This window comes from Methylophaga marina (assembly GCF_030296755.1).
Lineage (GTDB): Bacteria > Pseudomonadota > Gammaproteobacteria > Nitrosococcales > Methylophagaceae > Methylophaga > Methylophaga marina.
Genome location: NZ_AP027741.1, coordinates 634,385 through 749,727 on the forward strand (window position 1 = coordinate 634,385; position 115,343 = coordinate 749,727).

Below are 115,343 nucleotides of genomic sequence, written 5' to 3' on the forward strand. Positions count from 1 at the left end.
AAACTGTGCGGCCTTGCTTCTCAACCTGATAGCCCATACCTTGCAACATTCTTTCTGTATGGTCACGTGTTGGTGCAGGTTCTGTTACTGAAGTTTTACCTTCAGCATACAAGCCAGCGAGAAGTAAACACGATTTCACCTGCGCACTGGCCATGGGTAAATCATAGTCGATGCCTTTCAAATGACTGGTCTTATGCAAAGTCAAAGGCGGCTTACCTTCAGTGGTATCGATATTGGCTCCCATTAGAGCAAGCGGATCCGTCACACGCTTCATCGGTCTCGATGACAATGATTTATCTCCCGTCATCGTGACATCAAAGCCTTGACCAGCCAATAGACCTGAGAGCAAACGCATGGATGTGCCACTGTTGCCGAGGTTTAATGCTGTTTCTGGTACTTTGAGGCCGTGCATGCCCACACCATGAATAGTCACATTACCCTTCTCTGGACCGATAATATCGACGCCCATACCACGGAAAGCGGCCAGTGTTGCCAGTGCATCTTCACCTTCTAAAAAACCAGTTACTTCCGTGGTGCCCTCAGCGATGGAACCAAGCATAATCGAGCGATGAGAAATCGACTTATCACCAGGTACTCTTACCTGACCTGTGATTTTACCGCCAGGGTGCACAATATATCGTTTATTAGTTTCACTAGACACGTCAGTTGGTTCCACGTTTATACTTCACTATTATCGATCAAATCAGGATCGGCAAAACGGCTATCTCGCGCTTTCTTTGCCCGTTCGAATACCTCAACCAGATACTCGCCGTCATCCTCTTTAATCGCTTGTTCGATTTTATTGATCCCTTGATGAAACTCATCAAGTAAATCCAGAATAGCTTGTTTGTTAGCTAAACAAATATCTCGCCACATCACTGCATCGCTTGATGCAATTCGGGAAAAATCACGAAAGCCACCGGCGGCATAACGCAAGACTTCATCACAATCATCACGTTGTGCAAGCATCCCCACCAAATTGAAGGCAAGCACATGAGGTAGATGACTGGTAGCGGCTAACACGGTGTCATGATGCTCAACATCCATTTCAAAGACTTCTGCCCCTGTTAGTTGCCACATCATTTTAATTTTTGCTGTTGCTGCTGAGTCTGTTTCACTGACAGGTGTCAGGACAATACGGTGATTTTCATACAAAGTAGCAAATGCAGCCGCTGGTCCGCTTTTTTCTGTACCAGCAATCGGGTGACCGGGAACGAATTGTTTGAATTTATCGCCCAAAGCCTCTCGCGCTGATGAGACGACTTGTGCTTTGGCACTACCACCATCAGTAATGATGGCTTCAGGTCTGATGTGCTCACTCATCTCTGCAAAGACAGATGCCATAGCGCCCATAGGCACGGCAACAAAGACCACATCGGCATCAACAACAGCCTCAGCAATCGAGTCTGCAGCCTTATCTATAATACCTAGAGAGAGCGCCTCTTGTCGGGCTTCATCACTACGTGAATAACCGACAACTTCATTAACGGCCTCTTTTGATTTCAAGGATAAAGCGAGTGAACCACCGATCAGCCCAACGCCTATGACAGCAAGTCGATTAATCATTAACCACGCCCCAGAATAGTGGATAACGCATCAAGAAAACGTTGATTTTCTTCGGCTAAGCCAATGCTCACACGCAGGTGCTGTGGTAAGCCATAGTTAGCCACAGGCCGAACGATGACACCTTCGTATAACAACTCATCGTAAACTTCAAACGCATTGGTATGTACATTGACTGTAATGAAATTGGCTCGGGAAGGAATGTATTGCAGACCCATTTTTTCAAAGCCAGCAATAAGCTGTTTCATACCCGCTTCATTCACATCACGACTTTGTTGAAGATACGCTTCATCACCTAAAGCTGCCACTGCTGCTGCTTGAGCTAAATGGCTGACATTAAAAGGCTGTCTGACACGATTGATAAGATCAGCGACTTCAGGGTGAGATAAGGAATACCCCACACGTAAACCTGCTAGTCCATATGCTTTAGAAAATGTTCGAGTAATGATTAGGTTATGAAAATCCTGAAGCCAAGGCACTGAATTTTCTTCCATATTCAGATACTCGACATAAGCTTCGTCCAGCACAACCAGCACTTTTTCCGGCACTTTCTCTAGAAATAATTTAATTTTTTCAGGCTCTAACCACGTGCCCGTAGGATTGTTAGGGTTGGCGATAAAAATAATTTTGGTACGCGGACTAATGGCTTTATGAATGGCGTCCAGATCATAACCATAATCTTTCGCTGGCGTTACCACAGCAGTCGCACCAATAACCTGAGTAACAATAGCGTAGACAGCAAAGGCATGCTCTGAAAATATGATTTCATCACCGGCACCGGCAAAAGCACGCGCAATCAACTCTAAAACATCATTAGAACCATTCCCTAAGGTGATTTGCTCAGGTGCCACTTGATGTTTTTCAGCTAATGCCAGCTTTAATCCGTAACCATTACCATCTGGGTAGCGGGCCATATCTTTCGCAGCCATCGCTACCGCTGCAGCAGCCGCTTTAGGAGGGCCGAGCGGGTTTTCATTTGAGGCTAATTTAACGACATTACGGACACCATATTGACGCTGTAACTCTTCAATCGGTTTGCCCGGAATATAGGGTTGCAGATGCGCTACCCCACTTACTGCAAGATCACAAAAACTCATTTCTGCTCCGTTTTATTTCTGAAGCTATCGAGAATTAACAAAATAGCGCCTACACAAATCGCCGAATCAGCCAAATTGAATGCAGGCCAGTGATATGTGCCATAGTAGACATCAAGAAAATCAATAACATAACCATGAATAACACGATCAATCACATTACCTAAAGCCCCACCCAGGATTAAAGCAAGAGAGATAGCTTCCAGTTTTGCATCTGTTTTCAGACGTTTCAGCCAAAACAACAAAACAATACTAACGACGACAGCTAAACCAGTGAAAAACCATCGCTGCCAACCGCTCTCGCTGGCTAAAAAGCTGAATGCAGCGCCGTGGTTATAAGCCAATGTGATATTGAAGAAGGGCAAAACAGCAATAGACTGATAAAGCTCCAATGCGCTGTTTGCCCACCACTTGCTGAGTTGATCGAACACAATCACCAAAGCAGAAAGATTCAACCATTTCAGCATAATTTCTAGGCGAACTGTCTTTGTTCACCGTCTCCTTCGATATTATCAATACAACGACTACATAGTTCAGGATGGTCACCATTTTCCCCAACAGAATCCACCTGATGCCAGCAACGTTCACAACGTTTGTGTTCAGACGCTTTAATAGCCACCAAAATCCCAGGCATACTCGTCGAGACTGCTTGCTCGGCTGCTTTATCATCTAAACGGTGAAAACTGACTTTGGATGTAATCAATACAAACTTTAATTCATCCTCTAGCTTGCTCAATAACGCCATAAGACTGTCATCAACGAACAAACTAATTTCAGCCGTTAGACCACCTTTGATGTTACCGGCGTTACGCTGGTTCTCAAGCTCTTTGGCGACGACTTCTCTGACATTGAATACTTGATTCCAAAATGGCAGATCAAACGCTGTTTCCTTATCTAATGGTGCTAATGCATCACTCCAAAGATTAAGTAATACAGACTCATTATGCTCGCCAGGCAGATATCCCCATAATTCATCAGATGTAAAACTTAAAATCGGGGCGATCCAGCGAACCATCGCTTCCAGGATAAGATACATAGCCGTTTGAGATGAGCGTCGACCTAAGCTATCTGTCTGCATGGTGTACTGGCGATCTTTAGTAATATCCAGATACAAACTACCCATCTCATTCGCACAGAAATTATGAAGCTTTTGATAAATCACATGGAACTGATAGCTCTCATAAGCAGCAAGAATGTCTTGTTGTAAATGATATGCACGATCTAATGCCCATCTATCTAATGGTAGTAAATCATTCACGGCCACCATATTTGTTGCGGGGTCAAAATCATCAAGGTTCGATAATAAGTAGCGAGCGGTGTTACGAATACGTCGATATGAGTCAGCTGTGCGTTTCAGTATTTCATCTGATACGGTCATTTCACCACTGTAATCAGCTGAAGCGACCCACAGACGAATAATATCCGCACCGAGATTGTTCATCACTTTCTGCGGAGAAACCGTATTCCCCAATGATTTAGACATTTTTTTACCATTAGCATCGACAGTGAAGCCATGGGTCAATGCCGCTTTATAAGGCGCTGCACCGGTTGTTGCCACAGAGGTCAACAATGAAGATTGGAACCAACCACGATGTTGATCGCTGCCTTCCAGGTATAAATCAGCAGGACGGTTTAGGTAATCACGGCGAGCTAAAACACACGCATGAGACACACCGGAATCAAACCAGACATCCAAGGTATCACTGACCTTTTCGTAGTCAGCAGCCTCTGCTCCCAGTAAGGTTTCTGGCTCCAAATCAAACCAGGCATCAATACCTTCTTGCTCTACTTTTTGAGCCACCGTTTCCATCAACTGTTCAGTATCAGGGTGTAATTCCCCTGTTTGCTGATGCACAAATAATGGAATAGGCACACCCCAAGTGCGCTGACGAGAAATACACCAATCTGGGCGACCTTCCACCATATTTTCAATGCGTTTTTGTCCCCAGGCTGGCATCCAATCGGTATCAGCAATCGCTTTCATGGCGGCTTGTCGTAAACCATTCTGGTCCATACTGACAAACCACTGTGGCGTGGCACGGAAAATAATCGGTGTTTTATGACGCCAGCAATGCGGATAGCTATGCTGAATGTCAATATGTGCCAACAAAGCGCCTTTCTCTTTTAAAAGGGCAATAACTTCTGGATTCGCTTTAAATACAGATTGGCCTGCAAAAATTGGCGTATCAGGTAAAAACACACCATTGCCGCCAACAGGGTTATCAACTTTTAAGTTGTATTTCTGACCAACAACAAAGTCATCCTGACCATGGCCTGGCGCAGTATGCACAGCACCTGTACCTGCATCCGCTGTCACATGATCACCCAGAATAACCGGCACTTGGCGATCATAAAATGGGTGCTGTAATTGCAGACCTTCCAGTTGTTCACCTTTAAAACGTGTAACAACTTCAGCTTCAATTCCATAGCGCTGAAGCGCCGCTTCGTACAAAGACTCAGCCAGTACTAATTGCTCACCTTCGGCTTGCAAAAGTACGTAAGTAAATTCAGGGTTAACAGACACGGCTTGGTTCGCAGGCAGCGTCCAAGGTGTTGTCGTCCAGATAGGTAAGCTGACCCTACCCTGCCCTGACTCCCCGACGGCTTGCTCAAAAGCAGCCTGGTCAATGACCTGAAAGCGTACATCAATTGCTGGCGATGTTTTATCTTCATACTCGACTTCTGCTTCAGCTAACGCCGAACCACAATCCACACACCAGTGAACAGGTTTCACCCCTTTATGCAGGTGACCTTGTTTGATGATTTCACCCAGAGTACGAATAATGTCAGCTTCAAAGCTGTAATCCATAGTGAGATATGGGTTATCCCATTCTCCCAAGACGCCTAAACGTTTAAAGTCTTCACGCTGACCATCAACCTGTTTCGCCGCGTAGTCACGGCATGCTTGACGGAATTCTTTTGCGGTGACTTTGACACCGGGTTTACCCACTTTCTTCTCGACATTCAGCTCGATAGGTAAGCCATGACAATCCCAGCCTGGAACATAAGGCGCGTCAAAACCACTCAGCGTTTTCGACTTGATAATAATATCTTTCAGAATCTTGTTTACCGCATGCCCGATATGAATATCACCGTTTGCGTAAGGAGGACCATCATGCAATATGAACTGTGGTCTACCTTTAGCTTGCTCACGAATTTTTTCGTAAAGGTTCATTGTTTGCCAATGTTCCAGCATTTGTGGTTCACGATTAGGCAAACCAGCTTTCATTGGAAATTTGGTCGCAGGTAAATTTAGCGTTTGTTTGTAGTCAGCCACAAGATTCTCGTAGAGTAGGAAAACTAAAAGCGGAGATTATACGGATTTTTATTGCCGACCTAAATCATTGAAAGCACTTTTATTTACACTCAGTGCTTATGCAAACAAGATTATTTGCAGTAGAATGCCGCTTTTAACCCATCACAATTGAGCTGACGCTTTATGTCCATATCAGAAAAGGTGATCATCCGCGGGATTACTCTGGACGGAGGAAAGTTTCGTCCAAGTGATTGGGCCGAACGCTTATGCGGAGCAGTTGCCTCGTATGGTCCTGGGCGTCGCATCATCTTTCACCCTAATGTCAGGCTAGCGACACTTGATGGAATCAAATGTGTGGTTGTAGATGCCTCATTGGAAAGTACAGATGAAATGCTGTTCGAGTTTTTGATGGATTTTGCTAAAGACAATAAGCTGCAGATTGATCGCACAACCAATTTTCCACCTGAGCCAAATTAGATTTCCTGTTCGGCATCCGGCCAGTTCTGGATATAATTTTTTAAAAGCTTATTCTCGAACTTCGCTTTTTTCAGCAACTCTTCCACAATATCAGTGATAGATAACATCCCTTCCAGTTTGCCTTTGTATACCACTGGCAAGTGACGAATATTATGCTCCACCATTTTATTCATGACTTCTTCAAGCGTATTATCCGGCTCGCAGGTATAGGGATTTGGGGTCATGGCATCACTCACCACCATCTGACTCCATTGTTCTGGATGAGTGTCCAGTATTTTAAGAATGTCCCGCTCAGATAAAATGCCCACCATCGCACCTGTTGGCTCAGTGATGATTAATGAACCGATTCGGTGCTCCATTAACATCGCCACCGCTTTATTCAAGCTATCTGTTGGCGATAAGCCAATGACAGGTTTACCTTTATTTTTGGTAATCGATCTGACTTTCATGGTCCTGCCCCTCTTCTCTGAAGTGCTCAGGACTATTCTGCTTGAGTCAGTAAGTGTTTGGCAACAAATAAGAAAAAAGGGTGGCACGATAAGTCATGCCACCCGTTGAAAACTACCAGTTGTAGGTCGCTGAAGCTATTACGCGACGGCCATCACCAAAGTAGCAGACTAAGTCGGTACAGGTTGTTGTGTATTCACGATCAAATAAATTACTGACATTCAGCGCCAGTCTGACATCATCGAAGTCATAGCGGATACTGGCATCCGTTAATGTGTAACCACCAGTTTCAATATCGACGCTTTGATTACCGCTGAGTGGGCTCAAATTATCTCTACCAATATAAGTGCTTTCTCCGATATATCGTAAGCCGGCACCCATTCCCAAGCCTTTTAACACACCACTTGTTTTTGTGTAATCCAGCCATAAACTCGCAGTCTGACGCGGTTGGTTTGGAATCAAACTATCTTTTTCCCAGCTATTAGGACTTTTAGTGATACGTGCGTCCACGTAGCTGTAAGCTGCTGAGAGCTTAAGCTGTTGTGTTAACTCTAAACCAGCTTCTATCTCTATACCGGTAGAGTTCACTTCCCCGACCTGTCGAGAAATATTATTGGTTCCAGAAAGATCATATTCAGTTATCACATAATCATCTTTGGTTAAGTCAAAAGCCGCTAGACTAATAAAACCATCCATATTTCGAGGTTCATACTTCACACCCAGTTCATATTGCTTGGCTTTTTCTGGGTCAAATAAATTACCTTCCGCATCAGTGCTGGCTACTAAGTTAAATGATTCGCTATAACTGACATAAGGTGAAAGACCATTATCAAATTTATATACTAGACCAACCCGCCCCGAAAAATCTTCCGCAGACTTATCTGCATCATTTGCATTGTTTGGGAAATTTACATCAACATCATTCTTGACCCAGTCATATCGTCCACCGATCAGTAAACGCCAATTTTTATAAGCGAGTTGATCTTGAATATATAGCCCGGTTTGACGTGAATAGATATCCTTATCGCTACTAAGAGACAAATTACCAACAGTTGAGCCATACTCTGGATTTAGATAATTAATGGCTGTGGCTGTTCCAGTGAAGTTCTTTTCTGCTTTATCGGAATAACGCCAATCAAGACCAATGAGTAAGTCGTGAGACACCTTTCCAGTGTCGAAATGAGCTAATAACTGATTATCAATGGCAAAAGCATTTAACTCTTCCTTCTTACGGGATGCCTCTCTTCCCTGTATTCCTCTTGTTAAGTCGGTTGCAAATACATTTTGACTGATACCAAGCGCTTTGAAATCCAAATCGACTTCGTCATAACGTGTGTTTTGTCTGAATGACCAAGTGTCATTAAATGCATGCGAAAACTCATACCCGACCGATCGATAATCGCGATCAAAATTATTAAAATCTTCCTCGCCATCGAAAAAACCAAATTCACGGTCGTACACCTTCGCCCCACCATTAAAATCACTAAATGTTTTCAATAATGCTGGTGAGAAATGGCTATTAAAGCTATAAGTTTGTTCATCGTGCTGCTCAACAGCCAATACGGTTAGTTGTGTGTCATCACTGATATTCCAGGTTAATGAAGGTGCCACCATCTTGCGTTTGGCATCGTTATAATCGACTTCAGAATTAGCATCATTTCCGACAAAGGCCAGTCGATAAAGAAGCTTACCTTCATCATCAACCTTGCCACTAAAATCCCCCGCTAACTCAAAAAAGTCATCGCTGCCGGCTGATAGACGTAACTCTCGTAAGGTGTCTTCTGTAGGCCGCTTGCTAACTAAGTTAACCAAACCACCCGGTTGCGCTTGCCCATAAGTGACAGAACTCGGGCCACGAATGACTTCAACCCGCTCCAGTGCGTAGCTATCTGCTCTCGGCAAGCCATAGGTACTCGTTGGTATTAAAAGACCATCACGATATACCTGCGATTTAGCATCAAACCCACGCAAGCTAAACCAGTCGTAACGCGTGTCATAACCAAATGGCACACTCAAGCTTGGCGTATATTGCAAGGCTTGTGCCACGGTTTTCACACCGCGATTAACTAACTGCTTCTGTGTGACCACCGAGATGGACTGTGGGATATCAATAATGGATGCATTCGTTTTTGTCGCACTAGCGCTCCTCTCCGCATTGTAACTTTCTATCGGGTCATACGCTGAAAATGAAGTTTGCTGTCCAGTGACAGTCACGACGGGTAAATCGGCTGATTTATCATTGCTTTTAGTCAGCCGATAACTGGTTTCTGATTGTTGAACGACGGACAGAGGCGTACCTCGCAATAAGGTTTGCAGTCCTTCATTAATCGGATAGTTACCTTTCAGTCCTGAGGTTTTATAAGCTGCCGTGAGCTCAGGTGAAAAGCTGAGTAATATGCCAGCTTGTCGTCCAAACTGATTCAGAGCCGTGGCCAAATCACCTGCCGAAACATTAAAGCTTATTTTTTATCACTCTGCGCCGAAGCCTGCTCCGCAGCCAGCACAGGTGCCGTAGATAACAGGGTCACGCCAGCTGTAGCGAGCAAAGCAGTGGTTAGCGTCATTGCGCTTAATAAAGCGGGTTTATTGAACATGAGAGTCCTCACTTTCCATTAACAAATAGGTGTCTATTTGTTGTGTCACGTGAGAATGAAAAACAGACCAAAAAATTTAAATTTTCTGCTGTGGTTTGAGTGTAATCCAATAGCGTGTTCTATACACTAACTCAAGCTGAAGTGTTGCCGCTAAAGCCTTTAGAACTTGCTCTATATTATTTAGAGGGTAAGTACCAGACACCCGACGCTCCGCTATTGAAGGGTCACAGCGTAACCAGCCATGATGATAATTTTGTAACTCAGCCACTACCTCAGTTAGAGGCATGTTATCAGCCACTAACATATATTGTTGCCAAGCCAGCATGCTTTCCTGTGCGGACATAACGCTTCCCAGCTCAGTGGCATTGAAACTAAGCTGCTGCCCGGCCTTTACTCTTAACAGTGGCAGATGGTTTCCCCGGATAAAATCGACAGCACCTTCATAAACAGCCAACAATGCCGTGTTGTCTCGCTGCCTGACATAAAAACGCGTGCCTACTGGCTTGAGATCAGCCCAGTCCGTTTTCAATAAAAAAGGTCTGGTATCTTTCGCGGTAGTGATCATAATGTCACCGCTGATTAAGGTCAGGTGTCGTTGGTTTTCTGAATACGCAATAGAAAAGGCACTATTGGCATTCATGTCCACTTGGGTGCCATCAGAGAGTGTCACCGAACGGGTTTCACCAATGCCAGTCCGGTAATCAGCCAGTAATGGGAGCAAGAGAGTCTCATTCTTAAAATAAACCCAGCTGCCACCACTCATAACCGCTATACCAGCCAAAGAACGTAAGACATGTCGCCGACTTTTATCTGTTTTGAACAGCGTTTTTTCCGCAATAGCGCGTGATAATGGCGTAGGTAAGGTATTGAGTTCATTATTGACTTGTTCAATTCTTGACCAAGCTAATTGATGCTGAGGATCGGCCGCCAACCACGCCTGCCATTGCTGATACAAGAGCTTGTCGTCCGTTTGTTCGGATAACGCCAGATACCACTCAATAGCCTCTAATGCGATTTTTTGTTCAAGCTGTATTGCGTCTGACATGGATTATTTGACGGTGATTGCAAAATAACATTGCGCTGCTGCCCGAGTTAAGTATCGCTTAACAGTGGACACCGACACCGCTAATTTTTCAGCTATTTCCTGTTGCTTCATGCCATCCAATTGCGCATAGAGGAAAGCGCGCTTTACATCCAACGGTAAGCCCTGCAAACGCCGGTTTATATCCACTATGGTTTCGACAATGATGGCGCGTTCTTCTTCTGATGGTTGGAGACTTTCAGGCATATCGGTAATGGCTTCCAAATACGCTTTTTCTACTTGTTGACGTCGCCAGTGATTAGCCACACTTCGCTTTGCCAATGTTGTCAAAAAGGCGCGTGGTTCTGTGAGTAAGAGTTGCTCTTCGCGCGCCAGTAATGTGACAAAAATATCATGGGAAATGTCCGCCGCAGACTCGGTAGATTCCACTTTGCCGCGTAACCACCGAAACAGCCAAGTATGATGTTGACGATAGAGATTAGATATCGTTTGTTGCTCTGACTCCTGAAAAACGGACATAGCTTGCCTGACGGGTTAAATAAATGAGAATCATTATCATATAATATCCAACCTCAATCAGGCAATAGCTATTCAGCCATCAGAGATGTTCGCGTGTGGAACGGAAATCGATATCTGGCCAGCGTTCCATCGTCAGGTCAAGATTCACCCGCGTTGGTGCAATATAAGTCAGGTTTCCGGCACCATCCAATGCCAGGTTTTGCGACGCTTTCTTTTTAAACTCTTCCAGTTTACGGACATCATCACAATAGACCCAGCGGGCGGTGTATACCTGAACCGCTTCATAAGCACATTCCACGTTATATTCACCTTTCAAACGATGAACCACCACGTCAAACTGAAGCACACCCACCGCACCCAGAATGAGATCATTATTATCAAGTGGGCGGAATAACTGTGTTGCCCCTTCCTCACTCAATTGCTGCAAGCCTTTCAATAAGGCTTTATTTTTAAGCGGATCTTTCAATCTGACACGACGAAATAACTCTGGTGCGAAATAAGGAATGCCGGTGAACTGAAGATCTTCACCCTGAGTAAATGTATCGCCAATCTGAATCGTGCCATGATTGTGCATACCCAAAATATCACCAGGATAAGCTTCCTCGGCTTGTTCGCGTTCCGCCGCCATAAATGTCACGGCGTTCGCGATAGTCACATCTTTACCAATACGAGTCTGATGCAACTTCATACCTTTTGTGTATTTACCTGAACACACGCGTAAAAAAGCAATTCGGTCACGATGCTTTGGATCCATATTCGCCTGAATCTTAAATACAAAGCCACTAAAGTTCTCTTCACCAGACTCAACAACGCGTGTTTTTGTCTCACGAGATTGTGGCGGTGGCGCATATTTCACAAAGGAATCCAATAACTCTGTAATACCAAAGTTATTCATCGCTGAGCCAAAAAACACAGGTGACAACTCGCCAGCTAAAAACAGCTCCAAGTCAAATTCATTACTAGCACCACGCACCAGCTCAATCTCCATGCGTAAGTCTTCCGCCAGCCCACCGAATAGCTCATCTAAGCGAGGGTTATCAAGCCCTTCTATGACTTCACCCGCTTCTTTGGCATGCGCTTCGAACAAATGAACATTATCATCTAATAAGTGATAAATCCCCTTGAAGCCTTTACCCATGCCAATAGGCCATGTGATCGGCGCACAGCCTATATTTAGAATCGTTTCGATTTCATCCAACAATTCAACAGGCTCACGACCTTCCCTATCTAATTTGTTAATAAAGGTCAGAATCGGCGTATCACGCAGACGACAGACTTCCATCAACTTAATAGTCCGTTCTTCAACACCTTTGGCACTATCAATTACCATTAAGGCTGAATCCACAGCGGTCAATGTGCGATAAGTATCTTCCGAGAAATCAGCATGGCCCGGTGTATCAAGCAGATTCACAATCTCATCACGCCATGGAAACTGCATCACTGATGAGGTGACAGAAATGCCCCGCTCCTTCTCCATTTCCATCCAGTCAGATGTGGCATGTTTATCAGTCTTGCGAGATTTAACACTGCCCGCGGATTGGATCATGCCACTGAAATAGAGGAGTTTTTCAGTGATGGTCGTTTTACCGGCATCAGGATGCGAAATAATCGCAAAAGTGCGGCGCTTTGAAGCCGCTTTTTGGACTGGGCTAGACATAATTTAATCACTTTCAAGAGTTTCAGTATCGTCATCGACGACAAACGATCCATTTTCTCGCATCAATGCCTGTTTCTCAAATATAAATTCTTCCACTTTACAGTTGCGCATCAACAAATGATAATAAGAAAGATTATCATTAGCATCCATAAGATATCTCTTGAATGAAACATACTAGTTCGCAACAACACGCTTCTAAGCAGATTGAAATGTTGTATATCCATAATCAACAGTGGCTGCGAAGTTGGCTGTATAAACAATTGGGTTGCAACCACCTGGCTGCTGACTTACTACACGATACCTTTGAGCGCTTGTTAAAACGGGTAAAAAACGATGTTATTGAAGATAGTGATGCTTATTTAAAAACGGTTGCTCGCCACCTATTGACCGATCATTGGCGTAAAAAGAACATTGAAACGGCTTATCAGCAATGCGTTAGCGAACTTGAGCCAGATTTAGCGCCATCAGCTGAAGAGCAAGTGGAGCATTTAGAGTTATTAATTCAGGTGGATAACCGACTAAGACAACTGAAAACAGATGTTCGTCAAACATTTATCGCCGTTCAGCTGGAAGGCTTAAATTATGCCGACACAGCCAATAGACTCGCTATATCGATCAGCACCGTGAAGCGGCATTTGAAGCAAGCCATGTTGTGTTGTTGTTTTAATTTGTCAGTATAACGATGCGATCACTCCACGAAAGTACAATCCCACTCACCATTGCAGAAGAAGCGGCCGATTGGTGGTTGGAGCTACAAAATTCTGATAATCAGACTTTAACTCAACAACGCATTAGTTCATGGCGACAGCAATCATCGGTTCATGATGAAGCCTGGCAGAAGATTGCTGCTTTTGACATGATGCTTAATGATATTAACGCGCCACAGCGTCGTCCAATCAGCCAACACGTTCTCAGTCAGCCATCTCCCGGACCTCGCCGACAGTTGCTTAAATCTCTATTTGGTCTTGCGGTGATTGGCTCAACCCCATGGTTTATCGGTTCACCTGTCACCCATCAACAATATAAGACACTCGCCACCAAAGTAGGTGAGCACCGTAGCTGGACATTGGCAAATGGTGTTGAAGTCCACCTCAATACTGACACTATCGTTGAGATAGACGAAACGGATACATTGATGACTCTCCTACTCAAACAAGGGGAAATAGCGATCATCACCCATGCCGAACAGCACCCTCAACAACTGCTGAAAGTGACAACAGCTATTGGAGATATCACACCGATAGGCACCCACTTTGTCGTCAGACAACACCCTGAACAGATTCAAGTCACACTATTTGAAGGCCAAGTAAACGTTTCCGATAAGCACTCTCTGAGATCATGGACACTTCAGGAAAACCAGGCAATGACATTGACTGCGTCAGGAGAAGTGTCGATGTTCAAGGCCAATACACAAACGCTTGCCTGGCAAACAGGCATGTTAATCGTGTCTGATATGCCTTTGAACAGCTTTGTCTCTGAACTCAGCCGATACCACCATGCCTTTATCCGCTATGAACCACAGATTGCTAATTTGAGAGTCTCAGGCTCATACCCAACCGACGATTTAGCAGCGGTTATGAATGCTGTTAGTAGAGCACTCAACCTAGAGTACACAAAACGTTTTGGCGTCTGGTTTCATTTATCTGAAAAAAAATGAGCTGATTTTTTTCCTGGTTCGTCCTGAGTAATAACAACAGAACAAACCACGGAATCCATTATGAATCGAACTTATTTATCTTCAGCAATACTCAATATTCTCCTGCTATCCAGCACAAGTATTGTCTTTCCCTCCGTCAGCTTTGCAGACGATACATCATCAAAGCGCACTAGCGTGACCGAATCACAGCAAATTTCCATACCTGCTGGGTCTTTGGAGACGGCCCTTAACCAACTCGGTCAACAAACAGGGTTACTGATTAGTTTTTCAGCAGATTTAGTCAGGGACCAATCAAGCCCTGGTGCTAAGCAGGCTCGCAGCATTTATCAGGCTTTAGACCAAATACTGGCACACAGTGGGCTTAGATACGTCCAAAATGGTGAGTTAAGTTACACCATCCTTCCTATTCAGAGTGCGGATCAATCAGGCGTAGATTTACCACAACTGAATATTGAAGCATTACCTCATAACCCAGAAATAAAAACTCTCACCTCTATCGAAATGCGCCAATCACTTAGGTCAGATCTGGCAGAAGCACTGAGCCTTATCCCTTCAGTACGTGTCGATGACACGGCCAGCTCAAGCCTGCAACAAGGTGATATCAAACCAGCAGAGTTTTCCATTCGTGGCGCAGCTCCATATCAAAATAAACTAATGCTTGATGGGGCGAGCATTGACAGTCGGCTAGATCCTGCTCTTGAAGAAAGTGCTTCGAACTACACACGGGTTGCCGGACACTCTCAAGGTTTATTTGTTGACCCCACTTTTCTGGATAATTTAACCGTCATTGATGTGAATGCTTCAGCCAGTGAAGGAGGATTTGTTGGTGGTGTCGTCAAAGCAGAAACCAAAGCCTATTCAGGACGAGACGAATTTCAAATCAAACACCGTAAAACCCAAGACAGCTGGACGGAATTTCATGTTGATGAGTCTCAAGAAGGTGAGTTTTTTGAAGATGGGGCAAGACAATTACCAACTGGCTTGCCCGGAGATTATCATCCTAAGTTCCGTAAATCAGAGACAGCTCTGCAAGGCGCGACACGAATAGGTGATATAGGTGTTTTTGCAGGTTATAGTGAAAAAGAATCACACATTTCCCAAAAGCAACTGGTGCAATTAGATTTTGATTACTTTGCTGACACAGGGCGTATATTTAAACCTTCCGATGAAAAAACCCTAGATAAAGAATCACGTTACGGCGTGGTTAGATTTGACCTGCTCGAACGTGATTATGATCTCAATGCCTCAGTCGCCTACAGCGATTATTACGAAGACAGTTTCCTGATTAACTACATTGGTTCAGACTTTGAAGGACAACATCAAGGTCTGAATGCGAGTGTTAATTTTGGGAAACAATTCGCTGACACTCGTATGGCTCTTAATCTCAATGCAGGTACCAATGCCGATCAACGTGAGTTTGAAAGCAACACCATTGATCAATATAAATACACCAGTATCTATGAAGCGGGGATTTTTGGTGGTTATGGTGATTTAGCCAACCGTCAATATACGATTGGTTCAACACTTAACTTTACCACCTCACTGAATGAGTCCCATGTATGGCGCTATGGTACCGAGCTGAAATGGGCTCGTTACATGCAAGATCGCGGAAATGACTTTACCTTCAATGAATACACCTTAGACTTCACTCAGCCACTCCCTCCTCAAACCTCACCGGGCTCATGGGCGCCTAGCGATCAGTTTCATAGCCGGGAAGTAATTTACCAGGCGGGGAAAATTGCCTTTGATAATATGGATATTTCTGCATTTACTGAATTAAACGGTGACTACCAGCATGTCTTTTGGCGTGCTGGTGTGCGAGTGGAACATGATGATTGGTTAGACAATGTCAATTTAGCACCAAGAATTCAAGCAGGTGTCTATTTAAACAACACGCAAACAGCACGTATTACCGTTGGTGCAAACCGTTACTACGGTAAGTCCTTTTTATCTTATCGCTTACGAGAAGAAGAACGTAGTCGCATGAGCATTCGTGAACGCGATAGTGCAAGTGACAATTGGACCACTATTGATCCAACACAAGAGTGGGAGTTTCGCGACCTCGATACACCTTATGATGATGAATACAGCGTAGGACTCTATGCTGAAGTATTAAGTGGGCAAGCAGGCCTCCAATACGTAGAGCGCCAGGGACGTAAACAAATTCGAACCCATTATGATTCTACTTCCGAAGTCAGTTGGTTTGAAAACTCAGGCAGCAGTAATACACAACAAGTCGATCTGTTCTGGCGTTCTTCACCTTTCCGATTTGCTGGTATGAAATGGTTAGTTAATTCAACCGTGAGTTGGATGGATAAAGACACTGATGCTCGCTATGGTGATAGTGGCGGTTATCTATCTAGTGTCGATGCGAATGAACAGGTCATATTTGAAGGTAATCAAGTCGCTCGCCGAGCATTACCCGCCGGTGACTTCGCCACACCAGTGACAGCTAATCTGGACATTATCATGCAGGCATTTGATGATCGTTTACTGGTAAAAAATAGCTGGGCCTTTACCAACGGTTATAAATATTTAAAAAGTTTAGGTAAAGATGATGATACCGGTCTGGATAGTTATGAAACAGAAAATCAAGGACGAACTACTCGCTGGGATATCAGTGTTGAATACGCGCTACTTTCACGCCCCTCCTCACCTTATATTCGAGCCGATATCATTAACGTCTCAGATAAGCGAAATGTGGTGACGACGGAATCAGGCATCCAATTATTTGGTTTAGGCCGTCAGTTCTGGTTCGAAATTGGGTATCGCTACTGATGTCGACCATGAACTATATAAACAGCCAGCTGCTGGTATTAGTCCTGATGATAATGATGCCAACAACGGCGTTTGCAGAAAATGAAACAATGACGCTGATCGAGCAATACAGGCAAGGTGTCACACACTGGCCCGAAGCCAAACTTGATGCTGGGGTTGAGGTGCAACCACTCATGCCTTTACCCCAGCAGATTGAGTTTCCACTCGACAATCCTTTTTCTGAGGAAAAGCAACAGCTCGGTAAACATCTTTTTTCGACAGACGTTTATCACAATCACAGCAGATTGCTTGCGCCTCTTGTCATGATCCAGATTTAGCCTGGGCTGATGGCAGAAGAAAAGCGATTGGACATAATCGTATTCAAGGTGACATCAACTCACCCTCTATCGTTGATACTGGCTTGCTGAAGCAATTGTTTTGGGATGGCAGAGTCAACAGTCTGGAAGAACAAACACTGGCAAGTTGGACCAACCCGATTGAGATGGCAGCGAATCCTGAAAATGCAGCAAAACGACTGGCGAAGACCGCATCTTATCCTGCTCTTTTCAAAACCGCTTTTGGTGACGAAAACATCACGCCTGAACGTATCGTTCAGGCTATTGCCACTTTTGTGCGAACAGTTCGCTCATCGCCATCAGACTTTGATCGCTTTATGGAAGGTAAGCAAACGGCACTGACCGACCAGCAAATTAGAGGCCTACACTTATTCCGCACAAAAGCGCGTTGTATCCATTGCCACAATGGCCCCTTACTCAGTGATAATCAATTCCATCACTTGGGTACATCATTTGACCAAGTCGGTAATTTCCAGGGCCGCTATAAAATGACGGGAAAGGCAGAAGATGTCGGTGCATTTAGAACACCTGCATTACGAACAGGCATCGCTTCGCCACCCTATATGCACAATGGCCTCGTTACGGATTTGGATATGCTGCTAGCTATGTACAATATGGGGTGGTGGCAAAATGCGAAACTCGATAATAAAACCGATGATATTCCCACCGCTCAATTATCGCCACTAATAAAACCCTTGGATCTGTCAAAACAAGAACTGGCCGATCTGAAAGCCTTTTTACTCGGCTTATCCAGTCATCTACCACAGCCACTTCTTCCAGAAGAATTACCCTAGAAAGGCCATTCCATTCACTCACTCGATAAAAAACCTTATAACAGAGATGTTGGCCATCAGTAATTTTATGATAACTTCTAGGTTCTTCATAAGGCTGTAACCATGTCACGGAAAAAAATCGCAAGACACAAGGCAATCATTGACGAGCTCACCATCAATCCTTCTATGCGGGTGAGTGAATTAGCAAAAACCCTGAAAGTCACGACAGAAACGATTCGTCGTGATTTAGAAGAGTTAGCCGAACAAAACCTGATTAGTCGTACTTATGGTGGCGCCTTACTGAGACAGGCAGCAGAACCTGTATTAAATGAGCGACATAAAGCGAATCTGGCCGAGCGTACCGCCATTGCAAAAAAGCCGCTCCGACATTGAAAGGAGCTAAAGTACTGATGATAGGTTCGGGGGTCACTACGGTTGAAGTCGCGAAACGTATCGCCTATGAAATGAATAATATTACCGTCATCACGCATGCTTTTGGTGTGGCCACTGTTCTATCATTCAATCCGACCATTAAGGTCATCATGGCGCCTGGTATTTATCATGGTGAAGAAGGCGCAACACATGGCTCTCAGACCTGTCAGTTTTTATCAGATTACACAGCTGACTGGGCTATTCTCGGCGCCAGTAGTCTGGCACCTACAGGACCAGCAGATGCACTCACCGATGCCGCAGATGTGTATAAACAAATGATTCGCCAAAGTGCCAACAATATGGTGGTGGCTGATCACAGTAAATTCGATCGCATGGCCACGGCGCGTTATGCCAGATGGAATGAGATCGATCATTTAGTCACTGACCGCCAACCCAGTGGCCCCTTAAAGAAAGCCTTAATGGCTGATAAGGTAAACATCATTGAGGCGGCAGTCTGAACCCCACCTCAATGATGAATATGGCTTACACGTGCTTAGATAAAGCATCTAAAAAGAAATCAGCCTCATATCGCGATAAGGTTAGCAAAGGACGTAACTTCAAGGTAGCGCCGTACTTGCCTGCTGCACCAATCAACACCCCTGCTTGTTTTAAACCGTTAATAATATGTCGTGTCTTGGTGGGATTAGGGTTATGTTTATTATCCTTTTCACCAATATCAATACCCAAAAATAAGCCTTGCCCACGAACATCAGCAATATAAGACGATTGTTGCGCCATAAACTGGAGTTGTTGCTTGAGGTAGTCCCCCATCTTACGTGCATTTTCCTGCAGATTTTCCTGTTGAATGGTATTGAGTACTGCTTGACCGGCAGCCGCCGCAACCGGATTACCTCCAAAGGTATTAAAGTAACCAACATCAGCACAGAAGGACTGTAAATAATCAGGTCGCGTCGCCACCGCGGCCATGGGGAAACCATTTCCCATCGGTTTTCCCATTGTCACAATATCAGGCGTCAGTCCATGGAAGTCAAAACCCCAGAAAGTATCGCCCATGCGGGCAAACCCAGGTTGAACTTCATCAGCGATAAAAACGCCGCCAGCGTTGCGGACAACCTCAACAGCTTGTTTCAAAAAGCCACGAGGTTCGAAAAAAATACCATCTGAAGAAAAAATGGTATCTACCAACAGTGCCGCCACTCTGATACCACGCTGTTGTAAGGTTTCAATTGCCTCCGCGACTTTTGCAGCAAAACCGGCAGCTATGTCTCCTTCGTACACAGACGATGATGGTGCCGGAATAGCTACCACATTATCGGGCAAACTCCCTTGCTTAATAATGGAGGGTGAGACGGTTGTCACCAGACTGGTATTACCATGGTAGGCATCTTCCGTCACAATAAAGCCTGTTCCGCCTGAAGCCTGCTCAGCCAAACGCATCGCTAAATCATTGGCTTCACTACCCGAGCAGGTCATCACGACATTAGATACTGACTCTGGTAGCGTCGCTTTCAGTGACTCCAGATAGTCATCCACCACACTGACCAAATAGCGTGTATGTACATTCAATGTCGCAATTTGTTTTGACACCGCAGCAACGACACTTGGGTGACAATGACCAAGGCAAGGCACATTATTATAAAAATCCAGATAACGTTTACCATCAGCGGCTTGCATCCAGGCACCTTGTGCAGACACCATTTCAATAGGCTCTTGGTAAAACAAAACCGAAGCAGCACCAAGATTATCAAGACGCCGTGTGACGTTCTCCTTGTGCTGACCCGATTTAGCCTCAAAAGCGTTCATATCGAGAATACGTTTTTCACTTAGCGGTGATGTGTCTTGCTGTTCATTTTCGGCAAGATATCGCTTTGCTAACTCAATAGTGCCTTGCGTGTACTGATCAAACCCGGCTTCTGCTGCTGTTTCTGTTTCAGGGTGACTTGCCACCCAGGCAGTGAGTAATAGTCGACGGAACATCACAAATGTGGATATCATCGCTTCATCTTCTGCTGATAGCAGTGAGATGGATTTATAGCCTCGAACCCAGGCTCGTTCTAATTCCGGCAACAATGGCGACAACTCAAGAAACGAGACGGCTGAAGCAAAGTCATACATAAACCAGCTAAAACCACAATCATCAAAATCGATCACACCAAGATCATGGCCGTCTGCTAATAAATTCGCTAAACGCAGATCTGCATGAACTAAGCCGAAGCGGTCTGCTCCCTCACCATAGGCCTCTAACTGTGACTCGAGTAGCTGACATAATTGCTCAAGTACCACTTTCCCCTGTTCATCCAAGCCAAGCGCTTCTCGCCAATCCCCCCATAAAGGCTCAGGTCCAAAGGCACTCTCAAAATTCCATTTTTTACGTTCAAAGCCATCCGGCAGTGTCCAGTTTTTCGCATGTTGATGAAGTTTTGCTGAGGTGGCACCGAGTAATTCAAAGCCTGCGACTAAAGATTCATCCTCATTTGGTTGATCCCCAGGAAGAAACTCAAAGGCCACCACGTACCGCGCTGTCCCCTCATCATCAAATTCTGCTACTAAACTGCCATCTGTCATTGTTAATGGCTCGGGTGTATTCAAGACTTGCTGTTGACGTAGTGATTGAATCCACATCAGTTCAGACAGGATCTCTTTTTTAGAATGATAATTTGGTCTGTGAACGCGAATAATGAAACGCTGATTTCGTGCCTCATCTTGAATCAGAAATGTGGCGTTTTCAGACACAGTCAGTAAGGAAATGTTGGCCTTTTCTGAGACATCCCACATTGGAAGCAAGCCTTTCACACCGCGTGTTAGGCGTTGAACAAACTGGGAATTATATAAACCCGCCATAAAGATAACCTCTGTAACTGTGTAAATTAGCCACATTTATAACTTCATTTTTACTGACTTGCAATATTTTTGTTGCAAAGTAACAGATTTATGTTAAAAATACAGTCACACCATTATTCACTAACTCTCGGGAGAATCGTGCATGCTCACTTCTATTAAAAATAAATCTGTCATCGTTACAGGTGGCTCAAAAGGCATTGGCAAAGGCATTGCCAGTGTATTTGCGAAACAAGGGGCCAAAGTGATGATTGCCGCTCGTGGAGAAGAAGCGGCTAAGCAGACTGTTGATGAAATCAATACCCTCGGTGGTACTGCAGATTACTACTTATGCGACGTATCCAGTTGGGAACAAGTTCAAGCTTTAGTGAAATACACTGAAGACACGTTTGGTAGCGTCGATATTCTCTGTGCTAATGCCGGTACGTTCCCACAGAAAAAAATCATCGACTTAACACCTGAAGACTGGGATGACATTATGTCAGCCAATCTTAAGAGTACTTTTCTCTGTGTCAAAGCGTGTATCCCTCAATTTGAGAAACAAGGCAAAGGTCGCGTTGTGGTGACCTCTTCTATCACTGGCCCAATCACAGGCTATCCTGGCTGGTCGCACTACGGAGCAACTAAGGCTGGTCAGTTAGGTTTTATGAAAACAGCCGCGATGGAACTGGCTCGTTATAACACCACCATTAATGCCGTAATGCCCGGTAATATTTACACTGAGGGCTTAGCTGATTTAGGTGAAGAATATCTCAATAGTATGGCGGCTGCGATACCGTTAAAACGATTGGGTGCCGTCGAAGATATTGCCAATGCGGCTTTATTCTTTGCTGCTGATGAAGCGGCTTATATCACTGGACAGCAGATCGTGGTTGATGGTGGTCAGACATTACCTGAGTGTATGGAAGCCGTCGATGAGATCTAGTCAGCCATAACACTCCCCGTTCACATACAAAAAAGGCACTGTATTAACAGTGCCTTTTTTTATTATCGAAGTTTTGTTTAAGCCACCGAGGAGCGGACAACGTCACCCGCTTCATTTGCACTCGCTATCATTTTAATCGCAATGAATTTCGAGGTCGGTGTAAAGGTTTTATCGCCATAACTTTCCAGTGGGACTAATGGGTTAGTTTCTGGATAGTATGCAGCAGCCTGCCCTTGAGGGATGTCATAACTTAACAAGGTGAAGTTGGATACTTTTCGTTCTTTACCATCTTCCCACACGGTAATCATATCTACTTTCTGCCCGTGTTCCAGCCCAAGGCGTTTGATATCAGCTTCGTTAGCAAAAACGACATCACGCATGCCATACACACCTCGATAACGATCGTTCATGCTGTAAACCGTCGTGTTGTATTGATCATGAGAACGCATGGTTTGCAAAATCAGATCGGGAGACTGCCCGTTCTTGGTAACCTGATCCTGAAGCAAGGTCTTAGGTAAAGGATTCGCAATAAAGTTAGCTTTACCTGTATTGGTGTTCCATTGATACTCTGCTGCTGGGTTACCCAAATAAAAGCCACCAGGATTCTGTATTTTCTTACTGAAATTATCAAAGCCTGGAATAACATCTGCAATCAGATCACGAATGCGGTCATAGTCTTCTACCAACCATTCCCAATCCACCGGTTTATTACCTAAGGTCGCTTTAGCAATGCCAGCAATAATCGAAGCTTCAGAGCGTAATAAAGGTGAAAAAGGTTTTAGCTGACCGTAAGAGATGTGCACCATGCTAAAGGTATCTTCAACGGTTACACCTTGTAATCCAGATTTTTGGAAATCTTTTTCAGTGCGACCCAGACACGGTAAAATCAGTGCCTCTTTACCTGTAACAAGATGACTACGGTTCAGTTTTGTTGAAATCTGCACAGTCAAATCACAGTTACGCATGGCTTTATGTGAACGCTCGGTATCCGGTGTGGCCTGAACAAAGTTACCACCTAGCCCAAAGAAGACTTTCGCTTGACCTTTTTCCATCGCATCAATGGCTTGAACCGTGGTATGACCATGTTCACGAGGCACTTTAAAATCAAAGCGCTGTTCAATGGCATCCAGTAACCATTCTGGTGGCTGCTCATCAATACCCATGGTGCGGTCACCCTGCACATTACTGTGACCACGCACAGGTGATAAACCTGCGCCAGGACGGCCAATATTGCCACGCAATAATTGCAGGTTCACAATTTCCTGAACAGTCGGCACAGAATGAAGATGCTGGGTTACACCCATCGCCCAGCACATAATGACACGGTCAGCTTTACAATAAATCTTAGCCGCCATTTCGATTTCAGCCAGACTCAGGCCTGATTGTGATTCAATCAAATCCCAAGGCGTATTATCGATTTCGGCGAAGTAGTCATCCATACCATGCGTCTGTTGCTGAATAAATGCATGGTCTAATACCGCCGGTTTACCTTTTTCTTGTGCTTCGCGATCCCATTGCAATAAGAACTTCGCCATACCGCGAATAGCGGCCATATCACCACCTAAAGCAGGTCTGAAATAAGCACTATTAGTTGGCTCAGACTCATTAGTGAGCATTTCCATCGGGCTTTGTGGATGCTGAAAACGTTCCAAACCACGTTCTTTAAGTGGATTAAAACACACGACATGTGCACCACGTTTCACTGCTTCACTCAGCGGTTCCAACATACGTGGGTGATTGGTACCAGGATTCTGACCAATGACAAAAATCGCATCCGCTTCAGCAAAGTCTTCAAAGGTAACAGTGCCTTTGCCCACACCCAGTGTTTCAGACATACCAATACCACTGGCTTCGTGGCACATATTGGAACAGTCTGGGAAATTATTGGTACCGAAGGCACGGACAAAAAGCTGGTATAGAAAAGCGGCTTCGTTACTGGCTCGACCAGAGGTATAAAATTCTGCTTGATCGGGTGAGTCAAGCTGGTTTAAGTGTTTGGCAACCGTATCAAAGGCTTCTTGCCATGTGACGGTTTCGTAATGATCAGTGTCGGCGTTATAACGCATCGGATGAGTGATACGCCCCTGTGACTCTAGCCAAAAATCACTTTCTTTTAATAACTCAGCGTTACTGTGCTTCGCAAAAAATGCCGGGGTGACTTTACGGCCTGTCGCTTCCCAGTTAACCGCTTTGGCACCATTTTCACAAAATTTAATCATGCCCTTTTCAGGCGTTTCTCCCCAGGCACACCCTGGACAATCAAGACCATGATCCTGATTCGTTTTCAGCATCGCACGGATATTGGAAATAGCATTTCTGCTACCCAGCCAGTTACGAGTAACACTGACAAGTGCACCCCAACCAGCAGCTGGACCATTGTAGGGCTTGTAATGACTCACTAGGACATCTCTCCGGACAAGATAATAAAAACAGCTAATAACCAAGCTCTAACACAAGCAAATGCTCGTATGCTAAGTTGCTTGTTGTCATAGCCGAATACGGTAAGTGAGATCAGAACGGCATGTTCTGCGTGATGAAACACGATTGTAATTTAATCCTGTCATCCTTCTGATCATTGCGATCAACATTATTATAGTTGGCTTGGATACCTTGCATCAATACAGACGCCAATTTCAGGAAAAAATTCCCAGCACAACCACTGAGATTCTTCTTTAAAAACAGTGAAATAAATTACCTTAACATTAATTATCTTTATGTTAAGATAAAATTACATTCTGAATCGGATACCCCCATGTCGGGAAAAAATTTGATGAAGTCGACCTCATCATGGCTCAGTGGCAGCAGTTAGGTCTTCATACTGACCTGGATGCCATTAAAATTATCGGTCGTGTTTTACGTCTGGCGAAAACAATCGAACAGCAAGTCGGCGAACTTCACCGCGAATTTGCGCTCAAACCTGGCGAGTTTGATGTTCTTGCCACCTTGAAACGCGAAAATAAACGCTACCTGACACCTTCAGAGCTCTACCAAAGTATGTTGCTCACCTCAGGTGCGATGACAAGTCGTCTTGATAAGCTGGAAGAAAAAGCCCTTATACAGCGCCAACACTGTCAGCAGGACCGAAGAAAAGTACTGGTGAGCCTAACCCCTCATGGCAAGAAACTCATTAATAAAGTGTATCCGGCACACTTTTCATTGCTGGAAACATTATTAGCCTCCGTTTCAGGCAAAGATAAAACCTTATTGGCGAACTTACTTAAAACAACGCTTGCCTCTGTAGACTCACCAACAACTGAACAATCATGAACCAAACAGTATCACCAACAAAGGCACTGATTTTATTATTGGCAGCACTAACGGCGCTAACGCCTCTTGCTATCGATGCCTATTTGCCTGCCATCCCGCAAATGGCTTCAGATTTAGCCACCAGCATTCATGATACTGAAATATCATTGAGCCTCTATTTGGCAGGTTTTGCCATCGGCCAAATTTTTGGTGGACCGTTTTCTGATCATTTTGGACGCCGAGCAGCGACAGGGAGTGGTTTAAGCATTTTTTGTGTCGGCACACTTGGCATTATTTTCAGTCAGGATATTCACAGCGTTTGGCTGTTTCGGGTTATCCAGGCTATCGGCGGTGGTGTGGCTGTGGTGAATGCTGCCGCTGTTATTCGTGATTTAAGTCATGGCAAAGACAGTGCCCGACACTTGTCTAATATGGCGGTGATCATGATGCTCGCACCGTTATTGGCCCCGCTTATTGGCATGATCATTCTGCATCTCAGTGGTTGGCGGCTTATTTTTGTCTTTTTACTGGTCTATGGCTTGAGCATTGGTACAGCCTTGTTCTTGCGACTTCCTGAAACACGGAAAAAAGCCACCGAACGAACCAGTATGTTCAAACGCTACGCTATGGTACTTAGTCATCGATGTGCACTGGGATTTATCTTTTCTCAGTGTTTTGCCTTAGCGGGTATGTTTGCATTTATCACCGGCTCACCATCAGTTTACATGGGCTACTTTGATATCAGCGAGACCGTTTATCCATTTCTGTTTGGTTTGAATGTGATTGGCATGATGCTGGCGAACCGTCTCAATATTCGTTTATTACACTATTACAGACCACAATTTTTATTAAGTATAGGACAAGCGGCACAAGTTCTGACCAGTCTGATTTTATTATTCTATGTCAGCCTGGCAACAGAACCTAACCTTGTGATTATGGTGATTTTATTAATTTTATTTATCGCTTCAATGGGCTTAATTGTCTCCAATGCAACTTCAAGCACGGTAGAGTTTTTCCCACAAAACAGCGCCACCGCGACAGCTTTACTGGGTTCCATTGGTTTTGCAGCCGGTGCATTAAGTGGCTCATTAGTGGGTTTACTCGGTGATGGTACACCATGGCCTATGGTGGTCATTATGTTTGCCTGTGCGCTCATAGGTCCTCTCGTCAGAACCATGCTGCAATACGGTCAGCCATCACCAACACATAACCATTCTTAACCCAGCGTTAACTGACAGCCGTTTATGCTTTTGCTAACGCTAGCTTAGTTATGCAGTAAATTAATCATCTCCGAGGTATACGTGAAGTCAGTTCGTAACAGACAATGCATGCTAATGACACTCTTGAATGCAGTATTGCTGCTGTCAGGCTGTGCATCTATGTCTGCCAGCCCTGATTACCAAACAAAGATACAACAAGAGCAAACTCTGCCCGCCTGGTCACAATCTGATGAGGCTGAGTCCGTTATATCATTGAACAGCCTGATTGCTTCAGCGCAACTTAATCAGTTGGTAGAAACAGCTATCCAACATAACCCCACCCTGCAACAAACCTGGTTAACACTGCGAATTCGTCAGACGCAATTGCAGCAAACCGATGCAGCTCGTCAACCACAAATCAGTGCTGCAGCAGGCGCAACTCGCAGCGAGAACGCTGATGATAATTTTACCAGTCGTATCGATATCAGCTGGCAAGCTGATTTATGGGGTAAGTTAAAAGCCAATAGCCAGGCAGCCACTCAGGACGTGAACGAGCAAGCCCTGCTCTATCAAGCAGCTCGTGATAGTTTAAGTGCGGAGGTCATGAAAGCCTGGCTAAACCTCACCGCAACCTCACACGCCATCACCATAGAAAAGCAGCGTTTGAAAACCCTGGAACAGAATGAACGCTACATCGTGCAACGTTACAGAAACGGTATTGGCACATTGGAAGATTTAGATAATGCCCGTAGCTCCAGTGCCCAATCAAGAGCCAGCCTTGCTGCCTTTCAGGAAGATTATCGTCAGCAACAACGAGACTTAAAGACATTATTAGGACAGACCAACACTGCGGATATTGAGGCGCCAGCCAGCTATCCAGAAGTCAAACTGGCCTGGGCTGATGTACCCGAACAGACTTTGGCACGTCGCCCCGACTTACAAGCGGCCTACATCGCTATTGAAGCAGACCAGCTACGCACTGAAGTGGCCTATAAAGAACTTTTACCAAGCCTGGACATTGGTGCCGCTCTTGAAGATGCGGCCTCATCACCTCATCAGGCATTAATGGGGTCACCACTCTGGTCATTACTCGCTCAGCTGACAGCGCCTATTTACCAAGGTGGGCAATTACGTGCAGCAGCTAAGGAAGCCGAATTAAATGAGGCCTATAGCTATCAGCGTTATCGTGAAACCTTATTAACAGCCGTTAATGAAGTCGAGCAATATCTTAGTCTGGAGCAAAATCTGTTAACCCGCCAGCAGCACATTGCGGATGCATTAAAAAGTGCACAAAACAGCTTAGAGCAGTATCAGACAAGTTATCGAACGGGGTTGGTCGATATTCTGGATTTACTGACTGTACAGCAACAAACTTACAATCTGGAAGCCACTCTGGATAACCTTATTTATCAACGCCTGATTAACCGGATTAATCTTGGCTTAGCACTCGGCCTGAGAACCACACCATGAAGCGTCATTTCCCCAAAATCATTCTGTTCATCCTGGCTTGTGGCATTCTGTTTGTCACTGTTTTAGTGGTCAAACATCTGTCAGCAGCACAGGCCAATAGGCCAATGCCTGTGCAAAAAGAACCACTGCCCAGCCCCGATGTATCCGTGATGATGGCGACACCAGGCAGTTATGCATCAGCAGTGCGTGCTTTTGGTGCGGCCAGTCCGCACTTCAATATCACGCTTACAGCCCAGGTAAGCGGTCAGATTGATGATATATCCCAACAATTTGAAAGTGGTCGACGTTTAAAAAAGGGACCTTGCTGGCCCAGCTTGAAAATAGTGATTATCAGGCCGCTGTGGAGAGTGCGCGGCAAGCCTTAAGCTCTGCCCAAGTCAGTTTATTAGAAGAACAACGCCAAGGTCTGCAAGCCTTGAGTGAGTGGCAATCTTCAGGACTTGAAGGAGAACCAGACTCAGACTTGGTGCTGCGTAAGCCACAACTGGCTGCCGCCAAAGCGGCGGTGAAAGAAGCCGAGGCCAATCTCAAGGCGGCTGAAAAGGATCTGGCTCAAACAACCATTAAAGCGCCCTTTGACGCACTTATTATTGAACGTTTAGTGTCCCCTGGCAGTTATGTTCAGAGCGGCACTGAAGTCGCGACCTTATACAGTACCGATCACGTAGAAATCTCTGTGGCTTTATCTGCTCAAGAATGGAGCAATCTCCCCAGTTTGTCTGTGCTGAATAGTGGTAAATGGCCGGTCACGGTGACGAGTGTTGAGAATTCGCATTCCTGGCAAGGTTATGTACTTAGAACGGAACAAAGTCTTAATCAGGAAACTCGTCAACGCAGTTTGATCATTGCCGTCGATAAACCTTTAGATATTGAACCAGCCTTGTTTCCCGGCACGTTTGTAGAGGCCCACATTGAAGGTCGTGATATTGCAGGCGTGTGGAAACTGCCAACCAGCGCCTTAAGTCAACGCGGTGAAGTCTGGTATGTATCAGCTGATAACACCCTGAAAAAATTCAGTACCAGCCCGCTCTTTTCAAGCCGCGGTTCTATCTATATCGCGCCTCCTGAGTCACTAGCAAATGCCACGGTTCCTGTACTTGTCAGCCCTTTAAATAGTTATCTTGAAGGCATGGCTGTGACAGCTGTTGAGGTGTCACAGTCATGATAAAGAAATCCTATTCAAGCAGCATCATCGCTTGGTTTACGGCCAATCCTGTGGCCGCGAATTTATTAATGATTCTGGTCATTATGTTGGGTGTGCTTGAATCTGGTCAGTTGCGAAAAGAAGCCTTTCCAAGCATGGATCCCCGCTCACTGACCATTTCAGTCTCCTACGACAGTGGTTCAGCCAAACAGTCTGAAGAAGGTTTGGCCATCAAAATAGAGGAGCAACTGGAAGATGTTATTGGTATTAAACGGATTACCAGTACATCAACGGGCACCGGCGTAACAGTCACCGTTGAAAAGCAGAGTGAGTATGATTTAGACACACTTCTTCGTGATGTCAAAACGAAAGTGGATGCCATATCGACTTTCCCCGCCGATGCCAAAAACCCGGTTATTGAGAAAGCCCAACGGGAAGAGCATTCACTGTGGCTGCAACTCTACGGTGATACCGACAGGCATAGCCTGCAACAACTTGCCTATAACTTAAAAACGGATCTGATAGCTAACCCTAATATCAATTCTGTCAACATTTCCGGTTGGCTGGATCCGATGATGGCCATCGAAGTAGATGATGGCAAACTACAATCCTATGGGCTGACTCTATCGGATGTTGAACAAGCGATAAATGCAGGTTCTTCCAATACGATGACCGCTGTTCTGCGTAATAAAGCGGTTTATCTACAGCTAAAAGCATCTGAACAGGCTTATTTGAAAGAAGATTTTGCCGATATCCCTCTATTAACACTCGCCAATGGTAATCAGTTGCTGCTGGGTGAAGTCGCCAAAATTAATGACACCTATGATGACACCACATCCGTCTTAGCTCGCTTTCAGGGTCGAGACAGCATTGCTTTACAGGTCATAACCACCGGCCTGGATGACATCACTAACACGGTAGAGGCGGCTGAAAAAGTCGCTAAATCATGGCAGGAAGATGGCAAGCTACCCGATAACGTGAAGCTTGAAGCTTGGTATGACCGGAGCGAATCCATACAACAGCGCTTGGAATTATTAGTTAAAAATGCGTTTACCGGCATCGTGATGGTGTTTATCTTGCTGGCATTATTCCTGAATTTGACCGTTGCTTTCTGGGTGGCCATGGGCTTGCCATTTATTTTCTTTGGCACCCTTTACTTTATGGGGGATGCGTTTATGGGACTGTCCCTCAACGAGTTCACCACGTTTGGCTTTCTATTAGCCTTAGGCATCGTGGTCGATGATGCGGTTGTAGTGGGTGAATCCGTTTACGATGTCAGGTCCAAGGAAGGCGACACCATAGAAAATACGATAAAAGGCACGATGATTGTTGCTGTCCCCACTTTATTTGGTGTTTTCACTACAGTTGCTGCATTTTACGCCCTCTCACAATTAGAAGGCGGTTTAGGCAGACTCTACGCTCAGTTTGCAGCCGTAGTGACTATCTGCCTGATTTTATCCATTATCGAATCCAAATTAATTTTGCCTGCTCATCTGGCTCATCTGAACACACGCCGACAAGTAAGCAAACATGGCTTACTCAAAATCTGGCATAAGATTCAACATACCATGGACAGTGGTTTGCAGTGGTTTAATCAGACCTGCTATCGCCCCACCATCAATTATGCACTTGAACAACGCTATGCGGTGGCAGTGTTATTTATCGCCTTGTTTATCTTTGTTATGTCGATGCCCATGACAGGCATGGTGAGAATGAGCTTTTTTCCATCCATCCCAGGCGATACTGTTCGTGCTCAGCTGACCATGCAGAATGATGCGAGCTATGGTCTGACGCATAACGATCTGGCCTTGATGGAACAACTCGCCTACCAGGCCGACAAAGAACTTGGCGGGAATGGTGATATCGCCAATCTGCAGATTTTGTCTTCCAGCGACCAGGCCGGCACTGTCACTGTTGAACTCAAACCCCGTGCGCCTTATGACATTACGACGTTCAGCCGTCATTGGCAGCAACTCGTTGGGACACCTGAAGGCGCCAAAACAGTCAGTGTAAGAACCCGACATGGTCCTGTTGATGATCTGAGAATTGAGTTACGGGCGAATGATGATCAGATTCTGGAAATGGCCGGGAACGAGATTAAACGTACGATGGAAAGCATTCCTGCGATCAGTGGTATAGATGATAATCTCGAACCAGGCCAACCACAGCTACATTTGTCGTTAAATCAACAAGGGCGTGCATTAGGCATGACGACAAACGATCTGGCGATTCAAATTTTACAAGGCTTCAGTGGGCAAGTGGTACAGCGCTATCAGCGTAATAGCGACGAGATAGAAGTCAAAGTGCGCTATCCCGAAGATGAGCGTCAGAATGCCGCCGATGTATTAAACTCGCGTGTTAGAACGCCCAATGGTGATGTGGTGCCTTTATCCAGTGTCGCTAATGTCAGCTATGGCTTTACACGGGATTCCATCACTCGTATTGATAAAAAACGAGCCGTTTATATTTCGGCAGATGTGAATAAAGACAGCTTATCCACCACTGAACTCGTCGCTCAACTACAAAGTAATATGGTGCCTGATCTGGTCAGAAAATATCCTGGATTAGATATCCATTTTGCCGGAGAGGCTGAAGAGCAGGCTGAGACAGAATCATCGATGGTCCATGTATCATTGATTGCCTTATTAGTTATTTATATGTTGCTGGCAATTCCGCTTCGCTCTTATCTCCAGCCTATGTTGATTATGACCGCGATCCCTTTTGGTATTGTCGGTGCCATTCTAGGACACTGGATGAACGATCTGACCTTGGGCATTTTATCGCTCAACGGCATCATTGCCTTAAGTGGCGTAGTGGTGAATGATAGTTTGTTATTGGTCTCCCGCTTTAACGATATTCGCCACGATTATGATGATATTAAACAAGCCATCAGTATTGCTTGTAGGAGTCGCTTGCGAGCCGTGTTATTAACCTCGGTCACGACTTTTGCCGGATTAATGCCCTTGCTCAGTGAAACATCTCGCCAGGCACAATTTTTAATTCCTGCAGCCGTTTCTTTAGGCTACGGCATTATGTTTGCCACCGTCATCACATTGATTTTGATACCCAGTTTATTACTGATTCAACATGACGTTATACACGTATTTAAGCGAAAATCTGTCACAAAAGCGGCCGGAGTAAACTAGCCATGTTGCACGTGTTATTAGTCGAAGATGATCTGGATCTGGCAGAAACAGTGATTGATTATCTCAGCCTTGAAAATATTGAATGTGATCATGCCAGCAATGGCCTTGCCGGCTTAGAATTTAGTCAACAACATCAATACGATGTGCTGTTACTGGATTTAAACCTACCCAGAATGGATGGATTGACGGTCTGTGAAAAGTTACGTGAACAAGGCTATGACGTGCCGATTCTGATGCTAACCGCCCGTGATCAGCTCAGTGACAAAATCACAGGGTTTAATGCCGGTACTGACGATTATCTGGTCAAACCATTTGAACTGGATGAACTGATTGTGCGCATTCAAGCCTTATCACGACGTCGTAGTGGCCAAGTACAACGCTTACAGTGTGATGATCTCATCATGGACCTTCAGACAAAAACGGTGACACGTAGTGGACAGAGTTTAAAACTGTCGCCCACTAGCTGGCAGTTATTGGAAGCATTGATGCGCGCTTATCCCGATGTAGTGGCTAAACAAAAGTTGGAAGCGGCTGTCTGGGGCGATACACCACCAGATAGTGATAGCCTGAAAGTGCATATGTTTCACTTAAGAAAAGCTGTTGACGCACCGTTTGAAAAAATTTAATTCACACCATCCCCGGTCACGGATTTGCCTTAAGAAATGAAACTTAAACTGAGTCTTAAATTTTACATTGCATTAGCCTTCCTCGTTCTGGGGATAACGATAGTGGCAGGATATTCTATGCTCAGTATCCAGTTCTTTTTCAGAGGCATGGATAATATTATTTCAGCCAATATGGAAAATGCTGCAGAAGAGTATGTACGTGCTCAACAGAATAGTCACCAGGCGCCTTATGCTGATGGTTATACCATTACTCGCAGTTGGGAGGCGCAATCTCCTACGATCAAGCAATATTTCAATAAGCCAAAGCGTTATGCAGCTTTGCAGAAACATTACCAACGTGGCGAGACAGGGCGCGGTTCTGGCGTGATGTACTTTCTTATTAAGTTAAAAATTCAGAACCAAGACTATTTTATCAGCCGCCCCTTTACCAAAGCGGATGCTTCTCCTTTGGTTGGAAAAAATGCCAGACAAAACCGCCAGTTTATTATTACCTTGAGTATCGGGATCACCCTACTTCTGGCCTTATTGACCTGGTTGTTGATGAAGCGTTTATCACAGCCTGTATCCCGACTGACCACATGGACACATGAACTGACCCCAGAGACATTAAAACGCCCGCCTCCTGACTTTGCTTATCCCGAACTCAACGAGATGGCCGCCTTAATTCAAGGGTCATTATCATCCGTTAATGAGGCTATGGAGCGAGAACAAAACTTCTTGCGTTATACCAGTCATGAATTACGCACCCCCATCAGTGTTATTCGTAACAATATTGAATTAATACATAAACTGCAGCAGAAACAGCCCGCTGACCTCAACGAAAAACAACAAGACATTATTGAACGCATCGATCGTGCTAGCCTCACTATGCAACATCTATGTGAAACCCTGTTATGGCTGAACCGAGAAGAAACAGAGTCTCTGGCAAAACAAGATTTCCGTCTCGATGAGCTGATTCATAGTCTTGTTGATGAAATGCGTTATTTGCTGAAGAACAAACCCGTTGATGTCAAAGTTGAAACGACTGAATCGACGCTATATGCATCATCCGCGGCAGCCAGAATCATTATCGGTAACTTAATAAGAAATGCGTTCCAGCATACCTGGGATGGTCATGTGGTGATTCATCAACACAAACATACAGTCACTATCCGTAACCAAAGCTCGCCATCTGACAAGGAGAGTGTTGAAAATGATCAAGGGTTTGGTCTAGGCCTGCAGCTAACGCAGCAACTGTGTAAAAAATTGGACTGGCCATATCAAAACCAAGTGAATCCTGACGGACACTATGTGACCCTTACGATTGTGACGATGAATCCACATCAACAAGAAGTAACACAATAAACGTCGTACCCTGACCAGGTTCAGAACTCACGCTAATCGATCCCTTTAACACCTGGGTCACCCACTGATGGCAGAGATGTAACCCTAATCCTGTATGACCGGCTCCCCTCGCCCCTGTCACAAAGGGATCAAAAATCGTTGTCAGCTGCTCGACATCAATCCCATGACCATCATCAGACACACTGACAGATATATCATTCATAGACGTCTGTATGACTTCAATGTGGATATGTCCATTATTACGTCCAGCAAACCCATGTGAAATGGCATTGCTAATAAGGTTTTCGAATAACTGCGAAACAATACCAGCGTAACTCTGTATCACTAACTGTTTCGGTCCCACGATATCCAGATGGATGTGCTGCTGTTTCAATCTATGCTTAGACGTGGTGGCGACATCATTTATCACGGTCATCAAATCAAATTCCGTTGGTTCATCCGTGTGTCTATCAACGGCTAAACGTTTAAAGCTCTTCACAAGTTCCGCCGCTTTAGCGATGTTTTTCCTGGCCAAGGCAGTGGTCTCAGCTGAATGGGTCAGATAATCTTCTAATTCGCTCTTTCTCAAGCCATCGCTCATGGCCTGTTGTAATTGCTCACGTGCAGAGTCAAGGCTGGATAATGTCAGGGCAGCACCACCAAGCGGGGTATTAAGCTCATGTGCTAAACCGGCCACCATCATCCCCATTGACGATAGTTTACGTAGCTCAACCAGGGTATCCTGCATTTGCTGTTGTTGCTCATATGCCAGTTGCAGTTGCTGATTAGACTTGGCTAATGCTTCTTTCTCGACAGCCAGCTGTCTGAATAAATCATATTGCTTACGACCATCGTAAAGAAATCGCCCAATCAGAAATAACAGAACAACGAGCACTAAAACGGTCGGAATAAATACAATCAGGGCAACCCTGTATTTTAGGGAACCTAATAAATCAGGTGCAGAGCTATCAATAAAAAATAGACGATGCCGGTTATCTGGGCCATTTTCACCGATATCTATCACGCTATAGCTTATTAATCTTGAGCCGTGAATGAAGTTATGTAATTGCCGTTGATCAAGTATGCCCTTAATCACTGCCTGGCTTAATAGTCGTTCTGTTCTGACAAGATAGTCAGTATAGGACCGAAATGCCATCGAAGGGTTGGGGTGCATCACCCAATAACCTTCATTATCGATAATACGCAGTTTATTATCTTGCTTTTGATTCAATGACTCAAACATGTCATTCAACAGAAAATTAATGACAAGCACGCCATCATGTAGGCCATCCTGCTTACCTGTTCGCATGACGGCTCGGATTGTTTTTTCGAGAGGTAATACGATTTGTCCATTTTCAATATTTGGATTAATGGCAGAGATATAAACTTCATCCGGTTCCAATCTCATACCTGCCTTCACATATTGCCGTTTCGATTTATTTTGTAATGCTTCAGGAGCAACCTTAATCACCCCCTTATCAGATATGTTCATTCTCAGCTTTTCAACGCCCTTTTCATCGAGCCATCTCAATTGACTAATATGAGAAGAAGCGTTGGAAAAATCAGTAAACACATTTTCCAATGACTGATAATCAATCGACATACCAGCTTGCAATGCTTTTTCAAACTGTTGGTTGTAACGAAGTAAGCGAATCAGCTGATGGATATGGCCCAGCTCTCGCGAGAAAGTATTCACAGCATTGTCCAATCTGCTTTGCTGTGATTCAAAATAAGGCTGGTAGTTGGACTCAAAAATATGCCAATAAATGTGATAACTGAAAAAACCAGCAAGCCCCAAAATAGGAATATAAATAAGGATTAAGCTGCGCCATACATATCTGAAAACATATGGCACACGAAAAGAGGCCGATTCAGTCGTGGCTAAGAATTCGCCATTGCCCATTTAACTGCCTCATCAATGGGCATAGGACGAGCATAGAAATAGCCTTGTCCAATGGTGCAGCCTAACTCAATAAGCTTATCTCTTTGTAATGCTGTTTCCACCCCTTCAGCAATGACTTTCATACCAAAGCGTGTAGCTACCCGAATGATCATATCCACGATATGTTCAGAAGAAGATTTTTCACCGAGATACTGCACAAAAGATTTATCAATCTTGAGTGTGGTGGCTGCTAATTCTGTGACATGTGACAGGGATGAAAACCCAGTACCGAAATCGTCAATACTGACATCCATGCCCAGCTGGATCAGCTTGCGTAATGTGGCGGAAACCTCTTCGTAATTTATCATTGCCAAGGTTTCTGTAATCTCCATATCTACTTGCTGTGGAGCCACATTTTCGGCGGCTAAAACCTCGAGGATGGAACTGGAAAAATCACTTAATAATAGTTCATGACATGAGACATTAAAGGAGATGGGTACCTGAATTCCGGCAGCTTCTAACTGTTTTATGGCTGAACAGGATTTTAATAAGATAACTCTATCGAGTTGCTCAACCAATCCTGAAGCCTCTGCGATAGGAATAAAAACACCAGGTGGCACCATCTCACCATTCGGTTTAAACCATCGTGCCAAGGCTTCAAAGCCAACCAGTTTTCCTGTGTTCATATTGACTTTAGGCTGTAGATAAGCCTGTACTTCATCTCTGGTGAGACCAAGATTAAACTCATTTAACAAACGGATATGCTTTGAAAATATGGCCTCATTATCGAGAGAGACATGGTGGAAATGGCTACTACTTGTGGTGCGTAAACGTAATAAATGACTCTCCAACTGACCTAATAAACGCTCAGGACTGTGATTTAATGAGGGCGTGAGCTGCGCGGATACCGCCTGAGCAATCACTTTATGCTCAAGGTGTTGGATATGATTTTTTTTGCCTAAAATTTGTTCGAATTTTTCTGCCGTCAATAGCTGTGATTTTTCCAATAAAATGGCAAAAGCATCCCGACTGATGATGGATATGGCTTGTATGCCAGTTATGTCTGACAATTCAGCATAGACAGTCTCAAGTAACTGAATGACAAACTTTTCTCCGAATGTCACCGTGATATCACTCAACCTATCGATCGAGATCAACACGATTTGAGCGTTATTATTCCAATAGGCTTCATTCTCAAGCTGTTTGCAGAACCAATTACGGTTATAGATACCTGTCTGCCAATGTTTGAATGCTAACTCATTGAGATAATCAGTGAGTGCAATATTTGAAAAGCCATTCGCAATGTTTTCAGCAAACACTTTCAGAAGATGGATATTAGACTCAGTCAACACATCTGTTGATTTCACAACAATAACGTAATAGACAGGGTTGGGCTCTTGGAAAGAAAAATACAATAAAGAAGAATGGCCATCAAATATATGCTGCTTTTGCTCTAACAGTTGTTGTATTCGTTTTAATAACAAATCATTTTCAATAGAAATGACGGGCTGGCCAATGTAAGGTTGATATTGGCCGGTAGCCGCTAAAACAGCAGAATCGTTGTTAAGGTCAAGTGGATCAGACATCTTTAGACTCATAATGCCACCATCACTAATACCAATAATTTGATCAATCTGCTCCAGTACGGTTTGAGAGAAAGGTGATAAATCATGTTGACATGAAATCTTTTGTGACGCAGTCACAACTCTCTCCAGGCCCTGATGTGCATTTTTTAGCTCACTCATACGTTGCCAGGTCTTGAGGTTGCCATTCATAACATTAAATAAATGCTCTTCTCCCAGCTCAGTTTTACACCAGTAGTCATCAATATCATATTGCTCCATCACTGAGCGGTTGGGCGCCATACCAGGCTGCCCTGTTAATAAAATAATACGAGTGATGGGGTTCTGTAAGGTAAACCGAATATGATCAATCAGGCGTAAACCGGCATCGTCAGTTTCCATGACAACATCAAGTAGGACAAGGTTAATATCGGGACGTTGTTCAAGCACGACTTTAGCTTGTTTCGCAGAGGAAGCGGTGAGGATTTCCAGTGTTTTGCCTTGAATAATCATTCTCGACAAAGCACTCACCAGAGACTGCTGAAAAATATCATTATCTTCAACCGTCAGAATTAACCAGCGTGACTTGGGTGATGTCGAGAAGTAATCAGTCTCTGTATCAAACTCGAAAAAGAATTGTCTCGACTCATTTCGGATCATCCTTTGTGCAATTCAAGCCACGCTGTTTTTTTAGGATTGTATTAATTCACTATTATTCTTATCGTCACAGTTTGTTACGTTCGTTATTTATCATTTCTACTGTAGAGCTTAGTTAGCCAAAATTGCATACAACAATCAACCAAGCATTTATGTGGTTTTGTTAAAACTGAGCACGATAGTACTGATAAAACTGCTTAGCCGTTCTGCCACTATGACTTCCTCGCCCCATGGCATATAGGCGTGCCGCTTCGTGTAACTGGCTCTTATCAGTATTGATATCGGCAAATAGAGTTTCAACTATAGCGAAATAATTTTCCCAGTTAGCAGGATAAAAAGATAAGGTGAGTCCGAAGCGGTCCGATAAAGCGAGTTTATCCTCTAAACTATCGGCATAATGCACTTCACCATCCACTACCCCGCTCAGCTGATTTTCAGACTGTTTCTCTGGCAATAAATGACGGCGGTTTGAAGTCGCATACAGACGCACATGCTCTGGGGGTAACTCAAGGCCACCTTCCAATAATGTTTTGAGTGGCTTATAACTGGATTCGCCGGCTTCGAAAGATAAATCATCACAGAAAATGATAAAGCGAAATTGCTCACTTTCTTGTTCTAGATCATCCAGAATTTCAGGTAAGAAGCCCAGATCATCTTTATCAATTTGTATAATTCGTAGGCCCTTTGGAGCCATTTCGTTCAGTAAGGCTTTAATGACAGAGGACTTGCCCGTGCCTCTGGCTCCCCACAACAATGCGTGATTACTGGTTTTGCCTTCAAGAAAATGTTGCGTGTTATCGATAATCGCTTGCTTTTGTCTGTCTATGCCTTGAAGCTCATCCAGACGAACAGGATCGAGGCGAACAACAGGTTTTAGTTTTTGACTTTTACTTCGCCAGATGGCGGCGTAAACCTGATGCCAATCAATGCGCATAAGCTATCCTTCATTTATTCAAATAAAGCTAGCATAGCATCATCTATGCTAGCGAAGAGAAGAAGACATATTCAATGCTTGATTGGTTCTCGTTGATACTCTGGCTCGACGTTTTTTGGCCCAGATAATGATGCCTGTGACACTAAAAATAGCTATCATCAATCCCATAATTGAGACCATAATTCGACCAGGCAAACCCAAAATACGACCAGAATGTAGAGGGAACTGGGCTTGAATGAAAATATCACCTGCCGTGCCTTGCCCAGGTATCTTACCGCCAAGGTAGTCACCACTTTTACCATCGAAATAAAGCCACGGATTGCCTAAACCACCATCGCCATGATCATTCTCCGGCTTATAAAATCCCACGCCATAAACATCGTAATGAGACGCATAAAAAATCCCGCCTGCAGGATCTGAAATGCCTAACTTGTCGGCTTGTTGACGTGCAATCGGCAGAATCTGTTCACGACTCAACTCGGCATTGATGGGTTCATCTAATGGTGTCGGTGTACGCTCATCAAACGGGGTAGGCGTCAACTCAGAGAAAACAGATAACACTGGGCGCATCACCTCATTATTTAGATTCATCGAGATAGATGTCACCGCTAAAATCAGCACAAAGCCCCATAACCAGACGCCGCCAGAGCGATGAAGATCAAAGTTTAATTTGTAGCCGCCTTGTTTCCAACGGAACCGTAATGACTTCTTCCAGCTTTTTGCTTTTGGAAAACTTATCCATAAGGCAATGAAACTATCTATTGTCCAGACAATAGCAATAATGCCCATAAACAGAATACCGAGCTCCAAACCAAAACCATCCGGTATATGCATGCTGTAGTGAAGCTTATAGAGAAAAGGTAGGATGTTCTCGCGCGTTAGCGAAATCTCCCCCACATTCTATTTGCCTGCACCTCAGAGGTCGCAGGATCGATGGCTACCTGATTAAAATCCACGGCAGCCGCTTTGCCAGTCTCAGGAACAGGTCTGGGCATGACTGTCATCATTAAACTATGCTCAGCCTCAATATTGAGCGGCATAAAGCTGACCATTAACTGTGGATTGTCAGCTTCAAACTTGTTAGCAAGAGATAAAGCATCAATTGCAGCAAAGTCCACATCTTGTGTTTTGGCTTTATATAGCTGTGGATTGAGCCATTCGTCCAGCTCATGGTCCCAGGAGATAATCGCGCCGGTGAGACCGGCTATGAATAAAAACACAGCACTGGCCAGTCCAAACCAGCGGTGAATAAGTACTCCGATTGATCGCATATTAACCACCGTGAAACATATTAAAGCTGAACTTATGTATTAAGCTGGAAAGCAATCGGCACATTCACCTCAAGCTGAGACTGCAACATGTCATCCGGAAACGAAGGTAACGGTTGGGCTTTTTTAACATGCTTATAACCGCTTCATCTAAACGTTTTGACCCCGAACTTTGTGTAATACGAAAATCCAACACCTTGCCATCACGATCAACCACAAAAAACAGTTTGACGATCCCTTCTTCACCACGACGTCTTGAAGCCATGGGATAACGTTTATGCTTGGCCAGTGTTGCAGCCAGCTCACTGTAGTAAGATTTTTGCGCTGCTATCTGACCACCACTCAGCTGTGCACTTGCTTGCCCGGTTGTTTTCTTCTGGGCAGTCTGTTTATTCACGTTTGTACTGGTCGTTGTTGTCGCGACTGTTTGTTTTTTCACCGGCTTTTCTGCTGTGACTTCTTTTTCGATAAGCTCTTCAACCACTTTTTTTGGTTCTGGTTTAGGCTTGGTTTGTGCTTTTACCTTTGTTTCTGTTTTTTGTTTTGCCTCAACTTTTTTTGGCTCAGGCTCTACAACAGGTTCGGGTTCAACCACAGGTTCAGGTTCAACGACAGGTTTTGGCTCGACAACAGGTTCAGGTTCCGGCTCGTTTTCTGGTTCAGGTTCGGGCTCTGACTCCGTCGCTTTTTCTTGCGTTTTTTCTACGTCACCAAGGTCACCAAGCATACCCAGATCAATTTCTACACCTTGTAAGCCAGTTAGCTCAGCACCATCTTCTTCTTCAGGCTGATAGGTAAAAAAGACGAAGCCAGCGGCATGAATAGCAACGGCCACCAAAAGCGCAAAGATCCAATAACGATTTTTTGTCATGTTAGTTCAGCTTGTTTTTGTGTCGCCAATGAGACACGCTTGATGCCAGATTGCTTGATTATGGTCAGCACATCTTGAAGCCTTTCCACCGGCAGATTGCCATCCACTTTAACTAAGATATGAAACGTATCTTTATCTTCTGTCGCTTCAAAACGTTTGTTGATGGTGGGTAATAGCGCCTCATCATCTGTAATTGCCTGATCAATCGCTACTTGCCCATCTTCAGATACGATAATAACTAAGGGTTCTTCGACTTGCTTTGTTTCACTCGCAGATAAAGGCGGCTGTACTTTAATAGGGTCAGACTGACTAATGTGTCCCGCGACCATAAAAAATATGAGCATCAGAAACACAATGTTAATTAACGGCACCAAGCTATCATCTTGATCAGGCTTTTTATGTTGAATCGACTGTCCGACTTTCATCAATTTATCCCTGCCAGGCTGACAGATTTAGCGCCTGCCTGTTTAAAGGCATCAAGCAGATCAATCATACTTTGTGTTTGAATACCTGATTTAACCTCAATGACATAGACAGCATCAGGATCTTGATTAACCACCGTAACCACAGAGTTTGCATCTTTTAAAGACAAGGTCATATTACCAATTTTGTATGTACCGTCATTTGACACCAGAGTGACAACACGTTGCTCACGAGATTCTGCCTGAGATTCACTTGGTGCCGACACATCAATTTGCCGCCACTGGATAAAGGTCGAAGACAACATAAAGAACAGCAACAGAATAAACACCACATCAATAAGCGGTGTCAGACTAATGGCTCTTTTATGTCTTGGCGGTTCTGTATTAAGCAGCATGGCGCATGGTATTGTTTTCAGCAGACACTGGCTTAGCAGGCGCTGTTGTGAAAATTTGGGTGACAGTGTCATTCATCAGCGATGCAACACGCTCAACTTTACGCTCCATCCAGTTATGTACTGTCACAACCGGTATGGCCACAGCCAGACCAACTGCTGTTGTTAATAATGCTTGCCAGATACCACCGGATAAAACAGACGGATCCACCTGATTCCCTGCAGCTTCCATTTGTTGGAAGGCGATAATCATCCCCAACACGGTACCTAACAGACCTAATAAAGGACTTAATGTAGCGATAACCTCCATTGGGCGAAGGTAGGCACGTAATTGATTGAGGCGCAGCGTAGCAACACGATCAAGCTCTTCTTTTAAGGTCGCAAGATCCATTTTATGTTGAGTTAGACCTCTAATCGACATCAGCACCAGCTCATCCACTGGTCGTTTTGGATTCAACATCATCATGGCTTCGGTAGCATCGCCTTTTTGCCAATGTTGAATAACAGACTTAAGGTGTTTGGAGGATTCTGGTCGCGTTGACATGAACTGCCAGAGTTTAATGAGTGTAATCGCTAATGCGATTACCGAAAAACCTGTCAGAATCCATACAACAGGTCCACCTACCTGCATGAACTCCACAAACTGTGTCATCGCATCTGCTTGCGGAGCCAACGTTGTTGGATCTGTACTAGTTAAAGCATCGGTCATTGCTGGCGAGACTGTACTTGGATCGGTATTTACGTCTGTCACTGCAGCGCCGTTATTACTGATATTCTCAGTTGTACCTAATGCGTCGTTTTCTTGAGCCATAAAATTCCCCTTTTCGAGCCAGCAATGATAATCGTTATCATTTACCTTATCAAGAGAGTTATGCCATATTTACAGCCGTGATTGTGTGAATTGACCTATATCTCATCCGTTAGAAGAAATTTTTTACTCATGCATAAAAAAAGCCCCGCAGTGCGGGGCTTTTTTGCGAAGTAGCGCAGAAGATTTACTCTTCTTCTTTCACCTCTTCGTTAACCGCTTTCATACTAAGACGGATACGGCCTTGACGATCAACTTCCAAGACTTTGACTTGGATTAAATCACCTTCAGATAATTTATCTGACACATTCTCAACACGTTCTTCTGAAATTTGAGAAATATGTACCAGACCGTCTTTACCAGGCAGAATGGTCACAAACGCACCAAAGTCCATTAGTTTAGCCACACGACCTTCGTAGATCTTACCGACTTCAACTTCAGCAGTAATATCTTCAACTCGACGCAATGCTTGTTGTCCAGCATTGTAGTCAGAAGAGAAAATCATCACGGTACCATCGTCCTGAATATCGATAGTAGCACCTGTTTCTTCAGTGATGGCACGGATAGTGGCACCACCTTTACCAATCACGTCACGAATTTTATCTGCGTGGATTTTGATAGTAATAATGCGTGGCGCAAATTCAGACATTTCCTGACGGTGCGTGTTAATAACTGCATTCATCTTTTCAAGGATATGCATACGACCATCACGCGCTTGAGCTAACGCAGTACGCATGATTTCTTCGTTGATACCTTCGATTTTGATGTCCATCTGCAATGCAGTGACACCTTTATCAGTACCAGCTACTTTAAAGTCCATATCACCTAAATGATCTTCATCACCCAAGATATCCGTCAATACAGCGTAACCATTTTCTTCTTTGATTAAGCCCATCGCGATACCGGCAACAGGTGCTTTAATCGGCACACCCGCATCCATTAACGCCAAGCTGGTACCACAGACTGAAGCCATTGAACTTGAACCGTTTGATTCGGTGATTTCAGAGACAACACGCACTACATACGGAAATTCTTCCGCTGAAGGCATAACAGCCTGAATACCACGTTTGGCTAATTTACCGTGACCGATTTCACGACGTTTTGGTGAACCAACAAAACCTGTTTCACCAACACAGAATGGAGGGAAATTATAGTGAAGCATAAAGCGGTCACGATATTCACCTTCCACAGCATCAATCATTTGCGCATCACGCTCGGCGCCCAATGTGGCCACAACGATAGCTTGAGTTTCACCGCGAGTGAATAATGCTGAGCCATGGACACGTGGTAAGACACCTGTTTCAACGAAGATTGGGCGAACACTTGATGTGTCACGGCCATCGATACGTGGATCACCAGCAATGATCTTACCGCGCACTAATTCTTTTTCTAACTTGGCAAAAACGCCTTTCACATCATCTTCAGAATATTCTGAATCTTCTGTAGCAATAGCTTCGACGGCTGCTGAACGAACATTACCTAACTGTTCTAAACGCGCTAGCTTGTCGCTGATAGCATAAGATTCTTGAATACCAGCATAGGCAGTGTCTTTCACTTGATTATATAAAGTGACGTCTTTTTCAGGTGCAGTCCAATCCCAGGCAGGTTTGCCGACTTCAGCTTGTAACTCTTTGACCAAGTTAATAGCTGTCTGCATTTGCTGGTGACCGAACATGACCGAACCCAGCATCACTTCTTCAGGTAACTCAGAGGCTTCAGACTCGACCATTAAAACAGCGCTTTCAGTACCTGCAACGACCAGGTCTAATGCGCTTTTATCCAGAAGAGCTTTACCTGGGTTTAATACATAGCTGCCATCAACATAACCAACACGTGCAGCACCCAGTGGGCCATTAAATGGCATACCTGAAATAGCCAGTGCTGCTGAAGCACCTATCATTGAAGGAATATCCGGATCAATTTCTGGATCCAGTGCAACAACCGTTGCAATCACTTGCACTTCGTTGACAAAGCCTTTTGGAAACAAAGGACGTAGTGGGCGATCGATTAAGCGAGACGTTAATGTTTCTTTTTCACTTGGGCGGCCTTCACGTTTGAAGAAACCACCAGGGATTTTACCGGCTGCGTAGGTACGCTCCTGGTAATTAACAGTTAAAGGAAAAAAGTCTTGGCCTGGGTTGACATCTTTTTTACCAACAACGGTTACTAACACTGACGTTTCGCCAAGACTGGCAATAACGGCACCACCGGCTTGACGTGCGATTTTTCCGGTTTCAAGACTTAATAAATGGTCACCGTACTGAACTGTCTTTTTTACTGAGTTCACTCTTTTCTTCCTTCTCTTCTCTGTTGTCAGTTATGAACCCGTTTCACAACTGATATAAAAATCATAAATCTAAAAACGAATATGCCCCTGAAACTGTTATAGCTTCAGGGGCATATTTTATATATCCTGCCTTGAGGTCGCCGATTTAGCCGGCCACATTGGCTGCATATAATGAGTCACCAAAATCAACTTAGCGACGTAAACCTAATTCAGCAATCAATGCACGGTAACGTTCGATATCTGTCTTTTTCAGATAGTCCAACATTTTACGACGGCTGCTAACCATTTTTAACAGACCTTGACGTGAATGGTGATCGTGAATGTTTGTTTTGAAATGCTCTGACAAGTTTGTGATACGCGCTGTTAACAAAGCAACTTGTACTTCAGCAGAACCAGTATCACCTTCTGAACGTGCAAATTTAGTGATCAGTTCTTTCTTTTGTTGTGCAGAAATAGACATTAAATACTCCAACTTTTTGTAGCTTTTGCTACTAGTTAAATTCTGAACTGCCCCAGCAGATACATACCAGAACAGCCAACCTTTTTGAAGGTAAGGATTCTACCGACTTTCTTATTATGAAACAAGGCGTAGTTTAAGCCACCGCATTTGCAAATAAACGCTTCGGTGATACCACACCTTCTGCTGACATTTCGCCTAAACCAATAAACTCATTATTCACATTAAATAATCTGACATTTGCGCTTATAAAAGGCTCATGTACCGAGATAGAGCGTCCAAAACTAATATTTTTTGTCCCCTCTTCATCAAGCTGAATGCTTGGCCAGTCGGGTAATGCATCTTCTGCTTGTTGCAATAGTTCATCAAGTGCTTTGATGCCCTGCTTATCCGATTTTTCCTGAAGAGACGTTAGTGTAATGGCGTCTGATAAATCATAACCAGCGACTGCCGTTCTTCTGAGCATTGTAACATGGCCACCAGTGCCTAAGGCATGGCTAATATCTTCTACCAAGGTACGAATATAGGTACCTTTGCTACACCTTACTGATAAAGTAAAACTCTGTTTTTGGTAATCGAGCAATTGAATCTCATAGATCGTAATTCGACGCGCTTTTCTTTCTACATCGATACCTTGTCTTGCAAGTTTATATAACGGTTGTCCCTGATGTTTTAATGCGGAGAACATAGGTGGAACTTGATCAATCTCACCGATAAATTGCTGGATGACTTGATTAAGCGTAGATTCAGTAAATTCGGGAATGGGCAGTTCTTCAAGTACATTACCGTCAGCATCACCACTGTCGGTGATAATACCCAGCTGACAGGTAACGTGATATTGCTTATCTGCGTCTAATAAATAACTGGATAATTTTGTCGCATCACCCAAGCAAACAGGAAGCACGCCTGTAGCAAGAGGATCGAGACTGCCTGTATGTCCAGCCTTTTTAGCATCGAACAGGCGTTTGACTCGTTGAAGAATGTGGTTTGAACTTTGCCCGGTAGGCTTATCAATAATGACAATGCCGGTAACATCCCGACCTTTTTTATTTCGTCTTGCCATCAGCGTGATAAATTAGTCTTCGTCTTCCCGACGAATATCTGCATTCGCTTTGGCAATCAATTCATCCATGTGGAACCCGTGTTCCAGGCTTTTATCATAAAAGAATTGCAATTCAGGCATGTTTCTTAGCTTGACCCGTCCAGCCAGACCTCTTCTCAGATAACCAGCAGCACTATTCAGACCTGCTAAACATTCTTTCATGTCCTGCTCATCTTCAAAGCCATTAAAACGGGTGACATAGACTTTGGCATACTTAAGATCCGACGTCACATCCACGTGTGAGACAGTAACCATTCCCACCCGTGGATCAGAAATCTCGCGTTGAAGCATCAACGCGAGTTCTCTCATTATGACTTCGCTAAAGCGATTTGTACGACTAAATTCTCTTGCCATTACAGGGTCGGCTTCATTAATACACGTTCATACACTTCGATTTGGTCGCCTGGTTTGACATCTTTGTAGTTCTTCACACCGATACCACACTCAGTACCCGCATTGACTTCATTAACATCATCTTTAAAGCGACGTAATGATTCGAGCTCACCTTCGTATACCACTACGTTATCACGTAGTACACGAATTGGGTTGTTGCGTTTAACCGTACCTTCTACTACCAAACAACCTGCTATGTCACCAAACTTAGGCGATCTAAATACATCGTCAACTCTAGCCAGACCGATGATTTCATCTCTGTATACAGGTTCAAGCATACCTGTCATGGCTTTAGTAACAACGTCTAATAGGTCATAAATGATGCTGAAGTACTGAACATCCAGACCTTTTTCACTGATCACTTTACGTGCTGCATTATCAGCACGAACATTAAAGCCAATCAGAATCGCATCGGAAGCGGCAGCAAGTTGAGCATCGGTTTCATTAATACCACCAACACCTGAACCGACAACACGGACTTTTACTAAATCTGTAGACAGTTTCTGCAACCCTTGACTCACTGCTTCAACAGAACCGTGAACGTCACCCTTAATAACAACATTAAGCGTTTTAACGTCACCTTCTTCCATCTTGTTGAACATTTCGTCCAATTTAGCCGCTTGTTGTTGAGCCATTTTTTGCTCACGGGCTTTTGTTTGACGGAAGTTGGCAATTTCACGTGCAGTGCGGTCATCAGGCGCTGCCTGAAGTTCATCACCGGCAGCGGGTGTACCAGATAAGCCAAGTAACTCTACCGGTGTTGAAGGGCCAGCATGTTTAAGTTGTTCGCCTGTCTCGTTAAACATAGCACGAACGCGGCCATACTCTTGACCAACAACGACGATATCGCCCTTGTTTAAAGTCCCTTGTTGAACCAGTACCGTTACCACCGTACCACGACCTTTATCCAGTCGCGCTTCAATGACAGTACCGTGAGCAGGTCCTTGTTCAGGTGCTTTCAGCTCCATAACCTCTGCCTGAAGCGAAATAGCTTCCAGCAGATCTTCAATACCTTGCCCCGTTAATGCTGATACAGGAATAAACTGAACATCACCACCCCAGTCTTCTGGAATGACTTCGTGATTAGCTAATTCTTGCTTCACACGATCAGGGTTAGCATCCTGTTTATCTATTTTGTTAACAGCAACAATGATGACTGAATCAGCGGCTTTAGCATGCTGAATTGCTTCAATTGTTTGCGGCATAACACCGTCATCTGCTGCGACCACCAGAATCACGATATCAGTCACTTTTGCACCGCGTGAACGCATTTCAGTAAATGCAGCATGGCCCGGTGTATCAAGGAATGCGATTTCACCACGACTGGTTTCGACTTTGTATGCACCAATATGCTGAGTGATACCACCTGCCTCACCAGAAGTCACTTTGGTACGACGGATGTAGTCCAATAACGATGTTTTACCATGGTCAACATGGCCCATGACAGTAACAACTGGTGCTCGACCAATCGCTTCGCCCTGATGCTCATCAGACACTTGAAGTGCTTGTTCAACTTCATTCTCGATGATAGGTTTTGCGATATGCCCCATTTCTTCAACCACAATAACTGCGGTATCTTGATCAAGAACCTGGTTGATGGTGGCCATGGTGCCAAGTCCCATCAGAGCCTTGATAACTTCACCAGCTTTAACTGACATACGCTGAGCTAGATCAGAAACACTGATGGTTTCCGGTACGTTTACTTCATGTACGACGGGTGCAGTAGGTTTTGAAAAGCCGTGTTCTTGATCTTTATTAACAGCGACTTTCGCTGCCGATCCTTTTTCTTCTTACGGCGCCCACCTTTGCCTTCGGTCACGTGAAGTTCTTTACGCTCAAACTCATCATCGTTACGACCGCCTTTGCGGCTAGATTTTTCACGATTATGTTTCGCTTCGGCATCTTTCGTCTTACGCACACCTGCTTTTTGTTCTTTTGCTTGCGCTTCTGCAGCAGCAGCACGTGCTTTTTCCCTTTCTTTCTCAAGAGCCTCTTCTTCTTCACGTGCTTTTTTCTTGGCTTCGAGTGCTTTTTCCGCTTCAATTCTAGCCAGGTTTGCAGCACGTCTCTTTGCATCAGCTTCTTCAAGCTTTTTATGTGCAAGTTGAGAGGCCGTTAAGGATGATGTTTCTGTTTTCTGCTTTGGTTTAGGTTTCACTGTTTCTTCAATCGCTTTTTCAGCTTTCTTAGATTTAGCTTCTTCTTCCAGGGCTTTTTTCTCTTCTTCTGCTGCTAACTTGGCTTCTTCTGCCGCTCTATTCTCTGCTTCGATTGCCGCCGCTACAGCCGCTGCTTCTTCTTCAGATTCTTTAAGACGACGAGCTTCATCATCCTGTTGACGGCGCTTGGCTTCTTCTAATCGAAGCGCTTCAAGTCTCGCCACCTCAGCAGCTTGTTGTTCAGCCACACTCATCTGAGCGGTTTGCTCTGTATTGGTAGTGCTGTCTTCAGTTTCGTTACGTTTTACGTATGTACGTTTTTTCCGTACTTCAACACTAACACTTTTACCACCACGTGCTGTACCACCTAATTTAATTTCACTAACTGATTTACGCTTTAGTGTAATTTTTTTAGGCACTGCGGTTTCACCACCACCAGACTTACCATGACGCTGTTGCAAGAATTGTAATAACGTCTGTTTTTGATCTTCAGTAATGAAGTCATCAGGCTTTGAGACGTTAATCCCTGCTTCGTTCAGCTGTTCGACCAAGCGTTCAGCTGTAATTCCGACTGTGCCAGCTAGGTCCTTAACCCTCATGTCACTCATTGGTTACTCCCCTGCATCTGTTTGTTCATTAGCAAACCACGATTCTCTGGCTTTCATGATAAGTGCAGCAGCTTGCTGTTCTTCCATACCACCTATTTCAACTAACTCATCGACGGCGAGTTCAGCTAAATCATCAAGATCAGTGATACCTTTACTTCCCAAAGTTAACGCGAGATCACGCGTCATCCCTTCCATATTTATCAGCTCTTGAGTTGGCTCTGCTGACTCCAGCTGTTCTTCACTTGCAATCGCGCGAGTTAAAAGTACATCTCTTGCTCTCGAACGAAGTTCAGCAACGATATCGGCATCAAACTCTTCAATGTCGAGCATTTCATGCTCTGGGACATAAGCCACTTCTTCAAGTGATGAGAAGCCTTCTTGGGCCAGAATTAATGCAACATCTTCATCGACATCAAGATCCGCCATGAAGGTTTTGATTAATTCGCCAATTTCAGACTCTGCTTTTTTGTCAGCATCAGAAGCTGACATCACATTGAGTTCCCACCCCGTTAATTGGCTGGCTAAGCGCACATTTTGTCCACCGCGACCAATCGCTTGAGATAACTGAGCATCTTCAACAGCAATGTCCATGCTATGCGCGTCTTCATCAACAACGATAGATAAAACTTCAGCTGGCGCCATGGCATTAATAGCAAATCGAGCAACATCTTCATCCCAAAGGATAATATCAACACGCTCTCCAGCTAGCTCATTAGTGACTGCTTGAACACGTGATCCACGCATACCGACACAGGCACCAACAGGATCTATACGTGACTCTTTGGCCAGTACAGCAATCTTAGCTCGCAAACCAGCATCACGCGCCGCCCCTTTTACTTCGATCATGCCATCACTGATTTCAGGCACTTCTAAGCGGAAGAGTTCGATTAATAACTCAGGAGCAACACGGCTGACGATGAGTTGTGGACCACGACCTTCTGGTCTAATTTCTTTTAAGTAACCACGAATACGGTCACCCGTTCTGAAACTCTCACGCGGGATCATTTCTTCACGTGGTAAAAATGCTTCTGCATTACCACCAAGATCCAAAGTCACATTGCCACGCTCAACACGTTTCACTGTACCGTGAATCATTTGACCGACCTTCTCACGATATTGGTCGACTACCTGTGCGCGTTCTGCTTCACGTACTTTCTGGACAATCACCTGTTTAGCAGTCTGTGCCGCAATACGACCAAACTCAACAGACTCCATAGGTTCGCGAACATACTCACCCACTACAGCATCAGGATTGCTTTCTTGAGCATCGTCTATTGTAATTTCTGTCTCTGGTGACTGATAGTCTTCATCTTCGACGATCAACCATTGACGAAACGTTTCGTAATTACCTGTGACACGATCGATCTGTACATGTGCATCCAATGCCATGTCGTAGCGTTTACGTGTAGCCATCGCTAACGCCGCTTCAATTGCCTGAAAAATCACTTCCTTGCCCACGCCTTTTTCATTAGACATGGCATCGACAACCAATAAAATTTCTTTGTTATTCATCACGCCCCCAGTGGATTACGTAGCAGACCAAATCCAGCTCAGTATTCAATATATTAACCGCTAATAATACGCTTGTTTTAGGCAACAAGTCTTGCTTTTGCTAACTTTGCCAAAGGCAAGGCATATACCTCACCATCCACTTCTATTAAGATCTCACCATCACTAAAGCCCTCTAATACGCCCTTGAAATTACGTCGGCCAGCGACAGGTAATTTCATTGTTATTTTGGCTTCAGCACCTTTAAATCTTTCAAAGTCCCGAGCCTTAAATAAAGGTCGATCAAATCCTGGGGATGATACTTCCAGCACGTAAGCACTTCGAATTGGCTCTTCTACATCAAGAATACCGCTCACTTGATGACTAACCCTTTCACAGTCTTCTATACCAATGCCTTGCTCAGCATCAATGTAGATTCGTAAGATAGGATCGGGGCCGCCCTGGATATATTCAATGCCTACCAATTCATATCCAAGAGTCTCAATGGAAGACTCAACAAGTTGTTCAATCTGATCAGTAATGGCCATAAGTATGTATTAAGCCTTGCGGCTTAAATCAATTCTCCAGAAAAACAAAAACCCCATACAGGGGCCCGGAATTCAAAATATTGTCATGCGGCTAATCTACACCGCTCTGCCATAAGCATCTGTGCTGGAATAAGCTTGCTTCCAGTACTGATTGCTCTCCAGAAAGCACAGAATATTAACAGAAACCTACCCGTCACAGCAACTTAAACTATTTATAGCCACAAACTCAGTTTTACTTGCTTCAACCACACAATCATGAATCAACTGACATTCATGCTATGAAAATTACCTTTATATCTTTCTTGGGAAAACTTTCATTCCTGCAGTCAGGTCAGTTTGTTTTCTGTAAGCACAGGAAAAGTAACTCATGAAAATATCACTATCTCGTTTTATTCTTTATTTTTTATGTTCTATAAGTGTCAGCCATCCTCTCTCTGCTGACAGTGAACATGCTTCAGATTACATAGTGTTTAAAACAATAGAAGATGAAGATACTAGTAGTGACTGTACACAACGAGGCGGATTACGTATCTATGTTGAGAATATTCATCCAAAAAAAGTAATCGATATCAGTTTAGATCGTTATTTTTCCGATGTAAGGCAGGCTGGTCGCTCCATGTTTGCTCTGCAAAGCGGTCACATGCAAGCACTAGGCTGTAACGTTGTTATGGAGAGTCAGCAGCATTGGGAATTAGTTAATGCCACATTTATAGAAAAAGAAGATGCGATCAAGAGATACGGTGAGGTGTATTAACGCCCAATAAAAAAGCTCAAAACAACAAGTTGTTTTGAGCTTTTTATATTCTATTGGTAGCGGGGGCTGGATTTGAACCAACGACCTTCGGGTTATGAGCCCGACGAGCTACCAGGCTGCTCCACCCCGCACCTGATTAAGCAATGCATTATACATACCAGTTCATGGTGACGCAAGCCTTATTCTAATTTTCTTTTAGTTTACGCGTCAGCGTGTTTCTACCCCACCCTAATAATTTAGCTGCTTCCTGACGTTTACCTGCTGTTTTCTCGAGAGCAACTTCCATCAGTAAATGCTCGATAAGTGGAACAACATCTGCCAGTGCACCTTCCTGTCCAGTCAAAGCCTTGTTTGCTGCCCATTGTCTGAACAACTGTTGCCAGTCACCGCCTTGTCTACCGTTATTGGCATCTATTGTTTCTGTAGAGAGCTCGACAGGCAAATCATCCATCTGAACGACTTGCCCAGGTGACATGACTGTCAGCCAACGACACGTGTTCTCTAATTGTCGAACATTTCCTGGCCAAGGTAATTGGGATAAATACATCTCCACATCAGTTGCAACTGATTTCGTTGACATATTTAATTCTTTAGCAGCCTTATTCAGAAAATAAGCGACCAAAGCTGGAATATCCTCTCGACGTTCACGAAGTGATGGAATATGAATTCGAATGACATTCAGCCGATGAAATAAATCTTCACGGAAATCGCCTCGCTCAACAAGCTTTTCAAGATTTTGATGGGTTGCGGCAATGATTCGAACATCTACTTTTACTGCACTATGTCCACCAACTCGGAAAAACTCACCATCTGATAGCACACGCAAGAGTCGTGTTTGTAGCTCGATAGGCATATCCCCGATTTCGTCTAGGAATAAGGTACCGCCATTAGCTTGTTCAAACCGACCTTTTCGCTGTACATGCGCGCCAGTGAAGGCCCCTTTTTCATGGCCAAACAATTCTGATTCGAGTAGCTCTTTGGGGATTGCAGCCATGTTTAAAGCAATGAAAGGACCATGCTTTCTCGGGCTATGACGATGCAGTGCTTGAGCAACTAATTCTTTCCCTGTTCCTGACTCCCCATTCACCATGACGGTGATATTTGAACGCGCCAGCCGTCCTATCGCTCTAAAAACCTCTTGCATTGCAGGTGCTTCACCAACAATATCTGTGCCGATATTTACATTTTCAGCGGGCTCGCTATTCTGTTCACGACTATGACTGATAGCCCGTTGGACTAGCTCAACCGCCTCATCAACATCAAATGGTTTGGGTAAATATTCAAACGCCCCACCTTCGTATACAGATACGGCACTATCCAAATCAGAATAGGCCGTCATAATAATCACCGGTAACTCTGGGTAGCGTTCTTTAATTTCAGATAGAAGTTCAAGACCATCAATACCAGGCATTCTGATATCGCTGATTAATACATCCGGTCTTTGTTCACGACCTTGTTTTAGCTCATTAAGTGCGATATCACCGGTTTCAAAAGCGCGAACTGTAATATCAACCACTTCCAATGCTTTTTGTAAAACCCACCGAATTGATCGGTCATCATCAACAATCCAAGCTATCGCTCTGCTAGCGCTCACGTCCAAACTCCAAAGGAAATGTTACGGAAAAAATAGTTTGTCCAACTTTGCTGGAGCAGCTGACTGTTCCACCATTGCGTTGCACTAAGTTCTGTACCAAATACAACCCAAGTCCAGTTCCATCAGCTCTTCCAGTAACTAATGGATAAAACAAACTATCTTGAAGAGATTCGGGGATGCCAGGGCCATTGTCTTCAACCTCAACTAACACCCCTAAACGGTAATATTGTTTTTCAATGGTGATATTTCGCTGTATCCGGGTCCGAAGGATAATTAAACCTACGCCATGCATAGCTTGAACAGCATTTCTCACAATATTGAGAAAAATCTGAATCAGCTGGTCAAAATCAGCAAAAAGATCAGGAATACTCGGGTCATAATCAATCTTAAACTTAAGTCGTTCATCAACTTCAATATCCACCAATTGGCGAACATGCTGAAGAATTTCATGAATGTTGGTATGTCGTTTTTCAGGTTGCTGATTTGGTCCCAGCATTCTGTTCATCAAGTTCTGTAGACGATCCGCTTCCGTGATAATGATACGTGTGTATTCTTTTAAATCTTCAGAGTCTAGCTGTCTCTCAAGTAATTGTGCCGCACCACGTAAACCGCCTAATGGGTTTTTTATTTCATGGGCAAGGCCACGCACGACTTGCTGTTGAGTGTGAAGATTTTCATCCCTACTGATCCTTTGTTGATAATCAAGTAATGCAAGTTCAAGAATGACATAAGAGTCATCTGTATCCAGTACCTTAATAGAGCAATCTACAAGTACTTCACCGCTGGCCGGCAAAAACAAATGGACTTCACGCTCAATCAAAGCTTGACCTGTGGATACCACTCGTTCAAGTGATTTAAAAAGCTTTTTTCGCCTGGAAGTAGGGTTTGTAGAGGAATGTTTTCAGCTTGGCGCTGGCTAATTTCAAATAAAATTTCAGTTGCTGTGTTGATATAACTAACCCGTAAAGCTGAATCTAAGATCAGCACGGAAGTAGATAAACTTTCCAATACATCATTGCTGTTGAAAGTATTGTGACTCATAGTGGTAACACTCATATTCATGCGTAATTTGATAGCAAAAAACGCTCCACATTTGAGCACTATCAAAATGTTTAAAGTTAAGCTATTGATTGCTATAGAAACAAGGTTAAGTTGTACTCGAACAACTCATTGACACCACTTAATTGTATCTCTTTTATGCACCAAAGAAGTGCATACAGAAATGCTTCAATTTGCTGAAGAATTGTTGAGTTTAGATGCCCGGTGTAGATGGAATACAATACTTTCGCTAAGCAACTCTTGACCATTAGCATCAATAAGCTTGGCCACAAGCTCATGCGAGCCCCTGCTGAGGTTACTGAACTGATAGGTTAATGTGATCTGGGGCTCACCTACAGTTTGTCCATCAAGAAATAGCTGAATACCATCACCTCTTTCCTGGCTCAAAGCAGGCTCCACGCTTAAGGTCACTGTGACATCTCCATCATTGACCCATATGCTCTCATTAGCTGCTGGCGCAGTGATGGATAGTTGATAGTCTGGAACCGGTGACGACGTGTCCTGTTCGACGTTTTCATTCATTGACGTGACAGGCTCAACATCTGGAGAGGAGTATGTCGTTGACGCAGGCAGTTCAATGAGCTCAGCACCTGGTCTTTCTTCATCAGAAAAAACAACTGTTCCGCTGGGATCTACCCAGCGATAAATTGCTGTTAGCCCTTGCGTGCTGAATAATAAGAAGAAAATCAGGTATATAACTCTCATTCGCTCAGCATATTCCACTGTGGAATTTACCGCAACTCACAGATATAAAAAAAGCGCCCCGAAAGGCGCTTTTTTGTTAGCTTCATCACATAAGTGATTAAACACTGTAGTACAAGTCGTATTCCACTGGATGAGTTTCCATACGGATACGTGTAACTTCTTCCATTTTTAATGCAATGTAAGCATCAATCATATCATCAGTAAATACGCCACCTTCTGTTAAGAAAGCACGGTCTTCACTTAATGAATCAAGCGCTTGATCCAGAGAGTGACATACTGTTGGAATTTCTGCTGCTTCTTCTGCTGGTAAGTCATACAGATCTTTATCCATCGCATCACCAGGATGGATTTTGTTTTTAATACCATCTAAGCCAGCCATCAACATTGCCGAGAATGCCAGGTACGGATTCGCTGTTGGATCAGGGAAACGTACTTCAATACGACGACCTTTAGGATTGTTTACGAAAGGAATACGGATTGACGCAGAACGGTTACGTGCAGAGTAAGCCAACATAACTGGCGCTTCAAAACCAGGTACAAGACGTTTGTAGCTATTTGTTGATGCGTTGGTAAAGGCATTCAGTGCACGAGCATGTTTGATGATACCACCGATGTAGTACAGTGCTGTTTCTGATAAGCCGCCGTATTTGTTACCAGTGAATTGGTTTTCACCATCTTTTGAGAACGATTGGTGAACGTGCATACCACTACCGTTATCACCGACGATTGGTTTTGGCATGAATGTCGCTGTTTTGCCGTAGGCATGAGCCACATTATGTACAACATATTTCAGCGCTTGAACTTCATCCGCTTTTTTGACTAAGGTATTGAATTTAACACCAATTTCGCACTGACCAGCAGTGGCAACTTCATGGTGATGAACTTCAACTGGTAAGCCCATTTCTTCCATAGTCAAGCACATTGCTGCACGAATATCATTAAGAGAGTCAACAGGTGGTACAGGGAAATAGCCGCCTTTTACTTTTGGACGGTGACCTTTGTTACCATCAGCAAAGACTTTTTCAGTATTCCAAGCAGACTCATCTGAGTCGACTTTAAAGAATGATCCTGACATGTCGCTGCCCCAACGAACATCATCTAAGATGAAAAATTCTGGTTCAGGACCGAAGAAAGCAGTATCACCCAGACCTGTCGATTGCAGGTAAGCCTCTGCACGTTTTGCCACACTACGTGGGTCACGCTCGTAACCTTGCATTGTTGCAGGTTCAACGATGTCGCAACGGATAATCAACGTGTTGTCATCCATAAATGGATCCATCACTGCTGTTTCAGGATCCGGCATTAAAATCATGTCTGATTCATTAATACCTTTCCATCCAGCAACAGAAGAGCCATCGAACATTGCGCCTTCTGTGAAGGTATCTTCTTCAATAGTGTGTGCAGGGTAAGAAACATGTTGTTCTTTACCACGCGTATCGGTGAAACGGAAGTCAACAAATTTGACATCCTCATCTTTGATCATTTGAAGCACATTTTCGACTGACATTTAACTTCTCCAATTTTTATAAACTGCACTTTTCTTAGTGCAAACTAAACACGCGACACAATACAGCAGAAATCACGCCAACTTTTACTACATAAAAAAATCAACTATTTAGGTGCATTCGCACCAGCAACAGGCACCTAAATAGTGCATATTAACTCACTACCGCACAATATTGGTGCTATGCACCAACTCGAACCGTAATAATAAGTTCATCATCATTCTGTTGCGTGGCGATGACTTCATGACCATTAATTCGTGCCCACGCCGGAATATCGTGTAAAGCACCTGGATCTGTACAGATCACATCCAGTTCATCCCCATGACTCATCTGTTTAATCTGATTCTGGGCTTTGATGACAGGTAATGGACATAGCATCTTTCGAGCATCTAAGGTCTGCTTACTCACACATACCACTCCTGTAAAACCTGTTCGGCAGAGAGTGGAGGCGTTTTTATCTGTAAATTTCCTTGTTTTGGTAAAGCGATATCAAGTTCCACCTCATCCGCCATACGCCCCTGTCCAAAACGCGCAACAATACCCGCTGCAAGCTCATATTGTTCTTCATCCAATTTACCGTCAACCAATGCCATAGGACCACTGTGGCTGAGGGCGTGAATACTGATAAATTCTTTTCGATAACCTTCCAGAAACTTACTTTCACCGGCATCACGCGCGATGATAAGCTTAAATTCTGCACTGGGGCGAATATGTCTGCCCACTTTCAGCAGCATAATATCGTCCATCTCATATTCTCTGCTATTGCGTGCTTTCCATAAGTCGACCAACTTATCTGAATAGCTTTTATCTGTCAGGAAACAACAACCACCTGCCGGACTAGCGAAATCCGTCAAGCCAAACTCTTTCGCTAAAGCTATCTGAGGTTTTCTATTGCGTCCATGAAAGCCATAAAGCTTGCTACGATCGACCCAACCTTCTCGCTCCGGTAAAGTCTCAGGCAGATTTTTGGCACACAATGGTCTGAGTAGTAAGTCATCAGCGCCAGACTCTTCAGAGATAATCGGCATAGTCGATTTACGCTGTGACATGGGACGTTGACCAATCACTTCTCCAGTGATGATGAAATCAAAGCCATTGTGATGATTTTCTTTTATCCACTCGACCGCTTTACTCACCATAAATATTTTACAATCGAGGCATGGGTTCATATTTGCCCCATAACCATGCTTAGGGTTCAATAGAACGTCTTTGTATTCTTCTATGACATCTACGATGTGTAATTTAATGCCGAGTTGTTCAGCCACCCAGAGTGCATTGTTTCGTTTTTGTTTATCTTTGTCTTGATTACGAATGGCGTGAGTATGGCCTTCAACACAAAAACCGGTATAAAAATTAATACCCTCTACTTCAATACCTTGTTCCTGCATGACCCGAACGGCGAGCATGGAATCTAGGCCACCTGAAATCAGGGCGACTGCTTTATGTTTTTTTTCCATCATTTTTTCTAAATCTAAGCTGTTCCACCGACAGTCAGTGCGTCAATTTTCAGGGTGGGCTGTCCCACACCGACAGGCACACTCTGTCCTTCTTTACCACAATTACCAACGCCAGTATCTAGTTCTAAATCATCGGCGACCATGGATATACGTTGCATGACCTCTGGTCCATTTCCAATAAGTGTTGCCCCTTTTACCGGTGTAGTGACTTTACCGTTTTCAATGAGATAGGCTTCACTGGTAGAGAAAACGAATTTGCCGGACGTAATATCGACCTGACCACCACCAAAATTAACGGCGTAAATACCTTTCTCAACAGAAGCAATGATTTCTTCCGCTTTGTGGTCACCAGGTAACATGTACGTATTTGTCATACGTGGCATCGGCAAATGCGCATAGGATTCTCTCCTCCCATTCCCCGTACTTGCTTTGCCCATCAGACGGGCATTATGTTTGTCCTGCATGTATCCGGTCAGCTTGCCCTTTTCGATGAGTGTGGTGAATTGCGTTTCAACCCCTTCATCATCGACATTGAGTGAGCCCCTGCGTGATGGCAACGTACCATCATCTACCACGGTACATAAAGGCGAAGCCACTTGCTCGCCCATCTTGCCTGAGAAGGTAGATGTACCTCGGCGGTTAAAATCGCCTTCTAAGCCATGACCAACGGCTTCATGTAATAAAACACCAGGCCAGCCACTACCTAGTACGACAGGCATCGTTCCAGCAGGTGCTGCCACCGCCTCTAGGTTAACTAACGCTAATCTGACGGCTTCCTTTGCATAGTTAACAGCAAGGTTATTTTGTTGAAAATAACGATAATCCATCCGTCGTCCACCACCAGCGCTGCCGCGTTCGCGTCGACCATTATGCTCAACAATCACACTGACATTCATGCGTACAAGCGGTCTGATATCGGTGGCATACGTACCATCACTCGCCGCAATCAGGACCGTGTCAATACCACCAGCCAGGCTAACACTGACTTGTTTCACTCGAGGATCGGCCGATCTTGCTGCAGCGTCGGCTTCTCGTAATAAGTTGAGTTTTTCAGTCACGGTTAAGGCAAGAATGGGATCATCTGGGGTGTACAGTATTGGGGATTGCTGTTTTTTCCAGACAGCTACGGATTGTTGAGAGCCTTGTCTTGAAATAGCTTGAGCTGCCTTGGCTGCTTTTTGTAAAGCCGGTAAAACCAAATCGTCGGAATAGGCAAAACCGGTTTTCTCACCGCTACAGGCTCTGACACCCACACCTTGTTCAAGATGATAACCACCATCTTTGATAATGCCATCTTCCAGCACCCAGTTTTCTTGTCTGGATTGCTGGAAATACAAATCGGCATAGTCAACACCAGCCGTCATTGTTGTAGCTAATGCATTTTCCAGATCGTTATCCGTTAAACCAACAGGAAGCAGGAGTTGCTGTTGTACTTGCTCGGGAATCGAAGCGCTCATTAATACAGAATCATCGGTTATTTAAGATAAGCACATGATATCAGATTCTATTGCTGAGCTGGATTCACGACATTGAGTTTAGGGTCGTTCCAGGGTCCCGTTAACTGATAACTGTAGCTAATTAAGTTAATCACATCCCTATCCAGAACACTGCCAGCAATTTTATCGAACAGTAAGATAGCCGTCCCCACTCCGAGGCCAACAGGGCCACCCGCTACTGCACCAGCGATAGGTAAGGTTGATGACACTTTAGGCGTAATTTTGACTACTTGGTTGTAAGTTTGATTAACCAGATCGATCGGGCCTTTCATTTCAATAACCGCTGAATCACCTTGCATGGTTAAATCTTTCGTTGAGGCGATACCATTATTAAACTGAAAATCGCCTTTGATACTACTGAAATCAAAGCCGCCGCCAAACAAATCACTAAAATCCAATGATAAGCGACGTGGAATCGCCGCAATACTTAACAGCCCAAAAATTCTGCCAGCAGCGCCCGGCTCCACCTCAAGTAAACTTCCCCGTCCGACAGACAAATCCAGTTGTCCATTCAATTGTTGGCGAGTAAAAGACATAGGATCCGCATTCCAGTTCAGATCCGCATCGATTTTGACTTGTCTGGCTGCGATCACTTCCTGATAATTAAGGTGTGCCAGCAGAGCTCTCAGATCATCACTTTCTACATTCACAATAAAATGACTTGTATCGTCAGATTCAGTCTGCAGCCAATCACCTGTAGCGGAGGCACGCATGACTTTTGATGATAACTCAGCATTTTTCATCCGCCATTGATTCGGTGAGGCTTCACCCTGAAGTGTCAGTTGACCTAAATCAAGATCATTAATCTTAAGGGAGCGTATCGCTAATTGTATTGCTGGCCACAATGCTGCCTTTTTATCTTCCCTCGTCTCATCATCTGCTTGTTCATTCGCAACTTGTAAGTTCAGATAATCAAGATTGATATTAAGTGGCGTCTGGTTGTTTATCTGTTTTGGAATCGATACCCGACCTTTTATCTGAGGCGAGTTTAAATCGAACTGCCAGTCAGAGCTCGTATGATGACCCGAGAGTTGAAGATGGTTTATCACCTGCTCTGAGATCAAGACTTTTGATAAGGTCAAATTGATACCGTCAATCAGGTCAAGCGCTGACGCATTCGTCGTGTCCGGCAAAGATTCCTGCCAATCCAGCCAAGGTTCAATATCAAGCGTTTCTATATTGCCCGTCAGTTGCAAGCCGTTAAGATTGGTATCTGCTGCTTGTCCGCCAAGCTTAATTTGCCCCGACAGTGACTTACCTGCATTGGAATGAATAGCAGCATTCAGCCAATCGCTATAACTGATGGTATACATCATTCCATCGTCTTTTTCTTGTATTGCCGCTTGCAGCCGAACCGGTAGCGATGCTGATTTTCCTAATGGTTCGGGCGCATCAATGCTTATCCCTTGCAGATCAGTACGCAATGAGACGTTGAGCTCAAACTCACCCGGCCTTGGCTCACTAACGGTAATTCCTGTCAGATAGTCACTTTCACCCGTAACAAATGCAGGCACAGTACCGGGCCAGTGCTGATTAAGCGTTGATACTGCGACTCTGCCATTAATATCAATATAGGTTTTATCTTGTTCGGTTTTTGCATTTATCTCTATGGGTTCATCAAATGCTGTCGCGGTAATTTTTTCTGCTGATACGCCCTTATTACTGAAAAAAGACGGCCATTAATCTTATTTACTTCAAGTCCAGTAATGGCCTTTGTTATTAACTGGCTTTGATTAAAACTGACATAGCCTTTAGCCTGCGCACTATCAGGATCAACTAATGGCACCGTTAAATCCAGTTGAATATCGCTGCTACCCTTAGCCTGAAGCCAATCATCTATACTGCCAAAGCGTGACTTTAACGGGCTTTGTTTTAGGAAAGCCAAAGCGTTACTGGTTGAACCATTTAACAGGCCACTGACTTTCAAAATCGGATTACTCTTAACGAGATTACTGATAGTAGTGGTGACTTTATTAAAGTTAAAACCCGCTATTTGACCTGACTCACTCTGGATTAATAAGTTATTGCCTTGCCCTTCAACTGTGCCATTGACATGCATAATGTCCGGCCAACCTGGGCCATAATGTAACTGAACATCTTCAACATTGAGCTTCATATCGAAGCTGCCACGTTCGGGTTCTGATTCAAAAGGAAAGGCTGAAGGATCCCCTTTCATCGTTATCGTACCTGACCGGATAATCCCTTGACGGAACGCATCTGCAGACCATTCTTCAAAGTCTGCTGGCAAAATTCTTTTCGGGACATAATTCCGCCATGTATTAACAACCACGTCTTGTATGGTTAGTATGAGATTGGTATCGGTAATACCATTGGCTTGCTGGATTTCACCATTGAGAAGAATGTTTAAGTCATCATTCCATATTTGAAGAGCATCAGCATTTACTCTCCAGCTCGCATCCTGATTCTGCCATGTTAACTGTCCTGTAATTGAATCAAACAACACAGAATCTGGCAGCCAAGTATCCGCATAAATGCTCGTTGCACGACTATTGAGTTCCAAGGTGCCTTTATATTTTTTCTTATCAAGTGAAAAGCTGACATCATTCGCCCCCGGATAATCCTGCCACGGTAAGAAAGATACACCGCTCGCACTCATGGAAAGTTCATCAAGCCCGGTCTGCTCAGTATAGGTAAAAGCGACATTCTGCAGATCCCCGGCAGGTTTGGTGTTCACTAATATTGCCGGCATTTCATTCATCAGTAATGCCATTGCGGTGACGTCACTCAAACGAACAAAGGAAACGTCTCCAGACAATGCACCACTCTGTTCACGTTTTACATCGAACGTTGTCATTGGCCAATCTTCACCAGCCATTCTGATTTGAACCTGTTTACCTTCCACCTGCCACTGATTAGCCGTGTAATCAAGTTGAAAGTGTCCCACAAGCTGCTCAAGACTGACCTCGGTGAACTCATCAGCCGGTTTAGATGAAGACAAAGTGGTGTCTGAGAGTTCAAGCTCAAGTCCTGCCAGCAAGGCTTGATTATCTGCTTTCTGTACATTGAGTGTCGCCGATAATAGGCCTTCATCTAACTTTGCGCCGCGGTATGCTCTTTTTTCAAAAGACTCCCAAGAGACACTTCATCAACACGTACTTGCCCCTGCCATGACGTCAGACTCAATGCCTTATCAATGTGTGCTGTAGCAGATAAGTTAAGATGATTGCCCAGTGAATCGGGTAAATTCAGATCGGCTTGAGCGAGAAGCTGTTCATCGTTGAAACTCAGAGAAGCATGTTCAATAGTGTATAAACCAGTTAAGGCGGGTTCGTTTTCATCTTTGTACTGAACCTGAATATTGGAAAGTTGTGACTGCTTAAGACGCGTTAACCAATGAAAAACTGTTTGAATGTTATCTTCGCTAAGCGCCTGCTGAGGTTGACTTTCATAGCCTTTAACGCGGAACTGACCATCAGCCGTATGTTCAACATTAACTTTGGCATTACGGATACTGGCATCCGCAATCATCAGCTCGCCACTACGAATAGATGAAAAAACATCCACCGCCAGATAAATCTGTCCGGCCTGGAAAATGGGTGTATTCCCTTGTTTCGCCAAGACCTTTACCTGACGAATTTCCAGTTTAGGAATGAGATCAAGCCAATATAAACCGGCTTTTTCGATTTCTACAGGATAACCGCTTTGCTGAGACGCCCAGCTGGCAATTTCGTCTTTTCGCTCTGCAACCTGATCTGACAGCCAGATAGCAGTTATCAGTAATAAAAGTCCTAGCGTAATAGAAATCGCGGTGAGATAAAATAATTGCCGACCGGCAATGTGCAGGCTGCTTTTTAGCATCAGACACCTACATCAGCACGACGTTAAACTGCTCACGTCCATACTGTGGTTCACACTGGAACAGTATAGGTTTACCAATATGGTGTTCTAAATCAGCCACTTTGGTTGAATCCTCATCATTCAATCGGTCAATCACATCTTGAGACGCCAGTATCAGAAACTGTTTTGTCTCATACTGCTTGGACTCACGAACAATTTCCCGGAAGATTTCATAACATACCGTCTCGACGTTCTTGGTATAGCCTTTTCCTTCACAGCAAGGGCAAGGTTCACACAGAATATGGCCTAAACTTTCTCGGGTTCGTTTACGTGTCATTTCAACCAGCCCAAGCTCTGACACGGCACTGATATTGTGACGAGCCCGATCTAATTGCATGGCTTTTTCCAAAGCACGCAACACTTGTTCACGATGACCAATTTCTTCCATATCAATGAAATCGATGATAATGATGCCACCCAAATTACGAACACGTAACTGACGAGCAATGGCATGCGCAGCTTCTAAGTTGGTTTTGAAGATGGTTTCTTCCAAATTTTTATGACCAACAAAGCCGCCTGTATTCACATCCACCGTTGTCATCGCTTCGGTTTGATCAAAAATGAGATAACCACCAGACTTCAAGGGCACCTTACGTTGCAAGGCTTTCTGAATTTCGTCTTCTACACTGAATAAATCGAATAAGGGTAAATCCCCTTTATAGTGCTCAAGCCGAGCGGCACATTCAGGCATAAACCCCTCAGCAAAGTGCACGGCTTTGTGAAAGGTCTCTTCGGAGTCAATACGTATCCGATCAATATCTGCAGAAAACAAATCACGTAAGGCGCGCATGGCAAGTGATAAGTCTTCATGCAGCGGGTCACCACATTTAACGAGTTGTTTGCGTTCTTGCAGTTTTGCCCACAACCGATAAAGAAATTTCAGATCAGCTTCTAATTCCGCCTCAGAAACGCCTTCTGCTGCTGTACGAAGAATATAACCACCAGCGCCTTCATCAAGTAAGCTTATCAAGCAAGCTTTTAAGCGTTCCCGTTCCTGCTCAGTTTCAATTTTTAAGGAAACCCCAATCCCTTCAGTTTCCGGCATATAAACTAAATATCGCGAAGATACAGAAAGCTGTGTTGTCAGACGTGCGCCCTTTGTTCCCATCGGGTCTTTTATGACCTGAACCAGAATCTCCTGACCTTCACGCAACAGACTGCTAATAGTTGGCTCAACATTAGGCGCTTCTTTCAAATCCCCCGTTTGGCCCTTGGGAATAGAAATATCTGAAACATGTAAAAAAGCGGCCCTTGCTAGGCCAATTTCTACAAAAGCCGCTTGCATACCAGGCAAGACACGACAGACTTTGCCTTTGTATATATTCCCAACTAGCCCTCGATATTCATTACGCTCAATGAATACTTCTTGAAGTAGACCATTTTCAACTACGGCTGCACGAGTTTCACTCGGCGTCACGTTGATTAATATTTCACTACTCACATTCAGTCATCCATTGTTAATAAAAGTTGTCCCGTTTCCCTGATGGGTAATCCCATAATGCCAGAATAACTACCTTCTATATGCTCGATAAATAATGCAGCTAAGCCCTGAACCGCATAACCACCAGCTTTATCAACACCCTCTTTAGTCTTGATGTACCAGAAAATATCCTGTTCACTCAATTCAGCGAAACAAACATTATTGACTGAAACAGCTGTCCACAACCTGTCAGCGCGTGTTAGTGCAATTGCCGTCATCACTTGATGTGTTTTACCTGACAACATTCTTAACATACTGGCAGCTTGTTCGTCATTTTGAGGTTTACCCAAAATCGTTTTATCAATAACTACCGCGGTGTCTGCAGCCAGTACTGGCTTTCTGTCAGCTGCTAACAATAAGCCTCGTCCCGCTTCAGCCTTCAATCTAGCTATACGACTCACATAATCAATTGGGAGTTCGTTCTCCAGCACAGATTCATCAATATCAGGATTAATGACTGAAAAATCCACACCCATCTGTAACAAAAGTTCGCGTCGCCTAGGTGAACGCGATGCCAAATAAATAGATGGAAAGTTCATGAACGATGATAGGGGTGATTTTGAAGGATGGTCCAGGCCCGATAGAGCTGTTCGGCCAGTACAATACGAACCAGTGGATGAGGCAGGGTCAACGCGGATAAGGACCATTTCTGGTCCGCTCGCTGAAGACAGCTGGGGTCCAAACCGTCTGGTCCACCAATCATTAGGGCAACGTCACGCCCATCACTGAGCCATTGCTGCATATGTAATGATAAGTCTTCTGTACTCCAGCTCTTTCCCGTCACCTCTAAGGCAACTGCATGATGGTTATCAGCAATCGAAGCCAGAATCCGCTGACCTTCCTCTCTCTTCCACTGTTCTGGCTGCGCATTTTTGCTACGGCGAGCTGGCATGATTTCGGTCAGTTGAAGTGCACACTCTCTTGGCATTCGCTTACTGTATTCTTCATAGCCCTCGCTTACCCAACCTGGCATTTTATTGCCAACAGCGACAAGATTTATCTTCATTCTTGTTCAGCCGACGCCTTTTCATTCTGTGCAGGTACAGCCCATAATTTCTCAAGGTTATAAGTAAGACGTGTTTGAGGCGTCATGATGTGTGTAATCACATCACCTAAATCTACAAGCGCCCATTCGCCAACCGTTTCACCTTCAACTCCTAAAGGTTGAACACCTGCCGCTTTCGCTTGCATGACGACTTCATTTGCCAAGGCTTTCACCTGACGGCTGGATTTACCGGTAGCGATAATCATAATATCTGTCACATCGGTCATTTCTTTGACATCCAGCACTTGGATATCTTCTGCTTTAATGTCTTCGAGCGCATCGATGACGAGTAGTTTTAATTGTTCTGCCTGCATTGGGCACTCCATTTAATATATCTGCTACATAGTGTAACGTAAGGGCTGTTTAATATCCCTTATTATTACGTGTTTATTCATCGGTTTTATCAATCTTTACAGTCGCTTGCGGAAACCAGCTTTGTGTTTTGCCGGTCAGGAAATAAACCGTTAGTCCCAACCATTCATGCCAGGCTGTTTCTAACACAGCAAGATGGGCTGGTAAGTCAAAATCCCAATAGCGGTTGTTGGCGTGGTTACTTCTATAGTCAACCGGATAAGGGATCACATTGATGTGTTGTTTTTTAGCAATGCCAACCGCTCTAGGCATATGAAAAGCGGATGTGACTAAAACATAAGTGCCCGCCGGTTTCGGTAGTAATGGTTTCAGCCTTTGGAAATTCTCATAAGTATTCCGTGCCTGTGGTTCGATAACTAACCGTGACGCATCGATACCCGCTTGTGAGAACAACTGTTGAAACACTTGACCATCACTATCCAGATTTTGTCTTTGTACCAAATTACTGCCACCCGACACAATAATTGGCAAGTCGGGGTAGAGTCTGGCTAACTCAGCAGTTTGCAGAATACGTTCCGCGCCATCGCCTACTTGCGCTTTTTGCCAACTATCAGATAGTTTTAGCTGCTCAGCGCCGCCCAGCATAATAATGCCGTCAAATGGTTCTGATAACTTTTCAGGGGCAGCAAAACGACTCTCCAGCGGATACATTAAATAATCACCGACCGGATAGCCCATCACGATAAATCCAATCAGGCTCATCAATAGTAATAAGCGCTTAGCTACGCGGATATAGTTAAGCCATAAAAGCAATGTGACCAACAGGAGCAGCCAAACCATCAGACTGGTAGGGCTAAGCAATCCCCACACTAGCTTGGAGAGCACAAAAAACAAATTATCCATTGGTTCTAGAAGCAGCAGCTGACGGGTAGAGGCCTAATTGCTCAATTAAACTGATGACCGCATCAGGCAAGAGGTAGCGTACATCTCGTCCCTGCTCTAATGCATCACGAATCGCTGTGGCCGAAATTGACATTTGTGTCACCGATACTGACCAGATTTTCCCAGCACTTAATTGACTGTCTTGTTTTTGAGCCTGATGAGTTTCATAAAATGTTTGTAACTCATCGCTCATCAACAAGGCTTCGTCTGCGCGCTGCATCACCACAATATGGGCTAGCTCAATAATCTGTTGCCAGCGAGACCAGCTTGGCAAGCTACAAAAGGCATCCGTCCCCATCAATATAAACAGCGGATTGTCTGGAAAATCTTCTCGCAAACTGAGCAAAGTATCCACGCTATAAGATGGTCCATCTCTGCCTAACTCACGATCATCGACAACCAGTTTCGGGTGATTCTTAATCGCCAGTTCCAGCATCATCCGCCGTTGTTTTGCCGTGGCAACAGGTTCGATACGATGAGGTGGAATGGCACACGGTATCAAACGTAAGTGATCCAGATTCAACTGCTCGACAACATCCAAGCCAGTGCGTAAATGCCCAAAATGCACAGGGTCAAAAGTCCCCCTAACATCCCTATGGCTGGTTTATTTTCTGATCTGGCCACTACCTAATACTATCCATTTTTGTGACGTTAACCCTTCAAGTCCTACTGGTCCACGTGCATGAATTTTATCTGTCGAAATACCGATTTCCGCTCCGAGACCATATTCAAAGCCATCTGCAAAGCGAGTTGACGCATTCACCATCACAGAACTTGAATCGACTTCGGCCAGGAATTGTCTCGAGCGCTGATAATCTTGAGTAATGATCGACTCCGTATGACCTGAACTATGCGTATTGATATGTGCTATTGCCGCATCAATATCTTCAACGATTTTAATTGACAAGATAGGCGCCAGATATTCCGTATCCCAATCTTCTGCTGTCGCTTTGTTGATGTCAGGTAAAATCTCCAGAGTACGCTCACAGCCTCGCAACTCAACGCCTTCTTCAGCATATTTGACTGCTAAACGAGGCAACACGGCATTGGCTTCATCAGCGGCGACCAAGAGTGTTTCCATGGCATTGCATACGCCGTAGCGATGACATTTGGCATTCAAGGCGATGTTTTCAGCCATATCCAGATCAGCGCCTTTATCGATGTACACATGACAAATACCATCAAGGTGTTTAATCACAGGTACTCTGGCGTCTTGACTGATACGTTCAATCAGCCCCTTACCACCTCTGGGTACAATGACATCCACATACTCTGACATGGTAATCAGGGCGCCTACAGCCTCGCGATCCGTCGTTTCCACCACTTGAATCACTGTCTCGGGTAAACCGACCAGGTTTAGACCTCGTTGAATACATGCCGCAATGGCCTGATTCGAGTGAATAGCTTCACTACCGCCGCGTAATATGGTCGCATTACCGGACTTCAAGCACAGCGCCGCCGCATCCGCTGTCACATTCGGCCTAGATTCATAAATGATACCAACCACACCGAGCGGTACACGCATCTTGCCTAATTGAATACCTGAAGGACGATAAGTCATTTCGCTCACTTCCCCCACAGGATCAGGCAATGCTGCTATTTGTTCCAGGCCTTCAGCCATCGATTCAATGCGAGCATCTGTCAATGTCAGTCTGTCCAGCAAAGCAGCATCGAGGCCTTTGTCTTGTCCAGCTTTCAAATCACGCTCATTTTCTTGCTTTAATGATTCGGCATTCGCACGAATATCAGTAGCAATGGCCAATAAAGCACGATTCTTAATATCTGTACCTGCACTCGCCAGTTTGCGGCTGGCTGACCGCGCTTGCCGACCTAATGTGTGCATATAATCAGCGATGTTCAATTAAGCACTCCTTTCCAATATTTTTGTTGGTATATCGATGCCCGAAGCGCCTAAACAGAGTGTTTCCAGGAGACGCCATGGACAGTGTTTAGTCATACCTTTTGCTGCTTGATCAATATCAGACATTTGCTGCAAAAAAGATTGCCAGCGGGTATGGCTGTAGCGCTCTATGGCTTGTCGCATTACCGCTTTATTTTTATCCCATACCGGCGGTTTTTGAGAGGCAAAGACACGTTCCAAAGACTCACCAGAAGCCCATTGCGCTGACATATCGACCACGCGTTGCAGTGACCAACTGACAGCGGAGAAAACAGCCAGAATATCAATACCTTCTGCGCGTAGACGAGATAGTATACGTGGGATTCGTGCATGCTGTCCTGCAAACACAGCATCCATCAGACCAAATGCCTCAAACTTAGCATTATCAGCTACGGAGGCTAATACTAAGGCTTCATCAATCTGCCCATCAAGACTCAGTAAAGACAACTTTTCGATTTCTTGTGCGGCCGCAAATAAATTGCCCTCTACGCGTTCAGCAATCAAGGTAGCGATTTTAGGATCACTTTTTAAGCCTTTGGCCTGCATGCGTTGACTCACCCATTGAGGGAGTTGAGCTAAGGCAACTGGCCAGACAGGAATAGTGACACCTAACTTGTCCAGTTCGGTAAACCACTTGGCTTTCTGTGAGCGCGCATCAATTTTGCCACTGATGATTAATAGCGTCGTATCCTGCGGAGGATTGGAAGCAAATTTCCTCAATGCTTCCCCCCTCTTTACCTGGACTACCGGATGGCAGGCGAATTTCGATCAGTCGCTGGCTGGCAAATAAAGAGAGACTCTGCTCTTGCCATTTAATCTGAGACCAGTCGAAACGTCCTTCAATATTCCAGACTTCCCGCTCATTAGCACCGGCCTGACGAATCTGTTGACGAATGGTATCAGCGGCCTCTTCAATCAGTAATGCTTCTTCACCAAATAAGAGGTAAACAGGGTTGAGTGAAGCCGATAAATGAGTGTTTAACTGTTCGAGTCTTATCCGCATTGTTTACTTCATTGCTGATAGTCGTCTCAGCACATTCTGAACCATCTGTTTATTCAAATCATCTCGGATGACGGCTTGTTGTTCACTCATCGCTAATAGCTGATTACGGTCAAACTGATAATCGCGTCTAGCTTGAACCGTAATCACATCACTCATAGGTTCACCGTCAGGCGAAGAGACTTTGAAAGAAAAACGGGTTTCTAACTCATACTCTGTCACTTTGGCATCTGAACCAACAGACAACACATTCTGATCAAACACATTTTCCACGACCGTCATCACGGCTGCACCTTCTCGATAAGTATCCAGTACATGAATGCCGTTACGCGTCATGGCACGTTTTAATTGCAAGCCGAATGAATCTTGTCGTATGTTCAATCCTTGAATATAGATGGTTTTGAGTGTTTCTGGCACATTGGCTTCACCACGCAATTGAAAACCGCATGCTGTTAAGGTCAACATCAACACACCAGTCATCAAACTCATCATTACACGATTCATTTTTTTATCCTTATGTTAGCCGGCAACCACAATATTCAATAAACGGCCTGGAACCAGAATGATCTTACGAATCTCTTTACCTTCTGTGTAACGCTGAACATTTTCATCAGCAAATGCTACGGCCTCTACCTGCTTTTGTTCGGCATCTGCAGCAACTGAGATTTTCGAGCGTAACTTCCCATTCACCTGCACCATTAAATCAATTTTGTCTTGCTTCAATGCTGCCTCATCAACCAATGGCCAAGACACGTTCAGAATGGCCTCTTCATGTCCCAGAGTTTGCCATAAATGATGACAAATGTGCGGAGTGATGGGCGATAACATCAAGACGACCATCTCCAGAGCTTCCTGCATCACTGCACGTGCTTGTTCACTATCATCATTTAATTTAGTCAAGCTGTTCATTAATTCCATAACGGCGGCAATAGCCGTATTAAATGTATGACGACGACCAATATCATCCGTTACTTTTGCTAACGTTTGATGTGTCTGACGGCGTAAGGCCTGCAAGGCTTCTGGTAAATCAGACAATTCACCTTGCTTAACAATGCCTTGTTCAACATGTTCAGCCACGGCTCGCCATAAACGTCTGAGGAAGCGGTTGGCACCATCCACACCTTTATCAGACCATTCCAGTGACATTTCTGGTGGTGCAGCAAACATCATAAATAGACGTGAAGTATCGGCACCATACTGATCAATCAGCGCCTGCGGATCGACGGTATTACCTTTGGATTTTGACATTTTGGCGCCATCTTTCAGCACCATGCCCTGTGTTAACAGATTTTTAAATGGCTCGTCACCAGAGATTAAGCCTTCGTCACGCATGAGTTTATGGAAAAATCGTGCATACAATAAATGTAAAACTGCATGCTCAATACCACCAATATATTGATCGACAGGCAGCCAATAATCCGCCCTTTCATCCAGCATAGCTTCGGTATTATCAGGGCAGGCAAAACGTGCAAAATACCAGGATGATTCAAAGAAAGTATCAAAGGTATCGGTTTCACGATGTGCGGGTTTGCCACATTTAGGGCAAGTGCACTCATAAAACTCAGGCATGGATTTAATTGGTGAACCTGAACCATCTACAGTCACATCTTCAGGTAACACAACAGGTAAGTCCTGCTCTGGTACAGCCACAGGGCCACAGTCATCGCAGTTGATGATTGGTATTGGCGTCCCCCAATAACGCTGACGAGACACACCCCAGTCGCGAAGTCTGTAATTTACCTGACGTTCACCTTTATTCTGGCTGACCAGAAAATCAGCAATAGCATCAAACGCTTCTTGTGCTTTTAATCCATCAAATTGCTTAGAATTAATCAGCTCACCTTTATCAGTGAAGGCGGCTTTTGTTAAATCAATATCCTGTTCATCTAACGGTTTAATGACCTGTTTGATGGGCAACTGGTATTTTTGTGCAAATTCAAAGTCACGCTGGTCATGAGCTGGTACCGACATTACGGCACCGGTTCCATACCCCATTAATACAAAATTAGCCGCCCATACCGGTACCTGCTCTCCCGTTACCGGATGAATAGCCAATAAGCCGGTATCAACACCCTTTTTCTCTGCTGTTTCCATGGCGGCTTCAGACGTTTCCATTTTGCGGCACTCATCGATGAATGTTTGCAAAATAGGATTATCATTCGCCGCTTTGAGCGCGAGAGGATGCTCAGCTGCGACAGCGAGATAACTGACACCCATCAATGTATCTGGACGTGTGGTATAGACCTCTAATTTGTCTTCTGCACCGACCATATCAAATTGAATCTGCACCCCTTCTGAGCGACCAATCCAGTTTGCCTGCATAGTTTTCACCTGGTCAGGCCAGCCATCAAGCTGATCCAGATCCGCAAGTAACTGATCTGCATAGTCAGTAATTTTCATAAACCATTGCGGAATCTCACGACGCTCTACTTTGGTATCACAACGCCAGCAACAGCCATCAATGACCTGTTCGTTGGCCAATACCGTTTCATCATGAGGACACCAGTTCACGGCCGCCGTTTTCTTGTAGACGAGTCCTTTTTCAAACAATCGGGTGAATAACCACTGTTCCCAACGATAGTATTGAGGTGTGCAAGTGGCTAATTCACGCTGCCAGTCATAACCAAGTCCTAAACGTTGTAGCTGACCACGCATATAATCAATGTTTTGGTATGTCCATGCTGCCGGCGCCACATTATTTTTAATCGCAGCATTTTCTGCGGGTAAACCAAATGCGTCCCAGCCCATCGGTTGTAAGACATTTTTTCCCTGCATGCGCTGGTAGCGTGAAATAACATCACCTATGGTGTAATTACGCACATGTCCCATATGCAGTTGTCCACTTGGATAGGGAAACATCGACAAACAATAGAATTTTTCTTTAGACGTATCTTCAACAACATGGAAGCTGTTATTTTCCTGCCAATATTGCTGTGCAGCGGATTCTACTTGGTCGGGATGATATTCGTTTTGCATGGATTCTCTTTAAATCAGGGACTTGAAAAGCGCTAAGCATAACTCAGCAAGAGCAGGGCTCAAAATAATCTGTCGTTTTGCTTAGCTAAAAAATAAAAGCAGCTAAATCAGCTGCTTTTATTTCGTGGAGATAGCGTGGAAATAATTCAGTGTTATTTTCCCGCCGCCATCAATGTTTCATATTTTGCATAGAGCTGATCATGTGTTTCCTCGTTATCCGGATCTTTAGGAATACAATCCACCGGACAGACTTCAACACATTGTGGTGTATCGAAATGACCCACACATTCCGTACACAAATCGGGATCTATCTCATAGATTTCAGCACCTTGAGAAATAGCTCCATTAGGACATTCTGGTTCACAGACATCACAGTTAATACATTCATCAGTGATAAACAGCGACATGGTTTACTCCAGTAACTTTATAATATTATTTTAGCGTGCTTAGTCTTGGGCCGGCAATTTGCGTTTCAAGGCTTCTTGAACACAAGGCGCAACAAATTCAGAGACATCACCGCCTAATACAGCAATTTCTTTTACCAGTGTTGAAGAGACAAAGCTCAAATTCTCTGCTGGGGTGAGAAATAACGTTTCTACTTTTGATTGCATTCGGCGATTCATTGTGGCCAATTGCAATTCATATTCAAAATCTGAGACGGCCCGCAAACCACGAATGATAACATTCGCGCCCATACTCAATGCTTCATTCACCAGCAGGCCTTTAAATCCACTTACCTCAACATTCTCAATACCCAGCGTCGCTTTTTTCACTAACTCCACGCGTTCATCGAGACTGAACATGGGTTGCTTTCCCGGATTAATTGCCACAGCCACAATAATGCGTTCAAATAATGGTGAAGCACGCTTAATGAGATCAATGTGCCCGTATGTAATAGGATCAAACGTACCTGGGTATATCGCAACGGTACTCAATCTTGTTCTCCAGCATGAAATTCAAATAAGCAGTATTTTACATCACCTGCTTTTTTTCTTTCAATAAATGCCATGAAGTGGGTAATATCGGCATATCTTGCTTGGCAGGATACTCCAAATATATTAATGCCCCCTGACTTAAAATCCCTTGTGACACTAAATTTTCCGCTGTATCGGTCCATAAATCTGCCTGGTATGGCGGATCAATAAACACGATATCAAAAGGTATTGTTGATTCGATGATGGCCTGATTTGCCGAACTGTTTTTGATAACACAGTTTGACGCCTTCAGCGTGTCTGCATTCTGCTTAAGCTGCAAAAAAGCCTGTTGGTTATTTTCTATCAACACCACTTCTGCAGCACCTCTTGATGCCGCTTCGAAACCTAATGCACCACTACCTGCAAACAGGTCGAGACAACGACTGCCCCCCATAGACGGCTGCAACCAATTAAATATCGTTTCTCTCGTACGATCACTAGTGGGTCTCAATCCCTCGACTTCTGGGAAGGTGAGTTTTCTACCTCGCCAAACGCCACCGATAATTCTCAGCGAATTCGTTCTAGCCTTATTATTCTGTTTCGCCACCCACTAATACCGTTAACATGTTGTCTGCGTGAACGCGTCGTTTAAACGCCTCTTTTATATCCGCCACGGTGACAGCATTAACCTTATCGTTAAAGCTATCCAGGTAATCCAGTGGCAAGTTATAAAAGCCTATCATAGAAAGATAATCAGCGATCTTGCTATTACTATCCACTCTCAATGCAAACCCACCGGTAATATTTTGCTTAGCCGCTGTTAGCTGTGCTTGTGATGGTCCGTTTTTGATGTACGTATTTAATGTATCTTTCAGAACCTTAAGGGCTTGCTCAGCTTGATCGTTGCGAGTCTGTAAGCCAAACACATAAGGACCGGATTGTTGCATAGGGCTAAAATAACTATAAACCCCATACGTTAATCCACGCTTTTCTCGTACTTCATCACTCAAAATGGAGACTAACCCACTTCCTCCCAAAATATGATTACCAACATAGAGCGGGAAATAATCAGGGTCATCACGGCTGATGCCGACTTGTCCCATCATGATTGTGGTTTGTGAGGATGGAAACGGTAAAACGATCTCTTTATCCTGATTAAATGAACTCACAACCGGCAATTCAGGAGCTGCTGTTCCACTTTTCAGATCAACAGTTAACCGTGTGGCTAACTGCTGTGCTTGTGACTTGCTTACATCACCGACAATGACGACCACCGCATTTTTTGCGACATAATATTGCTGATAAAACGCCTTCAAATCAGCCAGATTGATTTTTTCAACGCTAACCGTATCTCCTGCAGGCATTTGAGCGTAGGGATGCTCACCATAGAGTTCTTGAAAAAAGTTCTTGTTGCCAAACTTTTTGGTGATTGTTTTTCAGCCTGAAGGCCTGTTAACAGCTGTTGTTTGATACGTAGAAATGACGTTTCAGGAAAGCTTGGTGACGACAGTATTTTTGCAAACATATTGACTGAGGTATCGAAGGCATTCGGATCTGTCAATGTACGCAAGCTCAGAATGGCCATATCTCGCTGAGAGCTTGCACTGTAGTTTGCACCGACTGATGAGAAGGCATCAGCAATGGCATCCGCATCTAAATCAGCCGCGCCCTCATCAAGCATGGCATTAGTCAGCTTTGCCAGACCTGGGTGGTCAGCATCTCTTGCTGCTCCGGCATTGAATACAATATTGATGTCCACCATTGGTAGTTCAGGTGCATTGACAAAATACACGCTAGCACCATTTTCAGTCGTCCACTTTTGAATGTCAGGTGAGGCAAAGACACTAGAACTGACAGTGAGTGTGATGAAAAAAATCCATTTTTTAATGGACATATTGACCTCCAGCAGATGAAACAGGACGATGACCATCCAGCGGTAAAGGCACTAGTTCGCCCACCGTTAATAGATCATTGTTGAAATATTTATTGGCAACGGCCTGAACTTGTTCAGCAGTTACCGCATTGATGTTGTCGACATATTGTTCACCCACTTGCCAGTCGACACCAATGGTTTCCAACATACCAATCTGCATGGCTTGGTAAAACACACTATCTTTTTCATACACAGCATTGGCCACAACTTGTGCTTTCACACGTGCTAGCTCTTCATGACTGACAGGCTGATTTTTTAGTTGAGAAATCTGCTCGATAATCGCTTTTTTCAAATCATCAACGGACTTCTCATTTGCTGGCGTTCCCACAACGATAAATAAATCAGAGAGGCGTGAAAACAGACTATTGCCAGCGCCAACACTGGCAGCTACCTGTTGTTCACGCACGAGTTGTTTAGCAAATCGCGCGCTGTTACCACCATCCAAAACATTAGCTAAAACTTCAAGCGCGTAGGGCTCCCATTCCTGGTCTTTATCAACCGTTGTCACCGAAGGTACTTTCCAGCCCATCATCAGGTAAGGTAATTCTGCCGGTGCTTTCACCTCTACTTGCCTCAAACCTTTTTGAGTTATCTCTACCTGAGGTTTCAATGCTGCAATTTTTTCCGCTTTCAATGGACCAAAATATTTTTTGGCTAAGGCCAGAACGGCTTTAGGTGAAACATCTCCCACTACCACAAGAGTAGCGTTATTGGGTGCATACCATTTTTTATACCAGGCACGTAAGTCTTCTGCTTGATAATGCTTAATATCATTCATCCAACCAATCACTGGCCAATGGTATGGACTACTGACAAAGGCTGCAGCACTGAATTGTTCTCTCAGCAGAGATTGAGGATTATCATCGGTGCGCATTCGGCGCTCTTCAGTCACGACTTCCCGTTCTTTTAATAACTCCTCAGGGTCAATAATTAAATTGCGCATTCTGTCTGCTTCATGTTTGAAACTGACTTCTAATCTATCTTTGTGGAGCTTCTGAAAATAGGCCGTATAATCTTGTCCTGTAAATGCATTTTGCTCGCCGCCATTCTCAGCAATGATATGAGAAAACTCATTTGGTTCAAGATGTTTAGTCCCCTTAAACATCATATGTTCCAGCATGTGCGATATCCCCGTTATACCGTTATGCTCGTAGCTTGACCCCACTTTGTACCAGACTTGTGAAACGACCACAGGCGCACGGTGATCTTCTTTAACTATCAGCTTCAGTCCATTCTCCAACTGAAACTCACTCACGTTTGCCAAAGCCACCATGGGTAAGAAAAAAACAACCCAAGCCACATTTTTTATATTCAGCATCTGCATCTCTTTTTTTGTAACGCGTGATAAGATTTACCGTCGAAGTTTAACGACAAGCAGAGAATATGTTTAGTTTCCTTAAAAGAAAGTCCAAAACACCCGAATCAGACGCGCCTATCGCTGAAGATAATGTTGTTGAAAAATCACCAGAATTATCTGCTTCAGAAGAGCAGACAAAAGATACAAGTGAGACAAAGTCTCAACCTGGTTTTTTCAGCCGTCTTAAGCAAGGTCTGAGCCGAACCAGCAGCAAGCTGACTGATGGCTTTGCCAATTTAATCCTTGGCCGTAAAACTATTGATGATGATCTACTTGAAGAGCTCGAAACACAGCTGTTAACAGCAGACCTTGGTGTTGAGGCAACCAGTCGCATCATCAATGATCTCACCCAACGTGTAGCACGCAAACAACTTAACGATGTGGAAGCACTCTTTACCGCCATGCGTGAGGATATGATCAGTATTCTTGAGCCCAGTAGCCAGCCACTTGAATTACCGGAAAACTCCGACGGTCCATACGTCATACTAATGGTAGGAATAAACGGCGTAGGCAAAACCACTACGATAGGTAAACTCGCTAAGCAATTTCAACAGCAAGGTAAAAAAGTCATGTTGGCTGCTGGCGACACGTTCCGTGCGGCGGCTGTAGAGCAATTACAAGTCTGGGGGGAACGCAATAATATCCCGGTCATTGCACAAAAGACCGGAGCAGACTCGGCTTCTGTTATTTTCGATGGACTGCAGGCTGCTAAAGCACGAAATATGGATATTCTTATCGCCGATACAGCAGGTCGACTTCACACCCAGTCAAATCTTATGGAAGAGTTAAAAAAAGTGAAACGCGTGATGGGTAAAGTCGATGAAAGTGCGCCCCATGAAGTCATGTTAGTGCTTGATGCCGGTACAGGACAGAACGCACTTCAACAGGCCCAACAGTTTCAACAATCTGTTGGTGTCAGTGGTATCACACTAACTAAACTCGATGGTACAGCAAAAGGCGGCATCATTTTTGCCATCGCTAACAAAACCAAACTACCTATCCGTTACATTGGTGTGGGTGAAAAAATAGATGATTTACGTCCATTTAATGCCACTGATTTTGTCGATGCTTTGCTGGGAAAAGAAGAGATTAAATGATTCGTTTTACTGACGTTTACAAACGCTATACCAATCAGCATGAAGCACTATCCGGACTCAGTTTTGAGCTAGACAAGGGCGAAATGGCTTTCCTTACCGGTCACTCAGGTGCAGGCAAAAGTACGCTACTAAAACTGATTGCCCTGATCGAGCGAAGCACACATGGGCAAGTATGGGTAAACAATCAAAACCTGACACGACTGCCTAAGTGGAAAGTGCCGTACTACCGTCGTAAGATCGGCTTAGTATTTCAGGACCATAATCTGCTACATGATCGAACTGTTTTCGACAATGTTGCTTTGCCTTTAATCATAGCCGGTGAAAATCATCGTGAGATCGGACGACGCGTCAGGGCGGCTTTGGATAAAGTGAACCTGCTGGGCAAAGAACGTAATCTGCCTATTGCCTTGTCCGGAGGTGAACAACAACGCGTCGGTATTGCCAGAGCCGTTGTCAACAGACCTCCAGTACTACTGGCCGATGAACCGACGGGTAATCTGGATCCTGAACTTTCTAGAGAAATCATGCATCTTTTTGAACAGTTTAATCAGGTCGGCGTCACCGTATTTATCGCCAGTCATGATCATGAATTAATCAGCACTATGCCCTATCGTCAGCTTACTCTACATCAAGGACGTCTTGCCTGATATGTTGTCATTCAACCTACCCAATTATCTTTTAAGACACCTACAGGTGATGCTGTACAGTCTGGGACAGTTGTCCAGAACACCTGTTGCCAGTGTTATGACGGTTCTGGTCATCGGTATTGCTTTAGCGTTACCCGCTGGTCTTTATGTATTACTGAAGAATGTAGAACAAGTGGCAGGACAGTGGGATGATGCCAGTCAGATCTCTTTGTTTTTAAAACCTGGTACTAATGATGCACGAGGCAAACAACTCGCTGAACAATTACTCGCCTGGCCGGATGTCACCGCCGTCGATTATCATTCTGCCAAGCAGTCATTGGAAGAGTTTAGACATTTATCTGGCTTAGATGACATTCTTGATAGCTTGCCAACCAATCCTTTGCCACCGGTTATCATCATCAAACCCAAAGAAACCGAGCATGAAGAGGCTATTCAGGGCTTACTTGAGCGCTTGCAAAATATGCAAGAAGTGGATCTGGCACAACTTGATATGGCCTGGTTAAAACGACTTAAATCTATCAATCAAACTGGTCAGAGAGGGATCACCATTCTTGCCGTCCTCTTGTCACTAAGCGTATTACTTGTCATTGGTAACACTATCCGCTTGGCAATATTAAATCGACAAACCGAAATACGCGTCATAAAACTTGTAGGTGGTACTAACGCGTTTGTCAGACGCCCTTTCCTCTATACAGGGTTTTGGTACGGTTTTTTTGGGGGTGCGATTGCCTGGTTAACATTACTCATAGCTCTAATTGCCATCAATGGCCCCATTTCCAGACTGACGGCACTCTATGACAGTCAGTTTTCGCTACAATGGATGCTAGGACAGATGTTTCTCTCCCTGCCACTTTTTGGTCTGTTTTTGGGTGTTTTAGGGGCATGGTTAGCTGTAGGTAGACACCTTAATGACATTGAACCAACTTAGTATCGAAACAGGAACTTTTTCCAAAAATACGCTTCTTATAGTTGACACTAATCCTTTAGTGATATGATTAAAGGAATGACTCTCAGGAGACTGTAATAAATGACAACGAATGTAGCTCAATATGACATGGCTTTAGCTCCTATTGGTAACTTGGATGCTTACACCAGTCTTGTGCACACCATTCCTGTATTAACTGAGGAAGAAGAATACGACCTCGCCTATCGCCTGCAAAACGAAGGTGATCTCAAAGCAGCGCAAAGACTTGTTTTATCGCATCTACGTTTTGTTGTTCGTATTGCCAAAGGATATAGCGGTTATGGACTGCCCGTTGCTGACCTGATTCAAGAAGGTAACATTGGTTTGATGAAGGCAGTAAAACGGTTCAACCCTGAAAAAGGTGTGCGTTTAGTTTCTTTTGCTGTTCATTGGATTCGTGCCGAAATTCATGAATACGTGATTCGTAACTGGCGCATTGTGAAAATTGCTACGACAAAAGCACAACGTAAGTTGTTTTTCAATCTTCGCAGTGCAAAGCAACGTCTTGGTTGGTTAAACAAAGAAGAAGTTGAAGCTGTTGCCGAAGATTTAGGTGTCACAGCCGATAATGTGATGGAAATGGAGCGTAGACTGGCACAGCCTGATACCTCTTTTGACTTACCAAATGATACGGATGACGAAGAAAACCATTATTCGCCGATTGCTTATTTAGCTGCTAACGATGACTCGGATCCTTCTAATCAGTTGGAAGATGATAATTATGCTGATTATCAACAACAAAAATTATCCAATGCATTAGCGACCTTAGATGATCGTAGCAGAGATATCATTATGCAGCGCTGGTTAAGCGAAGATAACAAAGCAACGCTTCATACATTAGCTGATCAATATCAGGTGTCTGCAGAACGTATAAGACAGATTGAAAACAACGCTATGAAGAAACTCAAACACTTAATGGTGTAAAAAAAGCCCGCAAAAGCGGGCTTTTTTTATCTTGGATTGAATGTACTTATCTTTCCAGTAAAGGCGTTTTGTTAGACTTACCATCCCACTCTTCTGCATCTGGAAGTGCATCTTTCTTTTCAGAAATTACAGGCCATACACGAGAGAGCTCCTCGTTGATTTGCAAAAATTCCATTTGCTCATCTGGCAAATCATCCTCTGAAAAAATAGCTTCTGCTGGACACTCTGGTTCACACAGCGTGCAATCAATACACTCATCAGGATCAATGACTAAAAAGTTAGGACCTTCGTGAAAACAATCTACTGGGCAGACATCAACACAATCAGTATATTTACATTTAATACAGTTTTCTGTGACAACAAAGGTCATGGTGAATTCTCCAAAATCACGAGTTGATACAGGACCGACCTGTCAAAAATAAAATGTAATTCTACATGATTTCGCCTAATTCTGGGCAAGGTTCAATTTTAGGGTATGATCCCGATTGAATAAAATTCATGAAAAAACATCAGTAATTTGAAGGAACACCGCAGAATGCGAAAAATAATATTACTTCTGATTTTTGGGCTGATTTTCTTAGCAAGCGCCGCTTTTGCCGCATTTAATATGAACGATGTGACAGTAAATTATTACTTTGGTGAGTTAACCATGCCCCTATCTGTGTTAGTTGCGCTATCTATGTTGTTGGGGGTAGCCATCGGTGCAGTGATTTTATTGTTCAGCACGATGAAATTGCGCTATGAAAATCATCGCTTACAATCAAAGTTGTCAGTTTCTGAGCAAGAAATTAACAGCTTAAGAATACTGCCGATTAAAGACGCCCATTAATTCATGTTTGGCTGGTTATTTTTTTTATTACCCGTAGCAGCTCTCTCCGGATGGATGATGGCCAGACGTCACTACAAACGTCGCTACCGCCAGCAAGACTCTTCTTTTAGCCCTGATTATTTTAAAGGCCTTAATTATTTACTGAATGAACAGCCTGATAAAGCCATTGATGTCTTTATTGGTTTGCTAGAAGTTAACAGTGAAACAGTCGAAACCCACTTGGCTCTGGCTAACTTATTCCGTAGACGTGGTGAAAGTGATCGTGCCATCAGAATCCATCAGAATTTAATTGCCAGGCCTTCACTCAGTGCCCAACAACGGCGCCAAGCTCTTGTCGAATTAGGTCTGGATTATATGAGTGCAGGCGTTTTAGACCGCGCTGAACTGCTATTTTTAGAATTATTACAACAACCAGGGACACCACCTGAAGCGCCCAAACAATTGCTACGGATCTATCAGCAAGAAAAGAAATGGCAGCAAGCCATTGATATGGCAAAACATATCGAAGGTAATGATAAGACCAATACCCGGGCGCTGATTGCACAGTTTTATTGTGAACTTGCCGAATCTGTCATCAATAAAGATCAGCATCAAACACTGAATTTATTACGAAGTGCTCACCATTACGATGCAAACTGTGTCAGAGCGAGCCTGCTAGAAGGTCGGATATACATCAAAAACGGGCAATACCGTAAAGCGATTCGTGCACTTCAACATGTTGAAAAACAAAATCACTATTTTTTACCAGAAGCGCTGCCTTTGCTTTATGACTGTTTTGAGAACACGAATAATCTGGATGACTTCAAAGACTGGTTAGAGTCATTACTCAATAGATATCCTCACCTCACTTCTGCACGCTTAATGTTGACGAGACTTATTGAACAAACACAGAGCACGGAAGCCGCCCAGGCGTTCTTACATGCCCAACTGCATCAACACCCTTCTGTGGAAGGTTTACATCAGCTCATTACGCTGGGTGAAGAGAACCATCAAGCGCTAATACCACTTATTAAAGAAGTCACAACCACGTTGATCCATAAAGGCGATCGTTATACATGCAAGAACTGTGGCTTTTCTGGTCGAACGATGCACTGGTTATGTCCAGGCTGTTCCAGTTGGTCAACGATGCGCCCTATTGAAATTCATTTATCTTCATTGGAAAAATTATTGGAACCATCACGATGACAGCGATTACTATTCTGCATAACCCACGTTGCAGTAAATCCAGACAAACACTGAACTTACTAGAAGAAAAAGGAATTCATCCATATGTCATAAAATATCTGGACACACCACCCAGCTTTGAAGAATTAAAAGTTATCATTGAAAAACTGGGCATTAGTCCCAGAGATTTACTTCGCAAGGGTGAAGAGGAATACAAGGTGCTTGATTTGAAAAATCCATCTCTGACAGATGAAGACATTATACAAGCCATGGTCACTCACCCTAAACTGATTGAAAGACCAATTGTTATACAGGGTAGCCAAGCACGAATAGGTCGACCACCAGAATCTGTCTTAGAAATAATCTCATCACAATGATCAAAATACTGATTCTTTACTACAGTCGTAGTGGCCATGTTAAAGCGATGGCTGAACAAATTTCACGAGGCGTTGAATCCGTTTCGGGTTGCGAAGCGCTCATCAGGACTGTCCCTCCTGTATCTACAGTCTGTGAAGCCACAGAAGATACTATTCCATCAGAAGGCCATCTATATGTTAGCCATGCTGATCTGAAGAATTGTGCAGGACTGATAATGGGAAGCCCAACACGATTTGGTAATATGGCGGCACCGCTTAAATATTTTATTGATTCAACGAGCGATTCCTGGCTGTCAGGTGTTTTAGCAGGAAAACCGGCGGCTGTTTTCACATCAACCGGCAGCCTACATGGCGGGCAAGAATCCACTCTTTTATCGATGATGTTGCCACTGTTTCATCATGGCATGTTACTGATGGGGCTCCCATATAGTGAGCCTGAATTAATGACGACAGAAACGGGCGGAACACCATATGGTGCCAGTCACTTAGCCGGTGCGGACAATAAACGTACGCTTGATGATAACGAGGCGAAACTGTGTAAAGCCATGGGACATCGCATTGCCACTACAGCAAAGAAATTACATGAATCCTGAAAAACTTTTCCGAGCACTGACTTTAGTCAGTTTTTTTGGTCTGATGATCACGCTTTTGGCCTGGATACTCATCGCACCACATGCAGAGAATTATCCTGTCGCAGCCATGCTTATTCTTGGTTTAGTGCCACTATTATTTCCAATGCGCGGATTATTGTACGGACGTCCTTACACTCACGCATGGACAAGCTTTTTAATGCTATTTTATTTCAGTCATGCTGTAGGTGAGGTATATAGCGCCTCTTCGCTAACACTCTATCCTGTGCTGGCACTCATTTGCAGTAGTGTGTGCTTTTGCTCAACGATTCTTTATGTTAAATTCAACGCTAAGAATAAAAAAGCGATATAAGTCACAAACTTGTGACCATTAAAATGATATAAAGTCATCCATATAGGAGACATTTATGAGTAGCATTTCTGCTTTTCAATCAGGCATAGCAGGCATTCAAAGCGGTATGTATGGTGCAGCACAAAGTAGCGCCAAAATTGCGTCTGCCGATCCAGGTTCAAACGAACAATTAACCAAAGCGCTTGTCGAGCTAGATGCAAACGCAAGACAAGTTGAAGCATCTGCAAAAGTCGTCAAAGCCAGTAATGAGATGGTTGGAAGTATTCTTGATATAAAAGTCTAAAATACCATCTGCTGTATATATTGAGAGGAGACTCCCCCAACTTCTCTCATCCTGCTAAACTGTCCGCTCGTTTTACAACTCCGACACACCTTTGAATAATCCATCCTACTCACCGTTATCGCAGGCCGCTATTCTCAGCGCCATGGAACCACAGACAAGCAACAAGCTCAGCGAGATGTTGATCTTGCCAGAAGTCACGTCCACAAATGACATTCTCTGGCAAAGATTCAGCCAACATCATCTAGAGCCTGCGGCATGTATTGCTGAAACGCAAACCGCTGGCAGAGGTCGCCGAGGAGACGTATGGCAATCTCCTCCTGTGGGTAACCTCTACCTTTCTTTATTCTGGCCACACTGCGCAGAAGAAGCCAGACATGGACTGAGTATTGCTATTGGCATTAGTTTAATTAATACACTCAAGCAGTCTGGAATCAATCAGTTAGCATTGAAATGGCCTAATGACGTCTTATATAAAAGACAAAAGCTGGCCGGAATTCTTGTAGAATCGAGATTTAATACCAGACAATACACCGTTGTAGGAATTGGCCTTAATTTTAAGCTTCCAGAATCTACACAAACATTAATTCAACAACCATCTACCAGCCTCGAACAGCTTTGTGACCCCGTCCCCTGTCGTAGTTGGCTGGCAGGAAAAATACTGCAGAACATGATAGAAACAATAGAACTGTTTGAACATCGAGGTCTTACTGACTTCCTTCCACTCTGGCCTCAATATGATGCTCTGCATGAGCAAGCCATCACATTGATTGAAGGCGATCAAAAATCATCGGCACTTGCTTGTGGTATTAACGAACATGGTGAATTACGGTATTTACAAAACAATGAAATAAAACTGCTGTCTAATAGTCATATCAGCATTAGGTTTGCTTCATGAAATTACTGGTAGATATTGGTAACAGCCGAGTTAAATGGACCACTATGGACAATAATGGTCTTAATGAAAGTCAAAGTTTTGATCGAAACAAATCAGGAATCAAAGCTTCATTAAACAAAGTGTGGAAAACATTATCTGAAATCGAATCAGTATATGTTGCCAACGTAGCCGGAGAAAAAATAGCCGCTCAACTTACTGAGTGGACAGAAAAACAGTGGAACCTGACCCCCAAATTCATTCAAGCTGAGAAAAAACATTTCGGTGTCACCAATGCTTATGATGAACCAGCCAAACTTGGTATTGACCGTTGGTTATCTCTGATTTCAGCACGGCAACATGCTAGGCTTGCACAGTGCATTATTGATTGTGGTACGGCAATCACCGTTGATATCGTCACAAAGGCAGGTCAACATCAAGGGGGAATGATTATCCCCGGTATCAGTATTATGAAAAGTAGTCTGGTCAACAATACTGATGCATTAACTACCGATACAGATGATCAAGAATTCAAAACTCTCGCAACGAACACCTACAGTGCAATACAAACCGGTACGCTATATGCCGTCACCGCCACTATTGAGCGTATCATTAGTGATCTAAAAGAAAGCTTCAATAACCGAATTCGATTCATTATCACCGGTGGTGATGCCCAAGCTTTACTTCCACTTCTGTCTGATGACGTTCATTACTATCCAGATATTGTGCTTAAAGGTCTTGCGTTTTATGCGCGACAAGACAAAGCAAAACCAGCAGAAAAAAACAAATCTAAAGCACAGAAATCTCAAATATCATCGGATGTAGATGGTCAGGAAAAAACAGAAACAGCAGCAGATGTAACAGATAAGACTGCGCCAAATACTGTTGAAACATCAACGGAAAATGATAATCCGTCACCAGAAACCATAACAGAAGAAAAAAGAAACCTGCACGTAAACCACGTAAAACACGTGCCACCAAACCCAAGTCACCAGCAAAAACAAAAAAACAAGCGTCAGACCCATCATTGCCAGAAGAGGCAATCTGAGGTAATCTTTCGCTCCCTTAAGGAGAACTGGCCGAGTGGTTGAAGGCGCACGCCTGGAAAGTGTGTATAGGTTAATAGCCTATCGAGGGTTCGAATCCCTCGTTCTCCGCCATCACTCCGAGTTGTTTATCAACCGTTTTCAAAACTCCGAAGGTAGACTTCAAACTCAGACTTTGACAACGGTTTAGAATAGAAAAAGCCTTGAAGAGCATGGCAACCAATATTTTTTAAAATTTCTGCCTGAATCGCTGTTTCCACCCCTTCTGCTATCACCATAATGTCTAAACGTTTTGCCATTTCGGTAATCGCTTCGACAATCGCCCTGTCATCCTCACTTTGATCAATGTCATGAATAAAAGAGCGATCTATTTTCAAATAATCGACATCCATTTCTTTCAAGTAAGATAAAGAAGAATAACCGGTGCCAAAATCATCCACCGCAATTTTTATATCAGCATCTCGTAAACGATACAGTAACATCCGGCTTTCGGATTGTTTCTGCATTAACGTACTTTCCGTTATCTCTAACGTGATTAACTCGCTGGGTATTGAAACCTCACGTAAATAAGCCAACCAATCTAAACGAGCACGCTGCCCACCAAAATTGTGTGCTGACCGATTAATAGAAATATGCGGAACGGCACGACCACTATTCGTCCACTGTTTCAAATCATCACAAACACGTTTAAACACATAATCATCGATTTTATCGATGAGGCCCATACGTTCTGCCTGAGGAAGAAAATCTGAGGGTGGAATCATTCCACGAACAGGATGATTCCATCTAACTAATGCTTCTGCGTATAAAGCATGATTCAGACTTAAAGAAATAATTGGCTGGTAATAAACGATTAATTCTTGTCTGCTCAAGGCAGACTCTAACTCGTTAATAATAAACGTTCTTGCTTGCCAACTTGCCGCTAATTCAGCGTTATAAAACTTGAAAGCACTGCCACCCATATCTTTTGCTGCATACATCGCTCTGTCAGCATTTTGAATTAACATACCCGGTTCCGCAGCATCATCAGGAAAAAGGTTACTCCAATACTAGTTGAGAGCCGTAGCGTTTGTCCCTGAATTTCAACTGGTTTTTCTATTTCACTGATCAGACTTTTTACAACATTAATTGCATGTGCTTTATTTTTAAACTCAGATAGGATGATAGTAAATTCATCGCCACCTAACCGCGCTACGGTATCCATATCTCGAATACAACTCGAAATTCTAAACGCCATTTGCCGAAGTAACTCATCCCCGAATTCGTGCCCTAAGGTATCATTCACATCTTTGAAACGATCTAAATCGAGAAACATCAGACAAATTTTCTCACCCAATCTCTCCGCTCGTTTAATCGCTTGTTGTAGGCGATCCGTAAACAGACGCCGATTCGGTAAATTGGTCAGGGCATCGAAGTTGGCATGTTGTTCAATGATGGCATGTGCTTCTTTCACTTCTGTCATATCAGTAAACACTGCTACCATATTCGTCACGCTCTGGGCCGAATCATAAATAGCAGATACAGATAAATATGTTGGCAATGATTCAGCACTTTTTGTACTGATAATGACCTCCCCTCGCCACATCCCTTTATCTCGCATGACATCCCATAATTCTTGCGTCAATCGTATTGATTGATGTGAAGCGAACTCGCTTATTAAAAAATCGGGATACTGATCGATGACTTCTTCATATGAATAGCCGGTCATATCTGTAAAGGCTTGGTTGACAGCAATGATGTATTTATTAGCATCAGTGATCATCATAGCTTCACTAGTCGAGTTAAAAGCGACGTCTGATAGTCGAAGCTTTTGTTCCGTCACTTTCATCTGTTTGAGTACATCGCGAATGCGTTGTTCTGAAGACTGAGCCCTTTTTGTTGCTTGTGTTAACTCTTGTGTTCGAATGGTGACTTCTTTTGAGATGCGATGAGTTCTCCCAGTTATACTCAAGAATAACAAGGTAAATAATGTCGTTATTAAAAACCCACAAACCAGTGCTAGTGACGCCAGGCTAGTTGAGTAAGTATTCATAAAATAAGTGGTCGGGTAAAACTGCAACTGCATGTGTCGGCCAGCTAATTCAAAATCAACATAATGTTTGATCCGGGACGTTCTCTCCTCACTTTGCTGATAAAAAAAGTCACCACTCTGTATATCAAGCCAATTTATCAAGAACTCCGGTTGTGATGACTGTTTCAAAATATCATCCACAAACTCCTTTACACGAATCACGACATTAACCAAGCCAATCACCTCGTTATTCTCTTTATTAATGCTGAATTTACCCGTTTGAGTTTGATATATGGGGCGATATATCACTAATGCATCGATAAGCTCCTTATCACGAATCATTTTCAGTGGACTTCTGGCAACGGCCTGACCACTTTCTATAGCCTTATCAATCACTTTTTTGAAACAACGGATGAGTAAGGATTAAATCCACGCGCTATCAGGTTATCTGCTTCAGGCTCTAAGTAGGTGATGGGGAAATAAACAGGATATGCTTTTGACGGACCTAGCGTCTTGTGCGACACGATTTCTTTGATAAAAAAATCTTCGCCAAAATGTTTCTTCTGCTCTTCTTCGTACGCCTGTCGTTCTGAATGCAGTATTCGAGGCAACCACTCAATGACCTGAATATGCTGTTCATTATAGGTGGTCCAATTAACAAAACTCTTAAACTCATCTCGCGTCACTTTGTCCGAGGAGGCAAACAAGCGTGAGACGCCATCTTGAATCAACTCTTCTGTTTTGAGAGCAATTTTAAATACCTCGGCGGCTTCCTGCGTTCTGATTTTGAACTGATCAGCAAGACGTTTATCTTCAAACTGTCGGATATTCCAGACTATAGCACTGATGATGATCAATGAGAGTAAAACAAGAATACCGATAAACCACCGTCTTGTTTTCCATACTGCCCGTGGTCGCCCAATAAAGCTCAAAACCAGAGACAACATGACATAAGTACCCATAATGTTTCCGATCCACCACATGAGCCAGACCGGCATAAAATTTAATGCTGATGGGTTAAAAACATGTATCACGCCAAGACCAAGTGTGGTGCTAACTAGACATATAATTGGTACCACTAGCAGAAAGAGAAAAATATCCCGATCACGACTTAGTGTAAGTGGAAATCCAATCATTTTTCTGAAAAGGTATTTTCCAACAATCACTTGTAAACAGCTGACTAAGGCAATAACAGCAGAAAAAATAACGTTGTGCGCGATAAGTTCGATTCTGGTCAATACGATTAAGCTGATTATCAATGCCCCGACAAAGATCCCTGGCAAGACGTACATGGCGGGATATGTCAGAAAAAAGGCCAATGCAATACCCGCAGGGAAAAATACCAATGCTGAAAAATGTTCAAATACAGCGAATTGAATGCTCAGCCAACCAGCTATCAGGTAAACCAGGGCAACGAATAAGTTAACAAAGATAGGAGTGAGAAATTTATTTTTCATTTATCCATCATGATCAGCTATAGCGAGAAAGGCCAACAGTGCGTCAACACTATCCTTAATACTACTTCTATCGGCCATCACAATCGTTTCATAAACTTAATTCAAGAGGAGGAAATAACACATCAGCGCATATCATGAATATTAGCGTTCTCCCTTCTACCATGATAAAGACCCTAACTGCTTGTTTGATGTGACGATGTCATGATTAAAAGCAAAATAGGATGGAAAAAACTACAATAAAGACATAGAATGTGTCGCTCTATGGTGGCCTGCATTGGTCTCCTCGCGACGATATGTTGGTGACCCCGTCAGGCCCGGAAGGGAGCAGCGGAGCCTTCGGACTCGGGCGCCGAGATTCGGCTGGTGTGGGTCGCCACCCTAAACATTAAGTTAACCGGGTGTCTAATAACCGATGAGTTATCTGGTTTTAGCCCGTAAGTGGCGACCTAAAACATTTGAACAAGTCGTTGGGCAACAACATGTCTTACGTGCTTTAATCAACGGTCTGGATCAAAATCGACTGCATCACGCCTTTCTGTTTTCTGGTACACGTGGTGTAGGTAAAACAACACTGGCGAGAATCTTCGCCAAATCCCTCAACTGTGAACAAGGCGTCAGCTCTACCCCATGTGGTGAATGCCAGAGCTGTGTCGAAGTAGATAGTGGTCGCTTTGTCGATTTAATTGAGGTCGATGCCGCGTCCAGGACAAAAGTAGATGACACGCGTGAACTCCTCGACAACGTGCAATATGCGCCAAGTCGTGGTCGTTATAAAGTTTACTTAATTGACGAAGTGCACATGTTATCGACCAGTAGTTTTAATGCGCTATTAAAAACACTGGAAGAACCTCCTCCTCACGTTAAATTCTTGTTCGCCACAACAGATCCTCAGAAATTACCTGTCACCATCTTGTCGCGTTGCCTACAATTTAACTTAAGACGTTTGGATATCACTCAGATTAGTGAACATCTGTCGTACATTTTAGGCCAAGAAAATCTCTCATTTGAACATCCCGCTTTAATAGAACTCGCTCGTGCAGCTGATGGCAGCATGCGTGATGCGCTGAGTTTATTAGATCAAGCGATTGCTTTTGGGAACGGAAATGTCACGACTGACGTGGTTTTCCAAATGCTTGGCAGCATCGACCAAGATCAGGTCTATCAATTACTGAGCGCACTTCAACAAGGAGATGCAAAAGCATTACTGCAACTGTCTGGTGATTTAGCAGCACTTGGCCGTGACTTTGAAGTTATTCTTAATGCGATTTTGGATGGTTTACAAAAGATAGCAAGCTATCAACATATTCAAGATTTAGCGTCGGAAGAAAATGATAGCTCCAGTCTAAAAAACTTGGCGAACACTTTTGATGCTGAAACCGTGCAATTACTCTATCAAATTGCTCTGCATGGTAAGCGAGATCTACCATGGGCCGCTGACCCGAAAAGCGGTTTTGATATGACGTTATTACGGATGCTAAGTTTTCAGCCTCGGACTGGCGAACCCAACAATGGGAATCCCCCAGCAAAAAAGTCTGACACACTTAGTAAACCGGCCGTCACTGAACCGCCGGTAACAGTCAGCAATGCCAACAGCTCAGACAGCAAAGAACTAAACGCATCTGCCCCGGTATTGAGTCGACATGAACATCATTCAGAGCCGAGTGACTCAACAACCCATTCAGCCTTTTCTTCACAAAAGCCGAAAGCGCCACCAGAAAAGCCGCAGCACAAACCTGAGTTAAACCATGACCAGAATATTCAAAAGATCACTGATACCCAGGTAAACGAAAAACATACAAAAGAAGCTTTAGCTGACTCGCTTCCCAGCGTCGATGAAGAGACTTTAATCAGTGTTGATTTGTCCCCTGCAAACTGGACGCAAATCATTTCAGAACTCAAACTGTCTGCATTAACGCGACAATTAGCCGAAAATAGCGCCTTTATTCGATGTGAAGAACGCACGCTTCAACTATCTTTATCGCCTGAACTTGCTCATTTAGCGACCTCAAAATCAAAAGAACGCCTCGAACAAGCATTACAGCAGAAACTCGATCAGAATGTCAGTGTCATATTTAATCATGATTCCGATAGTTTGCATTCAGGGCCGACAGTAGCGGTTGAAAGAGCTGAACAACTCGCACAAAAACAGCAACAGGCTATTGAATCTATCCAGACTGACCCCACTATCGAAGTGATAAAGAACACATTTAATGCTCGTGTAATTGAAAGTACAATAAAACCCTTAGATTAAGTAAAGAGGACATTCCATGAAAGGTGGTTTAGGCAATCTGATGAAACAGGCCCAGCAAATGCAGGCCAATATGGAAAAAGCACAAAAAGAATTGGCTTCTGTCGAAGTCACCGGACAAGCTGGTGGTGGAATGGTCAAAATTACCATGACAGGTAAACATGACATTAAGCGCGTTCAAATTGAAGATGCATTATTTGAAGATGATAAAGAAATGTTGGAAGATTTAATCGCTGCTGCTGTTAATGATGCAAACCGTCAAGTAGAACAAACCACTCAAGAACGTATGTCAGGCATGCTACCTCCTGGCATGAAAATGCCATTTTAGCCTTATAACATGGCAAAACTCGGTCCCAGTATTGATGAGTTGATAAGTGCGCTTCGCTGTTTACCAGGCGTAGGGCCAAAATCAGCACAACGTATGACATTCCATTTGCTTGAGCGTAATCGAGATGGTGGTCAACGCCTTGCTCAGGCGCTTACTCATGCATTAGAAAACGTAAAACATTGTAAACGTTGCAGAATTCTATCTGAAACAGAACTCTGTTCACGTTGTGCTGATGAGCGTCGCCAACAAGACATTTTGTGTATTGTAGAAATGCCAAGCGACGTACTTGCTATTGAACAAGCAACCCAATACCAAGGACAATATTTTGTATTATCAGGCCATTTATCGCCGCTGGATGGTATCGGTCCTGACGCATTGGGCATTCCCAAATTGATTGAATGGTTAGATCAAAACACTATCGAAGAAGTTATTTTGGCTACCAACCCTACCGTGGAAGGTGAAGCAACGGCTCATTTTATCGGTGAACTGGCCAGAGCCCGCAATATCAAAGTCAGTCGACTTGCTCATGGTATTCCACTGGGAGGTGAGCTCGAATATGTTGACAGTGGCACCCTTTCTCACGCATTCTCAGGAAGAGAGTCGCTTTGAGGTGATGGCTAGCTTAAAGAGAGCATTTACTTATGGCGCAGGACGAAGTCGCTTTAGAACAATTAAAAACTTTTTCGGGTTTAATTCACCGTCACCCCTTATTCATCAATGATGAATTGGATGTCGCCGGATATCATTTAAGCTTTTATGATCTTGAAGGACAAAAGTTAAAGGACGATAGTCCCGTTCCTGACTTTGTCCAGTCACTGCCCAACATTGTATTAGATATTAATCATAGTTCTAGTGCGCTGTTATCTATTCCAGAGTCATGGCACCATGCTCTTCTGGATCTACCTAAAATATATGCCTCTCTAACGCTAGACATGAATACCCAACAGCCACCACCGGCATATCATCGTGCCATAAATTATGCAAATCGATTGCATAACTCCATGAATGGGCATCAGTACAAGACTTTATTGATTGACCTCGCACAAGAAAATTTACAACAACTGACTGATCAAGAAATTCAAGCATGGCGTGCTCACTATGACGTTTTGTGTGCTATCAATGTTAACAACATCGAACAGTATCACTATTGCAAAGCGCATCACCTAGATTTGCTGGAAGGTGATTTTTATACCAAGCCTGATCAAAGTACAGGTCACGAATTAACCCCATCAACGCAAACATTAATGTCATTATTGGTGCGTCTTCAAGACGCTGATGTAGAAGCCGAAGATTTAACTGAGATTATTAACCAAGACATCACGCTCAGTTATAAACTTTTGCGTTTAATCAACTCCGCCTTTTTTGGTTTGCCTAAAAAAGTGGAAAGCACCAAACAAGCGATAGTCATGCTTGGGCTCAATAAAATTAAAACATGGGCAAGTTTATTATGTTTATCAGGTATTGATGATAAACCGAATGAATTACGTCATGTCGCCATGTTTCGCGGCAGAATGTGTGAGCTACTAGCCAAATACTATAAAGGACATTCAGATATGTTTTTCACCGTCGGTCTTCTGTCGGTTCTGGATGCCATGTTGGATAAACCACTTGTCGATATTGTTGACCCCTTACCATTGACCGCTGAACTTAAAACAGCCTTGATAGATAAACAAGGACCTGCAGGAAGAGCTTTAGCAGATACATTAAGTTATGAACAAGCGGATTGGGAAACCATATCCACTTCACCTGTTCCAAGAGAAATATTAGTCAAAACTTATTTAGAGTCTATTCAGTGGGCAAAACAACTCACTATTCAATTACAAGATTAAGTTATGTCTATCACTTGGTTGGCTGCCGACTCACAAAGTCATTTCCCTCCTGTGGAAAAAGCGACAGATCATGGTTTATTAGCTGCGGGCGGTGATCTGTCTCCAGCAAGATTACTGGATGCCTATCAACGTGGCATTTTTCCCTGGTTTAATAAAAATGACCCGATTTTATGGTGGTGTCCTGATCCACGTATGGTTCTTTTCACAGATGATGTACATATCAGTAAAAGTCTTAATAAGATATTACGGAAAGGACAGTTTACCGTCACAATGGATCGCGCATTCGAACAGGTCATGAAAGCGTGTTCGGCACCGAGACAGAATCAACCTACAGATCCAGATAACCGGACGTGGATACACAATAATATGATCGAGGCTTATACTGATTTACACCATCAGGGATATGCACATAGTATTGAATGTTGGAAAGATAATGAACTGGTTGGTGGTCTTTATGGTGTTTCTGTAGGCAAAGCATTTTTTGGTGAATCCATGTTTAGTTTTGTACCAGACAGTTCTAAGGTAGCGCTGATCGCCTTATGCCAACAATTACAACGCTGGGACATGCCGATGATAGATTGTCAGATATACTCCGATCACCTATCGCGTATGGGGGAGAAGAAATCCCCAGAGCAGAATTTATCAAAAGACTGGATAAGTTATGTTCTGTCAAAGTCTCGCCTAGTCAATGGCAGTTAGATGCTGATTTACCCTACGCACTATGAGCCTGAATTTTTATCAAGACCAACCACATGCCTGTTCATACCTTAGTGGCAGGCAGGCCAGAAACCTTTATCCCGACCCAAATAAACCGGCGAGTAAACACCTGTACAGTCATCTGATTCAACATGGATTCAGGAGAAGCGGTGATCACATATATCGGCCATTTTGCGCAGAGTGCTCATCCTGTGTGCCAGTGCGAATTGATACTGCCCAGTTTAAACCTAACAGAAGTCAGAAGCGCTGTTTAAAACGTAATCAGGATGTACAAACTAAAATTCATCCAGCTGAATTTAATCCGGTACATTTTGAATTATATGAGCGTTATCTTGCTGGTCGACATTTGGGGGGAGGCATGGATAACCCCACCCCATCAAGCTATACCAACTTTCTGACTAGCAGTTGGTGCGATAGTGCATTTCTTGAATTCTGGCTGGAAAACAAGCTGATTGGGGTAGCTGTGACAGATTTTGTCATCAACGGGGCCTCAGCTTTTTATACTTTCTTTGATCCTGACCTTGCTAAACGTAGTTTAGGAACATTTGCCATTCTTAAACAAATTGAATTAGCCAAAAACTATGATCTTTCATGGCTTTATCTGGGGTATTGGATCGCCGAGAGCCCTAAAATGTCATATAAGACTAATTTTTCAGGATTAGAGGGTTATTACACCGATTGGCAGAAGTTAGATAAAAAACTTTGAATAATCAGTCATTTTACGGCAAAATGGTTCTTTTTTATTCAAGAACATTAGAGTTTATGGCAAAAGAAGAACATATTGAGTTTGAAGGCACAGTAATTGATACCATGCCTAACACTACATTCCGTGTTGAACTGGAAAACGGCCATGTGGTTACAGCGCATATTTCAGGCAAAATGCGTAAAAACTATATTCGTATTCTTACAGGTGACAAAGTCACTGTACAGCTGACACCATACGATTTAACTAAAGGTCGTATTGTCTACCGCGCACGCTAACCCACCTACCCAGCCACGTCAGTGGCAAAGCGTCAAAAATAAACTCTTATAGCACCATAAATTTCATCTGAATTAATCTAATTCAGATGAAATCTGGCTGTTTATGCCGACCAAATAACTGTTTCAACCCCACTAAGCACATCAGAATAAAGGCAACCAATGTCCAAGCAGGAATGCTGAGATTGAGGAATGTCCAAAGCACGTCTGCGCATTCACCTGAGCCCTTCAATACCATATCTACGGCTTGACTCAATGGGAAATTTTCTAAAATAAAGTTCAAACCTGGACCACAACTAGGTATCTGATCTTCGGGCAGATTTTGAATCCATACATGTCGAGCGGATATAGCGGCACCCAGTCCCGCAGCCAAGAAAACCAAGAACCCATAAATTCGTCGTCCTGTTGTCACGGGGTTATGAATAGCACCTATCAAAAAGAACACACCAGCAATAAGTACCATCACACGTTGCAGGATACACAAAGGACAAGGTTCCAGATGTTCAATAAACTGAAAGTAACCAGCGATAAGCAACATACTCAAACAGGCAAGAAAGCCAAAGAGAAAGACGCCACGAAATGAGTTCAAAACAGACTCCTTAAGTCGATTAATCTGTGCTAAGTTAACCTAAAAGGCGCAAGGATAAAAGGAGTAAGGCAATGAATGAAGATAATTTAGAAAAAAACTCACCGATGCCTACGATAAAATGATGGAACGTCTGAATAACTTCTTGGATGAAGCTGAGCAACAGGCTGTGCCAACCCTGCAGCGAAACCTTGATAAGGCCAAACAGCAAGCGATTGAATTACGTGAACTTACCCAAGAAGAAGCTGAAATAATCGCCACTTATATACGACGCGATTTACATGATGCAGCTGATTATCTTGAATCAACAGGAAAAACATTCTCAACATGGCTGACCTTTGATTTACAGCTTGTTGAAGCACGATTACTGGATTTATTTGCTACTGTGGCAGACAAGACGCGACTGGAATTAGACCAGTTAGCCCAGCAGGCCACTAAGCTTCAGCAGTACCACACAGGGGAAGTAACAGGGATTGGTGCCCTTTACTGTGAATCATGCGGTTGTGAATTACATTTCAAAAAAACAAGTCGCATCCCCCTTGCCCGAAATGTCATAAAACCACTTTTAACAGAAAAAAGCCGAGTTAAACGCCTTATTCCCAGTACCAACCACCGTGTTGAATTAACGCATTCAACACCTGCTCGGCGCCCTCATATTGCTGGAGTGATTCCCATTGCTGATGGCTTATGGGTAACACTCCAGTCAGCATATTCATCATCGATTGATAGGATGCTGAAAGAGTCAATTTTTCCCCAGCAATAAACAGAAACAGATGGTTTTCGCCTTCTGTCCAAGCCATTCTAATGTAGCGATTGCGCTGTAATATGCCACCAGATTCAAACTGAGTGGATAAAGACATTGGGTCGTTATCTTGGATATATTCATCAGCTAACCACTCCAGTGATGGTTTAGTCTGAGTAACTAAACGACCAACTGCTGACTGTAGAAGTGTATCAGACTGGTTGATAGTATCGATCAAGCTTTGTTTGAAGCGTGCCATCGCTCTTTTATCAATCTTTGTTTCACTTGCATTCACATTCAAATCAGGATCACTGTAGTGCAAATCTCCCATCTCTGAATCAGCAAGCTCTTGCAGGTAAGCATCCAGCACCTCTGTTTGCGTCGGCGCTCTGAAGCCAATTGAAAACGTCATACAGTCATTCTGCGCCACACCATGATGAGCAAAGTGTGGCGGTAAATACAACATATCACCGGGCTCCAGATCCCAGCTTTCATCAGCTGTAAATTCTGACAGAATTTTCAGATCTAGCCCTTCAATTAAACGGGTTTCTAAAAGGGGTTCAGCCCCGACTTGCCAGCGTCGAGTCCCCTTTGCTTGCAGTAAAAACACATCGTAACCATCCGTATGGGGCCCGACACTCCCACCAATGGGGGCATAACTAATCATCAGATCATCACGTCGCCAGTCAGGGATAAAATCAAAACAACGTGTAATGTCTGCTAATTCAGGTTCATGCTTATCCATATCCTGAACCAATAGCGTCCAATGTGATGCAGGTAATGCCGCAAAATCATCTTCTGTAAAAGGGCCATGACGACACAACCATGGACCAGTGCTGGCGTGTTCTTCAATAAGCCGTGACTCCACATCCTCCAGACAAGCAAAGCCTGCAAGTTCTTCAGGGGTAATGGGTGATTCAAAATCGGGAAAGGCTTGCCGAATCAGTAGTGGTTTTTTTGCCAGTACTCATCTAAAAACGTTTGTTGAGATAATCCGGTATTAAAAAACTCACTCATAGTCGTCCTGCATGAAATAACACTCTGGCAAAGTCACCGTTGCCATCACTATACACTTCTACTCGACTCAGACAGGCAAAAGGCACATCAATATGGAAAAGGGCTTGTAACGGCATAGATAAAATATGCGCCAATAATAATCTGATGACACCCGCATGTGTGACTAGAAGAATATGTCGCTGCCCATATTGTTTCAACATAGCTTGCCAGGCTGAAATACAGCGTTGTTGGAAGGCAATTAACGTTTCAGCTTGAGGCGGTGTATTGAGGACAGGGTCATCATAAAAAGCAAAAAAATGATGAGGATCGTTTTTCTCTATGGTCTCTGCTGTTTTTCCTTCCCACTGACCAAATGACATTTCAATAAATCTTGGCTCATATGCCAGACTTAGACCAGTATCCCGACTTAAATCTGCCGCAAAACTGGCACAGCGAGACAGTGGTGAGGTAATGATCTGCTGCCAGGGCAACTCATCCGTCAGCACAGATTGCATTTGTTCACGTCCAATTTCAGTCAGCAAATAATCTTGCTGCCCTCGATAAACTCCCTCACCTTCCGTCTCACCATGCCGCAGTAAATCAATAGTCGTGACAGACATGTCAGTCGATAGGCTCCACAGTAAAGACGACGTTGTTTAAAGCAATAATCCTCACTTTTTTACCGGCTGGACTATCATTTCCCTGGATTTTCCATGTCGAATCATCCAGCTTGATTTTGCCAACACCATCAACAATCGGTGTCTGTAAGGTGATGATTCGACCGATGTATTGCTCGCCTCTTTTATTCAAATTGGGTTGATCACTCAGCAAAGGGTGTTCACGATAATATTGTCGCCAGACCACAATACTGATGATAGATAACAAAGCAAAAATTAATAACTGATACTGCCAGGATAGCACCGGAAAAAAGAATAAAAACAGTCCTGTAACGAAGGCCGCTATCCCCATCCATAGAGCAAAAAAGTCGGCAACAGTATTTCAATGATAATCAGACCGACACCTAATACCCACCAATGCCAAAAATCAATGACAAAAGGCATGATTAAGCTCCTTTTTTATTGAACGCTTCTTTGGCAAGTTCTGCGATACCAGCAACTGAACCTATAACATTGCTGGCCTCAAGTGGCATCATGATGACTTTATGATTATCGGCTGACGCCATATCTTTCAGTGCTTCAACATATTTCTGTGCGACGAAGTAGTTCACAGCCTGTACGTCACCTTTCGCGATGGCTTCTGACACCATCATGGTCGCTTTGGCTTCTGCTTCAGCTAAACGTTCACGCGCCTCAGCATCACGCATGGCGGCTTCAAGACGACCTTCCGCTTCTAATACAGCAGCCTGCTTTTCACCTTCTGCTCGTAAAATTTCAGACTGACGATGGCCTTCCGCTTCCAGGATAGATGCCCGTTTTGTTCTATCCGCTTTTAACTGGCGACTCATCGCTTCTACTAAACCTTGATCCGGTTCCAGATCTTTAATTTCGATCCGGGTGACTTTCACGCCCCATGGTGTGGTTGCATCATCAACTACGTTCAGCAAGCGCGCATTAATATCATCACGTTTTGATAACAGCTCATCCAGATCCATAGACCCCATTACGGTACGGATATTGGTCATGGTGAGATTCAATATCGCATTATCCAGACCACTCACTTCATAAGCTGCTTTAGCTGCTTCAATGACCTGAAAGAACACCACGCCATCCACCCTGACAGTGGCGTTATCTTTAGTGATGATTTCCTGAGAAGGCACATCAAGAACCTGTTCCATCATATTTATTTTTGAGCCGATACGGTCAATAACAGGTACGATCAAATGTAATCCGGGTGATAAGGTTCGTGTATAACGCCCAAAACGTTCAACGGTATACTCACGTCCTTGCTGAACAGCTTTGACGCCCATCATGATGACAACCACCATAAGTACGACAATAATCAGTACAAAACTTGAAAACCCATCCATTATTTCACCCTCTTGTTTATCGACATTGATCAAACATACTGTTTAAATGATAGCAGTATTGCCACGACAGATTGTTTATCACTTGAATAATAGGTTTTATTCAGTGGACAATACATAGAAATACTTCCCGAATAGAGTCATTATGAAAATACAACGCCTGTTTATATCACTGTTTGCCTTATTCCTTCTTACAGGCCTAAGCACTAATGCAGCAGCTCAACAATGGTATAAAGCAGAACTCGTTGTTTTCGAAAGATATAGTGGTGCCAATGCCGAACACTGGCCAGAAATGCGCAGCATCAACAGTGGCAGCTTAAGCCCAGGTTCAAATAACAACCGAATAAAACCGGCCGGCACAGGCTTATTATCTGGCGTCGCATCCCGTCTGAACAATGCGTCTAATTATCGCGTGCTCTATCATCAGGCTTGGCAGCAGCCGATTTTGAGCAAAGGCAGCGCAAGAAGTGTTCAAATTAACTCGAGTAATGGTCTGGTAGAAGGCCAAATCAAACTTTACCGGGTTAACTATCTTCATGCTGATATTGATATCTGGTTTAAAGAAAACGGTAACGTACCTGTAAGTAACTCAGACTCGAATAGTGAGTCAGTTACCTATCCCAATAACCCTCGCCTTAGCCAAATTCGACGCATCCGTAGTAAAAGTCTCATTTACTTTGATCACCCACGTGTAGCAGCCATTTTAGAAATTGTCCCTGTAGCGACGCCTGCTTCAGCGGTTTCTAAAACGCCGGAAACCTATTCGCTACCAGAAAATTAATCGCTATATTCGCTCGATAACATGAGCGATAATCGATTTTACATCATCAATACCATTAGCCAGAGTTTGCTGAATTTCAGTCATCGTCAGCACGTTCTCAGTTTTACCAGCCGCCCAGTTTGCAACAATAGCGAGAGTTGCATAGCGTAGCTCGGCTTCTCTGGCCAGACAGGCTTCTGGCATCCCCGTCATCCCGACCAGGTCACAACCATCTCTTTCCAAACGACGAATTTCTGCCGCCGTTTCTAATCTTGGGCCCTGAACGGCGGCATAAGTCGCACCATCATTTACTGACAGACCGGCATCAGTCGCAGCGCTTAATAAGGTCTGGCGTAGTTCAGCATCATAGGGCCAGGTAAAATCAATATGATTATCAGCACGGAAGCGTTCACTAAAAAAGCTTTGTTCACGACTGTGGGTGTAATCAATAATCTGATCCGGCACCGATAGCACGCCTGGCGCATACTTATCAGTAATCCCCCTACGGCAGCGACAGCCAAAATATCGGTGACACCGATGACTTTCAATGCATGAATATTAGCTCGATAATTAATGCGATGCGGTGGAATACTATGCCTATCGCCATGTCGCGGTAAAAAAGCGACTTTTTTACCATTTAAGGTGCCCATTTTTATCGCTGCTGAGGGTTCTCCATAGGGCGTTTCAACTTGTTTTTGTTCCGTTATTTCCAGCCCTGGGTATTGCGCCAGACCGCTTCCACCAATAATGCCTAATAAACGCATTTACGACTCCTTCAGAGCATATACAGCAGGTAGGTTACGCCAGAAACCACCCATATCCATACCAAAGCCAAAAACATAACGATTGGGTACGGTTAAGCCCATGTATTCGGGAACAGTGCCGACTTTATTAGTATGATCTTTATCAAACAGGCAGACACATTTAACGGAGGCTGCCCCCTCACTGAGGCAATATTCTCTTAATGCCGTCAGGGTGACGCCCTCATCAAAAATATCTTCAATCAACAACACATGGCGCCCCTGCAAAGCTGTGACCGGCTTCGCCTGCCAGCTAATCTCTCCGCCCACTGTTTTATCACCATATCGTGTGGCGTGAATATAATCCTGCTCTAATTTGAAGTTCAGCCGAGGTAATAAATGACCCGCTGTGATAACCGATCCATTCATCACACACAGCATCAGCGGCAGCTTACTGGCATAATCCCGATGTAATTGCTCTGCCAGATTATCCAGTGCGGTATTAATTTGATTCATATCAAAAAGCTTATCCGATTTGGATAGCAGTTCCTCATACTCTGTCATTGCTTACTCTCTATTGTGGTTCAGGCCGTATAATGACCCATTTGCGCTCAGGATTATTTATGCGCCGTTTATGGCCCTTACTCGTATTCATACTGATTTTTGGTATTGTCTGGCTATTGGCAGATAATGCAAAGAAGCCTGTAGCGACAACAAATAACTATGAGCGGATCATCACCTTATCGCCAAGCTTGACGGAAACCGTGTTTGCATTAGGATTAGGAAATCGCGTTGTCGCGGTCACTGATTATTGCGACTATCCTCCACAAGCTCAAGCATTACCCAGTGTCGGAAGTTATACCAATACCAGTATCGAAGCCATTACCCGTCAGCAACCCGACCTTGTCATTATGTTAAACGGTCAACAACAAACACAACAACATTTAGCAGACTTAGGTATACAAACCTTAGTACTGGATAACACGTCGATTGCTGATATTAAAGAGACCATTTCAACCATCGCTGATCTCACTGGCAAACAAAGTGAAGCCATTCAATTGCTCAATAACATCCAGGATCAAATTGATTCTGTACGCCATAAAGTCCATAACGTTGACCCTGTCAGAACTTTGGTGGGGATTGCTCACTATGTGAATAGCGATCAAATCGACACAGTTTATATTGCAGGACAACATGACTTTTATAATGAATTGCTGGAGCTTGCCGGCGGCGTCAATGTCTACACGGACACCGCCGTTAAAGTCCCTTCAGTATCAGCAGAAGGCATTATTCGCATGAACCCAGATGCCATTATTGACGTTTTTCCAGAACAAAAAGATCATCAATCTGACATGAAACAGGTCATCAAGCAGTGGCAAACCCTGCACAGTGTCAACGCAGTCAAACAGCAGCGGATTTATATCATCGAACATGATTATGCAAGTATCCCTGGCCCGCGTATCTTTAAGCTCTTACCTGAGATGGCGCGGTTACTTCATCCTGACCTCGACTGGCAGCACAATGATTGAAGTCAATAAGCTCTCTGTACAGATTCAGGAGAAAACCCTGCTCAGCGGGATTGATTTTCATGTCCATACGGGAAGTTACTGGGTGGTCGTGGGCCCAAATGGATCTGGTAAAAGCACCTTACTGAAAACACTCATGGGTATTCTGCCCATTCACTCAGGCAACGTTTGCTTAAACCAGCGTGACATCAACGAATATGCACAGCGGCAGCGGGCACAATTGATAAGCTATGTACCGCAAAATAGTGGTCGGGCTTTACCTTTCAGCGTTGAAGAATTTTTGAAAATGTCACGCTATAGCTATCACTCTCCATTATCAGAATGGACCAGCCAGGATCAACAGGCGATCGAAGAAGCACTGACGATTACCGAAACCCAATCATTTCGCACACGTTTCATGAAAACACTCAGCGGTGGAGAATGCCAGCGAGTGATGATAGCTGCCGCTTTAAGTCAACAAACACCCTTAATCTTGTTGGATGAACCCACCAGCTATCTCGATCCTCACCATCAGGTAGAAATCCATCAGCTGGTTAATCAACTCAACAAAAATCATCAAATGACCGTGATTGAAGTCAGCCATGATATCAACCACGCAGCTCACCCTGGTAAACAGGTATTAGCTCTGCGTGAAGGTCAGGTGTTGTGGCAAGGTAACGGTCCGGACTTACTTGATAAGCAACGACTCAAACAACTCTACCAACAGGACTTCACCTTTGTTGTGCATCCGACAAATCAGCGCTTAGTGGCTTTGGCAGACACTCCATGACGTCATCACATAAACTGATATTGATTACGTTGTTCAGCCTTGTCATCGCACTATCAGCGCCTTGGGTAGGACTTAGCGATATTGCTGATGACATCCTTAAACAACAGATTCTATTGGATATCAGAGTGCCACGAGTACTCTTCGCCTTTGTCGCTGGTGCTGGCTTATCGCTCTGTGGCATGGTATTTCAGGCTATGTTTCATAATCCACTGGCTACGCCTTTCACATTAGGTGTCGCCAGTGGTGCTTCTTTCGGAGCCGCATGCACCGTTTTTTTAGGCATTAACGTTAGCTTATTCGGTTTTGACATCATTACGATAGGGGCTTTTATCGGTGCCTTAGTGGCGATTACTTTTGTCTTTTTCATCAGCCAGCTACAACGCGGATTTTCCAGTGAAACCTTGCTGCTTACGGGGGTAGCCACCAGCTTCTTTTTTCCAGCCTGATTTTATTTATTCAGTATCTGAGTGATATGACAGACTCTTTTATGATCATGCGCTGGCTCATGGGAGGATTAACTTCAGCCAGCTATCAATCACTCTTGCAGCTCATTCCCGTTGTCACCGTCAGTACGGCTATCATTTTATGGCTGAGTCGTGAACTGAACCTGTTAATGGCAGGGGATGATATTGCTCTTAGTCGTGGGGTATCGGTTAGGCAGGTACGTTATCTGTTATTTTTCTCCACCTCTTTATGTGTGGGTGGCATTGTTGCCTTATCTGGCCCCATTGGCTTTATTGGCATGATGGTGCCACATATCTGCAGACTGATAATCGGTACCGATCATCGCTGGCTAACACCTGCCACGATCATGTTCGGTGGTGGCTTTTTAATTCTGTGCGATGGAATTGCCAGACTGCTGATTGCCCCTGCAGAAATTCCTGTGGGTATTATCACGACGTTACTTGGCGGCCCTTTTTTTCTGTGGTTGTTAATTAAACGTCGACAAGCTTAATTCAGGATCTGCTACTCTCTGCCAATATTTCAGAGGATAACGCTGATGCAGACATCAAGACGACAGTTTCTACAATGGGGGCTGACTTCAACACTGCTATTGACTACACCTTTGGCACTAGCAGAAAACCTAAAACAGCCGCCTAGGCATATTGCTTTTGATAATCTGCATACCGGTGAAAAGATGAAAGTGACCTATTGGGAAGCTGGTTTTTATAAAACGGATGCATTGAAACAGATCAATCATATACTGCGCGATCACCGAACAGATGAACAAATGCCCATCGACCGACATCTGATTGATCTTCTTAATCTGTTACATACCGAGCTTGGCAGTAAAAGTCCTTTTCAAATCATATCCGGCTATCGTTCCAGTCAGACTAATTCCATGCTTAGAAAAACGTCTGATGGTGTGGCCAAAAAGAGTCTGCATATGGTGGGGAAAGCCATTGATGTGCGATTAGCTGATATCGAATTGTCACGTCTTCGTGAAGCAGCACTGACATTAAACGCCGGTGGTGTGGGCTATTATCCTAAGTCGAATTTTGTCCATTTAGACACTGGTCGACCACGACAGTGGCAAGGTTAATCTAACTCGTTCAGTAATCGCTCTGCCAGTTCTCTGACACGTTGCATTTGCTTCTGGTAATTACGTGAGAAACGGTCATGCTCTTTTTTCATTTCTTCGTGTCTTAGCTGCATTTTTCGATGCATTTTTTGATGTCTTTCTAATTCGATATGGCTCGGACAGGTACTTAAACAATGTTCATCAAGGCCACATTCGTAACGAACAATTTCCGCGTTATGCTCATCAATGCGTTTTTTGTGTTTCTCGATGCTCGATGAGTGTTCTGGTAAGGATTTTTCCAACAGATAGATGAGCGCCACCATACGCTGTGTTGAGTGCTGCCAGTGTTCAATTTCTTCCTGCCAGCGCTGATCATCTTCCTGCCACTTTTGGTTATAGTGTTTAAGCTGTTCTCTCTGTTCCATTGCGTTCATACCAACACCCTTGCATCATGCAGCTGCTTATTGAAATTATCTGACAAAAATATTAACGCTGAAATTCATCAGCCAGCACGGTAAATTTGCCTTATTTTTTATGAATCACTCATAGCAGGACAGCGACGTTAAATAAACGTAAAATAACGAGATTTATTTCAGTTTCAGGAAACACCATGTCCCATATTGTCGTTTGTGCGTTATATAAATTTGTCACGCTAGACAATTACACCGAGTTAAAAGCGCCGTTACTTGATTTCATGCTCGAACACGAGGTTCGCGGCACATTATTGCTGGCACAAGAAGGCATTAATGGCACGGTTGCAGGCTCCAGAGAAGCCATTGATGCTTTGCTTAATTATTTGCAACAGGATCCAAGATTGGATCCGATAAGTTATAAAGAATCCTTCACTGATACCGCGCCGTTTATGCGCACCCGGGTCAAACTCAAAAAAGAAATCGTCACCATGGGCGTAGAAGGCATTGATCCAAAACAAGTCGTTGGCACGTATGTCAAACCCAAACAGTGGAACGAACTGATCTCCGCCTCCGATGTATTGTTAATCGATACCCGCAATGATTATGAAGTCCAGGTTGGCACCTTCAAAAATGCAGTGAATCCACAAACCGATAGTTTCAGAGAGTTTCCTGACTACGTAAAATCCCACTTGGATCCTGAAAAACACAAACGGGTTGCGATGTTCTGCACAGGCGGTATTCGTTGCGAGAAATCCACTGCCTTCCTCAAAGAACAAGGATTTGACGAGGTATACCATCTGGAAGGTGGCATTCTGAAATACTTGGAAGAAGTCCCTGCTGAAGAATCCATGTGGCAAGGTGAATGTTTTGTATTTGATGACCGAGTCACAGTCAATCACAATCTGGAAAAAGGCGACTATGATCAATGTCATGCCTGCCGACTACCCATTACAGAAGAAGAAAAACAAAGCCCGTTGTATCAAAAAGGCGTCAGCTGTCCGCATTGTTATGACAAAACCACTCCTGAACAAAAAGCGCGCTACGCTGAGCGTGAAAAGCAAATTCAATTAGCTAGACAACGTGGTGAAGCGCATATCGGTGTCGAAACTCAGGAAGCCGTTGAAAAACATCGCGCTGAGAAAAAACGCCGCCGCGAATTAGACCGTCAGGCATCTAAAACCAAGGCTTGATATGCGTCTAGTCCATCTTCTTTGCCTTAGTTTTTGTTTATGCGTTACCCCGGTCTGGGCAAACGAAAATGATGTTGCCGTCGCCAGCGCTCATCCCTTAGCCACGCAAGCCGGTATCGAGATACTGGAACAAGGAGGCAATGCGTTTGATGCAGCGGTGGCAGTCACCGCGGCCTTAGCTGTCGTCGAGCCTGCGGGATCAGGTCTGGGCGGTGGCGGTTTCTGGTTACTACATCAGGCAGAAACCAACAAAGATATTATGGTGGATGGACGTGAAATGGCGCCCGGTAAAGCCAGTGCTGATATGTATCTCAATCAGCAAGGTGAGTTTGAACAATCCCACTCCCTCAATGGTCCACTTGCTGCTGGCATTCCCGGAGTGCCCGCTGGTATCGTCTATCTCAGTGAGCACTACGGTAAATTGCCTCTTAAACAAAGTCTGGCACCCGCTATTCGTTATGCGCTAGAAGGTTTTGCAGTGGGTCAGCACTACACCGATATGGCGCGTTTTCGACTGTCGGTATTAAACCAGTACACCGCCAGCCGTCGGCAGTTTCTTGATAGTGGACAAGTCCCCAGTGTAGGCACCGTCATTAAACAGCCTGACTTAGCGCATACGCTGAATAGCATTGTCCAACAAGGTAAAGCAGGTTTTTATCAGGGCAATATTGCCCAGCGTTTAGTTGAAGCTGTTCAGCAACAGGGTGGCATCTGGACTTTAGATGATTTACAACGGTATGAAGTCAAACTCAGACAACCGATAAAAGGGCTTTATCGAGGCTACACCATCACCTCTGCAGCCCTTCCCTCATCAGGCGGTATTGTGATGGTCAATGCATTAAATCAGCTCTCTGCTTTTGACTTGGCTGACGCTAAGACCACACAGAAAAGGCATCTGGTCATCGAAGCTATGCGCCGGGCTTATCGTGATCGCAGTCGTTTTCTGGGTGATGCTGATTTTGTAGCTATTCCTGACTACTTAACTTCGGTCGACTATGGCAAACAACTTAGCGACACGATTGATCCGGTTCATGCGACGCCGAGTCCGGCCCTGACAGACCAATCCATTGAAGGCGAAGATACCACGCACTTTTCCATACTCGACAGTCAGGGTAATCGGGTGGCTGCTACGTTAAGTGTTAACTATCCATTCGGTTCTGGGTTTGTTGCAGAAGGAACTGGCGTATTACTTAACGACGAAATGGATGACTTTTCTTCCCCATCTGGTGCCGCCAATGTTTATGGTCTTGTTGGTGAAAAAGCCAATGCTATTGCCCCCTACAAGCGACCACTGTCGAGCATGACACCGACCTTTGTCGAAAATAATGATCGTTTACTTATTACCGGCACACCCGGTGGCAGCCGCATTATCAGTATGGTGTTACTTAGTGTACTTGATTTTATCGAAGGCAAAAGTGCAGAAGTTATCGTGGCTGCACCTCGCTACCATCATCAATATCTACCTGATGAAGTGCAGGTAGAAAACGTGGGTTTTAACGAACAGGAACTGGATGCACTAAAGCAAAGAGGTCATCACATCACCCAACTATCACGTCAATACGGTGATATGCACGTCATCATCCAAGATAAAATCAACAGCACACTCAATGCCGCCAGCGATCCGCGTGGTGAAGGTCAGGCGACGGTCACCACACTGGAAAAATGATCACAGCCGCATTTTTTGCGGCATGATGCCTCTTCTTGCTTGCGCTAGGGCGCTGGTTTCTAAAATAATCAAACCCACTATCGTCAGTGAGATCGGAATCAGACAAAACCAGCCAACCACCGCCAGTTGAATCATTCGCATATTGGCATCTTCCTGTCCTTGTAACACACCCCATGCGATAAGAAAGAGTACAAGTGAGACGGCATAAGACACAATAAGAAAACGACTACGACGCCAGGCACATTGCCAATGTGCTAATACCAGTTCCGTTTTATTTGCCGGCCTGTGTGCTTGAATCCAGATCGATAAAATCATCATCAGTGAGCAGGCAATTGGCACACTGAAAATTAGCCACAGATTTTCCGTTGCAAAAAGTATGGCTGGCAAAAGAAAATGAAAAATAGCGATATTGAACATCATCCTTTCATGCGGCTGACTGGCGAGATGTGCTGTGTTATCCGTTTCAGACATAAAGACTCCCCTATTGATTATTACGCACCTTTGCGTGCATCAGATAAAGCGGTCATTTCCAACATAAAGATGAGCAAAACCATCAGTAAAATCGGTACGGCCGCAATTCGGCTGAAGACTACGAGCATAATGGTCGCCATATTATGATCAGGCTGCATAGCTGAAATAGACCATGCCACCAGCATAATCACAACAGACACGCCATAGCTGATTAGCAACCACTTGGCATGACGCCATGCTAAATTCCAATGTTGCTGAATGACTACACTAGCATACTGAACAAACTTGGCTTTCCAGGCAATCCATCCTATGCTGACCAGAGCACCCACAAGCGCAAAACTCAGAATCCAGGCAATGTGTCCGGAACTGAATGCAGCCACAGGAAGCAATAAATGAAACAAGGCGAGATTAATCATCATACGTTCATGCGGCAGGCTGGCTTCTTTTATATCATTGTTCATCATTTAATCCATTAACATTTGCTAATATAGCTTTATGATGAACCTGATAGACAGTCATTGCCACCTTGATTTTGATGCATTTGATGAAGACAGAGAAAAAATTATTTCTGAATGTGCTTCATCCGGCATTCAACAGATCATCGTACCCGGCGTTACTGTATCCCAGTGGCCAAAACTCATTAAAACCTGTGACCATTATCCGGCGCTTAGGTTGGCTTTGGGCTTACACCCGATGTTTATGGCGGAACATAAGCCTGATCATATTGATCAGTTACGCACAGCATTAACAAAGAACAAAGCGATCGCTGTTGGTGAAATTGGTCTCGACTTTTTCGTCGCTGATGCTGACAAAGAAGCACAGACCGAGCTGTTTAAAAAACAGCTAAAGCTCGCCGCTGATTTCAACCTACCTGTTATTCTGCATGTTCGCAAAGCGCATGATGAAGTGCTTAAACTGCTGAGAGAAATCAAGGTTCCGGGCGGCATTGTGCATGCGTTTAATGGTAGTCTGCAGCAGGCAGAACATTATCAAAAACTGGGATTTTTATTTGGTGTTGGCGGTGCCCTAACCTACCCTAGAGCAAACAAATTGAAAACGTTATTTAGCCAATTACCAGAAGAGTATATTGTGCTGGAAACGGATGCGCCCGATATGCCTCTCGCGGGTTATCAAGGTGAGCGAAATACGCCTGAACGCATTCCTATCATTCTCAGCACACTGGCTGAGCTACGTTCGGTTTCAGAAGCATCGCTGGCAGCAGCCACCACGGCCAACTGCCAGAGAGTGTTTCATCTGGTTTAATCGTGATGACCGATTTCACCTTCCGTGAATAAATAGTCTTTCAACTCATCATTAAATTTAGGATCACGACGACGAATCCATTCCAGTGTCATAGCAGCATGCTCTTTTTCTTCGTCACGATTATGTTCCAGAATTTTTTCAACTCAGGGTCATGACAGGCATCTACCCGCTGGTTATACCAATCAACGGCTTCTAGCTCTTCCATTAATGAAACTATCGCGCGATGCATATCGCGAGTTTCAGTTGATAATTCTTCGATGGGTTCGTGATAGCCTTCACTTGCCATATAAATCTCCTCTCTCTTAAAAGTGGTTGTATACGATGTTCTTGTGAACGATGCTAAAACTAGCATGTAGGGCGATAAGTTGGCACTATCAGAGGTTAAAAAACACCATAAATAATTCTCAGGACCATCATGGCAAATAAAGATATTTCGCTGATTCTAGACACTGTTAACGACATTATTATTGGAAAACAACAACCTATAAAATTAGCACTTGCCTGTCTGTTAGCCAGAGGTCATTTGCTGATTGAAGATCTGCCGGGTGTAGGCAAAACCACGTTAGCTCATACGCTTGCGGCTACCATGGGGCTGAGTTTTCAACGCATTCAATTCACCAGTGATATGTTGCCCGCCGATATTATTGGTATCAGCATTTATGATAGGGAGTCCTCTAAGTTTCATTTCCACCACGGCCCTATTTTTACTCAGTTTATTCTGGCTGATGAAGTCAATCGCGCCTCGCCCCGAACCCAAAGTGCGCTGCTTGAAGCCATGGAAGAGCATCAAGTTACCGTAGATAACGACACCTTAAATCTACCTGAACCATTTTTTGTGATTGCCACGCAAAACCCCAGTCATCAGATTGGCACTTTCCCTTTACCGGAATCGCAGCTAGATCGCTTCCTGATGCGCATAGAACTGGGCTACCCCGATGCCAACGCGGAGCGACAATTACTCAAGGGAATAGATAGGCGTCAACTGTTAAAGCAACTTCAGGCAGTCATCACAGCCAACGTACTACTAACACTACAACAGCAAGCCAGCGAACTTATCGTGTCGGATGCGCTGATTGATTACCTGCAAAAAATTCTGCAACACACACGTGAATCCGGCCATTATCATCACGGTCTGTCTCCCAGAGCGGGTTTAGGTTTACTTAACGCGGCAAAAGCCTGGGCATTTATTGAAGGCCGCGATCATGTCTTACCGGAAGATATACAAGCCGTTTTGCCTAGTGTGGTGAATCATCGTCTGCAATTGGTGGATGAGACGCAACAGCCAGACTGGATTGATAGTTTAATTCAACAAGTTCCTATCCCCTGATAATGGTCAACAGCTTCACTCAATTTTGGCAGAAATGGCAGCAGCGACAGCGTATCTTTATTATGCCGTCAGCCTATGGTTATGCTTATGTCGTGCTGCTGATAGTCATGTTGCTGGGCGCGATTAATTATAATAATAGTCTCGGACATTTACTGTGCTTTTTGCTGGTTGGTCTTGGTCAGGTAGCGATGCATCATAGTCATCGAAATATCAAACATCTGAGTTTGACGGTGACAGCTTTAGATCAGGTGTTCTACGGCCAATCTGCCCAGTTTCGATTAACGACAAACAACACGAAACCACAGGCTAGTTTTCAGCTGGAGGTCCGACACAAAATCAGTACAAAGAAATCACGTTGGCCCTTTATCAAACGTTATCAATCTTTGCAGTTATTGGATAAGGTTGATGGCCATAGCAACCACACGTCGACACTGACTATCCCAACACTAAAACGTGGATGGCAACCATTAAATACCCTTAGCGTGACTAGCAGCTATCCTCTCGGTTTATTTCAGTGTTGGACATTATTCGACACCTCAGCTCAGGTCTTGGTCTATCCTCAGGCGAAAGGTCAAAAGCCATTACCCATGAACGCTGAGACCGGACAGGAAGCACGCAAGCATGAGCAGCAAGGAGAAGATGATTTTGCAGGCTTACGATCCTATCGCGAAGGTGAAGCGTTGCACCGCGTCGCCTGGAAAGCGATGGCTCGTGATGATCAGATGCGTAGCAAACAGTTCTCATCACCACAAGGCAGAGAGCTATTATTCCGCTGGGAAGATGTGGCTGATATCAACGACACTGAGCAAAAACTGTCTCAGCTCAGTCAATGGATTTGCCAGGCAGAGCAACAAGGTGATCGCTATGGCCTGATGTTACCTCACACTGAAGTCGCTACTTCTCATGGTCCGTCTCATCAACATCATTGTTTAAAATTGTTGGCGTTGTTTGATGAAAACCGTTGATTTATCACCACCGCAAGCCACTATCAATGCTTTAATTCTGGCGCTGAGTCTTGCGGCTATTCCACACATTATCTACCAGCCTGTATGGGTAGGCATGACGTTTGTGATCATGATTAGCTGGCGCTTATTGCATCACTGGAAAGACTGGCCTTTGCCTGCAGCGAGTCGCTGGTTGAAAGTGTTACACAACGGCACAGCCCTGCTGACTATTGTGATGCTTTTTGCCCAGTTTGGTCTCACCATTGGCCGTGATGCCGGTGCCGCTTTACTCACTATGATGCTGGCCTTCAAAGTGGTGGAAATCCGCTCTCTGCGTGACTATTACCTCAGCTGTTTTCTGGGTTTCTTTGTCGTCATTACCAACTTCTTTTACAGCCAAAGTGTGTTTATGGTGGTGCTAATGCTGATTGTGGTTATCGGCCTTGGATATTGCTTACTCAGTGTGAACAGTCAGGTCAGTGCTCTAAATATCAAACAACGCTTATGGTTATCCAGCAAAATGGTGTTACAAGCCACACCGATGATGCTGTTTCTGTTTGTATTGTTCCCACGAATCTCTGGCCCAATCTGGGGTTTGCCACAAGATGCTAATGCCAGTCAGTCTGCTCAAATGACAGAACAACTGACCTTAGGTGATTTACCACCGTCGCAGGGAATGTCAGGCATTAATGATCAGATTCAAATGGGTAAAATCAGTCAGCTTATTCAGTCTGACGCCATCGCGTTTCGGGTGAAGTTTACTGACAATGAGCTTCCTCCTACTGCAAAGCTGTACTGGCGTGGTCCCGTTTTGTGGCAAACAGATGGCACCGTCTGGTCGCCAATAGCAGAAAAACCATTACAGTCACAACACCCCCATATTCAGATTTCAGGATCGTCATACCACTATCAGATGACCTTGGAACCACACAATAAAACCTGGTTATTCGCCCTCGATTTTCCAACAGAACAGCCACAAACCCTGGCAAGCCACCTCACCAGCGATGGGCAATTAAACAGTGATAAACCGATAAAACAACGCACGCAATATTCGCTGACATCCAGCCCGTCTTATACATTTAATGCAGCAGCAGAACCGAACCTT

116 protein-coding genes, 2 tRNA genes, 1 other RNA gene and 6 pseudogenes (2 of these 125 running past the window's edge) are annotated in these 115,343 nt (G+C 44.1%); 51 read left to right on the forward strand and 74 right to left on the reverse strand.

The features are described from left to right. The 5 genes in view from aroA to ileS are tightly spaced (at most 17 nt apart) and all read right to left on the reverse strand, a layout consistent with a single transcriptional unit that may run on beyond the window. Positions 1–661: the 5' portion of a 3-phosphoshikimate 1-carboxyvinyltransferase gene (aroA, locus tag QUE24_RS03120; protein WP_286305205.1), read on the reverse strand. 659 nt of this gene lie to the left of the window's left edge; 661 of the gene's 1,320 nt are visible here — the first part of the coding sequence; the start codon lies at positions 659–661; its stop codon lies off the left edge, out of view. Positions 662–678: 17 nt separating this feature from the next. Continuing rightward, positions 679–1,566 carry a prephenate dehydrogenase gene (locus QUE24_RS03125; protein ID WP_286305206.1) on the reverse strand — a complete coding sequence of 296 codons (888 nt, stop codon included), beginning with the start codon at positions 1,564–1,566 and terminating at the stop codon, positions 679–681. Continuing rightward, complete coding sequence (gene hisC, locus QUE24_RS03130; RefSeq protein ID WP_286305207.1) at positions 1,566–2,660, reverse strand: histidinol-phosphate transaminase; 1,095 nt, start codon at positions 2,658–2,660, stop codon at positions 1,566–1,568. The genes QUE24_RS03125 and hisC overlap by 1 nt, the downstream gene beginning before the upstream one ends. Next, positions 2,657–3,124 carry a signal peptidase II gene (gene lspA, locus QUE24_RS03135; protein WP_286305208.1) on the reverse strand — a complete coding sequence of 156 codons (468 nt, stop codon included), beginning with the start codon at positions 3,122–3,124 and terminating at the stop codon, positions 2,657–2,659. The genes hisC and lspA overlap by 4 nt, the downstream gene beginning before the upstream one ends. Positions 3,125–3,129: 5 nt before the next feature. Further along, positions 3,130–5,934, reverse strand: coding sequence for an isoleucine--tRNA ligase (gene ileS / locus QUE24_RS03140; protein WP_286305209.1), 2,805 nt, complete (start codon positions 5,932–5,934; stop codon positions 3,130–3,132). A 162-nt stretch (positions 5,935–6,096) separates the two neighbouring features. On the opposite strand from ileS, the gene QUE24_RS03145 reads away from it, so the two are divergent. Next, on the forward strand, positions 6,097–6,390 hold the full coding sequence (locus QUE24_RS03145; RefSeq protein ID WP_286305210.1) for a DUF3579 domain-containing protein: 294 nt from the start codon (positions 6,097–6,099) through the stop codon (positions 6,388–6,390). Here the strand turns inward: QUE24_RS03145 and QUE24_RS03150 are convergent. From QUE24_RS03150 to QUE24_RS03180, 7 genes are all read right to left on the reverse strand, one after another. Beyond that, positions 6,387–6,839 (reverse strand): CBS domain-containing protein, encoded by a 453-nt coding sequence (locus QUE24_RS03150; RefSeq protein ID WP_286305211.1) that lies wholly within the window; start codon positions 6,837–6,839, stop codon positions 6,387–6,389. The genes QUE24_RS03145 and QUE24_RS03150 overlap by 4 nt on opposite strands. 112 nt (positions 6,840–6,951) lie before the next feature. Then, positions 6,952–9,273, reverse strand: coding sequence for a TonB-dependent siderophore receptor (locus tag QUE24_RS03155; protein ID WP_286305212.1), 2,322 nt, complete (start codon positions 9,271–9,273; stop codon positions 6,952–6,954). 23 nt (positions 9,274–9,296) lie between these two features. After that, complete coding sequence (locus QUE24_RS03160) at positions 9,297–9,431, reverse strand: hypothetical protein (protein WP_286305213.1); 135 nt, start codon at positions 9,429–9,431, stop codon at positions 9,297–9,299. A gap of 76 nt (positions 9,432–9,507) precedes the next feature. Continuing rightward, positions 9,508–10,476 (reverse strand): FecR domain-containing protein, encoded by a 969-nt coding sequence (locus QUE24_RS03165; RefSeq protein ID WP_286305214.1) that lies wholly within the window; start codon positions 10,474–10,476, stop codon positions 9,508–9,510. 3 nt (positions 10,477–10,479) lie between these two features. Beyond that, positions 10,480–10,992, reverse strand: a complete 513-nt coding sequence (locus tag QUE24_RS03170; protein WP_286305215.1) for a sigma-70 family RNA polymerase sigma factor — start codon at positions 10,990–10,992, stop codon at positions 10,480–10,482. 79 nt (positions 10,993–11,071) lie between these two features. Then, complete coding sequence (locus QUE24_RS03175) at positions 11,072–12,649, reverse strand: peptide chain release factor 3 (protein WP_286305216.1); 1,578 nt, start codon at positions 12,647–12,649, stop codon at positions 11,072–11,074. A gap of 3 nt (positions 12,650–12,652) precedes the next feature. Next, complete coding sequence (locus tag QUE24_RS03180) at positions 12,653–12,799, reverse strand: hypothetical protein (RefSeq protein ID WP_286305217.1); 147 nt, start codon at positions 12,797–12,799, stop codon at positions 12,653–12,655. Between the two features lie 14 nt (positions 12,800–12,813). Between QUE24_RS03180 and QUE24_RS03185 the strand changes: the two genes are divergently transcribed. The 7 genes from QUE24_RS03185 to QUE24_RS03215 all read left to right on the forward strand — a co-directional run bounded on the left by QUE24_RS03185 (position 12,814) and on the right by QUE24_RS03215 (position 19,082). Continuing rightward, a complete protein-coding gene (locus tag QUE24_RS03185) occupies positions 12,814–13,329 on the forward strand; it encodes a sigma-70 family RNA polymerase sigma factor (protein ID WP_286305218.1) in 516 nt (171 codons plus the stop codon). A 2-nt stretch (positions 13,330–13,331) separates the two neighbouring features. After that, positions 13,332–14,306 (forward strand): FecR family protein, encoded by a 975-nt coding sequence (locus tag QUE24_RS03190; RefSeq protein WP_286305219.1) that lies wholly within the window; start codon positions 13,332–13,334, stop codon positions 14,304–14,306. Positions 14,307–14,366: 60 nt separating this feature from the next. Then, positions 14,367–17,084: a TonB-dependent receptor gene (locus QUE24_RS03195; protein WP_286305220.1), complete on the forward strand. Its 2,718-nt coding sequence runs from the start codon at positions 14,367–14,369 to the stop codon at positions 17,082–17,084. An 8-nt stretch (positions 17,085–17,092) separates the two neighbouring features. Further along, on the forward strand, positions 17,093–17,401 hold the full coding sequence (locus tag QUE24_RS03200; RefSeq protein ID WP_286305221.1) for a hypothetical protein: 309 nt from the start codon (positions 17,093–17,095) through the stop codon (positions 17,399–17,401). Next, on the forward strand, positions 17,368–18,213 hold the full coding sequence (locus tag QUE24_RS03205; protein ID WP_286306065.1) for a cytochrome-c peroxidase: 846 nt from the start codon (positions 17,368–17,370) through the stop codon (positions 18,211–18,213). The genes QUE24_RS03200 and QUE24_RS03205 overlap by 34 nt, the downstream gene beginning before the upstream one ends. Positions 18,214–18,315: 102 nt before the next feature. Further along, on the forward strand, positions 18,316–18,585 hold the full coding sequence (locus tag QUE24_RS03210; protein WP_286305222.1) for a DeoR family transcriptional regulator: 270 nt from the start codon (positions 18,316–18,318) through the stop codon (positions 18,583–18,585). A gap of 17 nt (positions 18,586–18,602) precedes the next feature. Continuing rightward, on the forward strand, positions 18,603–19,082 hold the full coding sequence (locus QUE24_RS03215) for a DeoR/GlpR family DNA-binding transcription regulator (RefSeq protein WP_286305223.1): 480 nt from the start codon (positions 18,603–18,605) through the stop codon (positions 19,080–19,082). Positions 19,083–19,107: 25 nt separating this feature from the next. Here the strand turns inward: QUE24_RS03215 and QUE24_RS03220 are convergent, their stop codons facing one another. Continuing rightward, a complete protein-coding gene (locus QUE24_RS03220; protein WP_286305224.1) occupies positions 19,108–21,426 on the reverse strand; it encodes an aminotransferase class III-fold pyridoxal phosphate-dependent enzyme in 2,319 nt (772 codons plus the stop codon). Positions 21,427–21,568: 142 nt separating this feature from the next. Here QUE24_RS03220 and fabG point away from each other — a divergent pair, with 142 nt between their 5' ends. After that, entirely contained in the window at positions 21,569–22,348 is a 780-nt protein-coding gene (fabG, locus tag QUE24_RS03225; RefSeq protein ID WP_286305225.1) for a 3-oxoacyl-ACP reductase FabG, read from the forward strand. Between the two features lie 77 nt (positions 22,349–22,425). Here the strand turns inward: fabG and QUE24_RS03230 are convergent, their stop codons facing one another. Further along, positions 22,426–24,747 (reverse strand): FdhF/YdeP family oxidoreductase, encoded by a 2,322-nt coding sequence (locus QUE24_RS03230; RefSeq protein ID WP_286305226.1) that lies wholly within the window; start codon positions 24,745–24,747, stop codon positions 22,426–22,428. A 388-nt stretch (positions 24,748–25,135) separates the two neighbouring features. On the opposite strand from QUE24_RS03230, the gene QUE24_RS03235 reads away from it, so the two are divergent. From QUE24_RS03235 to QUE24_RS03270, 8 genes are all read left to right on the forward strand, one after another. Continuing rightward, complete coding sequence (locus QUE24_RS03235) at positions 25,136–25,615, forward strand: MarR family winged helix-turn-helix transcriptional regulator (protein ID WP_286305227.1); 480 nt, start codon at positions 25,136–25,138, stop codon at positions 25,613–25,615. Continuing rightward, positions 25,612–26,814: a multidrug effflux MFS transporter gene (locus tag QUE24_RS03240; RefSeq protein ID WP_286305228.1), complete on the forward strand. Its 1,203-nt coding sequence runs from the start codon at positions 25,612–25,614 to the stop codon at positions 26,812–26,814. The genes QUE24_RS03235 and QUE24_RS03240 overlap by 4 nt, the downstream gene beginning before the upstream one ends. Positions 26,815–26,928: 114 nt before the next feature. Continuing rightward, on the forward strand, positions 26,929–28,263 hold the full coding sequence (locus QUE24_RS03245; protein WP_286305229.1) for a TolC family protein: 1,335 nt from the start codon (positions 26,929–26,931) through the stop codon (positions 28,261–28,263). Further along, on the forward strand, positions 28,260–28,628 hold the full coding sequence (locus tag QUE24_RS03250) for a hypothetical protein (RefSeq protein ID WP_286305230.1): 369 nt from the start codon (positions 28,260–28,262) through the stop codon (positions 28,626–28,628). Before QUE24_RS03245 ends, QUE24_RS03250 begins: the two co-directional genes overlap by 4 nt. After that, entirely contained in the window at positions 28,565–29,428 is an 864-nt protein-coding gene (locus tag QUE24_RS03255) for an efflux RND transporter periplasmic adaptor subunit (protein ID WP_286305231.1), read from the forward strand. The genes QUE24_RS03250 and QUE24_RS03255 overlap by 64 nt, the downstream gene beginning before the upstream one ends. Continuing rightward, entirely contained in the window at positions 29,425–32,553 is a 3,129-nt protein-coding gene (locus QUE24_RS03260; protein WP_286305232.1) for an efflux RND transporter permease subunit, read from the forward strand. The genes QUE24_RS03255 and QUE24_RS03260 overlap by 4 nt, the downstream gene beginning before the upstream one ends. A gap of 2 nt (positions 32,554–32,555) precedes the next feature. Beyond that, positions 32,556–33,179: a response regulator transcription factor gene (locus QUE24_RS03265; RefSeq protein ID WP_286305233.1), complete on the forward strand. Its 624-nt coding sequence runs from the start codon at positions 32,556–32,558 to the stop codon at positions 33,177–33,179. A gap of 117 nt (positions 33,180–33,296) precedes the next feature. After that, complete coding sequence (locus QUE24_RS03270) at positions 33,297–34,523, forward strand: sensor histidine kinase (protein ID WP_286305234.1); 1,227 nt, start codon at positions 33,297–33,299, stop codon at positions 34,521–34,523. On the opposite strand, the gene QUE24_RS03275 is transcribed toward QUE24_RS03270, so the two are convergent. From QUE24_RS03275 to rimP, 16 genes and pseudogenes are all read right to left on the reverse strand, one after another. Next, complete coding sequence (locus tag QUE24_RS03275; RefSeq protein ID WP_286305235.1) at positions 34,477–36,405, reverse strand: sensor histidine kinase; 1,929 nt, start codon at positions 36,403–36,405, stop codon at positions 34,477–34,479. The two genes, QUE24_RS03270 and QUE24_RS03275, sit on opposite strands and share 47 nt — an antisense overlap. Beyond that, on the reverse strand, positions 36,384–38,606 hold the full coding sequence (locus QUE24_RS03280) for an EAL domain-containing response regulator (protein ID WP_286305236.1): 2,223 nt from the start codon (positions 38,604–38,606) through the stop codon (positions 36,384–36,386). The genes QUE24_RS03275 and QUE24_RS03280 overlap by 22 nt, the downstream gene beginning before the upstream one ends. Positions 38,607–38,766: 160 nt before the next feature. Further along, complete coding sequence (locus QUE24_RS03285) at positions 38,767–39,537, reverse strand: ATP-binding protein (protein WP_286305237.1); 771 nt, start codon at positions 39,535–39,537, stop codon at positions 38,767–38,769. A gap of 48 nt (positions 39,538–39,585) precedes the next feature. After that, positions 39,586–40,434, reverse strand: coding sequence for a PepSY-associated TM helix domain-containing protein (locus QUE24_RS03290; protein WP_286305238.1), 849 nt, complete (start codon positions 40,432–40,434; stop codon positions 39,586–39,588). Further along, entirely contained in the window at positions 40,416–40,808 is a 393-nt protein-coding gene (locus tag QUE24_RS03295) for a PepSY-associated TM helix domain-containing protein (RefSeq protein WP_286305239.1), read from the reverse strand. The genes QUE24_RS03290 and QUE24_RS03295 overlap by 19 nt, the downstream gene beginning before the upstream one ends. A gap of 64 nt (positions 40,809–40,872) precedes the next feature. Then, the gene (locus QUE24_RS03300; RefSeq protein WP_286305240.1) at positions 40,873–41,676 is read right to left on the reverse strand and encodes an energy transducer TonB; all 804 of its coding nucleotides are present in this window, start codon (positions 41,674–41,676) and stop codon (positions 40,873–40,875) included. Further along, the gene (locus tag QUE24_RS03305) at positions 41,673–42,101 is read right to left on the reverse strand and encodes an ExbD/TolR family protein (RefSeq protein ID WP_286305241.1); all 429 of its coding nucleotides are present in this window, start codon (positions 42,099–42,101) and stop codon (positions 41,673–41,675) included. The genes QUE24_RS03300 and QUE24_RS03305 overlap by 4 nt, the downstream gene beginning before the upstream one ends. Continuing rightward, positions 42,101–42,493 (reverse strand): ExbD/TolR family protein, encoded by a 393-nt coding sequence (locus QUE24_RS03310; protein WP_286305242.1) that lies wholly within the window; start codon positions 42,491–42,493, stop codon positions 42,101–42,103. The genes QUE24_RS03305 and QUE24_RS03310 overlap by 1 nt, the downstream gene beginning before the upstream one ends. Beyond that, positions 42,483–43,301, reverse strand: coding sequence for a MotA/TolQ/ExbB proton channel family protein (locus QUE24_RS03315; protein WP_286305243.1), 819 nt, complete (start codon positions 43,299–43,301; stop codon positions 42,483–42,485). Before QUE24_RS03315 ends, QUE24_RS03310 begins: the two co-directional genes overlap by 11 nt. A 184-nt stretch (positions 43,302–43,485) precedes the next feature. Next, on the reverse strand, positions 43,486–45,585 hold the full coding sequence (gene pnp, locus QUE24_RS03320) for a polyribonucleotide nucleotidyltransferase (protein ID WP_286305244.1): 2,100 nt from the start codon (positions 45,583–45,585) through the stop codon (positions 43,486–43,488). Between the two features lie 190 nt (positions 45,586–45,775). After that, positions 45,776–46,045 carry a 30S ribosomal protein S15 gene (gene rpsO, locus QUE24_RS03325; protein WP_007145766.1) on the reverse strand — a complete coding sequence of 90 codons (270 nt, stop codon included), beginning with the start codon at positions 46,043–46,045 and terminating at the stop codon, positions 45,776–45,778. A 133-nt stretch (positions 46,046–46,178) separates the two neighbouring features. Further along, complete coding sequence (truB, locus tag QUE24_RS03330; protein WP_286305245.1) at positions 46,179–47,105, reverse strand: tRNA pseudouridine(55) synthase TruB; 927 nt, start codon at positions 47,103–47,105, stop codon at positions 46,179–46,181. Between the two features lie 12 nt (positions 47,106–47,117). After that, positions 47,118–47,498, reverse strand: a complete 381-nt coding sequence (gene rbfA / locus QUE24_RS03335) for a 30S ribosome-binding factor RbfA (protein WP_286305246.1) — start codon at positions 47,496–47,498, stop codon at positions 47,118–47,120. Next, a pseudogene (infB, locus tag QUE24_RS03340) lies at positions 47,498–50,304 on the reverse strand (translation initiation factor IF-2). The gene rbfA and the pseudogene infB overlap by 1 nt, the downstream one beginning before the upstream one ends. 3 nt (positions 50,305–50,307) lie before the next feature. Continuing rightward, entirely contained in the window at positions 50,308–51,816 is a 1,509-nt protein-coding gene (gene nusA, locus QUE24_RS03345) for a transcription termination factor NusA (RefSeq protein WP_286305247.1), read from the reverse strand. 77 nt (positions 51,817–51,893) lie between these two features. Continuing rightward, the gene (rimP, locus tag QUE24_RS03350) at positions 51,894–52,340 is read right to left on the reverse strand and encodes a ribosome maturation factor RimP (protein ID WP_286305248.1); all 447 of its coding nucleotides are present in this window, start codon (positions 52,338–52,340) and stop codon (positions 51,894–51,896) included. A gap of 367 nt (positions 52,341–52,707) precedes the next feature. On the opposite strand from rimP, the gene QUE24_RS03355 reads away from it, so the two are divergent. Further along, positions 52,708–53,094 (forward strand): hypothetical protein, encoded by a 387-nt coding sequence (locus QUE24_RS03355; protein WP_286305249.1) that lies wholly within the window; start codon positions 52,708–52,710, stop codon positions 53,092–53,094. Positions 53,095–53,148: 54 nt separating this feature from the next. Here the strand turns inward: QUE24_RS03355 and QUE24_RS03360 are convergent. The 29 genes and pseudogenes from QUE24_RS03360 to QUE24_RS03505 form a co-directional block, all read right to left on the reverse strand. After that, positions 53,149–53,225 (reverse strand) — tRNA-Met (locus QUE24_RS03360). A 53-nt stretch (positions 53,226–53,278) separates the two neighbouring features. Continuing rightward, complete coding sequence (gene ntrC, locus QUE24_RS03365) at positions 53,279–54,688, reverse strand: nitrogen regulation protein NR(I) (RefSeq protein WP_286305250.1); 1,410 nt, start codon at positions 54,686–54,688, stop codon at positions 53,279–53,281. Further along, on the reverse strand, positions 54,678–55,508 hold the full coding sequence (gene glnL, locus QUE24_RS03370; protein WP_286305251.1) for a nitrogen regulation protein NR(II): 831 nt from the start codon (positions 55,506–55,508) through the stop codon (positions 54,678–54,680). The genes ntrC and glnL overlap by 11 nt, the downstream gene beginning before the upstream one ends. Next, positions 55,505–55,729 (reverse strand): PAS domain-containing protein, encoded by a 225-nt coding sequence (locus QUE24_RS03375; protein ID WP_286305252.1) that lies wholly within the window; start codon positions 55,727–55,729, stop codon positions 55,505–55,507. The genes glnL and QUE24_RS03375 overlap by 4 nt, the downstream gene beginning before the upstream one ends. A gap of 186 nt (positions 55,730–55,915) precedes the next feature. Then, positions 55,916–56,452 (reverse strand): DUF4124 domain-containing protein, encoded by a 537-nt coding sequence (locus tag QUE24_RS03380; protein ID WP_286305253.1) that lies wholly within the window; start codon positions 56,450–56,452, stop codon positions 55,916–55,918. A 97-nt stretch (positions 56,453–56,549) separates the two neighbouring features. Then, positions 56,550–57,959, reverse strand: a complete 1,410-nt coding sequence (gene glnA, locus QUE24_RS03385) for a glutamate--ammonia ligase (RefSeq protein WP_286305254.1) — start codon at positions 57,957–57,959, stop codon at positions 56,550–56,552. A gap of 178 nt (positions 57,960–58,137) precedes the next feature. Continuing rightward, positions 58,138–58,365 (reverse strand): sulfurtransferase TusA family protein, encoded by a 228-nt coding sequence (locus QUE24_RS03390; protein ID WP_286305255.1) that lies wholly within the window; start codon positions 58,363–58,365, stop codon positions 58,138–58,140. Beyond that, a complete protein-coding gene (locus QUE24_RS03395; protein WP_286306066.1) occupies positions 58,362–59,414 on the reverse strand; it encodes a tRNA (5-methylaminomethyl-2-thiouridylate)-methyltransferase in 1,053 nt (350 codons plus the stop codon). Before QUE24_RS03395 ends, QUE24_RS03390 begins: the two co-directional genes overlap by 4 nt. A gap of 14 nt (positions 59,415–59,428) precedes the next feature. Further along, positions 59,429–60,871 carry a metalloprotease TldD gene (gene tldD / locus QUE24_RS03400; RefSeq protein ID WP_286305256.1) on the reverse strand — a complete coding sequence of 481 codons (1,443 nt, stop codon included), beginning with the start codon at positions 60,869–60,871 and terminating at the stop codon, positions 59,429–59,431. A gap of 47 nt (positions 60,872–60,918) precedes the next feature. After that, positions 60,919–62,547 carry a YhdP family phospholipid transporter gene (locus tag QUE24_RS03405; RefSeq protein WP_491562455.1) on the reverse strand — a complete coding sequence of 543 codons (1,629 nt, stop codon included), beginning with the start codon at positions 62,545–62,547 and terminating at the stop codon, positions 60,919–60,921. Then, positions 62,517–63,911, reverse strand: a pseudogene (locus QUE24_RS03415) (YhdP family protein); the annotation flags it as partial. The gene QUE24_RS03405 and the pseudogene QUE24_RS03415, both read right to left, overlap by 31 nt. Before the next feature lie 50 nt (positions 63,912–63,961). After that, complete coding sequence (locus QUE24_RS03420; RefSeq protein WP_286305259.1) at positions 63,962–64,729, reverse strand: YhdP family protein; 768 nt, start codon at positions 64,727–64,729, stop codon at positions 63,962–63,964. A gap of 7 nt (positions 64,730–64,736) precedes the next feature. Beyond that, the gene (gene rng, locus QUE24_RS03425; protein ID WP_286305260.1) at positions 64,737–66,209 is read right to left on the reverse strand and encodes a ribonuclease G; all 1,473 of its coding nucleotides are present in this window, start codon (positions 66,207–66,209) and stop codon (positions 64,737–64,739) included. Between the two features lie 2 nt (positions 66,210–66,211). Continuing rightward, positions 66,212–66,787 (reverse strand): Maf family protein, encoded by a 576-nt coding sequence (locus QUE24_RS03430; RefSeq protein WP_286305261.1) that lies wholly within the window; start codon positions 66,785–66,787, stop codon positions 66,212–66,214. Further along, positions 66,784–67,254 carry a 23S rRNA (pseudouridine(1915)-N(3))-methyltransferase RlmH gene (gene rlmH, locus QUE24_RS03435; protein WP_286305262.1) on the reverse strand — a complete coding sequence of 157 codons (471 nt, stop codon included), beginning with the start codon at positions 67,252–67,254 and terminating at the stop codon, positions 66,784–66,786. Before rlmH ends, QUE24_RS03430 begins: the two co-directional genes overlap by 4 nt. After that, positions 67,251–67,607, reverse strand: a complete 357-nt coding sequence (gene rsfS / locus QUE24_RS03440) for a ribosome silencing factor (RefSeq protein WP_286305263.1) — start codon at positions 67,605–67,607, stop codon at positions 67,251–67,253. The genes rlmH and rsfS overlap by 4 nt, the downstream gene beginning before the upstream one ends. 73 nt (positions 67,608–67,680) lie before the next feature. Continuing rightward, positions 67,681–68,508, reverse strand: a complete 828-nt coding sequence (locus QUE24_RS03445; RefSeq protein ID WP_286305264.1) for a YdcF family protein — start codon at positions 68,506–68,508, stop codon at positions 67,681–67,683. Continuing rightward, positions 68,501–69,115, reverse strand: coding sequence for a nicotinate-nucleotide adenylyltransferase (nadD, locus tag QUE24_RS03450; RefSeq protein ID WP_286305265.1), 615 nt, complete (start codon positions 69,113–69,115; stop codon positions 68,501–68,503). The genes QUE24_RS03445 and nadD overlap by 8 nt, the downstream gene beginning before the upstream one ends. Positions 69,116–69,151: 36 nt before the next feature. Continuing rightward, the gene (locus QUE24_RS03455) at positions 69,152–70,408 is read right to left on the reverse strand and encodes a glutamate-5-semialdehyde dehydrogenase (protein WP_286305266.1); all 1,257 of its coding nucleotides are present in this window, start codon (positions 70,406–70,408) and stop codon (positions 69,152–69,154) included. Next, positions 70,409–71,167 (reverse strand): DNA polymerase III subunit delta, encoded by a 759-nt coding sequence (gene holA, locus QUE24_RS03460; protein ID WP_286305267.1) that lies wholly within the window; start codon positions 71,165–71,167, stop codon positions 70,409–70,411. Beyond that, positions 71,103–71,450, reverse strand: a complete 348-nt coding sequence (locus QUE24_RS03465; protein ID WP_286305268.1) for a DNA polymerase III subunit delta — start codon at positions 71,448–71,450, stop codon at positions 71,103–71,105. The genes holA and QUE24_RS03465 overlap by 65 nt, the downstream gene beginning before the upstream one ends. 3 nt (positions 71,451–71,453) lie before the next feature. Continuing rightward, positions 71,454–71,951 (reverse strand): LPS-assembly lipoprotein LptE, encoded by a 498-nt coding sequence (locus QUE24_RS03470; RefSeq protein ID WP_286305269.1) that lies wholly within the window; start codon positions 71,949–71,951, stop codon positions 71,454–71,456. A 15-nt stretch (positions 71,952–71,966) separates the two neighbouring features. Beyond that, positions 71,967–74,423 carry a leucine--tRNA ligase gene (gene leuS, locus QUE24_RS03475; protein ID WP_286305270.1) on the reverse strand — a complete coding sequence of 819 codons (2,457 nt, stop codon included), beginning with the start codon at positions 74,421–74,423 and terminating at the stop codon, positions 71,967–71,969. Between the two features lie 152 nt (positions 74,424–74,575). Continuing rightward, the gene (locus QUE24_RS03480; RefSeq protein ID WP_007145791.1) at positions 74,576–74,830 is read right to left on the reverse strand and encodes a YfhL family 4Fe-4S dicluster ferredoxin; all 255 of its coding nucleotides are present in this window, start codon (positions 74,828–74,830) and stop codon (positions 74,576–74,578) included. A 39-nt stretch (positions 74,831–74,869) separates the two neighbouring features. Further along, complete coding sequence (gene coaD / locus QUE24_RS03485; RefSeq protein WP_286305271.1) at positions 74,870–75,358, reverse strand: pantetheine-phosphate adenylyltransferase; 489 nt, start codon at positions 75,356–75,358, stop codon at positions 74,870–74,872. 37 nt (positions 75,359–75,395) lie between these two features. Next, a complete protein-coding gene (rsmD, locus tag QUE24_RS03490) occupies positions 75,396–75,944 on the reverse strand; it encodes a 16S rRNA (guanine(966)-N(2))-methyltransferase RsmD (protein WP_286305272.1) in 549 nt (182 codons plus the stop codon). Further along, positions 75,928–76,701, reverse strand: a complete 774-nt coding sequence (locus tag QUE24_RS03495) for a M16 family metallopeptidase (RefSeq protein WP_286305273.1) — start codon at positions 76,699–76,701, stop codon at positions 75,928–75,930. Before QUE24_RS03495 ends, rsmD begins: the two co-directional genes overlap by 17 nt. Beyond that, positions 76,650–77,231: a M16 family metallopeptidase gene (locus QUE24_RS03500; protein WP_286305274.1), complete on the reverse strand. Its 582-nt coding sequence runs from the start codon at positions 77,229–77,231 to the stop codon at positions 76,650–76,652. The genes QUE24_RS03495 and QUE24_RS03500 overlap by 52 nt, the downstream gene beginning before the upstream one ends. After that, complete coding sequence (locus QUE24_RS03505; protein ID WP_286305275.1) at positions 77,221–78,588, reverse strand: M16 family metallopeptidase; 1,368 nt, start codon at positions 78,586–78,588, stop codon at positions 77,221–77,223. Before QUE24_RS03505 ends, QUE24_RS03500 begins: the two co-directional genes overlap by 11 nt. Before the next feature lie 65 nt (positions 78,589–78,653). On the opposite strand from QUE24_RS03505, the gene ftsY reads away from it, so the two are divergent. From ftsY to rpoH, 4 genes are all read left to right on the forward strand, one after another. Further along, on the forward strand, positions 78,654–79,724 hold the full coding sequence (ftsY, locus tag QUE24_RS03510) for a signal recognition particle-docking protein FtsY (RefSeq protein WP_286305276.1): 1,071 nt from the start codon (positions 78,654–78,656) through the stop codon (positions 79,722–79,724). Beyond that, positions 79,721–80,371, forward strand: coding sequence for a cell division ATP-binding protein FtsE (ftsE, locus tag QUE24_RS03515; RefSeq protein WP_286305277.1), 651 nt, complete (start codon positions 79,721–79,723; stop codon positions 80,369–80,371). The genes ftsY and ftsE overlap by 4 nt, the downstream gene beginning before the upstream one ends. A 1-nt stretch (position 80,372) precedes the next feature. Further along, positions 80,373–81,299, forward strand: coding sequence for a permease-like cell division protein FtsX (gene ftsX / locus QUE24_RS03520; RefSeq protein ID WP_286305278.1), 927 nt, complete (start codon positions 80,373–80,375; stop codon positions 81,297–81,299). Between the two features lie 99 nt (positions 81,300–81,398). After that, the gene (gene rpoH / locus QUE24_RS03525) at positions 81,399–82,259 is read left to right on the forward strand and encodes an RNA polymerase sigma factor RpoH (RefSeq protein ID WP_286305279.1); all 861 of its coding nucleotides are present in this window, start codon (positions 81,399–81,401) and stop codon (positions 82,257–82,259) included. Positions 82,260–82,305: 46 nt separating this feature from the next. On the opposite strand, the gene fdxA is transcribed toward rpoH, so the two are convergent. Further along, the gene (fdxA, locus tag QUE24_RS03530; protein WP_007145800.1) at positions 82,306–82,629 is read right to left on the reverse strand and encodes a ferredoxin FdxA; all 324 of its coding nucleotides are present in this window, start codon (positions 82,627–82,629) and stop codon (positions 82,306–82,308) included. Positions 82,630–82,794: 165 nt separating this feature from the next. Here fdxA and QUE24_RS03535 point away from each other — a divergent pair, with 165 nt between their 5' ends. The 9 genes from QUE24_RS03535 to QUE24_RS03575 all read left to right on the forward strand — a co-directional run bounded on the left by QUE24_RS03535 (position 82,795) and on the right by QUE24_RS03575 (position 87,885). Then, positions 82,795–83,088 (forward strand): LapA family protein, encoded by a 294-nt coding sequence (locus tag QUE24_RS03535; protein ID WP_286305280.1) that lies wholly within the window; start codon positions 82,795–82,797, stop codon positions 83,086–83,088. Positions 83,089–83,091: 3 nt separating this feature from the next. Further along, the gene (gene lapB / locus QUE24_RS03540; RefSeq protein WP_286305281.1) at positions 83,092–84,273 is read left to right on the forward strand and encodes a lipopolysaccharide assembly protein LapB; all 1,182 of its coding nucleotides are present in this window, start codon (positions 83,092–83,094) and stop codon (positions 84,271–84,273) included. Continuing rightward, a complete protein-coding gene (gene arsC / locus QUE24_RS03545; protein WP_286305282.1) occupies positions 84,270–84,629 on the forward strand; it encodes an arsenate reductase (glutaredoxin) in 360 nt (119 codons plus the stop codon). Before lapB ends, arsC begins: the two co-directional genes overlap by 4 nt. After that, on the forward strand, positions 84,626–85,222 hold the full coding sequence (wrbA, locus tag QUE24_RS03550) for an NAD(P)H:quinone oxidoreductase (protein ID WP_286305283.1): 597 nt from the start codon (positions 84,626–84,628) through the stop codon (positions 85,220–85,222). Before arsC ends, wrbA begins: the two co-directional genes overlap by 4 nt. Then, entirely contained in the window at positions 85,212–85,571 is a 360-nt protein-coding gene (locus QUE24_RS03555) for a DUF2069 domain-containing protein (RefSeq protein ID WP_286305284.1), read from the forward strand. Before wrbA ends, QUE24_RS03555 begins: the two co-directional genes overlap by 11 nt. Positions 85,572–85,626: 55 nt before the next feature. After that, on the forward strand, positions 85,627–85,854 hold the full coding sequence (locus QUE24_RS03560; protein ID WP_286305285.1) for a hypothetical protein: 228 nt from the start codon (positions 85,627–85,629) through the stop codon (positions 85,852–85,854). 91 nt (positions 85,855–85,945) lie between these two features. After that, positions 85,946–86,749: a biotin--[acetyl-CoA-carboxylase] ligase gene (locus QUE24_RS03565; RefSeq protein ID WP_286305286.1), complete on the forward strand. Its 804-nt coding sequence runs from the start codon at positions 85,946–85,948 to the stop codon at positions 86,747–86,749. Further along, a complete protein-coding gene (locus tag QUE24_RS03570) occupies positions 86,746–87,816 on the forward strand; it encodes a type III pantothenate kinase (RefSeq protein WP_286305287.1) in 1,071 nt (356 codons plus the stop codon). The genes QUE24_RS03565 and QUE24_RS03570 overlap by 4 nt, the downstream gene beginning before the upstream one ends. Next, positions 87,795–87,885, forward strand: a tRNA-Ser gene (locus tag QUE24_RS03575). Before QUE24_RS03570 ends, QUE24_RS03575 begins: the two co-directional genes overlap by 22 nt. Before the next feature lie 17 nt (positions 87,886–87,902). Here QUE24_RS03575 and QUE24_RS03580 read toward each other — a convergent pair. Genes QUE24_RS03580 through QUE24_RS03590 form a run of 3 tightly spaced genes read right to left on the reverse strand, consistent with a single transcriptional unit; the run spans position 87,903 to position 91,239 of the window. Beyond that, complete coding sequence (locus QUE24_RS03580; protein WP_286305288.1) at positions 87,903–88,778, reverse strand: putative bifunctional diguanylate cyclase/phosphodiesterase; 876 nt, start codon at positions 88,776–88,778, stop codon at positions 87,903–87,905. Beyond that, positions 88,772–90,178 (reverse strand): sensor domain-containing diguanylate cyclase, encoded by a 1,407-nt coding sequence (locus QUE24_RS03585; protein ID WP_286305289.1) that lies wholly within the window; start codon positions 90,176–90,178, stop codon positions 88,772–88,774. Before QUE24_RS03585 ends, QUE24_RS03580 begins: the two co-directional genes overlap by 7 nt. After that, positions 90,175–91,239, reverse strand: a complete 1,065-nt coding sequence (locus tag QUE24_RS03590) for a CHASE domain-containing protein (protein WP_286305290.1) — start codon at positions 91,237–91,239, stop codon at positions 90,175–90,177. The genes QUE24_RS03585 and QUE24_RS03590 overlap by 4 nt, the downstream gene beginning before the upstream one ends. Positions 91,240–91,511: 272 nt before the next feature. Here QUE24_RS03590 and ffs point away from each other — a divergent pair. From ffs to infA, 8 genes are all read left to right on the forward strand, one after another. Then, an RNA gene (gene ffs, locus QUE24_RS03595) (signal recognition particle sRNA small type) lies at positions 91,512–91,608 on the forward strand. Positions 91,609–91,651: 43 nt separating this feature from the next. Then, positions 91,652–93,490, forward strand: coding sequence for a DNA polymerase III subunit gamma/tau (gene dnaX, locus QUE24_RS03600; RefSeq protein WP_286305291.1), 1,839 nt, complete (start codon positions 91,652–91,654; stop codon positions 93,488–93,490). Between the two features lie 16 nt (positions 93,491–93,506). Next, the gene (locus QUE24_RS03605) at positions 93,507–93,815 is read left to right on the forward strand and encodes a YbaB/EbfC family nucleoid-associated protein (RefSeq protein WP_286305292.1); all 309 of its coding nucleotides are present in this window, start codon (positions 93,507–93,509) and stop codon (positions 93,813–93,815) included. Between the two features lie 9 nt (positions 93,816–93,824). Next, positions 93,825–94,424, forward strand: coding sequence for a recombination mediator RecR (gene recR, locus QUE24_RS03610; RefSeq protein ID WP_286305293.1), 600 nt, complete (start codon positions 93,825–93,827; stop codon positions 94,422–94,424). A gap of 32 nt (positions 94,425–94,456) precedes the next feature. Continuing rightward, positions 94,457–95,644, forward strand: a complete 1,188-nt coding sequence (locus QUE24_RS03615) for an EAL and HDOD domain-containing protein (protein WP_286305294.1) — start codon at positions 94,457–94,459, stop codon at positions 95,642–95,644. A 3-nt stretch (positions 95,645–95,647) separates the two neighbouring features. Further along, positions 95,648–96,343 (forward strand): leucyl/phenylalanyl-tRNA--protein transferase, encoded by a 696-nt coding sequence (gene aat, locus QUE24_RS03620; protein ID WP_286305295.1) that lies wholly within the window; start codon positions 95,648–95,650, stop codon positions 96,341–96,343. Positions 96,344–96,365: 22 nt separating this feature from the next. Then, positions 96,366–97,067, forward strand: a complete 702-nt coding sequence (locus tag QUE24_RS03625; RefSeq protein ID WP_286305296.1) for an arginyltransferase — start codon at positions 96,366–96,368, stop codon at positions 97,065–97,067. Positions 97,068–97,123: 56 nt separating this feature from the next. Beyond that, positions 97,124–97,342 carry a translation initiation factor IF-1 gene (gene infA / locus QUE24_RS03630; RefSeq protein WP_007145816.1) on the forward strand — a complete coding sequence of 73 codons (219 nt, stop codon included), beginning with the start codon at positions 97,124–97,126 and terminating at the stop codon, positions 97,340–97,342. A gap of 82 nt (positions 97,343–97,424) precedes the next feature. Here the strand turns inward: infA and QUE24_RS03635 are convergent, their stop codons facing one another. After that, positions 97,425–97,928, reverse strand: a complete 504-nt coding sequence (locus QUE24_RS03635) for a disulfide bond formation protein B (protein WP_286305297.1) — start codon at positions 97,926–97,928, stop codon at positions 97,425–97,427. A 121-nt stretch (positions 97,929–98,049) separates the two neighbouring features. Here QUE24_RS03635 and QUE24_RS15765 point away from each other — a divergent pair. Further along, positions 98,050–98,403: pseudogene (locus QUE24_RS15765) on the forward strand (zinc ribbon-containing protein); the annotation flags it as partial. A gap of 115 nt (positions 98,404–98,518) precedes the next feature. Here the strand turns inward: QUE24_RS15765 and QUE24_RS03645 are convergent. From QUE24_RS03645 to QUE24_RS03660, 4 genes are all read right to left on the reverse strand, one after another. Further along, positions 98,519–99,535 carry a cupin domain-containing protein gene (locus QUE24_RS03645; protein WP_350226601.1) on the reverse strand — a complete coding sequence of 339 codons (1,017 nt, stop codon included), beginning with the start codon at positions 99,533–99,535 and terminating at the stop codon, positions 98,519–98,521. Between the two features lie 145 nt (positions 99,536–99,680). Next, positions 99,681–100,283, reverse strand: a complete 603-nt coding sequence (locus QUE24_RS03650; RefSeq protein ID WP_286305299.1) for a histidine phosphatase family protein — start codon at positions 100,281–100,283, stop codon at positions 99,681–99,683. Position 100,284: 1 nt separating this feature from the next. Further along, a complete protein-coding gene (locus tag QUE24_RS03655; protein ID WP_286305300.1) occupies positions 100,285–100,632 on the reverse strand; it encodes an NfeD family protein in 348 nt (115 codons plus the stop codon). 94 nt (positions 100,633–100,726) lie between these two features. Then, positions 100,727–101,650 carry an SPFH domain-containing protein gene (locus QUE24_RS03660; RefSeq protein ID WP_286305301.1) on the reverse strand — a complete coding sequence of 308 codons (924 nt, stop codon included), beginning with the start codon at positions 101,648–101,650 and terminating at the stop codon, positions 100,727–100,729. A 142-nt stretch (positions 101,651–101,792) separates the two neighbouring features. Here QUE24_RS03660 and QUE24_RS03665 point away from each other — a divergent pair, with 142 nt between their 5' ends. Next, complete coding sequence (locus QUE24_RS03665) at positions 101,793–102,428, forward strand: CsiV family protein (RefSeq protein WP_286305302.1); 636 nt, start codon at positions 101,793–101,795, stop codon at positions 102,426–102,428. Positions 102,429–102,431: 3 nt separating this feature from the next. On the opposite strand, the pseudogene QUE24_RS03670 reads toward QUE24_RS03665, so the two are convergent. Next, positions 102,432–103,171, reverse strand: a pseudogene (locus QUE24_RS03670) (S-methyl-5'-thioinosine phosphorylase). Beyond that, a complete protein-coding gene (locus tag QUE24_RS03675) occupies positions 103,172–103,711 on the reverse strand; it encodes a hypoxanthine-guanine phosphoribosyltransferase (RefSeq protein ID WP_286305303.1) in 540 nt (179 codons plus the stop codon). Between the two features lie 59 nt (positions 103,712–103,770). Here QUE24_RS03675 and QUE24_RS03680 point away from each other — a divergent pair, with 59 nt between their 5' ends. From QUE24_RS03680 to mepK, 4 genes and pseudogenes are all read left to right on the forward strand, one after another. Further along, positions 103,771–104,676 (forward strand): ABC transporter substrate-binding protein, encoded by a 906-nt coding sequence (locus QUE24_RS03680; protein WP_286305304.1) that lies wholly within the window; start codon positions 103,771–103,773, stop codon positions 104,674–104,676. Further along, the gene (locus QUE24_RS03685; protein ID WP_286305305.1) at positions 104,669–105,442 is read left to right on the forward strand and encodes an ABC transporter ATP-binding protein; all 774 of its coding nucleotides are present in this window, start codon (positions 104,669–104,671) and stop codon (positions 105,440–105,442) included. The genes QUE24_RS03680 and QUE24_RS03685 overlap by 8 nt, the downstream gene beginning before the upstream one ends. Beyond that, positions 105,439–106,397 (forward strand): annotated as a pseudogene (locus QUE24_RS03690) (FecCD family ABC transporter permease). Before QUE24_RS03685 ends, QUE24_RS03690 begins: the two are co-directional and overlap by 4 nt. A gap of 45 nt (positions 106,398–106,442) precedes the next feature. Then, positions 106,443–106,985: a peptidoglycan L,D-endopeptidase MepK gene (gene mepK, locus QUE24_RS03695; protein ID WP_286305306.1), complete on the forward strand. Its 543-nt coding sequence runs from the start codon at positions 106,443–106,445 to the stop codon at positions 106,983–106,985. Here mepK and QUE24_RS03700 read toward each other — a convergent pair. Beyond that, positions 106,982–107,398 (reverse strand): hypothetical protein, encoded by a 417-nt coding sequence (locus tag QUE24_RS03700; RefSeq protein ID WP_286305307.1) that lies wholly within the window; start codon positions 107,396–107,398, stop codon positions 106,982–106,984. The genes mepK and QUE24_RS03700 overlap by 4 nt on opposite strands. A gap of 176 nt (positions 107,399–107,574) precedes the next feature. Between QUE24_RS03700 and trhO the strand changes: the two genes are divergently transcribed. Both trhO and ggt read left to right on the forward strand, forming a co-directional pair. After that, a complete protein-coding gene (trhO, locus tag QUE24_RS03705) occupies positions 107,575–108,567 on the forward strand; it encodes an oxygen-dependent tRNA uridine(34) hydroxylase TrhO (RefSeq protein WP_286305308.1) in 993 nt (330 codons plus the stop codon). A 1-nt stretch (position 108,568) separates the two neighbouring features. Next, positions 108,569–110,233 carry a gamma-glutamyltransferase gene (gene ggt, locus QUE24_RS03710; RefSeq protein WP_286305309.1) on the forward strand — a complete coding sequence of 555 codons (1,665 nt, stop codon included), beginning with the start codon at positions 108,569–108,571 and terminating at the stop codon, positions 110,231–110,233. Here ggt and QUE24_RS03715 read toward each other — a convergent pair whose 3' ends face one another. Together QUE24_RS03715 and QUE24_RS03720 are read right to left on the reverse strand one after the other, a co-directional pair. Further along, positions 110,234–110,704, reverse strand: a complete 471-nt coding sequence (locus QUE24_RS03715; protein ID WP_286305310.1) for a hypothetical protein — start codon at positions 110,702–110,704, stop codon at positions 110,234–110,236. Between the two features lie 20 nt (positions 110,705–110,724). Further along, positions 110,725–111,168, reverse strand: coding sequence for a hypothetical protein (locus QUE24_RS03720; RefSeq protein WP_286305311.1), 444 nt, complete (start codon positions 111,166–111,168; stop codon positions 110,725–110,727). Between the two features lie 31 nt (positions 111,169–111,199). On the opposite strand from QUE24_RS03720, the gene QUE24_RS03725 reads away from it, so the two are divergent. Further along, positions 111,200–111,967 carry a TatD family hydrolase gene (locus QUE24_RS03725; RefSeq protein WP_286305312.1) on the forward strand — a complete coding sequence of 256 codons (768 nt, stop codon included), beginning with the start codon at positions 111,200–111,202 and terminating at the stop codon, positions 111,965–111,967. Here the strand turns inward: QUE24_RS03725 and QUE24_RS03730 are convergent. Next, a pseudogene (locus QUE24_RS03730) lies at positions 111,964–112,253 on the reverse strand (encapsulin-associated ferritin-like protein). The gene QUE24_RS03725 and the pseudogene QUE24_RS03730 sit on opposite strands and share 4 nt — an antisense overlap. 129 nt (positions 112,254–112,382) lie before the next feature. Between QUE24_RS03730 and QUE24_RS03735 the strand changes: the two are divergent. The 3 genes in view from QUE24_RS03735 to QUE24_RS03745 are tightly spaced (at most 2 nt apart) and all read left to right on the forward strand, a layout consistent with a single transcriptional unit that may run on beyond the window. Then, positions 112,383–113,294 (forward strand): AAA family ATPase, encoded by a 912-nt coding sequence (locus QUE24_RS03735; RefSeq protein WP_286305313.1) that lies wholly within the window; start codon positions 112,383–112,385, stop codon positions 113,292–113,294. Between the two features lie 2 nt (positions 113,295–113,296). After that, positions 113,297–114,259 (forward strand): DUF58 domain-containing protein, encoded by a 963-nt coding sequence (locus QUE24_RS03740; RefSeq protein ID WP_286305314.1) that lies wholly within the window; start codon positions 113,297–113,299, stop codon positions 114,257–114,259. Then, on the forward strand, positions 114,246–115,343 hold the 5' portion of the coding sequence (locus tag QUE24_RS03745) for a transglutaminase TgpA family protein (RefSeq protein WP_286305315.1). Its footprint extends 951 nt past the window's final position; only the first 1,098 of its 2,049 coding nucleotides appear in the window; its start codon is at positions 114,246–114,248; its stop codon lies beyond the right edge, outside the window. Before QUE24_RS03740 ends, QUE24_RS03745 begins: the two co-directional genes overlap by 14 nt.

Coding starts and splice junctions, on each gene's coding strand:
- QUE24_RS03125 (WP_286305206.1), bottom strand. CDS start 1,566: ATGATTAATCGACTTGCTGTCATAGGCGTTGGGCTGATCGGTGGTTCA.
- hisC (WP_286305207.1), bottom strand. CDS start 2,660: ATGAGTTTTTGTGATCTTGCAGTAAGTGGGGTAGCGCATCTGCAACCC.
- lspA (WP_286305208.1), bottom strand. CDS start 3,124: ATGCTGAAATGGTTGAATCTTTCTGCTTTGGTGATTGTGTTCGATCAA.
- QUE24_RS03145 (WP_286305210.1), top strand. CDS start 6,097: ATGTCCATATCAGAAAAGGTGATCATCCGCGGGATTACTCTGGACGGA.
- QUE24_RS03150 (WP_286305211.1), bottom strand. CDS start 6,839: ATGAAAGTCAGATCGATTACCAAAAATAAAGGTAAACCTGTCATTGGC.
- QUE24_RS03160 (WP_286305213.1), bottom strand. CDS start 9,431: ATGTTCAATAAACCCGCTTTATTAAGCGCAATGACGCTAACCACTGCT.
- QUE24_RS03165 (WP_286305214.1), bottom strand. CDS start 10,476: ATGTCAGACGCAATACAGCTTGAACAAAAAATCGCATTAGAGGCTATT.
- QUE24_RS03170 (WP_286305215.1), bottom strand. CDS start 10,992: ATGTCCGTTTTTCAGGAGTCAGAGCAACAAACGATATCTAATCTCTAT.
- QUE24_RS03175 (WP_286305216.1), bottom strand. CDS start 12,649: ATGTCTAGCCCAGTCCAAAAAGCGGCTTCAAAGCGCCGCACTTTTGCG.
- QUE24_RS03180 (WP_286305217.1), bottom strand. CDS start 12,799: ATGGATGCTAATGATAATCTTTCTTATTATCATTTGTTGATGCGCAAC.
- QUE24_RS03185 (WP_286305218.1), top strand. CDS start 12,814: ATGAAACATACTAGTTCGCAACAACACGCTTCTAAGCAGATTGAAATG.
- QUE24_RS03190 (WP_286305219.1), top strand. CDS start 13,332: ATGCGATCACTCCACGAAAGTACAATCCCACTCACCATTGCAGAAGAA.
- QUE24_RS03195 (WP_286305220.1), top strand. CDS start 14,367: ATGAATCGAACTTATTTATCTTCAGCAATACTCAATATTCTCCTGCTA.
- QUE24_RS03200 (WP_286305221.1), top strand. CDS start 17,093: ATGAACTATATAAACAGCCAGCTGCTGGTATTAGTCCTGATGATAATG.
- QUE24_RS03210 (WP_286305222.1), top strand. CDS start 18,316: ATGTCACGGAAAAAAATCGCAAGACACAAGGCAATCATTGACGAGCTC.
- QUE24_RS03215 (WP_286305223.1), top strand. CDS start 18,603: ATGATAGGTTCGGGGGTCACTACGGTTGAAGTCGCGAAACGTATCGCC.
- QUE24_RS03220 (WP_286305224.1), bottom strand. CDS start 21,426: ATGGCGGGTTTATATAATTCCCAGTTTGTTCAACGCCTAACACGCGGT.
- fabG (WP_286305225.1), top strand. CDS start 21,569: ATGCTCACTTCTATTAAAAATAAATCTGTCATCGTTACAGGTGGCTCA.
- QUE24_RS03235 (WP_286305227.1), top strand. CDS start 25,136: ATGGCTCAGTGGCAGCAGTTAGGTCTTCATACTGACCTGGATGCCATT.
- QUE24_RS03240 (WP_286305228.1), top strand. CDS start 25,612: ATGAACCAAACAGTATCACCAACAAAGGCACTGATTTTATTATTGGCA.
- QUE24_RS03245 (WP_286305229.1), top strand. CDS start 26,929: ATGACACTCTTGAATGCAGTATTGCTGCTGTCAGGCTGTGCATCTATG.
- QUE24_RS03250 (WP_286305230.1), top strand. CDS start 28,260: ATGAAGCGTCATTTCCCCAAAATCATTCTGTTCATCCTGGCTTGTGGC.
- QUE24_RS03260 (WP_286305232.1), top strand. CDS start 29,425: ATGATAAAGAAATCCTATTCAAGCAGCATCATCGCTTGGTTTACGGCC.
- QUE24_RS03265 (WP_286305233.1), top strand. CDS start 32,556: ATGTTGCACGTGTTATTAGTCGAAGATGATCTGGATCTGGCAGAAACA.
- QUE24_RS03270 (WP_286305234.1), top strand. CDS start 33,297: ATGCTCAGTATCCAGTTCTTTTTCAGAGGCATGGATAATATTATTTCA.
- QUE24_RS03275 (WP_286305235.1), bottom strand. CDS start 36,405: ATGGGCAATGGCGAATTCTTAGCCACGACTGAATCGGCCTCTTTTCGT.
- QUE24_RS03280 (WP_286305236.1), bottom strand. CDS start 38,606: ATGATCCGAAATGAGTCGAGACAATTCTTTTTCGAGTTTGATACAGAG.
- QUE24_RS03285 (WP_286305237.1), bottom strand. CDS start 39,537: ATGCGCATTGATTGGCATCAGGTTTACGCCGCCATCTGGCGAAGTAAA.
- QUE24_RS03295 (WP_286305239.1), bottom strand. CDS start 40,808: ATGCGATCAATCGGAGTACTTATTCACCGCTGGTTTGGACTGGCCAGT.
- QUE24_RS03300 (WP_286305240.1), bottom strand. CDS start 41,676: ATGACAAAAAATCGTTATTGGATCTTTGCGCTTTTGGTGGCCGTTGCT.
- QUE24_RS03305 (WP_286305241.1), bottom strand. CDS start 42,101: ATGAAAGTCGGACAGTCGATTCAACATAAAAAGCCTGATCAAGATGAT.
- QUE24_RS03310 (WP_286305242.1), bottom strand. CDS start 42,493: ATGCTGCTTAATACAGAACCGCCAAGACATAAAAGAGCCATTAGTCTG.
- QUE24_RS03315 (WP_286305243.1), bottom strand. CDS start 43,301: ATGGCTCAAGAAAACGACGCATTAGGTACAACTGAGAATATCAGTAAT.
- rpsO (WP_007145766.1), bottom strand. CDS start 46,045: ATGTCTATTTCTGCACAACAAAAGAAAGAACTGATCACTAAATTTGCA.
- truB (WP_286305245.1), bottom strand. CDS start 47,105: ATGGCAAGACGAAATAAAAAAGGTCGGGATGTTACCGGCATTGTCATT.
- rbfA (WP_286305246.1), bottom strand. CDS start 47,498: ATGGCAAGAGAATTTAGTCGTACAAATCGCTTTAGCGAAGTCATAATG.
- nusA (WP_286305247.1), bottom strand. CDS start 51,816: ATGAATAACAAAGAAATTTTATTGGTTGTCGATGCCATGTCTAATGAA.
- rimP (WP_286305248.1), bottom strand. CDS start 52,340: ATGGCCATTACTGATCAGATTGAACAACTTGTTGAGTCTTCCATTGAG.
- QUE24_RS03355 (WP_286305249.1), top strand. CDS start 52,708: ATGAAAATATCACTATCTCGTTTTATTCTTTATTTTTTATGTTCTATA.
- QUE24_RS03375 (WP_286305252.1), bottom strand. CDS start 55,729: ATGAGTCACAATACTTTCAACAGCAATGATGTATTGGAAAGTTTATCT.
- QUE24_RS03380 (WP_286305253.1), bottom strand. CDS start 56,452: ATGAGAGTTATATACCTGATTTTCTTCTTATTATTCAGCACGCAAGGG.
- glnA (WP_286305254.1), bottom strand. CDS start 57,959: ATGTCAGTCGAAAATGTGCTTCAAATGATCAAAGATGAGGATGTCAAA.
- QUE24_RS03395 (WP_286306066.1), bottom strand. CDS start 59,414: ATGGAAAAAAAACATAAAGCAGTCGCCCTGATTTCAGGTGGCCTAGAT.
- tldD (WP_286305256.1), bottom strand. CDS start 60,871: ATGAGCGCTTCGATTCCCGAGCAAGTACAACAGCAACTCCTGCTTCCT.
- QUE24_RS03420 (WP_286305259.1), bottom strand. CDS start 64,729: ATGCTAAAAAGCAGCCTGCACATTGCCGGTCGGCAATTATTTTATCTC.
- QUE24_RS03430 (WP_286305261.1), bottom strand. CDS start 66,787: ATGAACTTTCCATCTATTTATTTGGCATCGCGTTCACCTAGGCGACGC.
- rlmH (WP_286305262.1), bottom strand. CDS start 67,254: ATGAAGATAAATCTTGTCGCTGTTGGCAATAAAATGCCAGGTTGGGTA.
- rsfS (WP_286305263.1), bottom strand. CDS start 67,607: ATGCAGGCAGAACAATTAAAACTACTCGTCATCGATGCGCTCGAAGAC.
- QUE24_RS03445 (WP_286305264.1), bottom strand. CDS start 68,508: ATGGATAATTTGTTTTTTGTGCTCTCCAAGCTAGTGTGGGGATTGCTT.
- QUE24_RS03465 (WP_286305268.1), bottom strand. CDS start 71,450: ATGCGGATAAGACTCGAACAGTTAAACACTCATTTATCGGCTTCACTC.
- QUE24_RS03470 (WP_286305269.1), bottom strand. CDS start 71,951: ATGAATCGTGTAATGATGAGTTTGATGACTGGTGTGTTGATGTTGACC.
- leuS (WP_286305270.1), bottom strand. CDS start 74,423: ATGCAAAACGAATATCATCCCGACCAAGTAGAATCCGCTGCACAGCAA.
- QUE24_RS03480 (WP_007145791.1), bottom strand. CDS start 74,830: ATGTCGCTGTTTATCACTGATGAATGTATTAACTGTGATGTCTGTGAA.
- QUE24_RS03495 (WP_286305273.1), bottom strand. CDS start 76,701: ATGCCTGCAGGAGATACGGTTAGCGTTGAAAAAATCAATCTGGCTGAT.
- QUE24_RS03500 (WP_286305274.1), bottom strand. CDS start 77,231: ATGTCCATTAAAAAATGGATTTTTTTCATCACACTCACTGTCAGTTCT.
- QUE24_RS03505 (WP_286305275.1), bottom strand. CDS start 78,588: ATGCTGAATATAAAAAATGTGGCTTGGGTTGTTTTTTTCTTACCCATG.
- ftsY (WP_286305276.1), top strand. CDS start 78,654: ATGTTTAGTTTCCTTAAAAGAAAGTCCAAAACACCCGAATCAGACGCG.
- ftsE (WP_286305277.1), top strand. CDS start 79,721: ATGATTCGTTTTACTGACGTTTACAAACGCTATACCAATCAGCATGAA.
- ftsX (WP_286305278.1), top strand. CDS start 80,373: ATGTTGTCATTCAACCTACCCAATTATCTTTTAAGACACCTACAGGTG.
- rpoH (WP_286305279.1), top strand. CDS start 81,399: ATGACAACGAATGTAGCTCAATATGACATGGCTTTAGCTCCTATTGGT.
- fdxA (WP_007145800.1), bottom strand. CDS start 82,629: ATGACCTTTGTTGTCACAGAAAACTGTATTAAATGTAAATATACTGAT.
- QUE24_RS03535 (WP_286305280.1), top strand. CDS start 82,795: ATGCGAAAAATAATATTACTTCTGATTTTTGGGCTGATTTTCTTAGCA.
- lapB (WP_286305281.1), top strand. CDS start 83,092: ATGTTTGGCTGGTTATTTTTTTTATTACCCGTAGCAGCTCTCTCCGGA.
- arsC (WP_286305282.1), top strand. CDS start 84,270: ATGACAGCGATTACTATTCTGCATAACCCACGTTGCAGTAAATCCAGA.
- wrbA (WP_286305283.1), top strand. CDS start 84,626: ATGATCAAAATACTGATTCTTTACTACAGTCGTAGTGGCCATGTTAAA.
- QUE24_RS03555 (WP_286305284.1), top strand. CDS start 85,212: ATGAATCCTGAAAAACTTTTCCGAGCACTGACTTTAGTCAGTTTTTTT.
- QUE24_RS03560 (WP_286305285.1), top strand. CDS start 85,627: ATGAGTAGCATTTCTGCTTTTCAATCAGGCATAGCAGGCATTCAAAGC.
- QUE24_RS03570 (WP_286305287.1), top strand. CDS start 86,746: ATGAAATTACTGGTAGATATTGGTAACAGCCGAGTTAAATGGACCACT.
- QUE24_RS03580 (WP_286305288.1), bottom strand. CDS start 88,778: ATGTTAATTCAAAATGCTGACAGAGCGATGTATGCAGCAAAAGATATG.
- QUE24_RS03590 (WP_286305290.1), bottom strand. CDS start 91,239: ATGAAAAATAAATTTCTCACTCCTATCTTTGTTAACTTATTCGTTGCC.
- dnaX (WP_286305291.1), top strand. CDS start 91,652: ATGAGTTATCTGGTTTTAGCCCGTAAGTGGCGACCTAAAACATTTGAA.
- QUE24_RS03605 (WP_286305292.1), top strand. CDS start 93,507: ATGAAAGGTGGTTTAGGCAATCTGATGAAACAGGCCCAGCAAATGCAG.
- recR (WP_286305293.1), top strand. CDS start 93,825: ATGGCAAAACTCGGTCCCAGTATTGATGAGTTGATAAGTGCGCTTCGC.
- QUE24_RS03615 (WP_286305294.1), top strand. CDS start 94,457: ATGGCGCAGGACGAAGTCGCTTTAGAACAATTAAAAACTTTTTCGGGT.
- aat (WP_286305295.1), top strand. CDS start 95,648: ATGTCTATCACTTGGTTGGCTGCCGACTCACAAAGTCATTTCCCTCCT.
- QUE24_RS03625 (WP_286305296.1), top strand. CDS start 96,366: ATGAGCCTGAATTTTTATCAAGACCAACCACATGCCTGTTCATACCTT.
- infA (WP_007145816.1), top strand. CDS start 97,124: ATGGCAAAAGAAGAACATATTGAGTTTGAAGGCACAGTAATTGATACC.
- QUE24_RS03650 (WP_286305299.1), bottom strand. CDS start 100,283: ATGTCTGTCACGACTATTGATTTACTGCGGCATGGTGAGACGGAAGGT.
- QUE24_RS03655 (WP_286305300.1), bottom strand. CDS start 100,632: ATGGGGATAGCGGCCTTCGTTACAGGACTGTTTTTATTCTTTTTTCCG.
- QUE24_RS03660 (WP_286305301.1), bottom strand. CDS start 101,650: ATGGATGGGTTTTCAAGTTTTGTACTGATTATTGTCGTACTTATGGTG.
- QUE24_RS03665 (WP_286305302.1), top strand. CDS start 101,793: ATGAAAATACAACGCCTGTTTATATCACTGTTTGCCTTATTCCTTCTT.
- QUE24_RS03675 (WP_286305303.1), bottom strand. CDS start 103,711: ATGACAGAGTATGAGGAACTGCTATCCAAATCGGATAAGCTTTTTGAT.
- QUE24_RS03680 (WP_286305304.1), top strand. CDS start 103,771: ATGCGCCGTTTATGGCCCTTACTCGTATTCATACTGATTTTTGGTATT.
- QUE24_RS03685 (WP_286305305.1), top strand. CDS start 104,669: ATGATTGAAGTCAATAAGCTCTCTGTACAGATTCAGGAGAAAACCCTG.
- mepK (WP_286305306.1), top strand. CDS start 106,443: ATGCAGACATCAAGACGACAGTTTCTACAATGGGGGCTGACTTCAACA.
- QUE24_RS03700 (WP_286305307.1), bottom strand. CDS start 107,398: ATGAACGCAATGGAACAGAGAGAACAGCTTAAACACTATAACCAAAAG.
- trhO (WP_286305308.1), top strand. CDS start 107,575: ATGTCCCATATTGTCGTTTGTGCGTTATATAAATTTGTCACGCTAGAC.
- ggt (WP_286305309.1), top strand. CDS start 108,569: ATGCGTCTAGTCCATCTTCTTTGCCTTAGTTTTTGTTTATGCGTTACC.
- QUE24_RS03715 (WP_286305310.1), bottom strand. CDS start 110,704: ATGTCTGAAACGGATAACACAGCACATCTCGCCAGTCAGCCGCATGAA.
- QUE24_RS03720 (WP_286305311.1), bottom strand. CDS start 111,168: ATGATGAACAATGATATAAAAGAAGCCAGCCTGCCGCATGAACGTATG.
- QUE24_RS03725 (WP_286305312.1), top strand. CDS start 111,200: ATGATGAACCTGATAGACAGTCATTGCCACCTTGATTTTGATGCATTT.
- QUE24_RS03735 (WP_286305313.1), top strand. CDS start 112,383: ATGGCAAATAAAGATATTTCGCTGATTCTAGACACTGTTAACGACATT.
- QUE24_RS03740 (WP_286305314.1), top strand. CDS start 113,297: ATGGTCAACAGCTTCACTCAATTTTGGCAGAAATGGCAGCAGCGACAG.